Here is a 115,343-nt window from a genome sequence, read left to right as displayed (position 1 = left end):
TGAGTTGCGCACGGCAATCGGTCTTGCAGGGCTATTGCAGCGGCGGGGCCGCCGCAGTGAAGCGCAAGACGTGCTTGCGCCCATCTATGGACGATTCACCGAGGGGTTCAATACGCCCGTCCTGAAAGCGGCCAGCGAATTGCTTGCCGAATTGGCGTCTCCGCCTTCGGGCTCGCTCGCCGCGAGTTAATCTCTCTGACAAACTCGCGTGGGGTGCGCGAACCTGCAGTGGCCAGGTCGCGCGGCTGGCGGCGATGCCGTGCAATCCGGATAGAAGCGCGCGGCATGGAAAGACCGCGTCGAGGGGCCGGCGCATTCTTGGTCCGGCAATAGGACTTCGAAGCCAACGTTCTGGAGCACGGGGGATGCGGCGCTCGCCGAGGCCGCACCTGCGTCCGATGACATGTATCGGACGCCGCCCCCGGGGCATCCTGGAGCACCGACCGTACTATTATGTCGAAAACTCCGTCATCATCGCTCTCGCGAGCCTGAGATCCGTGGTCTCGAAACCCTCAGTGAATTTGCCGTACACAAGAGCCAGGATTTGGTGCGCATCGGCGGGACGGCCCTGACTCGTCCTCAACCGTGCCAGGCTGATGGCCGCTCTCAGCTCCCAGAACAGCGCACCTTGGCCGCGCGCGACTTCGAAAGCCTTGTCGAAGCACTGCTCGGCGGCGATAGCCGAGCGACGCTCGCCGGGATGCCGGAGCAACTCGCCCTTGATGCGCCAGAGCTCAGCCGCGTACCACCGCTCATCCCTCGCCTCGCAGCGCGCAAGCGCCTCGTCCGCGGTCGCAAGCCCCAGCGATACTTCGCCGACCTCTCCGAGACATGCTGCCAGTTCGCCGAGAGGAAGCAGGAAGCGCGGCAGGAAACGCGCCTCGCCCGCCAGCTCGAGCGCCTTGCGCAGCAACGTCAATCCGGCGGCGACATCGCCACGCCGCGCCATCACCATGCCCCTGAAGGCGCGCGCCCATACGTTCCATAGACGGATCGGATGACGTTCGGTGTGCTCGAGCAGCATGGTGCAATAGCCTTCCGCAGCATCGAGGTCGCCGGCCAGGAAAGCAATCGGACAGGCACCCTGGCCGAGTACGCTGCAGAAGGTCAGGGCATGACCACTCGCACGGCCCTCCTCGACATTGCGCTCGACGACGCTCAGTGCCTGATCCGCCAACCCGAGAAGCCACAGGATGCGCGCCTGGAAATAGCGTGCCGAGGCTCGCAGGTCGAACCTGAAACGGATCACCTGCGGCTTCGCCGCCAGATCGGAAAGGCGAGACAAGGTCCGCCCAATGTGATGATGCGCCAACCGCTGGTCACCGAGGTAGTGCAGCGTCGTGGCAAGCAGCCGATCGCCCATCATCCGGTCGACCGAATTTTGGGAATCGGCCACGATATCCGCGAAGCGGTGCGCGAATTCCAACGCCTTGCGGAACTCGCCGTTGTTGAATTGATCGATGCAGAGCCCCCAAAGCGCACGCAACAGATAGTCGCTGTCGCCGAGCTGCTCGGCCAGCTGCAGGGTCGCCGCCCAGGCCGGACCGGCCTCTCGAGCCCTGCCAACGCCGTACATCAGTGACCAGCCAAGCGCGGCCGATAATTGCATGCGGAGCCGCAAAGCGCCCGCGGCGCTGCCGTCGAGGCTGGCCAACGCCAGTTCGGTCCGCTCGCGGCACTCGGCGAGGAGCGACAATTGTACCCATAACGGGACGGCCCCTGCGGTCAGCGCCACTCCGATCTGCGCATCTCCGTCGGGCGAGAAAGCCCAATCGAGGCTGGATCGTACGTTGTCGATGTGCTGGCCATAAAAGCCGAGCCACTCCGCCTGCGGTTTCACTTCGCTGTCAGCTTCCGCATTCGCAAAGAACCCGCCATAGTATCCGGCCTGGCGGCGCGCGACGCCGGGAAATTCGCCGCTGGCGTGAAGCTTTTCCAGCGCATAGGCGCGCGTGGTGTCCAGCAGGCGATAGTACGGGCGCTCGCCGCGAATATCCGCAAGGACGAGCGACTTTGCCACCAGGTTGGCAAGCTCCGCGGTGACATCGCCCATCCCTTCGCCGGCGACCGCGATCACGGCATCGAGTAGAAACTCTCCGGCAAACACGCCGAGCCGCCGCAGAACCCGCGCCTCGGCGTCCGGCAGTAGATCGTAGCTCCAGTCGAGCGTCGCACGAAGCGTTTGCTGCCTGGGCAACGCAGTACGCCGGCCGGTCGTCAGAAATTTGAACCTGTCGTCGAGAAGTGCCGCGATCTTCGGCGGACTGAGCATCACGGCGCGCGCCGCCGCGAACTCGATCGCGAGCGGAATGCCATCCAGCCGGCGGCAGATGGCTGCGACGGCATCAAGGTTCTCTTCGTCGAGCGCGAAGCTGGAGCCCAGCGCTTTCGCTCTGGTCGTGAACAATTCTACCGCCGTGTAGGCCGATGCGGCGTCAGACCCGAGCCGGACTTCGGGCGGCACACCCAGGGGCGGAACGCGATAGACATGTTCGCCGTCAATGCGCAGCGCTTCGCGACTTGTCGCCAGGACGATCGTTCCGGAACACTGGCTGACGATCGTCTCGGCCAGTTGGGCCACGGTATCAACGACGTGCTCGCAATTGTCGAGAATGAGCAACAACTGCCTGGCTCCAATCGCGCGCGCTATGGAGCCCGGGGTGATCTCCTCCCCTTCGAGCTTGATACGGAGCGTGCTGGCGACGGCCGAGCACACGAGCTTGGGATCGGGCAGCGAGGCCAATTCGACCAGCAACCGGTCGGCCGCAAAACCGGCTGGCGGCGTCCTGGCAGCTTGTAGTGCAAGGGCCGTCTTGCCGATCCCGCCAGGCCCGACGAGGCTCACGACGCGATAAGCCGATAGAAGCTCCCACAAACGCGCGACCGCGGTGGTGCGGCCGATGAGAACGAATGATGCATTGGGAATGTTGGTCGACGGCAGTGGCTGGGGTGCGGCAGATTGTAGCGGGGCAGCCATCTGCCGGGTCCGCCATGAACCCAGCAGGCGATAGCCCCGGCCGACCGTTGTCGCCAGCATGTCACGATCCGAACCAAAGGCCTTCCGGATCGCCGCGATATGGACCCGAAGTGCACTCTCCTCGACGAAGACGCCGCGCCAGACACGCTCCGTCAGGTCATTCTTGGTGACCAGCCCGCCTTCGGCCTGAGCCAATTCCGCAAGAATCTCGAAGGCACGACCGCCCAGAGGAACGGACTCTCCCATCGAGCGCAGTTCGCGTCTGGCAAGATCGATCTCCCATTCAGCGCAAGCGTAGACGGGGCGCTGGTTTGGCTCGGCCATCATCGGCATAGCCCCAGGCGGTTGCTTGATCTTGCGCCCAGCGTATCACCAACGCATTCAAAATACACAATCTGTCCGGCGACCAAGGCCGCCAGACACTCGCCGCAAATATCGCAATGCTCGCACGTCAGCAGCCGCGACAGATGGATCCTTCCAGCATCTTCTCGACCCGTGCGTCCTCCTTGTCGATGGTCGCATCCGAGCCGAGCAGCGGTCCCTTCGTCGGATGACCAACCCCCTCCGATGACGGGAGCGCGGTGCCGAGCGAGTTCGTTCCCGGCGCAGCAGCGCTGGTACCGAGCGCGCCACCGCTCTCCATCGACATGTGGGATCCCATGCCGCCGCGGGCCGATGCGACACCCGAGAGCGCAAGACTGGCGACGACGCAGAGAAACCAGAGCAGTCTCATGGCTCACACTCCTCATGTTGTATGACCTGCACCTAGAACTGGGCGTCGCACACGATTCGACCACGCACGATCGCGCGAGCAACTATGACAATTGTGACAGAGTTCGGCTTCGAAGACGCATCAGACCTTGGTAACCGCGCGCACTGCCTGATATTCCCGTCATCTTCTCGCAAGAGTGATGCTCAACAAGCGGGGTTTTCCGGCCGGACTGCCTATATAGCCCGGTATAGAAAGCAATTCCGGAAACGCCATCAGCCGAGCAGCGATCATCGCCAAGCGACTCTCCGCACATCACAAGCAATGGAGAATCGCTATGAGTGCATTCAAAACCCTGATCGCCGCAGTGCTGCTTTCAACGGCAACGATATCATCCGCCTCCGCGGCCTGGTCCTATGCCGATCAGGAGCCCGCCGCATTTGCATCAATGTATCCCAATCGCGACGTGCTGAATGGCGGCGCATTGACGCCGGCAGGGCGAATGGGTCTCGAGCGGTCCGGTGGCGCGGCTCCGGTGTTCGGAGCGGGCCACATCTACAACCGCCACGGGCATCGGTGAGCGGCGGCAACACGCAAAGGCAAATTGCCGCGTCACCATGCCTGTCTGTGACCTCGCTCGGAGTGCGACCGCGCCATGCGGCGCACCCCGCGGGTCCGGAGCCTCGATCGATATCATCGGCTCCGAACGTTTGTTCGCGACGACGGCGTAGAACGCTCCCCCAGATCGGGCGCCGGTGACGGGTCAATTCTACGCACACCATTGTAAAACTTCACAGTTCTTCAGCTTCTGTAATCCGGCTCGCGTCGGGTCCCGCGCTACACTCCGGCTATCGACTGTTGGACGAGCAGGCCCTCCATTGGCGCCATACCGCCGCCCGGCAGGCACGAAGACCAGCAGCGCTATGGAGGCATCGCTTGATCACCGGTGGAAGTGGCCATTTGAGTCCGGACATTGCGAGGCGCTTGCGAAAACTAGCGATCGTCGCCGTCATATTTGCGGCCGGCGCAGCCAGCGCCTCTGCGCAACAGCGATACGATCCCGGTGCGAGCGACACCGAGATCAGGATCGGCAACATCATGCCCTATAGCGGCCCGGCATCGGCTTACGGCATCATCGGCAGGACGATGAGTGCGTATTTTCGCATGGTCAACGACAATGGCGGCATCAACGGCCGGACAGTCGCGTTCATCTCCTACGACGATGGCTACAATCCGTCCCGAGCGGTCGAGCAGGCACGGCGGCTCGTCGAGGACGACGAAGTGCTCGCGATCTTCGCCCCCTTCGGTACCGCGAGCAACGCCGCCATTCAAAGGTACATGAACCATCGCCACGTGCCGCAATTGTTCGCCATATCGGGGGCATCTCGCTGGGCTGATCCCGTCCACTTTCCGTGGACGATCGGCTGGCTACCGAGCTACCGAACCGAGGCACGCATCTACGCGGACTATATCCTGACGCATCACCCTGGCGCCAGGATCGGCATCCTCTACCAGAACGACGACTTCGGACGCGACTATCTGGCTGGCCTGAAGGAGGTGCTACAAGACGGGTACGCGCAAATGGTGGTTGCGAGCCTGCCATATGAAATCAGCGAGCCGACAATCGACTCGCAGATCGTGGCGATCAAGGCGGCCGCCCCCGACATTTTCATCAATGTCGCCACGCCAAAATTCGCGGCTCAGGCGATCAGGAAGCTCGCCGAGCTGGACTGGCATCCCGTCCACATCATGACGAACGTCTCGGTTTCGGTCGGCTCTGTGTTGAAGCTCGCAGGACTGGACAACGCGAAGGGAGTCCTGAGTGCCGGGTACCAGATGGACGTGACCGACCCGCAGTGGGACTCATACCCGGGCATGCAGCATTTTCGCGCGTTCATGGCGAAATACTATCCGGACGCAGATCGATCCGAAAGCGGCCCGCTGGTGGCATTCAATATGTCGAGCGCGCTCGTTGAGGTGCTTAGGCGCTGTGGCGACGATCTCACACGCGAGAGGATCATGCAGGTGGCGACGAATCTCGACATCGAGGGGGCGGCCTATATTCCCGGCGTCCGGGTCAAGACATCGCCGACGGACTTTCGCCCGATTGAGCATCTCCAAATGATGCGCTTCACCGGCGAGAAGTGGGAATGGTTCGGTCCGCTCATGAATGGCCATTCGGACCAGATAACGCTTTCGCCCGACTAGCGAGCAATCGCTTTCGAGATGAAGCGCGGGCGCCGACTTCGTGCAAAGGCGAAAATGATCGTTCAATTGATACTGCTCATCCGACACACGCGTACACATGTCTGGCAGGCGAGCCGAGGCGTTCCCGGCGTCGCTTTGTCAAGGAGACGTGCAATGACTACACTGAAGCTCTTGTCGGCGGGACTGATGGTTTCGGCCATGATCGCCTCCCCCGCGATGGCTCGCGAAGGCAACAACCAGGCGCGCCGGACCAATGACGACGCCTATGCGTCGGTTCAGCGCGTTCCGGTGACGTCCAAGCGCAACTGTGTTCGCGCTCCCGACGTCGGCGCGTATGCGAGCGACCCCTGGCGTCGGCCTCCGTGCGAGCCCAAGTCGGGCTATTGAGCACGCCAGCCGGAGCGAGCCCCCTTGCCGCAAGGCAATCGTCAGCGCGGACTTGAAGAGATTCATCTCGGCGCTTCGGGGGCTTCCATCTCACAGACGTGACTGGAGGAAGAATGGCGGCCCTATGAAGCCCCGTTCTTCCGACCGGCCCTGTCTGAGACGCATTGATCCGTACCAACGCCGCGGCCCGGCATCTGCAGCGGATCCGAGAGCGATGCCAGCTCCATCGCGGAATTCACCAACCTCGCCACTGCAGTCTCAGGCCCCGCGAGGGCAGAGGCCTATTCGGTCGAGGCAGGGGCATCAAAGATCGAATCCAGCCGCAGCGGCATCTCGCCATCGACTCGGCGTGTCACCCGTGAAGCGCCTGAACGTCGTCGTGAAGTGGGCCTGGCTCTGAAAACCCACTGTGAGCGCGACCTCAACAATCGGCATCTCGCAGTCCCGCAGCAGATCCTTGGAGCGCTGTATCCGGTGCCGCAAGATATATTCGTGAGGCCTGCAACCCGTCGCGGCGCGGAACTGGGCGGCGAAATGCATCCGGCTCAGGCCCGCGGCCGCGGCAAGATCCGCCAGCACGATTTTCTTGCGGAAGTGAGTCTCGATATAGTCGAGCACCCGCTTGAGCCGCCACTTCTGCAATCCGTGGACCGGCCTTTCAGAAGTGCATTGGCCGACGCGGGCTCGCTCGTCGAACCTCGGCTCCGCCTCGGACCGCAAGGCAAGGAGCCGGGCAATGACGGCAAATCGCAGGGCGTCGACGCAAAGGGCGCTATCGGTGGCCTTCAATCGCTCCATCGCGACGAGAGCTTCGGACAGGCGCTGAACAACCGGATCGTCGTCACAAATGGGCGCCGTTGTCAGAGAGCTAGGTGCAGTCATGGCCGCGCGTTGCCACGGGATTTCGACGCGAAGCCAGCCGGTGTCGCGCGCCGGATTACACGGGGATATGCTGGAGCTGCGCCGTGGCCGCCCTTCGATCGCAATGACCAGACCGAGCCGCTCGAAGGCAATCGTCGTTGCATCAAGGGGGGACAGATCGTCCCTGCGCGAAACGGTGGTAGGCGCGATGACCTTCGGAAGCGGCGCGATCGAGGCCATTGCGATGGCCGAGCGGAAATCTGTTTCGTCCGCGGTGACGGTCGCCTGGGTGTCGCCATGCTTCGGTTGTGGCGACAGTAATAATGGCTGAGACATGATCTTACTCTGGCAAGGACAATCCAAACGATGATGCCCCATTCCGGCGAAGCGCATCGATCGCAGAGTAAGGTAGCAAGCTATGGCCCGATCGCGAGTGAAGAGGCGCAAAATCAGGAAACTTCAGGCTCTCCTTCGCCGACTTGCCGACACAGTCGAAGCGATGCGTCGTGCCATCCTTTCAATCGAGATGCCGCGCGATATCCTGCAGCTCGCGATGTGAACAGGTGTCGCTTCGACCGCTCGATAACGAAGAGACCAAGCAGGCTGCCGAGCTTCTGAACCGTTGCGACGCGAAGTCCCCTGCCCCGTGTTGCTGTCGGGATGTGCTGCACGCTCCTTCCGGCCCGCTCTCCCATTTTGGCACTCCCATTCGTCCTCACGAATTCGTGTGCAAGCAACGAGCGTTTCGGACGCCTGCATCGAGCCATGGCGAACAGCCGGCTACTGAGAAGGTCGTCTTGACACCCCAACGGCCTCCCCTGTACGACACCTGGGCATACTGACGCTTTCAGAATCTTGCCAGGGGCGGTGATCTTTGGGGGTCACGTCACTCTCCTAGATTGCGGCAGTGAAGCTGATCCACGGACCCCCTTATGTCGCCTTCGCCCGCTGTACGAACCTACTCTTTCGGTAACTGGCTCATCGATTGCCAGCGGAGAGAGCTGAAGTGCGACAACATCACGGTCCCGATCGGAAGCCGCGCATTCGAGATTCTCGAGAAACTGGCGGGTTGCGCCGGTCACCTGGTGACCAAGGATGATTTGATCGGAAGTGTCTGGTCAGGCCTGGCCGTCGAGGACAACACGCTACAGGTCCATATCTCCGCCGTCCGCAAGGCGCTGGGCAAAGATCGCGATCTCCTCAAGACGATCTCGGGCCGTGGATATACCCTCGCCGGGACCTGGCGAAGCGGGCATTTGGATCAGCCCGCAGCGACATCGGTATCCGTCCCGGCCATCGAATCCTTTTCGAACAACCTGCCGAACACGCGCGCTCCTCTTATCGGGCGCGAGGATTGCCTGAGCGAAATTGCCGAACTTATGTTCGCATATCGGGCCGTGACTTTGGTCGGCCCGGGAGGCATCGGGAAAACAAAGCTGGCCATCGAACTTGCGCGCCTGGTCGCATCCTCATTCGATGGTGCGGTGGCGCTGGTCGAGCTCGCGACCTTGCATGATCCGGCACTTGCGACATCGACCACCGCCCGTGCGCTCAAGCTGGCCTTGAGTGACAAGGAGGTTTCGGCCGCCTGCATCGCGCAGGCTATCGGGTCACGGCGTCTGCTTCTCATCTTGGACAATTGCGAGCATGTCATCGACATCGCTGCACAGATCGCGAGTGCCGCACTTCGCTATTGTCCCAATGTCACTATTCTTTCGACCAGTCGGGAAGGCCTCCGCATCGATGGCGAATACGTTGCGACCATCCCGCCGCTGTCGGTTCCGGACTCTGGTTTGCGTGATCCCGGTGTGCTGTTGCAGGCAAGCGCCGTGCAGCTCTTCGTCGCTCGCACACAGTCGCTACGCGCGAACTTCTCTCCAGGCGCGGACGATCTGCTGAAAGTGGCTGCCATCTGTCGCCGGCTCGACGGAATTCCGCTCGCGCTGGAATTCGCCGCGGCTCAGACCGCGAATCTTGGGGTCGACACGGTCTTGCTTCGCCTGGACAGGCGAATGGAGTTGCTGAGCGGCGGCCGCAGGGACCAACTGCCACGGCACCAGACCCTGCGAGCGACGCTGGACTGGAGCTACGATCTGTTATCGCCCGACGAGCAAAGGCTGTTGTGCTGGCTCGCGGTGTTTCCGGCAGGTTTCACACTCGATGCGGCCATTGCAATGATGGACGACGCGTTGTCCCGGTCGGACGTCATCGAAACACTGTTCAATCTGGTCGGAAAATCGCTGGTCTCGCTCGATCCCTCCTTCGAAGGGCGGTGGCGTCTGCTGGAGACCACCCGCGCCTATGCTCTGGAGAAGCTGGCAGAAGCAGGGCTCTGCGAGCAGGCCAGCAGACGGCATGCGGGCTTTCTCAGGCAGCTCATCATGCCACCTGGCGATGCCTCCCCCGCCTCCGACGATCTCACTCGCCTTGCCCAGGAAATTGGAAACGTGCATGCAGCGCTCGACTGGGCCTTCGCACCCGGCGGCGATGCCGCGCTCGGCGTAGAGCTGACGGCCGGCTTTGTGCCGGTGTGGATGCAACTGCTGTCCTTCATGGAATGCTCGACCCGGGTCGAGCACGCTCTCGCCCATCTTGACGGAGAGCTCACCTGCAATCCAAGGCTCAAGGCGCAGCTCTACGTCGCGCTGGGGTTCGCGCTTCTCAATACGACTGGCTCGGCGGATCGCATGAAGGCGGCCCTGAACATCGGGCTTGCACTCGGCGAAGAGCTGTCCGATCTCGAGCTTCAGCTCAAGGCTGTTTGGACGCTGTGGAGCTATAATCTCAACTCGGGCCAATATGACGCGGCCAAGAGCGTCGGAGAGCGATATCTGGCGATCGCCCTTCGCACGGGAAACCCCGCCAACGAGACGGTCGGCCGCCGCCTGATCGGCGCCGCCACCCATTTTTACGGCGCGCAGGAGGAAGCTCGACGCGAACTGACCCTGTCCCTGGACCACTCGGCTCACGGATTGAAGGACGGCACGAACCAGATGTGGTTCCTGCTCAACCAGACCGTCCTGGCAAAGGCCATGTTAGCCCGCGTGCTGCTGCTCCAGGGAAAGATCGCCCAGAGCAGATCCCTGGCCGCGGAATGCCTCGAGGAGGCGCAGCGTGAGAAGGACAAGCTCGCGATCGCTTACGCGCTGCGGAACGCCGTGTGCCCCATTGCGCTGATGACGCATGATGTCGCCACTGCCGATCAGGCGATAGCGTCTCTCCTCGAGCTCGTCACGCGCGAGGGAATAGCTTTCTGGACGAGCTGGACGTCCTGCCTGAAGGGGCAGTTGCTCGTCCTGCAAGGCAGACATCACGATGGAATAGATCTGCTGCGCAGCGGACTGAAAGCGCGGGCCGAGAACGGCTGGCTGATGCGCAATCCCGAATTTCTCGGATCGCTCGCCGAAGGACTGTTCGCGGTCGGCGAGACTGCGCAGGCCCTGGCCGCCGTGGAAGATGCCCTGGCCATCTCCCGGCAAGGCCAGCAATTGTGGTGCCTTGCTGATCTGCTGCGGATCAAGGGCGAGATCCTGCTTGCCGATGGCTCGTCAGATCGGTCCCGCTCGGAAGTCCTGTTCTCCGAGGGCCTGTCCGTTGCCAGAGAGCAGCAATGCCGCTTCTATGAGCTGAAGGTCGCGGCAGCCTGGGCAAGGATCATGGCGGCGTCGGACCGCCAGCAGACCGCTCTCGATCTCGTCGGTCCGGTCAGCGCTCTGTTCGATCGGGAGGTCGATCTTCCCGCGCTCGCCTTTGCGCGCGGTCTCGCTGCAAGTCCCGGCATCTCGATTTCGACAGGCGGCGACGACCGGCCCCCGTCCTGCACCTGCCACTAGGTTGCTGATCTTTTCGACCGGCACGACATGTCCTGCAGCGCTGGACCAGCCCTCACACTCAATCCTCCGGATCGCACCAGATGAGCATCTCTCGACGACAGGTCTTAGGCAGTGTTGGCGCGTCGGTGTTTTCGCCCGGCATCATCCGCGCCCAGGGCACGAGACCGATCAGGATCGGCGAGATCAACTCCTATAGCAGCGCGCCCGCGTTTACCCTGCCCTATCGCCGCGGCTGGCAGTTGGCGGTCGAACAGCTGAATGCGAGTGGAGGTCTCCTCGGGCGAGAGCTGCAGGTCATCAGCCGGGACGATGAAGGCAAGCCGAGCGTCGCGCTGCGTGCCGCCGAAGAACTGGTGCGGCGGAATGACGTCGATCTTCTGGCAGGCGCATATCTGTCGAATGTCGGACTGGCAATCAGCGACTTCGCCCGGCAAAACCGGATCCTCTTCGTGGCGAGCGAACCGCTCACCGACGCCCTCGTTTGGGAGCAAGGGCATCGATATTGTTACCGGCTCCGCCCCTCGACATACATGCTGGCAGCCATGCTGGTGGAGGAGGCAGCTCAATTGAAGGCGACGCGGTGGGCGACGATCGCCCCGAACTACGAATACGGGCAGTCGGCCGTAAGATGGTTCACGCAGCTTCTGAGCCGCCGTCGTCCCGACGTCGAGTTCATCAACAGTCAGTGGCCGCCGCTGGGCGCCATTGATGCCGGCGTGGTCGTTAACGCTCTCGCGCAGCAGAAACCCGAAGCGATCCTCAACGTCACCTTCGGACCCGATCTCGCCAGATTTGTCCGGCAAGGCAATGATCGCGGCCTGTTCGAAGGGCGACACGTCGTGTCGTTCACGACCGGCGAACCCGAATACCTTCTTCCGCTCGGGCAGGACGCCCCGGAAGGATGGATCGTGACCGGCTATCCGGTGACCGAGGTCTTGGATCACGCCAACAACGCCTTCGTCTCGGCCTATTCCGCACGATATGGCGAGGCTCCCACGATGGGATCCGTGGTCGGTCACGCCTTGATCAGCTCCATCGTGGCACCGATCGCAAAGCTCGGGAAATTCGATACCGAGGCGATGGCCGACGGCTTTGGCAACGTCGGCTTCGAAACGCCGTTCGGCCCGGCGATTTGGCGTTCGATCGACCATCAGAGCACCATGGGGACCTTCGTCGGCCGCACCACTGTACGGGGCAACAAGGGCGTGATGGTGGACTGGAAATACCGGGACGGTGGAACGATGCTGCCGCCCGACGCCGAAGTTTTGAAGCTACGCCCGGCAACGTGAAGCGCTGGTACGGCCAAGGCTACGCCAGCCGACGTGTCATCCCCCGATCCGCACGCGGTGCGACGAGAGTCCTGTAGCGGCGTCGCCTCAGCATCCCGGCGGCAAGATCGGCGACACTCCCGGCGTTGGCGCCGCGCCTGAGGCGTTGGCCGGCAACACGGTCGCAGGCGCTGCGAGATTCATCGAGACGCCTTCCGCGCAGGCCGTGCTGTTCGGGCTCGGCATGACGGCGGCATTTGGATCGATGCCGGTACCGCCGGCAGCGCTGGTGTCCGCCAGGATCGTGCCGGGCGCGAGACTGGACGGCACTTGCGGGATCGAGAGCGGCAGGGACGCAGCGCTTGTCGCGAGCCCTCCCGGCGTCGAGCTGCATGCGACCGTCGTCCCCGTTCCCGCCGGTGCCGCTGCGGGAATCGTTCCGATGGAGCTGCCGGTTTGCCCTGTGACCGGCAATAGCGGAGCGCCGATGCCTGACGCTGACGAGCCGATGCTCGATACGATCGGGGTCGCCGGCACCGGCATCGGGGACGTCGATGGCGTGGCGCAGACGACGACCGTACCCGGCGTCGTCGGATCCGAGGCGAGCGGAACAGGCGCCAGCGTCGTGTCGGGAACGCCAGGCTCGGTTGTTGCGGAAAAGGGCCCCGGACTATTGAGCGGCGAGGTCACGATCGCGCCCGGTACGGTTGGAAGGCCCATCGCCGTGGTGCCCATCGTTGAGACCTGCGCCTCACTCGAAGAACAGCCCAACAGCAGGGCGATCGTTGTTGCGAGCACGACCCGGATCATCTCTATGCTCCTAACTGACCTCGACCTTGCGAATGGTGACCTTGCTGCCCTCCGCCAGGTTCACCGCCGGATTGAGCACGACCTGGTCGCCGGGCTGTAGGCCCTCGCGCACTTCAATTGTGGTGCCCAAGTCCCGCGCGATCGAGACGTGCTGCAGATGAACGGTGCCATTCCGCACGACCGCGACATGAAGACCGTTCTGATCGAAGACGAGCGCATCGGACGAGACGGTCATCGACGGCGTCTTGCGTGGGATCGACAGCTCGACCGTGCAGTAGATACCGGGACTTAAGGCACCGTCCGGATTGGGCACGTCGATCTCGGTCAGCAGAGTTCGGCTTCCCGGCTGCAATGCGCTTGCGATGCGCGTGACTTTCCCCGGAAACGTCCGCCCCGGAATCTCGGGGACGCGAATATCCGCGTCGACGCCCGGTCCAACTCCGAAGGCCTCGTCCTGCGGCACGAAAACCTGGGTTCGGATCACATTGGAATGCATCAGCGTGAACATGAAGGTCGACCCGGCCTGCACCAGGCTGCCATTGTCCACGTTGCGCTGTGTGATCACGCCGTCGAACGGCGCCACCACGCGCTGGTAGGCTTTCTCCTGCTGAAGGACTCGAATCTGGGCCTCCTGCGCCGTGATGTTCGACTGGGCGACACCCACGGCCGCCTGCTGTGCACGCAGGGTGAGACGATCGTTGTCCCCCTGCTGTGCCGTCAGCCAGCCTTGCTTGACCAGATTGCTGTCGCGCGCATTGGTGACGTCGGCAAGCTCCCGGCTCGCTTGCGCCTGCTGCAAGGCGGCCTGGTTTTGCGCCAGCGTCGCCTGGGCCTGGGCGATCTGCTGGTCGAGCTCCGGAGCGGTGATTGCCGCGAGAAGATCGCCTTTCTTGACCCGATCGCCGATATCCACATAGCGCTTTTCGATATAGCCACTGGTCCGCGCGAAGATATTGGCTGCCTCGAACGCGGTCGTCGTCGCCGGCAAGGTAACCTTCATCAGGTCGCCGCTGGGCCGGACCACCGCCACCCGCACTTCCGGAATGGCGGTTCTCACCTGCTCCGCCACTGCAGCGACCTCACGCGCCGCCTGATAGTGCCGCCAGCCGCCAATGCCGAGACCGCCCGCGAGCAGCAGAAGCATACCTCCTCCGAGCAGCGCGCCGCCGTAACGGCGTCCGGATGGCGCGGCCTTGCCGGGGAGCTCGACGATGCGGCGGCTCTCCGCATCGGGCGGGTCCCTCGCCTCGTCGCCATTGGTCCGCACACGAACGTCGCTCATTCCGGTTGCTCCTCGAATACGCCGTGGTGAGGCTTGCCATCGTTACCTTTGCGCAGCATGGCAAAGAGGTACGGCACGATCAGCAAAGTCGTCGGGGTCGCGAACAGAAGTCCGCCGATCACAGCGCGCGCGAGCGCGGCGTTCTGCTCCTCGCCCGGACCTCCGAGCGCCATCGGGATCATGCCCACGATCATCGCGGCAGCAGTCATCAGGACCGGCCGGATCCTGGTGCGGCCCGCGCTCAGCGCCGCCTGGAACGCGGAATGTCCCTTCAATTGCTCATCACGCGCGAACGTCACGAGCAGGATCGAATTCGCGGAGGCAACGCCGACCGCCATGATCGCCCCCATCAGCGAAGGCACGTTCAGTGTCGTTCCGGTGATGAACAGCATCGTCAAGATGCCGCACAAGGTCGCCGGCAGCGCCATGATGACGACGAAGGGATCGCCGAAGTTCTGGTAGTTCACGACCATCAGCAGGTAGACCAGGATCGCGGCAAACAGCAGGCCGATTCCGAGATTGCGGAACGACTGATTCATGCTCTGGATCTGTCCCAGGACCTGGATCGAATTACCCGGCTGGAGCTGCTTCTGGAGTGTGGACGTGACCTTGTTGATATCGGCCGCGACGCCGCCGAGATCGCGACCCTGGACGCTCGCATAGACGTCAAACACCGGCTGGACGTTGGCCTGGTTCGAATTGGTGGGGACACTCCCCCGCTTGAACGTCGCGACATTGCTGAGGAGACCGGGCACCGTCTGCCCGCTCGCGGCAAGTGAGGCCGACACCGGCGTGTTTCCCAGTGCGTTCAGCGAATTGGCCCTGTATTCGGGCGTCTGCACGGCCAGATAATACGGGATGCCCGACGTCGGATCGGTCCAGAAGTTCGGCGAGACCTGAGCCGACGAGCTGAGGCTGACATTGATATTGGTCGCCACCGTGCTGGCGTTGAGCCCGAGCTGGGCGGCCCGCGTGCGGTCGATGTCGGCATAGAACGCCGGAGCATCGACTTCCTGCTGCAGATGCGCATCGACGACACCGGGGATCGCCGCGAGGCTCTTCTGCAGCTCCTTGGCCACGGCCAGATTGTTGTCGCCATAGCCAACCGTGCGGACATCGATCTGCGCCGGAAGACCGAAGTTCAGGATCTGCGTCACGATGTCGGCCGCCTGGAAATAGAACGTGTCCTCCGGGAACGCCGCCGGCAGCACCTGGCGCAGTTTCCTGACGTAGTCCGCGGTCGGCTTGTGCCCATCCTTGAGCGACACCAGAATGGTGCCGTCGTTCACACCGATCGTCGAGCCGTCCGTGAATGCGAGATTGTAGGGACGCGCCGGAAGCCCGATATTGTCGACGATCAGCGCCCGGTCCCGCTCCGGAATCACTTGGCGGATCTTGTCTTCGACCGCCTGGAAGATTGCTTCCGTCTTCTCGATGCGAGTGCCCGCAGGCGCGCGAACGTGGAGCTGGATCTGGCCGCCGTCGATCAGGGGATAGAAGTCCCTGCCGACATAGACGAACATGATGGCGCCGAGGGCCAGCACCAGCACCGCGACGATCGGCACGACGACGCGACGCCGAAGCAACGTCAACAGCAAATCGGAATAGCCGTTGCGCAGGCGTTCGAATCCGCGCTCGAACATCGCAGAGGCGCGGCCGAAGATGCCCGACGGGCTTCCGCCCTCGCCATGGCGCCGCTCGCCCTTCAGCAACAGGCCGATGGTGATCGGCGTCAGCGTTCGCGACAACGCATATGACGCCAGCATCGCGAACACCACCGCCAGACCCAGCGGGGTGAAGAGGTATTTGGCCGGCCCTTCCAGAAATACGACCGAGGTGAACACACAACTGATTGCGAGCGTGGAGACGAGCGTCGGCACCGCGATTTCAGCCGCCCCGTGCAGCGTCGCATCGGGCAACGGCATGCCTTCCTCGGTCCAGAGTCGGTGCGTGTTCTCGATCGTCACCGTGGAATCGTCGACCAGGATGCCGACCGCGAGTGCAAGCCCACCGAGCGTCATCGTGTTCAAGGTCTCGCCGAGACAATACAGCACGACCAGCGAAGACAGCATCGCCAGCGGGATCGAGATCAAGACGACCAGCGTCGATCGCCACGATCCCAGAAACAGCAGGATCATCAGCGCCGTGAGGCCCGCCGCGATCGCGCCCTCGCGCAGCACGCCATCCACCGAATGGGTGACGAAGACCGACTGGTCGAACAGCTCGTTGATCTTCAGCCCTGCAGGAGCCGACGCGCGAATCGAACTCAAGGCCTTCTTCACCCCGTTGACGACGGCGAGCGTCGAGGCATTTCCGTTCTTGATCACGCTGAGCAGTACGGCGCGATGACCGTCCTCGCGCACGATGTTCTGCTGGACCTGGGAGCCGTCCCGGACCTGGGCCACGTCCTTCAGGAAGATCGTGGCCCCGTTCACGAACTTGACCGGGATCATGTTGAGATCCTTGATCGAGGCCGGCGTGGCATTGGTTCGAACGGTGTACTGGGTGTCGCCGATTTTCGTCGTCCCGGTGGGCAGCGTCAGATTTTGGGTGTTCACCGCATTGACGATGTCGAGCGGCGTCAATCCGCGCGACAGGAGCTTGTTCGGATCGATGTCGACCATGATCTGGCGGTACTTGCCGCCGGCAGGCGTGGGCAGCGTCACGCCCGGAACAGGCGCCAATTGCTGCCGGATACGGTAGATGCCGAAGTCGTATAGTTGCTGCTCGTTCAGACTATTGGACTCGAGGCTGAGCTGCAGCACCGGCACGCTCGATGCATTGAACTGTACGATGATCGGCGGCTGAATGCCCGGCGGCATCAGGGCGCGGATGGCGTTGGTTGCCGAGACGATCTGCGAGATTGCGAGGTCGAGATTCACGTCCGGCTGGAAGTAGATCTTCTGAACCGACAGACCGTTGAGAGTTTGCGCCTCGATGTTCTTGATGCCGCTGACATTGGCGCTGATCGAATACTGGCTGTAGGTGCTGACGCGCTGCTCCATCTCGGGCGTCGACAGGCCGGTGTAGCTCCACACCACCGTGACGACGGGAATGCGGATCTCCGGAAAAATGTCCGTCGGCATCGACCAGATCGCGATGCCGCCGAGAAACAGGATCAGCGCCGCAAGCACATAGAACGTGTGCGGAAACCGTAGCGCGAAGCGAACAATTCCCATGGTGGTTCTGCCTGAAGCAAGTTGCGCGGGATCATTGAATAGATGAGGACGGGAGAGCATCCGTTCAAATGAAAACGAATTCAGATGCTCCGCGGCAGGACAGACATCATTCGTACCGGCATCACCGCTTCTCGATCGCTCATGGAGCGGTGAGCTCCCGCGACCGTGAGCCCGAGGCGCCGTCGGCGCGCTTGCGTGCCGCATCCTGCGCGGCAAGAATTGCGGCTCGCCTGACCTTGGCAAAGGCGCGGATCTCGATCTGCCGAACCCGCTCGCTGGAGATCGAAAGCTCGAAGCCGAGTTGGTCCAGCGTAACCGGGCATTCCGCCAGCCGCCTTGCCTCCAGAATATGACGCTCGCGTGCCGTGAGCATGCCCAGCGCAACGCGCAAGGCGTTGGTACGGCGCTCCGTCTGCTCATGATCGGCGAGTACCGTCTCCGCGTCGATCGCCTGATCGACCAGCAACGCTTCCCATTCGGTTCCCTGCTCGTCGTCGCCAACGCGCGCATTCAGCGACATGTCACCGTTCAGGCGGGAATCCATCTCGATCACCTCACGCGCCGTGACGTCGAGCCTTTCCGCGATCGTCTCGGCGACATCGGGCGTGAGCGCCGCCATCGCGCCGCCCGCGGCTTTCCTCATCTCGCTACGGAGCTTGAAGAACAGCTTCTTCTGCGCTGCCGTCGTGCCGATCCTGACCAGAGACCAGGAGCGCAGGATGTATTCGTGAACCGAGGCCTTGATCCACCAAACCGCATAGGTGGAGAACCGCGCACCGCGGCCGGGTTCGAAGCGTGACGCCGCGATGACGAGGCCGAGATTTGCCTCCGCAATCACATCGGCCAAGGGCAGACCGTACCCCTTGTAGCCGCGCGCCACCTTGGCTGCGAGCCGGAGATGACTCGTGACGAGCGCGTTCACGGCACCACGGTCCCGCGTCTCGCGCCAGCGGCGTGCAAGCTGCTGCTCGTGACCGGGCTCAAGCAGTTCATAGCGCTTGATGGCCGCGGAATAGGCGCTGAGGAAGGAGGGCGATGGGGCTCCGGCCGCGACAGCCATGGCACCATTCCTCACGCCTTCGGGGCGGATCTGCATCTGTCACTCCCACATACGAAACCGGCGAGCGGACTCTAGGAAGCCTCCGGAGGCAGAGGCGACTGAATTGAGCGTAACAAACCTGAATTCGCCTTCAGACATTCGGCATGTCACTCGGCATGTCATGGCATCGAGAACATCACGCATCATGAGGGGCATCACATCTGATTAACGGTTGCGAGAGTTGGGGTCCGGGACCGGCATGCGGCGGCTTTGCTCGCCCTCCCGGTCCAGGCAAGGATCTCGATCCGCCCGCCGGGAGCCGGACCGATGATCAATCGAAAGCCATGCAGCTTGACGATGGCGGCCACCAGGCTCAGTCCAAGCCCAACCCCCGGCGTATTGCGCATCTTGTCGGAACGATAGAATCGCCGCAGCACCGCTTCGCGCTCCTGCGTGCTGATGCCGGGTCCGGTGTCACTTACGCGCACGAGCGCCGTGTCGTCTTCCGACACCAGTTCGAGCCTCACCTGGCCGCCGGGCGGCGTGAACTTGACGGCATTGTCCACGAGATTGGCCATCGCTTCGAACAACAGGTCCCGATCGCCCCACACCTGCACATTGCGATCGATGACGACGCCAAGCCCGATGCCCTTGTCTTCGGCGATGGGCTCATAGACGTCGCACACCTCGCGCAGGATCTCGTCGAGCGCAACGTTGCCGAAACCGGCGGTGCGGCGACTGTTCTCGATCTCGGTGAGGCGCAGCAAGGCGGTGACGATCGCGAGCGACTGATCGATTCCGGCCATTGCCTTGTCCGTGACCTCCTGGAGCTGCTCCAGGGTGGTCGCATGCGTTCGGCCGCGCTCCAGCGCCAGGCGAGCGCGCGTGAGCGGCGTCCTGAGATCATGGGCGATATCGTTGCCGACACCGGCAAGCGCGTTGATCATGGTCTCCATCTCGGCGAGCATGCCGTTGACGATCCTGGCCAGTCGCCCGAACGGATCGTCGGAATTGTCCTCCGGAAGCCGCTCGCGCAACTCCCCGGCCACGATCCGCTGCACCCGCTGGTTCACCTCCTCCACGCGTCTCTGGGCGCGAACGCTCAGCCACGCTCCGGCCAGCAGACAGAGGCAGAACGCCGGCAGCAGGCCGAGCGCGAGTGCCTGCCCCACGACACTCGAGATCTCGTGCGTCTCATCGACATTCCGTCCCATCACCAGGACATCGCCGTTCTCAAGACGCCTGCCCACGACCCTGATGACCGGTCCGTGGACCGCCGATTTCTCGATGAGGTCGAGCCGCACACCCTGCGCCGCTCCGCCGAGATCGAGTGCGCGCGGCAAGCTGTCGATGTTGCCGGCCAGCCGGGTGCCGGCACCATTGAAAAGTCCCGCGTACTGCACGCCCCTGGAATCCTGCTCGAGATGATCGGAGATCGCTCCGATGCGGCGCCCCGGCGGCAAATCGGCGATGAAGTTGATCCGGGTCGCGATCATGCGGTCGGATCGCGCGATCAGATAGTCGTCGAGCTTCCAATAGGTGAACGCGAACAGCCCGACCACGAACAGCGCAAATGCGGCCGCCACCGCCAGGGCCCAGAGGAACGTGTTCGAACGGATGAACTGAATCTGGCGCATCGAACCGGCACTCTGTATTCGTCCGAGATTTGCTCCGCGAGCCCCTGGGTTTCGCGTCTCTATGCGCGCGAACGCAGAATGAAGCCGGAGCCGCGAACATTGTGGATGAGCTGCGCATCGCCGGGACCATCGACCTTGTGGCGCAGCCGGCCCATATGCACGTCGATCAGATTCGTCGTTGCCGGAACGAACTTGTAGTTCCAGACCTCTTCGAGCAGCATCGCGCGCGTGAGCAACTGATCGCTCCGGCGCATCATGTATTCGAGCAGGCGAAACTCACGCGGCAACAGATCGATCTCGCGCTCGTCCCGTCGCGCGGTCCGCTCGATCAGGTCGAGCTCCAGCGGCCCGACATGCAACGTGGTCTCGCGGCTGTCCATCGGACGGCGCAACAACGCCTCTATGCGTGCGACGAGCTCGATGATCGCGAACGGCTTGGTGAGATAGTCGTCTCCCCCCATACGCAATCCGCGCACCCGATCGTCCACGGCGCCGAGCGCACTCAGAACCAGCACCGGCGTCCCGACCCGATCCTTGCGCAAGGCCTCGATCACGGTCAGCCCGTCCATTCCGGGCAGCATGCGATCGACGATCATGGCATCCGGACACGCCGCGCGCGCCCGATCGAGACCGTCGACGCCGTCAGGGGCCCATTGGACCTCAAAACCGCGATCGGCGAGTTCGGCGACGATCACCTCGGCGGTTTCGGCATCATCTTCGATCAGAAGAATCCGCGTCATGATCCTGCTCCCACGTTCTGCGAGGCGTTTCGGCCTGCGGCGGAGGAGCACGGGCTCGGCGGTCCGGAGCGTCATGTTCAACGCCCGCCCGCTCTGAACGCGCGGCGCCGCGCCAGCCTGCCATAGGCCACTCGTTGTCTGACGAGATAGTCCTGCGGAGAATGGGGCACCACTAAATAGCGATTCAGGAAGCGTGCCGTCTCCGTCGCCAACAGGGCTAGCGCGATGGCCATACGTCTCGCTGTCGTCGTGATCATCTTCCGCCTCCATTCTGAACTGCGCTTTCATGAACATATGCCCGCGATGCGCTTCCCGTTACTCTCAAGGCAACGGATGTTGCGCATTCGCACGATCGTGCTTGCAACGCCGCGTCGGCTCACAGGCCGTTGAAATCCGGTGAGCAATTCGTGCATTTGGACAATGCCCGGCCGTCCATACGTTGATGGGGAGCCGCTTGGTCGGCCTGATGTCATCAAAGGAGAAGCCGAAATGACCACTCTCAAACTCTTGTCGACGGGATTGATTGCAGCCGCCGTGCTCGGGGGACCCGTCATGGCGCGCGAGCACCATTCCGTCATGCGACAGCCCGCGATGACAACCGATACGGCCGCACCGGATGCGCCCTTCTATCAGCAGGGAGGCCGCGTCTGCGTTCCTGCGCCGCGCGTCGGCGCTTTCGCGACGGCGCCGTGGACCGGCAACAACGTGCCTTGCGAGCCCGGCACGGGCAGCTTCTGATCACGGCATTTCCCTGGCCGGCCGGGCGCCTCGGTCGGCCGCTCCTCATCGAACGACGGGGGCGGGCCGGAACGTTCAGCCCGCCCCTTTGTGGGCCGCGGCCCCCGCGGCAGGGTCAACTTCCCTACCGGTGCGCCTCGTTCCTGAAGTCGAATTTAGTGGGATTGCCGCGCATCGCTCCTACCTCTCCTTTCATCACGAGCCTTGTCATCAGGAGCTTTTGGCGACGGCACGACGCGGAAGCGGACTGCATGGATGACCAGGCAGATCGACACGAAAGGAGTGTCCCATGAAACGAGCAATCATGATTTTGGCAACGGCGGCGCTTGCCTCGACCCTGGCCATCGGAGCGGCCGAGGCGCACGGCGGTGGCGGCGGCGGCGGCCACGGTGGTGGCTTTGGCGGCGGCGGCCACGCCAGTTTTGGCGGTGGTGGCTTTGGCGGCGGACATATGGGCTTCGGCGGCGGCGGCGCGCATTTCGGCGGCATGGCGCGTGATGGAGGCTTTGGCGGCGAACATCTCGGATTCGGCGGTCATGCCGGCAACGGCGGCATCGGCCTGCGCCAACATGCGTTCCACCGCTTTGGTCGCGATCGACCCGGATACGGATTCTACGGCGCCTATCCAGATTGCTACGATTGGTACGAGCTGCACCCCGACCAGCCGTTGCCGCTGAGCTGCAGCTAGTCTGCACACACGGCGCTCCGCCGTCGGTCCAGACCTACCGCGGAGGTTGCGGTCCCGGCCCGCTCACGACTTGGCCGAGCCTGGCTCGGCCATTTTGCGATGCTGGTTTGCCAGCAAGCTCTAGGAGGGGCGGAAGCCCGGAGGCATCGTTCGCCAGACTTTGTCTTTGAGGCAATAGGCACGGGCGCCCTCGGGAATATCTTCGGCGGCGCCGCCCTCATGTTGCTCGTAAAGGAGCGCCGGGAACAGCCTCCCTTTGATCACCTTAATCATATCACCACGTCGAATGTCCGCGCCGGCCGTTCCCGTCAAAACCGACATGATCCCTCGCGAAGCGCACGTAGCATGCCAAACGAGCTCGTCGACCGGACGGGCTTGCCTGAAGCTATCTCGAAGCGGAACGGTCTTCCAATAACCCGAAAGGACTACTCCCTGAACGGGCTGCCCTTGCCGCCTGATGCCGAAGAGTCTGCGAGGATCCGGCTGCGGAGCGCGCGCAAGGCGGCTGGTTCTGAGGAGTTGTGTATCTCAAGTCCGAGCCGCATCGCCCCCGAGACGACCCACTCGCTTCGTCGGATGGAAGCAGCCTCCAGGACCTAGCTCGTTTCTTGGCAGCAGCGGCCCCGCCAACGCGGTTACAATATAGCGGGGCCGCCTGCCCTGCGGACGTCGGTGCTTAACCTGGGCCCGAAGGCCACCAGATTTTACCCCGAGCCGCTGAGAACGCGGATTGGTCGAAAGAGGCACCCATTTCGGAGCGTCCCGGTCTGTCAGACCAGCATCCTGCTTTCGACAGCACCTCTTTCTGAAGCGGAAGTGGCGCGACCGGACCGGCTATTCGACGGTCACGGACTTCGCGAGATTCCGCGGCTGGTCCACGTCGGTCCCCATAATCGCGGCACTGTGATAGGCAAGGAGCTGTAGCGGCACCGCGAGAGCCAGCGGCGCCACGATCGGGGGCATATCCGGTAAGGCCAGGACCGAGCAACCACTGGACGCGGCGAGTGAAGCACCTCTCTCGTCGGTCAAGAGGATGATGCGGCCCCCACGGGCGATCACCTCCTGCATGTTCGACATGGTCTTTTCGAACGTCGCGTCGTACGGCGCAATGACGATGACCGGCAGGCCCTTGTCGATCAGCGCGATTGGTCCATGTTTGAGCTCACCGGCCGCATAGCCCTCTGCGTGAATGTAAGTGACCTCCTTGAGCTTGAGGGCACCCTCCAATGCCAGCGGATAATTGGTGCCCCGGCCTATGAACAGAGCGTCTCTGGCCCTGGCGATCTCACGCGCGAGCTCATGGACTTTCGGCTCCAGTTCGAGCGCGCGCGCCATATAGCCTGGAATCTCGGCAAGGGCCCGGACGAGTGATCGCTCGTCTTCGGCCGAGAGCACACCGCGACTACGACCGGCAGCGATTGCAATGCAGAGCAAGATTGCCAGCTGACAGGTGAACGCCTTTGTCGATGCGACCCCTATTTCCGGACCGGCCAATGTGGGCATTACGATGTGGCTCGAACGAGCCATCGTCGAGGTTTGCACGTTGACGACAGAGAGAATACGCTGGCCGTGGGTCTTGGCGAACTCCAACGAAGCGAGCGTGTCGGCCGTTTCGCCGGATTGCGACACGAAAATCGCCAGATTGCCCGCGCCAAACGGAACATCGCGATAGCGGAACTCCGAAGCAATATCGATCTCGACCGGGAGCTTGGCGTAGCGCTCGAACCAGTACTTCGCAATCAGACCGGCGTAGAAGGAGGTCCCGCAAGCTACAATCGACACGCGATCGACTGTCCCGAAGTCCACATCCACGCCTGCCGGCAACCTGATCCTCCCGTCGGGCGCGATATATTGCGCAAGCGTCTGCCCAACCACCTTCGGCTGTTCGTGAATCTCCTTCGCCATGAAGTGGCGATGCTCGCCCTTGTGAACAATCACGGCGGCACCAGCGATTTTGGCCGACGTACGGCGCAGGCGCGCGCCGTTCACGTCGATAAACTCGATCTGCTCTCGGGTCACAACGGCGAGATCGCCGTCCTCAAGGTAGGCGACAATATCCGTCAGAGGCGCGAGCGCCATCGCATCCGACCCCAGGAACATTTCGCCGCAACCGTAGCCGACAGCAAGCGGCGAGCCCTTTCGGGCACCGATCAGGAGATTGTCGTGCCCCTCGAACAGGAAGGCGAGCGCGAACGTTCCGCTCAAGCGCGGGAGCACCTTACGCACCGCTGCGACCGGCTCGTATCCGTTCTTCCGCTCGCGGCTAACGAGATGCGCAACCACTTCGGAGTCGGTTTCGGTCGCAAAATGTGCACCGGCCGCTTTGAGATCATTGCGCAACTCTCGATGGTTTTCGATGATCCCATTGTGCACGATCGCCACACCATCAACCATGTGAGGATGCGCATTCGTCTCATCGGGACGGCCGTGCGTTGCCCAGCGGGTGTGACCAATTCCGATCCGCCCGGCAAGCGGCTCCAAGTCGAGCCGACTCTTGAGGTTCACGAGCTTTCCGACCGCACGACGTCGCGTCAGCAAACCGTCCTCGAGAGTGGCAATACCGGCTGAGTCATATCCGCGATATTCAAGCCGCTTCAGCGCATCCAAAAGAAGAGCAGAGGCTGGGCCCCGCCCGACGACACCAACAATTCCGCACATGGCCTCTCTCCGAGCAACTACCAACGGCCCCGCGAAGCGCGCCGCCAGGCGCAACCGCGATCGCGGGCAATCTCCTAACGCGACGGCATCGGCCTGGCCCCCTCACCTTTGGCCTGCCCTGCTGCGCATGCTTCGGCGAGACGCTCAAGCTAGCCGCCTCCCGGCCGCCCGCGCGCCTGTCGAATATCGTCGACAACATTGGCGAGTAGTATCGTGGGACGCGAATTCTAGCACGCGCAGCCGCCGATTGTATGATGATGACGGAGTAGACCTCATACCCATAAGCTCCGCACTTGATCGCTACACCGACGCACGCATGACCAATCGTTCGGTTTGCCGCGGCCCGTTCGAGAGCTCGGCGACGATGCGATTGAGCTGATGAAGCGCCGGGATTTGCGCTGACCGGCGCAGATTGAACGCGAGATGCTCTTTCCGAAACATCGAAAACAGTGAGACTCCTGTAGAGTTCGTTGCCAGCGCGTAATCCACGACGAAGGCAGCAGCGATCTCGGTGAGGTCGCCCCGGTATCCCATCTCGTAAAGGCCGTTCAGTATTTCCTTCTCCGATCCCAGCCTCGCGACAAGCGGATCGACGCTCGAGAATGATCCATACGTGACAAACGTCCTGCGCCGCGCAATCTCCGTCGATCTCTGAAGATTCGGCTCGAGCGGATTATTCGCGATCTGTATCAGCCGATATGGTAGAGATTCATGGAGGTCGTCAATTCCGCCCTCGTTATTGCCCGCAATCGAAATTGCGCGGGCTTTCCCGTCCTGAACGATGCGCTCGACCGCTCGAATGATGTCTTCGCGAACGACCTCTTCGCGGGTGGGACGGTGGAGAGCAAGCACATCTACATAATCCGTGCGAAGTCGCCTCAGGCTATCCTCGATGCTCGTCCTGATCAGCTCGGCCGATAGCGGCACTTTGAAGGGCTTCGACTTCATTGCGGAGAGGCGCGGTTGGATCCCGGGAAACACCGCAAGAGCGGCGCGCGCTATCGGCTTCAGGATCCGCTTAACGGCGGAGGTATCACGCGGGCGCATCCCGACCTTTGTGCAGATATAGACGCTGCCGCGCTTCCCTGATGCGAATTTGCCCCAGATCGACTCGGCCATCCCATCGCCATACGAAGGCGCCACGTCGTACCAGGTTATTCCGGCGTCGTATGCGCGCTCGAGCCCCTCGGTCCCCCTGCGAGCCCCAACGCGCCCTCCGAGCGACGCGCAGCCGAAACCGATGCTCGATACATTCGCGCCGAGAGCATCAACACGGACCATCTTCATCGCAAACACCCCTGACCACGCCGTTTGCGCTCAAGTCACCGACGTCGATCGTTCGACAGCGCGTACTCCAAGCCGACGGCCACGTCGGGCAAGCCCGCCGCTGAAACAACTCTGCAGGTTTGCCTGGCTTCATCTTCATGCAAATGGATGATGACGCGGTTCGCTCGGACATTAAATACGCTACGCCCCTGGAATTTGAGGACAGCGGCGAGGATGCACGGAGTAACCCGTTCGAGCGGCTGCTGGCAGCTCGGCTCCGCCGCCATCGTCAGGTGCGCTCATTTGCGCAATCGAGATGCGGCGCGATTGAGAGCTAACTTTCTGCGATCGATGGCGCCTTTTTCGCCGTTCGAACTCCATCTAACTTGGACAGCGAATGTCATCTCGCTCAGAGCAAGTTGCCGACGACGTCCTGGTGACCGGAGCTGCTGGCTTCATCGGTTTTCATGTTGCACGTCGACTGCTCGATGAAGGGCGTCGTGTCGTCGGATTGGACAACATCAACAGCTACTACGATCCCGCCTTGAAGCGCGCGCGTCTCGACATTCTGCGCCGCGATCCGCGTTTTTCCTTCGTGCAGATCGATCTTGGACATCGGTCGACGATGGCCGAGTTGTTCGCAAAACATCGTTTTGCGAGAGTGGTCCATTTGGCCGCTCAGGCCGGCGTCCGGCATTCGATCGATCAGCCGCACGCTTATGTCGACGCCAATCTTGAGGGGTTCCTCAACGTCCTCGAAGGCTGCAGGCATAACGCCTGTGGTCATTTGATCTACGCATCATCATCGTCCGTGTACGGCGCCAATGCCGAGTTACCATTTTCGACCCGGCATAGGGCCGACCACCCCGTCAGCCTCTATGCCGCGACGAAGAAAGCCAACGAGCTGATGGCCCATTCTTACAGCCACCTGTACCGGCTCCCGGTCACCGGCTTACGGTTCTTTACGATCTACGGCCCGTGGGGCCGGCCCGACATGGCGATATTCCTGTTCGCCGACGCGATCGTCAAAGGCAAGCCGATCAAGCTCTTCAACCATGGCCGGATGCGGCGCGACTTCACCTATGTCGACGACGTCACTCGCGTCATCTCGCGGCTGATCGAGCGCGCTCCGGAGGACAACGCCGATGCGGCGGGCGCACCGGCCAAGCTCTACAATGTAGGCAATAACCGCCCGGAAGCGCTGATGCACGTCCTCGAATTGATCGAGAAAGAGCTGGGACGAACCACGGCGAAGGAAATGCTGCCAATGCAGCCTGGGGATGTTCCGGAAACGTTTGCCGACGTTGGCGATCTCATGCGCGATACCGGGTTTTCGCCCTCCACCCCTATCGAAACCGGCATATCCAATTTCGTCCGCTGGTATCGCGACTACTACCGGATATGATTTTTCGAGATCATCTCCCCAAGGGTCAAACCGTCCGCTCCCGAGCGATCGGCGTATCGGTTGCAATTTCTGCGCGGCGGTGATGGACGACCAGGCGGGACTTGCGAAAAGAGCGCGGCCCCGGCGGGGGCATTGGGGATTCGCAGGGCCGGGGCCGCAACGCTGCGCCGAAGTGGGCTCCGTCGACGCAACATCATCGTAGTCCTCGAGAAGCAATTGTTCATTCTGAATTCGTGATCATAGAGATCAACGTCGGGGTACCCATCAATGATGATTGAGCCCTCCTAGAATAGCCGCTTGCTATGCGCGCCCCTGCGATGCGAAATCTCGACCGTGATGCGGGGGGCTCGCTGCAGTCATCGGAATGTTCGCGTTGTCCGGAGACATCCATGCCGCGGTATTTCTTTCATATCCACGACGGTCATTCAGTGCTCGACGATGTCGGACTTGATCTCCCCGACATTTCCGCGGCACGGACTACTGCGATCGAACTGAGCGGCGAGATCCTCAAGCACGACGTGATGGACCCACTCCTGCATTACATTTCCTGGCAGGTGGAAGTCAGCGACAGCCCCGAGCTTGGCGGCCGGTCGCTGTTCGTTCTTCAGTTCTCCATCGAGGGATAAGAGACCGAAAACGCAGCTCTGCCGGCGCTTGCGCAATCTGAAGGTGCAATAGTCGCTCGGCTGGGCTTCGGCGAAATGCCCGCATATCGCACTGCAAACAGTGCGATATGATGTCTTAGCGCTCCCCGGGCACCGGATCCGATCCAGCATGCGCCGGTTTGTCCTGCGCCGAATTGGCGCGGTCATCCTGCGAGATGGCGAGGGCAGCAAGCGCAGTGCGATTGCCGATTTCAAGCTTCTGGAAAATGTTGTGGAGGTGAACCTTGATGGTGCCATCCGCAATGTTGAGCCGGCGGCCGATTTCCTTGTTGGACAGGCCACGAGAGACCAGGCGCATGATCTGCCGCTCGCGCTCGGTGAGCACCGCGAGCGCACTTTCCGGATTCGGACTCTGCTCGCGAGGCGCGGCCTGATCGGTGGGTGATAACGGAACAACGGTCTGGCCGTTGGCAATGTCTCGCAAGCCTTGCACCACGGCTTGGCCTGTCATCTCCTTGAGAAGGACACTGTACCCGGCGGGGGCGCCCGCCAACACAAGATCATAGTCCTCGCTGGGCGCGAAGAACACAAACCGCGTTGGTCGGCTGTCCGAATGGCTGAGCGAATTGTTCATCAGCGCGGTCAGCTCCGGCATTGCCGCATCCATGATCGCTATGTCGGGCGCAAGCGTCAAAATTGCCTGGATGCAACTCGCAGCATCGCCGCAGGATGCAACGACCTCAAAATCGGATTCTGAACCGAGAACACTTGCGAGACCCTGCAAAACCATTGGGTGTCGGTCTGCAATCACTACAGTCGCACGACGCATCGGGCGCTCCCTAACCTGCCGCCCCCAAAATTCCCGCGATTGAAGCTACAGGCCCCCGCCCTTGCCGCTCCAACATCAATTGATCACCAACAAATAAACTTCGAGCAATTCCCTAAAGTATCATTTGGCGTAGCGGACCCGCAAATAACCGCACGAGTCTGTGATCGCAATATACATCAAGTTCGCCGGATCAAAGGGCCGTATGAACCCGGTGGTCTCGGCTCACAACCGCTGGAGAGCGGTCTTGCCACTTGGCAAGTTCGAAAGCATCGCGATGGAGCAAGGCTTTCGCGAACGGATTCACCCGCTCAGGGCGAACATTCAAAGGTTGAATCAGTATTCTCTTTCGCCCCCAAGTCAATCTCCGACGACCATTCACCAACAGCTTGGGGACCCATCGGCCTATAACGAAAGGTATATAGGCAAAATCGAAAGATCGAATCTAACCTTCAGCAATTATTAACTAAACGGCGCCCGACTTCTGTAAATCAGAAAAAACGGGCTATGCAATGCTTTGTTCCTTTTCCTGCGTGTTTTTCATTCAAGTTGTGTCATTGCGTTGGTTGCGGAGGGTAAGATGAGGAGGCGGCAATCCTGCAAAGTTGTTTTGATCGGACGAAACATTTTGCTGCGAGAGGGAATTTCTCAAATACTGCATGCGGCAGATTTTCAAATTGCGGTGTCGGCCTCGAGCACCGATGAAATTACAAGCACACTCCAGGCACATCAGCAGCTCCTGTTTGTGATTATCCACAGCACCGGCGAATTCGATGCAGCCATGAAGCACATCGGATTTGTAAGAGAGAACTATCCGGATGCGCGCGTAGCGATCGTTTCGGACCACTACCGGCCGGATGAGTTGATCGCGGCCTACAAGGCCGGCGCCAGCGGCTATTTCGTCGACGTCAATTCATGCGACGCTTTCATCAAGTCCATCGAACTCGTGACGATGGGCGAGACGGTGTTTCCACCGGCTTTCCTGTCATTCGTGCTCGATAGCGGTTTCGATCGCGAGCCTCAGCTTCAGCCAGTGATCGAAGAGCGATCAAATCTCCTCGTTGCGGCCGAAGAACGGATAGCACCTCATCTGTCACCGCGAGAGCGGGCGATTCTCTCCTATCTGATCGAGGGCAATTCCAACAAGTGCATTGCGCGAAAGATCGATATTGCCGAGGCGACCGTGAAGGTTCACGTCAAGGCGATCCTGCGCAAGATACGGGTCCAGAACAGGACGCAGGCCGCAATTTGGGGAATGAACAACGGGTCACTGGTGCGGGTCTCGAATGGTCACGCGCTGCCGTTGTCAATCGATCGGGAACCTACGCTCAGCCTCGTGTCAAGCGACCGCGGACGTCACGAAATCGGCGCCGCAGAGCCGGACTAGCCTGGCGGATCGGCCTGACGCCCATCAAGCCCTCAACAAATGCCGGGCGGCGCCTATACGCGCCGCCCAGCTAACCGCGCCGGACTGATCTATCGATCGAGAGGATCAGAACCTGCCCGTGGAGCGGCAACATTTCGTGGGGCGTCTCCTGCATTCAAATGATGCGCGCTGGGACCGAGCGGCTAGAACGCATCGTCGAACCAATAGTCCTGGTCCCCGCAGGAGCCTGGTGACCGGCAAGCATCGAACCTTGTATCGATCGCTTGCCCACCCGGATGATCCGAGCCCCCTGCTTGCCATGGAGCAAGATACGGATGTCTCCGCCCCTCTACACGCGAATTGGCCTGGCCGGCGCCGTGGCCGTCGTGCTTGCATTGGCGGGCATCGCCGCCGCACAGACGCTTGCAAAGACCAAGCTGACTACTGCCAGCAGCATGAACTTGCCCGATTATCTCGTTCCGGTCACCGATCCCGACACCGGCGCCACGATCGTCCGGATAACAACCCCGGGGCCCTTGGGCGCTGGCCTGGCCTGCCAACGAGCCTATTGCACCCACCGATATTCGAGCGCGCAGGCCTGGAACGCAGACCAGACTCTGCTTCTGATCGCCAACGGTTGTAACGGGCTCTGCTTTCTGGACGGACGGACATACGTTCCGCTGTTCCGCCGGCAGCGTGAAGACGAGTGCGAATGGCACCCGCGCGATCCCGAGCGCATGATATGCGTGATCGGGCGCAAGATCTCGCTCTGGACGCCGCGAACCAATGCCGAAGAGATCATGCTGATGGCCGAGGGCTATCGCGGCCTTCAGTTCGGACCGGGCAAGGGCAATCCCTCTCAGGATGGCCGGCGCATCGCCGTGCGGGGCACGCGCGCCGACGGCGTCGTCGTCGCATTCGCGTTTGACCTCGTGAGCCGACAGAAGTTTCCGGATATCGAGGTGGGGAAACTGCCCGGGCGAGACGGCGTTTGCGAGATATCTGCCCTGGGCAGCTACATCAGATGCAGCCGCTGGGTCGACGGAAAGGATGAGGCATTCATCTATACCGTCGCAGGCGATCTGGTGCAGAGCTGGACCGAACATCATCGTCCGAGTCATGGCGACATGGCCGTGGACACAGACGGACGCGAGATATACGTCGGAATCAGCAAAGCTGATCCCGACATATACCAGGTGATCAAGCGCCGGCTGGATGACGGCGTGGTTACCGCCCTTGCTCCGCGTGGAGAGGCCTCGCATGCGTCCACGCGCGCGATCCACTGGCCCGGCTGGGTGATTCTAAGCTATGGCGGCGATCCAGCCGAGATCGCCCAGCTACCAAAGTTTGCGCCCTTCGCTCGGGAAGTCATTGCTCTGCGAATTGACGGCAGTGGCGAATTCCGACGCATTGCGTACACACGCAACGTCCCGCATGACTACTGGAGCGAGACTCACGGCTCGCCGTCGCCTGACGGTTCCCAGGTGATCTGGTCGAGCAATTGGGGGGTAGCGGGCGGCCCCGTGTTCGACTTCGTAACACGTCTCGATGCCCCCGATCGGACCAGCGCCTTGTCCCGATAATGATCGGCGGCGGCTCCGTCAGGCGTGACCCACACGAGCTAATGAGCCCGCTGCCGATGTGCGCGCTCGCGCCCGGATCGCCTTGTTGGCTGCCTTGATAACCGAGGGACGCAGGATCTGGAGCGCATCCCGGATCGTCGCCCCCCAGGACTGGTGGCGAAATCTTCCGCGCAATCTTGCAACCCGCAATGCACGCACGACCGTCTCAGGATCCGGAAGCCCTCGCTTGTCCTCGACCAGGCTCCAGGTCAGATTCTTGAGATCAAGGGTCTCCTCATCGATCTGAGAGAACGATTTGGAAGCGGTAATGTTCGCGTGGTCCGTCATATCGTAGAAGATCAGGCCGTCGTCGATCGCCACCATGTCGCCATGACAGGCGAGGTCGACGAAGAACAGCTGGTCCACTCCCCACCGGATCGACTTGTAGTTTCGCATCAGACAACCCGCCTGGATGACCTCGCTGTTGATCAGCAGGGTCGACGGAACAATTCCCAGCACCCGGGTCTTGCCGACCAAATAGAGATCCGTCAGGCACTGCTGGCTCGAATACAGCGTGACCTGCCCTCCCCGACGGTATTTTATGCCTTCATCCTGAACGAGATGAGATGTGGAGGTCATGAACGCAGCGGCGGGATACGTCCTCGCCAATTCCGCAAAGGTCTCGAGCGATCCCGGCACCAGCCAGTCGTCGTCATGCAACACTTTGATCCAATGACCGCGGCATGCGAGCATTGCGCTGTTCGTATTCTCAACCTGGCCCCGTCCCCGGTGGTTCTGGACAATTCGAATACGGGAATCGCTCCGAGCGTATTCAGACAGAATGCTCCAACTGACGCCTTTGGGACCTTCGTCGTCGCTGATCACCATTTCCCAGTCGGCGTAGTTCTGCTGCAGCACGCTTTCAATCGTACGGCGTATCATATCCGGTCGACGGAAGGTTGGTATGGCCACCGAAATCATGGGGCGGGCGTCCGGATCTCGAATGCCCTCCGACCCGTCGTGCTGCAACAGGTTCATCGCTTTTCCCTCAAGCTCAGTTCATGTCATTCAAGCAGTCGACCCTGACGAACCCGCGATCCGCTCCGCAGAAAACCGACCTCATCGCGTTGCACCGTGTCCTTCTTGACAAGCAGTGAACGTCAAGACCGACCGAATTACACACGACGAACGCTAGGTAGCGGCATGGGACTGGTCATCCTTCATTCGCATGACGATGATCATCCCCAGACGCGAGGTCTCGAAGCGGTCAGCTAGGTCGGCAAGATCACGGCGGGACCGGGAGATCCAGAATCGAACGATCGATACCATCATGCAAATGAAGGATGGCCGGGCGCTCCGGTCAGCCTAGGCTCTGCCGAGCAGCTAACCGCTAGAGATGGGTGGCCCCTTGCACAAATTGCATCAACTGCTCGCTCGAATTCAAGAGGAGCCCGACAAGGCTCGATTCCTGCTATCGCGCGGACTGTGGGTGAGCGGACTGTGCCGCTTTATCACCTTCGGCTTTCCTGCCGGATACAGAATGCGTTTCTATCCCAGCTCCATGTCCGCAGGACTCTGGCGCAACCGGAACCTTCGCGCCGAAGACGCCGACTTCGTCGGATCTTACCTGCAGCCCGGAGAAACCTTCGTCGATGTCGGCGCAAATGTCGGACAGTTGAGCCTCGCGGCCGCTATGCGCGTTGCCCGGTCCGGACGAGTCATCGCTATCGAAGCACATCCGCGCATCTGCAAATACCTGCTGGGCAACATTCGCCTGAACGGATTGACCGTCGAGGTCCACAACACGGCGATCGGCAGCACGGAAGGCGAGCTCGTCTTCACGGACTTTCGGAGTGACGACATGAACTTCGCATGCGCTACTCCTCCGGCCGGCATCGCGGCGCTCCGAGTTCCAGTACGAACGCTCGATTCGATCGTCGGAAATCGGGCGATCGATCTCCTGAAGGTCGATGTCGAAGGGTTCGAAGTCGATCTTCTCAAGGGCGCCGCCCAGACCATTTCCAATTGCCGATGTCTGTACATAGAGGATTCTGAGCTCAACCTTCGGCGGGCCGGCACCTCGCGTGCGGAGCTGTATGACCGACTGACCGATCACGGGTTTGAGCTCTTCCATCTCAGGGCGGGACGACTGGAGCCGGCGTCTCCTGACGTACCCGGACCGGACGACGATAACCTTATCGCCGTCAGACCATCCGCCTTGTCGGATTTGCTCGCGCGGACCGGCCTTCGGCTTGCACAGCTCACGTCCCCATCGCCTGTAGATCGGCGTCTCCCGTCGGCGCGGCTTGCGTGAGCATCCATCATCCGCCCACAAGCCACGCGCATCACAGCTGGGTTCCGGCCCCACGATCGGGCTCCATGCGTCGTCTATTCCGCAAGCACGAGCTGTTCATGCAAACTCTCCTTCGATTCCGCGACACTTCAGTCAGCGTCATGCGAACGAATGATGGCGCGCACCCCTCTCCATCCTACGATCGAATCGAAATAGATCGCACCGTCGTCGCGACGATCTTGCCGTTTTTGAAATGAATTCTGGACCGAGGAAGTTCTTCATGGCCGCGAAACCGGCGACCGGTCCGACGCGGACAAGGGCTCTTGTTCGTGCAGCGGCGGGCGTCTCCGCCCTCGCACTCACCGGACAGCTCATGCTCGTAGCGGCCATTCCCATCCTTACCCGGCTCTATTCGCCGGAGGATTTTGGAATATTCACGATCTATCTCTCAATCGTAAACATCGTCGGCGCGATAGCCGGACTTCGCTTCAGCACGTCTCTGTATGTGGTTGAGGACAGAGCTCACGCGCTGGTCGCGCTCAAGCTCACGCTCGTGGCGGTCTGCTTTACGACCTCTGTTGTGCTAACCGCGGGATACCTGCTGTCGGACGTGGTGCCAGCACGACTGCAACATCTTACCTACCTCGTACCCATCGGGATGGCTGCGGTCGGCGTTGCCGACGCAATGAACTGCTGGTGCTTGCGCTTCAATCATATGCGTGACTTCGGCATGGGCCGCCTGATCCTGCCGGCGTCGATGGCAGTGCTCCAGGTGAGCTTCGGCCTCGCGCACCTCGGGGACGGCGCAATGATCCAAGCCCACATCCTGAGCCAGGCTGTGTTGATCGCATTTCTCTGCGTCCGGCTCCTGAAATGGGAGGACATCCGCCGCATCGCGCAAGCCCCGTGGGGTTCGGTCGCGGCGACGGCGCGGCGAGAGTACAAATTTCCCCTGTTCGAGCTGCCCTCGGCCCTTGCGGGATTCGCGATCATCAATCTCCCCGCAATCTTCATAGGCTCGCTATTCGGTACCGCATTCGCGGGGCATTTTGGCGTCGCCGCCCGTCTCGTGACCGGTCCGGTCACCCTGATCGCCTTGCCGCTCAGCAATGTCTTCGTCGCCGAGGCCAGCAAAGACTTCGACCGTCATCATCTGCTCGGCACCGCATGCGGACTGTTGGTCGTTGCGGCCGGCCTGATCGTTCTGCCGGTGCTCGGCCTTGGATTTATCTCCCCCTACGTCGTCGTTCCGCTGCTCGGAGAATCCTGGATACCTACGGGTCAGATCATGGGCGCCCTGGCGCTCATGTGCGCCGCACAAGCCTTGTCGACGCCCATTCAGGAAGTTCCGACTCTTTTTCGTCGTCAGGAACTGCGTCTGCTGGTTGATCTGGTGCGGGCCGTGTTTGTATTTGGCCCACTTCTCATCGGTGCTCACCTCGGCCTCGACCCGTTGCAGGTGATCTACATGATGGCCGCCGGAGGAGCTACCGGCTACGCCCTGGGAATTATCGTGGCGCTGTTTCTCTTGAATGGGCCTGGCGGCGCGCGGACGTCGGGCGCACCGATCAATGGGCCTGTGTGACCCAGAGGGTCGAAAGAGCATGCCCCGAACTTCGCGTCCGCTCGAGGAGGCGGCACATGGACGACAGACGCGCTGGAGCAAAAATAACCAATTTCCTGGGCGCGACCATGTGCTTCATGCAAATGAATGATGAGAGGATTTTCAACGTCTTCATACTCCAATTTTGGAGCTCGGTCAGTCGGTTGCATGCCAATGAAGCTACGGCCATTGATTGATACAGGCGAGGATTTGGCTTCTCCGCCCTCGTGCATTGTGGCGGCGGCGCCGCCCGTGCTTTTCCTACTGCCCGGCTCTCTTGGTTATGGAGCCAGCCTCGCCGCCCTGACAGCCTCAATCCGCGAAATTGCACATGTCGTTCCGATCCGCTACCCGGATCTCGGCAAGATATTGCAGGGTCAGGACAGCGTTTGCGATATGGCTGCTGCTGCCGTGGAGCAGATCAATCGCATCCAGCCGCGCGGCCACATCAGACTTCTCGGTCATTCCCTCGGTGGGGCGGTCGCCTTCGAGGTCGCGACGCGAATGTTTGCCGCCGGCCGCTCGGTGAAGTTCTTCGGAATTCTCGACACCAGCCTCATGGGCGAGCGCAGTTCTGCATGGGAGACGTTGACCCGCACGATCCGTCGAATCCGCAACAACCGGGTCACCGCGCCCCGGATGGTCTGCCGGGCCCTCGCCAAGGCAACCGTTGCGATCGGCCATGAAGCTAACCTGGCCCGGATGCTCGATCGCCGCGCGAAGGGGCAGTTCGATCTCACGTCGTTCAGGCTCAAGCAGGAATTGCAGGAAGTCTTGCGCGCGAAGGCCTACTTCCGCTGGTTGGCGGAGCCGAAATCGATGCTGCCGTTCTCCGCCGTTCTGTTCCGATGCCAGCGAAAGAAGATGCCGCAAACTCTGGGATGGGATCGTGCGTTTGCCCAGATCGATGTCGTCCCAAGCGCAGGCACTCACACCGATCTGGTCATGCCGCCCTACCTCGCGATGAACTTGCACCTCGTCCAGAAGGCGCTGTCGCAAACCTACTCACCGGCCGAGTTTCCCCAGAGAGAGGCGGATTGTTCAAGTGACCTTGCAAGCAGCACACAGCCAAACCGAACCCGCGTTCAGTAAAGACGCCCTGGTCCTGGATGCGCCATCCGAGGTCGCGCGCATCGTCGCGTTCTTGCGCGACCGTGTCCTTGGCGTGCTTGGCCGACGCGGAGCCATCGTCGGGCTTTCCGGCGGCATCGACAGCTCGGTGGTCGCAGCGCTCTGTGCGCGCGCATTTGGAAATACGAAGGTCCTTGGTCTGCTGATGCCCGAGCGCGATTCGTCTTCCGATTCGCTGAGGCTCGGCCGGGCCGTCGCCACGCAACTGCGCCTCACGACGGTCGTCGAAGACATCGCACCGGCGCTCGAAGCATTGGGCGCGTACCGCCGGCAGCGAGAGGCAATCCAAGCCGTCGTACCCGAGTACGGAACCGACTGGAAATGTAAGCTGGTGCTCGGCTCGGGCTCGGAGAGCGCCGGTATCAACATCACTCGTCTGACCGTACAGGACCCGGACGGCGAAACCTCCACCGTGCGTCTTCCGCCCGAGGTCTACCTGCAGATCGTTGCCGCAACCAACTACAAGCAACGGGTCCGCAAGATGACCGAGTACTATCACGCGGACCGTCTGAAATATGCCGTGATAGGTACGCCAAACCGGCTCGAGCACGATCAAGGCTTCTTCGTGAAGCAGGGTGACGGGGATGCGGACGTCATGCCGATTGCGCATCTCTACAAGAGCCAGGTCTACCAACTGGCCGAATACCTTGGCATCGACGACGAGATCAGGCGACGGCCGCCGACGTCCGACACATTCTCGCTGCCGCAGAGCCAGGAGGAGTTCTATTTCGCTGCCCCGTATCGATTGACTGACGTTTGCATGTACGCGGTCAACCACGGCATTTCCGCCGACAACGTGGCCGAGGCCGTAGGTCTGGCCACAGCGCAGGTGCAGAAGGTCTTCAAGGACATCACTTCCAAGCGTCGGGCGACGCGCTACCTTCACAGCCCGCCTCTACTCGTTGATGCGGTAATCGAGGACTAGACGGCATGTGCGGCATCGCCGGCATCGTGGCGCTGAGTGCGAACGCTCCGAGTCCTTCGCGGAGAGCGCTGTTGCGGATGGCCGGGGCGCTTGCACATCGCGGGCCAGACGAGCGAGGCCTCTACCGGGACCAACGCGCGGGCCTGGCGCACGCCCGGCTCTCGATCATCGACATAGCGGGCGGACAACAGCCTCTCTCCGATCCCGGCGGGCCCGCCTGGATCGTGTTCAACGGCGAGATCTTCAACTATGTCGAGCTGCGCGAGCAGCTGATCTCGCTCGGCCATCGCTTCCGCACCCGCAGCGACACGGAGGTCGTGATTCAGGCCTATCGCGCCTGGGGCGAGGCAGCATTCGAACGGATGAACGGGCAATGGGCCCTTGCCATCTGGGACGCCTCCGCCGGCCGCCTCGTCTTGTCCCGTGACCGGACCGGAATCTGTCCGCTCCATATCTGCAACCATCAAGGCCAACTCTACTTCGCCAGTGAGATCAAGGCCATCTTCGCGGCAGATCCGGCAATCCCTCGGGCATTCGATCCAGCAGGCATCGACCAGACCTTTACCTTCTGGAGTAGCGTGCCGCCGCAAAGCGTGTTTCAGGGGATCACGGAAATTGAACCGGGACACGTCCGCAGTTACGTGCGCGGCGCGGTCCGGGACCGCGCATTCTGGACTCCGTGCTATGCGACCCGGTCCGACGAGCATCGCATTTCGTCCGCCGGCTGCAATGACGATGTGATCGATGCCGTGCGTGGCGCATTGGAGGCGGCTACGGCGCTCCGAATGGTGCGGTCCGACGTCCCCGTGGGGAGCTATCTCTCCGGTGGCCTCGACAGTTCGCTTGTTGCGGCATTGGGGAGCCGGTTTGCGGGCAGGCGCTTCCAGACGTTTTCCGTGCGCTTTTCCGACGCTGAGTATGACGAGACCTCCTATCAGCGCCTAATGGCACGCACGATTGCGAGCGAGCACCACGAGCTCATGGTCTCGCGGCAGGATATCGCCGAAGTATTTCCCAAGGTCATCTACCACACTGAGCGGCCAATCCTGCGGACCGCCCCTGCACCGCTGTTCCTGCTCTCGAAGCTCGTACGCGAGCGCGGCATCAAGGTCGTGCTGACCGGCGAAGGCGCAGATGAAATGTTCGCCGGCTACGATGTGTTTCGCGAAGGCAAGATCCGCCGCTTCTGGGGCCGCCAGCCGGCCTCAACCCGGCGCGCCGCCCTCCTGAGCCGGCTCTATCCTTACATCTCGCGATCGCCGGTCCACATGCAGGCCATCGCGCTAAAGTTCTTCGGACACGGCATTTCTGCCCCGGATGCGCCCGGCTTCGCTCATTCTCCGCGTTGGCGCAGCACGAGCGCGATCAAGCGCCTGTTCTCCGCAGACATGCGCGCTGCGACTTCGCAAGCCGACCCGGTGACCGAATTGCTCGATCGTCTGCCGCCGGATTTTTCCCGCTGGACGCCGCTCGCACAAGATCAGTACCTCGAGACCAAGACGCTCCTGGCTGGCTACCTGCTCTCCTCCCAGGGAGACCGGATGCTGATGGCGCACTCGGTCGAGGGACGCTTTCCATTCCTTGACGACGACGTCGTCGAGCTCGCGAACTCCCTTCCCGACGCCTGCAAACTTCGCATTCTCGACGAGAAACACGTCCTTAAGCGTGTCACGCAGTCGCAGGCTCCACCAGAGATCGTCGCACGCAAGAAGCAGCCCTACCGGACCCCCAATGCGCTCTGCTTCGTCGACAGGGATGCCCCCCCTTATGTCGACGAAGCGCTTTCAAGCGCAAGCGTCCGCGCCGCCAACATCTTCGACCCGGTGGCGGTCGAACGGTTGCGCACCAAGTGCCAAGCTCATGCGCACGCCGGCGGTGGCGACCTGTCCAATTTCGACAACATGGCGCTCGTCGGCATCTTGTCCACTCAGCTCCTGTTCCAGCAATTCGTCGCGGACCGGCCGGAAGCACCGCATCGCCTCGAGCTCAGTGTGGACGTCGACCGCCAGGACGTACCGGGAGTTTACGCATGATCAACAATCCCGTGCCGCTCCTGCACGATTACCTGATCAACTCGGCCCATCAAAACGGCGCGAAGGTCGCGCTCGTATGCGACGGTCATCGGGTCACGTACGACCAGCTCGAGGCGTGGTCAAATGCGGTCGCGCACCACCTGGTCGAGGCCGGCGTCGAGCACGGCGATCGTGTGATGATCTTTGCCGACAACACCGTCGAGGCAGCCGTCAGTTTCTGGGCCGTCCTCAAGGCCAACGCGATCGTATGCCTCATCAATCCTCTCACGAAACCCGACAAGCTCGGCTATCTCCTCAACGACTGCCAGCCGAGTGCGCTCATTACGCAAACGCGCCTCTATGCGACGTTCCGCGAACCTGCACGACATTGCCCGTCCTTGCGCCGCGTGATCGTGTCCGGCCCTATCGACGACGCCGATTTGAACGCACTGCCGCATGCCGTGCGATGGAACACTGTAACGGCCACCGAGCACGACGCCGCACCCGCGCGCCGCTGCATCGATATCGATCTCGCCGCCATTGTCTACACCTCGGGCTCGACCGGCGAGCCCAAGGGGGTGATGCTGACGCACCGGAACATGATGACGGCGTGTACGTCGGTTTCGTCGTATCTGGACGTCCGTGACGATGAGGTGATCCTCAACGCTCTGCCACTCGCCTTCGACTACGGCCTGTATCAGATGATCATGGCCGTACGCGCCGGGGCGCGCCTTGTTCTCGAGCGCTCGTTTGCTTTCCCCGCCGAGACGCTCCGGCGTGTTGCGGAAGAGAGAGTGACGGGTTTTCCCGGCGTGCCGACGATGTTCTCGACTCTGCTGCAGCTTGAGTCGTTGAAGAGTTACGATCTATCCAGCATTCGCTACGTGACAAGCACCGGTGCCGCACTGCCGGTCCGGCACCTGGTGCAGCTGAGACACACGTTCCCCGGCGCCCGCATCTACTCCATGTACGGTCTTACCGAATGCAAACGCTGCACCTACCTCCCGCCGGAGGATCTCGATCGGAAGCCGTCGAGCGTAGGAATTGCCATCCCAAATACCGAAATGTGGATCGTCGACGAGCGTGATCAACGGGTCGGCGCCGGCGTCGCCGGCCAGCTGGTGATCCGCGGTGCGACCGTCATGAAGGGCTATTGGCGAAAGCCCGAAGCTACTGCGAAAAAACTCAAGCCCGGACCGCTTCCCGGCGAGCAGGTGCTTTACACCGGCGACTACTGTCAGATGGACGCCGACGGATATCTGTACTTCGTCAGCCGGAGCGACGAGGTCATCAAATCACGCGGCGAGAAGGTCGCGCCCAAGGAGGTGGAGAGCGCTTTGCTGGACATTCCCGGCATAAGGGAAGCGGCAGTCGTCGGCGTTCCCGACGATCTGCTCGGTCACGCGATCAAGGCATTCGTGGTCATCGACCAGGTGCGGCCGATCGACGCCAAGCAGATCCAGCGGGAGTGTCACAAGCGCCTCGAGAGTTTCATGGTCCCCAAGTACGTCGTTATCGTGCCGGAACTGGCGCGCACGGATACGGGCAAGATCAACAAGAGAGAGCTCATCACAGGATAGCTTGTGGACGACCAATCGACGCACCCGCTTTCATATGGAGCACCAACGCAATGACACTGGTCTTGGCACCCGACCGCTGCAAGGAGCAAATCCGCGCTTTTCTGACATCGAATTTCTACATCAGCGACATCGCGGCGCTGAACGACGACGCTTCCCTGCTCGACCAGGGGATCATCGATTCGACCGGAGTGCTCGAGGTGGTCGGGTTCATCGAGACGACCTTCGGCATCGCCGTCGACGACAATGAGATCCTGCCCGAAAATCTCGATTCAATTCGGGGCATGGCACGTTACATCGCCAGCAAGGTTAACTTGGCCGCCGATACCTGACCGACCGGCACGTTCGGCAAGCGGAGGAAACGAGCTGTCCTGTGACTCGATCGCGGCTTGGCGCCCCGGGGCTTCACCCGGCCGCCGAGTGCGGCGTTTTTTTGCCCTTCGCGAAGCCTTCCGCATGAGGCCCTTGGTCAAGGCGAATCCCGTGTCTTCCGGAAAGGTACGCCTCCGCTGCACGACTGCGTGGACAACCCGCCGGCATTCCTCCGCCGTCCGATTCCAACGCTCTCATGCAAACGAACGAAGACGCAGGCATGGTTTGCTCCTACCTTTTTCCTTGAGAAGCATATCTCGTTTTTTTGAAGCGTATTTTTTTGAGTACATGGAGGTTCAGATGAAAGCGGTAGTTCAGTGCGGCGGCAGAGGAACTCGACTTCGTCCACATACGTCCATTTTGCCAAAACCCCTCATGCCAATCGGCGCCCGTCCCGTCCTCGAGCTCGTTCTCAAATGGTTGAGACGGAACGGGATCGGAGAGGTCTTCGTCACCACCGGTTATCTGGGCCATCTGATCCGCAGCGTCTGTGGTGACGGCAGCCAGTGGAACATGCAGATCACGTATACGCAGGAGCTCGAGCCGCTCGGCACGATCGGCCCGCTGTCGTTGCTGCGAGAACAGCTCAACGAGCCGTTCCTGGTCCTCAACGGTGACGTCCTGACAGACCTGAACCTGAACCAGCTGATCCACAATCACCGAAAATCCGACGCCAACATCACCATCGGAACCTCCGTTCGGAGCACGAAGATGGACTTCGGCGTGATTGATGAAATCGATGGACGCGTGACCGGATTTCGCGAGAAGCCGGAGCTGACGAACCTCGTCAGCATGGGAATCTACTGCATGAATCCGGTCGTCCTCGAGCGCATTCCGTCGGGCGTCCCCTTCGGATTCGACGACCTGATGTTCCAGATGCTCGAGGAAGAAGCCCGCGTCAACGTCTTCAAGCACACTGGCCTGTGGCTCGACATTGGCCGGGTCGAGGACTTCCTGAAAGCCCAGGACATTGCGTGGGACGAGCAATCGACTGCATTCGCAACTGCGGCTGCGTGACGCAGCGTCACCCTTCGCATGAGGAATGAACGGGAAGAGGAACACATGCTGTTGGTATCAGAACCGGCCCTGGGAATTGACGAAAAGGAAGCTCTTGTTGCCGCGATCGATAGCGGCTGGATCACCATGGGGGATCGCGTACGGGAGTTCGAGCAGACGTTTGCGCGCATGCATGGCGCCGAGGACTCAATTGCAGTCGGGTCATGCACGGCCGCACTTCACCTCATCCTGCATGCGCTCGGAGTCGGCCCCGGCGATGAAGTCCTCGTTCCATCTCTCACGTTCGTTGCCACGGCCAATGCCGTGCTCTACGTCGGAGCGCGGCCCGTGTTCGTCGATGTCCAATCCGGGGCAATTCCCCTGATGTCCGCGGCCGACGCGCTCCGCAAATGCACCTCGCGGACGAAAGCGGTGATCCTCATGCATTTTGGGGGCTACCTCGCTGATCGAGAGGAGTGGCAGGCCTTCGCTCGCAGCAAGGGTCTGCTCCTGATCGAAGACGCCGCGCATGCCCCCGGCGTCAAGGGGGTCGGCACGTTTGGCGATGCAGCCGCGTTCTCCTTCTACGGCAACAAGAACATGACGACTGCTGAAGGCGGCGCAATCATAACGCGTCACCGGATCTTGAACGACATGATCAAGCGCGCCAGGTCGCATGGCATGACCACCAACACGCGCCAGCGCCTCGTCAGCCGCAGCCCCGAATACGACGTGACGCTTCTAGGATTCAACTACCGCATGGACGAGTTGCGCGCCGCGGTCGGCCTGGTGCAGCTGCGTAAGTTGGCAGGTTGGAACGACGCCAGGCGGCATCTGTCGCTGCACTATCGGCGGCGGCTCGCCGAGCGTTGCCCTTCGGTCCTGGTGCCATTCAACGCGTCGTGGGTATCGGCCCACCATCTCATGCCGGTCGTTCTCCCCGCGGCAAGCGCGCGGCAGCCCCTGATCGAGCAGCTCAGCAAGCGCGGCGTTCAGACGACCATTCACTATCCCCCGGTGCATCGGTTGACGTTCTACCAGGATCAGTATCCGGGCATCAGCCTCCCCAACACTGAGGATTTTTGCGGACGTGAGCTCACCTTGCCGCTCCATCCCGCGATGACTCCCGCGGACGTCGATCACGTGGCAGACAGCCTCGCGGATGGACTTCGGGTAACCTGTCCCGCGGAGGTCGAACAGGCATGAGCGAAACGGTCAATGCGGGATGCGCTGGGCCGGCAGCTCCGGCCGTGCGTTTGCGGCGCGTCATCGATGTCCTCGGTGCCGGGACGGCCATATTCGTCTCGCTGCCGATCCTGTTGGTCATTGCGCTTGCAGTCTGGATCGAAGGCGGGCGACCGATACTGTATTCGCAACTCCGTCTCGGGCTGAACGGGGCGCCGTTCCGCATGTACAAGTTCCGGAAGTTCAGAGCCGATTGCGACGATCGCGGAAGTCCGCTCACGATGGTGAACGACAACCGCATGACGACGATCGGCGGGCTGCTGGCTGCATTCAAGCTGGATGAGCTACCGCAGCTCTGGAACATCCTGCGGGGTGACATGTCTTTCGTCGGCCCGCGACCCGAGACGCTCGTATTTGCCGACTGTTTCAGGAACGGATTCGAAAAGATCCTGGAACACCGGCCAGGCCTCGTCGGGCCGTGCCAGGTTCTCTTCCGGCATGAAAATGAGCTGTTCCCGCCGGACGGCAATGTGGCGGATTTCTATCGGGAGGTTCTGTTTCCCGCGAAGGCGAAGATCGACCTGGCATATTATTCCAATCGAACCGTCACGTCCGATCTCCGGTGGATCGTTCAGGCCGGCTGGATCGCCGTGGGGGAGCCGCTTCTCAACCGCATGCGAAGACCCCGACCGGAGAGCCAGAGCGGCATAGCGCCAACTGGCGGATCTGTCGGTGCGAACTTATTTCAAAAGTAGACGGGTGATCAAATGGCGACTGAAAAGCGAACTGTGCTTCTGGTAGGTGGTGCTGGTTACGTGGGCTCAGTGATCACGGGCCATCTTCTGAGAAAGGGTTGGCACGTCCGTTGCCTGGATCAGCTCATCTACAAGAACGAGAGCTGTGCCTGGCCTTATCTGAGCGTTCCGCAATACGAGTTCATGCAAGGCGATATTCGCGATCCCCGTTTCGCCAATCAAGCATTGAAGGGTGTGGATGACGTCGTTATCCTCGCCGGGCTCGTCGGCGATCCGATCACGAGCAAGTACCCCGATGAAAGTCACGCCATCAATCGCAATGGCGTCGCGTCCTTCATCGACGCGATGCAACACCATCCGGTCGATCGGCTGATCTTCGTGTCCACCTGCTCGAACTATGGGCTAGTGGAAGTAGACACGGCCGTCGACGAGAATTACCCGCTCGCACCACTCTCCCTTTACGCCAAGCACAAGGTGGAGATGGAGCAGAAGATCCTGGGTCTCAAGGGAAAGGCTGGATTCCATCCAACGGTTCTCCGCTTTGCGACGGCCTTTGGTCTTTCCTCGCGAATGCGCTTCGATCTCACGGTGAACGAATTTGTGCGTGAACTGCACCTGGGAAAAGAACTGCTGGTATTCGATCCCAACACCTGGCGTCCTTACTGCCATGTTCGTGATTTTGCCCGCGCGATCGAGGAAGTGCTCCGCGCGCCCACCAGCAAGGTCGCCTTCGAAGTCTTCAATGTGGGCTGCGAGGAAAACAACTTCACCAAGCTGATGGTCGTTGACGAGATCATGCGGCACATTCCGCGATCGAAGGTGACCTATCAGGAGCGCGGCGCCGATCCCCGGAATTACCGCGTGAATTTCGACAAGATCCGTCGGGTATTGAATTTCACGCCCGAGATCAGCGTTCAGCAAGGGATCAGCGAAATCCTCGCTGCCTTGAGCCAGGGCTTGTTCGACCACGTCGAGGAGCAGAGGCACTTCTTCGGAAACTACGAGATCTTCCTTCCGACCGCCCTCATCCCGGATTTGAAGAGAGCCGGCTGAAGGATCCGATATCGGTGTCCCTAAATCGCGAGCGGCGAAGGCTCGGTTCCATCGGGAGTTCGTCCATGAAGTGCAAGAAGCAAGGCAGACCCTCTTCCACCCTCCTGCTGGGCTCATGCGCGGCAGTTCTGTTTTTCGCGACAAGCGGGCTGTCCCTTGCCGCGCCATACAAGCTCGGACCGGGTGATACCATCGAGATTTCGATCGGTGGCCTCCCCGATCAACGCAACCGCACGCAGATCCAGATCGACGGCACCATCCCGCTTCCGGGCGGGGGGACGGTTGAAGTTGCCGGCCTGACCCCGGCGCAGATGCAGAACCGCATCGAGACGCTGCTGCAGGCACGGATACTGCGTCAACGCCTGACCGACGGTCGCGACCAGGCATTCGTGGTCAAGCCCGGCGACGTCATAGCAAGCGTCGTGGAATATCGGCCGGTCTATGTTTCCGGCGATGTGCTCACGCCCGGACAGCAGACGTATCGGGCTTCAATGACCGTGCGCCAGGCCGTGGCAGTGGCCGGCGGCTTCAGCCTGTTGCGGTCGCGTGGCATGCAGCCCGGCGCCACCGACCCTGCGGATCTTGTGCGGGACTACCAGTCCCTCGCCACCGAATACACCAAGGAATACTTCCATATCGTCCGAACCGGCGCGGAGCTTGATGGCCGCGACACGTTCGACGCCACGCCTCCAAGCGACATTTCGCTGCCCGCGGGTGTGATCGGTTCGGTCGTTCAAGCCGAGAAGGACTCTCTGAAGACCTCACAAAGCGACTACCGCACGGAACAACGCTTCCTGGACGACGCCGTAAAGCAAACGGACGCGCAGTTCGCTACGCTCAAGAAGCAACAGGAAGGTGAAGAGAAGGGCGTGCAGGCCGACGAAGAGGAGCTCGAACGGGTCATGAAGGCGTTCGGCTCCGGATTGCTTGCAAGTCCTCGTGTCAGCGAAAGCCGGCGCGCGCTGTTGCTGTCCTCGACCCGACGCCTGCAGACCAGCGTCGAACTCATGCGGCTCCAGCGCCAGCGTGAGGACTTCCTGCGGCAAGCGGGACGTGTCACCAGCCAGCGCACGATCAATCTGCTCAGGGAGCAGAAAGACTCGAACGTTCGATTGGCGGACTTGCGCGTGAGAATGCAGGCGCTCAGCCAGAAACTGCAGCCCATCGGCGGCTCGGGTGCCATCCCCGTCAATTCAGGCGAGCTCAATCCCGACGTGGTCGTCGTGCGGCGGCTCGGTCAACAGTGGGACAGGATAACCGCATCCGTCGACTTCGACGTGGAGCCAGGCGATGTGATCGAAGTCACATTGCGCCCTGCGCCGGCCTTCTCGAACTGAGCACGAACAGAGGTACTCCCTTAAGAGTAAGCAGGCCGCTCCTTCCGGAGTAGCTTCCGCATACCTCCATGGCTGCTCCCGCGAGGCTTAAACCCGCCTTGCTACCCCTTCAACCCGCGTTGCTACCTCTTCGTTGATCACAACCGGGTCGATGCCCGGAAGATCGGCAACTTTCACCCCCTCCGACGGCCGCGGGGTTACCCCCCATTCAACGTTGCCAGGCGTGGCAGAAGTTGGGAATCTTTGTGGCACGTTCACTCCATCGGGTCAGCGCGGCCGGGGGAATAAAATGTTGAACTTAAGCCAAGCATTGCCAAGGTCTACCATTGCTCTACAGCGTCATTCTTCTGAATCGATATTCAATATTTCCAGTCCCGTTTCATCTGCTCACTCTGACGCCCAGAACCCCAAGCAGGACGGCTTGCGCGGGGTGCTCGCGCGGATCGGCTGCGGACAGGTCTTGCTCAGACGCGGCAAGGTCATCGAACTCAGTCCGGCCGGCCGTGCAATATTGGAACGCGAAGCGCGCGTGGATGCGAGCCACGAAACGCTCTATGGCGCCGTCAAGCAACTGGTCCACCGCGCCGGCGCACAGTTTCCGGCAGGCTCGACTTCCTGGTTGGCAACATCCACCAAGGAAGGATTTACCGCGCTGATCAACCAGGTCGCGAATGCGTGGTCCGACGAGACCATCGCATTGATCCTGCTGGATCTCGACGCGCATCCGGAGCCTTCGCCGCGGACGCTGCAGCGATTGTTTGGATTCACCGCTGCCGAAACCCAGCTTGCTCTCGAGTTGGCGCGAGGCAACAACCTGATCGACATTGCTCGTTCGCGACGATTGAGTCGAACGACAGTACGCTCCCAGTTGGCTTCCCTGTTTGTCAAAACACAGACACGCCGGCAAGCAGACCTGATCGCGTTACTGGGCCGCCTCGCCGTCCTGCCCTAGCGTGGACGCGGAATACGGTGTCGCGTTGTCTCGACTAGTCGAACATCGACGTGCTTCGCGGCGCGTTCGGCAAACATGCACTCGCGCCGCGTCGTCTTTTCAGCCCTGTTCGAGCACGTCCGCCAACCGCTCACTTCCGCTGTCATGCGAATGAATGAAGACAGGCCGCGGCCACGTCCTAACCTGATCCTGTCAAACTTTCGCCGGGAAAACCGGGGGTCTCCGCAAAGACTAACATCTTGGCGGAATTGCTCAAAGGGCTGGAAGGAACCAACATGGCGCTGCACTTGCTTTGCGTAGGAGGCGAGGATCACGCTTTGCGTATCCCGTTCCTGGCGGCTTTGCAGAACCGCGGCCTGCGCGTGAGCGCGGCCGGCACTGGTGCAGCATCTGCATTCGCGAAGACCGGAATCCCGTATCATCAATATCAGTTCGACAGATTTGGCGTCGGCTTTGCCGATCGCGCGGCCATGGGTCAACTGGCGCGGCTCGTGAAGAGCGCTCGGCCCGACGTGATCCAGACGTTTGATACCAAGCCCAACCTGTTTGCGCCGCTGGCGCTTCGCGGCTCCGTACCGGTTGTGCGCACGATCAACGGAATGGGATGGGTATTCTCATCGACAGAACTGAGAGCCTTGGCCTTCCGCCCCGTCTATCTGGCGATGCAACGCCTGGCTGCTTGCTGGACCGCGGCGACGGTTTTCCAGAACAAGGCCGACAGCAGCTTCTTTCAACGACACCGCCTGCTTGGAAAGAGCTCATCTGTCATCATCGGAAGCTCGGGGATCGATGTCGGCGCGTTCGAAGCGGCGCAAGCGCGAACGGCCTCGCCTGCCGAGCTGCGCGCCGAACTCGGGCTCGGCGATGCCGAGATTGTCCTGACAGTAAGCCGATTAACCGTCCAAAAAGGAATCACAACGCTCCTCGAAGCGGCGAAGCTCGTGCATGAGGTGCGCCCGAACGTCCGCTTTCTGCTCGTCGGTCCGCGCGAAAGCGAGGGTCCATTCGCCGTAGGTCAGGAGCTGATCGAGGCGCACGCACCATATGTGATTGCGACCGGCGCCAGATCGGATATTCCCGCGCTTCTGGGTATCGCCGACCTCTTTGCCTTTCCGACTGAATATCGTGAAGGCATTCCCCGTGTTCTTTTGGAAGCCGGATTGGCTGGCGTGCCAATCGTCGCCTCCCGCATGCCGGGGTGCGACGACGTGGTCCGCGAGGACTGGAACGGCAAACTCGTAGCGCCGCGCGACCCGCGCGCGCTCGCGGCCTCAATTCTCGACCTTCTTCAGGATTCCGCGCGTGCCAAGACGATGGGTCAACGCTCGATCAACGTGGTGCGCAAAGAGTTCGACCTCAACGTCGTCGCCGATCGCTATGCCGAGCTTTACACGCAGCTGCTTTCCCGCAGCTATTCCAGTGGCTGGCGGGCTGCGGCGCACAGCAGCAGTGAAGTACAATGATCGGCAGTGCCCTTCTTGCGCTTGGCCTCGTGCTTGGGACAGCCTCGCAGCTGCGTCTTCCCAGCTTCCCCCTGGGCATCGGGGAAGCTTGCCTCGTCCTCTGGCTCGGTCTCGCATCCCTGCATCTCTTGGTCAGTTCAAGAATTTACAACCCCCAAGCCCTGCTCTGGCTCGTTGCATTCTGGGGCTGCTTTGTCTTGATTCAGAGTTTCGGGGGCTTCCTTGCATTGCTGCGCCCGGAGATCGTCGACCCAGAGCTCGTCGTGCACGACATCTTCGCATATCTCCTCGTGGCGGCCCTCACTTGCCTGGTTGCTGCAACGTTGAGACCCGAGGATACCCTACGCCAATCGCTGTGGTTCCTGATCGGATTCTGGATCGTCGCCGTGGCGGTGCAACTTGCATTGGGCTGGGGCTACCTCAGCATCTCGTCGGTCGATCCATGGTATTGGGACCGGTTCCGCGGGTGGTCGGAGAATCCAAACCAGCTTGCAATCTACTGTGCGGTTTTGACACCACTCTCGCTTCACATGGCTCTGACGGCCAAGCGGTTTGGCCGGATCGTCGCAGTGTTTAGCTGCATCGCAACATTCGTCGTCGGCCGGCTGACGAAGAGCGATACCTTTCTCATCTCGATGTCGCTGTCGATACCGCTGCTCATTGCGCTACGCTTGCGAAGCTGGCTGACATCCCCCGAACATCGATGGAGTCTGCGTTTCGCAGCTGCAGCGATCGTCGTTGTGGCCATAATTCCCCTTTCGCTCTCACTGCTTCCCTACGGGGTGGCAACGGCGAATGATGTCGAGGGGCTGGCCGCCGGCATGATGAAGGATCGTGGCGGCGAGGCAACGAAGGCAACCGCCAATCTGCGGCTAAGTCTTTGGCAAGACGCCTTGCATGCCGGACTGGAGTCCGGGTCGCTTGGCCTTGGGCCCGGGCCGCATCTGGAGAAGCCAAGCGGAATCACGGACAAGGGCGTAGCACTCCCGGTGGAAGCTCACAGCACCCTCCTGGACGTGTTCACCCAAGGCGGACTGCCTGGCGTGATCGCCATTGTCAGCCTGTTTGCCGGCACGTTTGCGCTCCTGCTTCGCGCACGGCTCGACGCCTTGGCTGTCCTGATCTTCGCACTCGCCGTCTTCAGCATCAGCCATTTCATTCTGCGGCACCCGACCGTGTGGTTTGCCGTCACGCTGGGCCTCATCCTGGGCTCGGATCGGCGCTCATTGGCGCATGCGCGAGTTGGAAGTTAAGCAATGTGTGGAATTACAGGAATACTTCAGACGCCGCATGCTTCTCGATCCGCCGACCTGGCAGCGATCGGGCCGATGACGGCTCGCCTGCGCCATCGCGGTCCTGATGCGGACGGGTTCTGGAGCGATCGTGACGCCGGCGTTGCGTTCGGGCATCGCAGGCTGTCCATCATCGATCTCTCCGATGCGGGCCGGCAGCCAATGCTTTCGAGCGACGGCCGCTTCGTGATTACGTTCAACGGCGAGATCTACAACTACAAGCCATTGCGGCAAGAGCTCGAGTGCGCAGGCAAGCGTTTCATCGGCAATAGCGATACGGAGGTCTTGCTGGGCCTGATCGAGAAATGGGGCCTGGAGAAGGCCCTCCAGCGCTGCAATGGTATGTTCGCAATCGGCCTGTGGGATCGCAGGAACCGCACCCTGCACCTGGCCCGCGATCGAATGGGAAAAAAGCCGCTCTACGTCGCGCGGACGTCTAGTGCGGTCGTGTTCGCGTCGGAGTTGAAGGCCATCGCGGCATTCCCCGACTTTCACCAGGAGATCGACCCAGGCGCGGTTGCGGAGTTTCTATCGCGCGGATGGTTGCCGGAAGACCAGTGTATATGGCGAGGTGTCTTCAAGATTCCACCCGGGGGCGCCCTATCGATCCGTGCCGAGGACCTCTCGGTCTGCCGGGATGCCGCAGCGCTACAAGAACGCGCGCGCTGCTGGTGGTCGTTGGCCGATGTCGCGCACACGGGCCGCGCAGCGCTGGCCACTGCGGATGACCAGCAGCTCGTCTCCCAGGCTTGCGATCTGCTCAAGGCCGCGGTCGCCGACCGAATGGTTGCCGACGTTCCGGTCGGGCTGTTCCTGTCGGGCGGAATAGACAGTTCGACCGTCGTGGCCCTGATGCAGGCCCAATCGGCGCGCCCGGTACGGACCTTCACGATCGGATTCGGTGAGCGCGCCTTTGATGAAACGGCTAACGCTGCGGCCGTGGCGCAGCACCTCGGCACCAGCCATACCGAGCTACGCCTCACCTCCGCGGACGCCAGAGCGGTCATCCCCGAACTTCCAACCATCTGGGACGAGCCGTTTGCCGATGAATCGCAGATCCCGACACTGCTTCTATCTCGACTTGCACGGCAGGACGTCACCGTTGCGCTTTCGGGCGACGGAGGTGACGAGTGCTTCGCAGGGTATTCCAGGCACGTACTTTCCGCCCGTTTAGCGCCTCTGCTGAACTCCAACCGATCGATCCGGACCATGGCCGCGGGCGGTGTGGCGCTGCTCGGGCGCGGCATGCGCGAAAGCGTCGTCGAAACACTTCGTCTCCCAGGTTGGGTGCAGCGGATGACACACGGCGACCGGATCAACCGCCTGGCAGACCTTATTGGCAGCAACGACGTCGGCGAGATGTACCGTCGGTCGACGCGGCTCTCCGAACTGCAGTTGACGCGAACCCAGGCAGGCGCGGCGCCGGACTCGATCCCGCCGCTCAACGATCTGCTGTCTGATTTTATCGTTCGGGATATGCTTGGATATCTCCCGAGCGATATTCTCGTGAAACTCGATCGCGCGAGCATGGCCACGAGCCTGGAGGCTCGTTGCCCGCTTCTGGATCATCGCGTTGTCGAGTTCAGCTGGGCGCTGCCGAACTCGGCGAAAGTGCGTCATGGTCAGGGAAAATGGCTCCTGCGCCAGGTCCTCGGCCGTTACCTGCCACGCCACCTCTTCGAGCGACCGAAACAGGGCTTTGACGTGCCGATCGGCTCCTGGCTGAAGGGACCGCTTCGTTCGTGGGCGTCGGACCTCCTTTCGGAGTCGCGTCTTCGCAACCAGCATCTCCTGGACGTTTCCCGCGTGCAGGAGTGCTGGCTTCAACATCTTAGCGGTCGCCGCGATTTCTCGCGACCGCTGTGGGCTGTCTTGATGCTGCAGTCCTGGCTCGACTCAGCAGTTACCTCCGGGCCTTCGCGAACAGCAGGCGTGATGGAACCGGCGCAGTAAAGGAGCAGGCGATGGAAGCGTTCACAAATAAACGGATTCTGCCGGTGACTGTCCTGACCCCGGGCCGGTCAAAGGGCGACGAGTCACCTCCCGATGACGCCATCGCGGCATTCAAGCATGTCTTCGAGAGCATCAGGCGATACAAGCTCTTCATCGTCAAAATGATCGGCGCGGGCGCGCTGCTCGCGGTGCTCGGTAGTATTTTTATGTCGCCCACCTATCTCGCAACGGCACAGCTTGTCGTGAGCGCTCGAAGCGGAGCGGCCGACAATGCCGGTGCATCCGGCAATTCCTCGTCGACTGGCGGTTCGGACGACCCGACGATCGATACGCACGTAACGGTCATGTCATCCGATGCGTATCTGCGGCGGCTCCTGCCGGCACTGAGGATGCTCGACAACCCGGCCAACGAGAACGGTTCGGTGCTCCGCACTGCCTTGTCAAAGATAAAGGGGTTCCTCTCCTTCCGGAAAGACCCGAGCGACGGCGCGGCGGTGGCAGCATTGAAAGGGCGCCTGAAGGTCAGCCAGGAGCGCCGGTCCAGAGTTATCAGCGTAATTGCCAGCGACCCCAATCCACAACGGGCCGCAGACGTCGCAAACCTGGTCGCCCGATCCTACGCTGACGAGCTTGTCCGGCAAAAGCGGGCTGTCGAGCTGCAGGCTCTGGACGCCATCGCAGCACAATCGGCGAATGTTCAGCGCGAATTGTCAACGGCGAAGGCGGAATGGGACGCCAGTCACTCAGGTCAGATCTCGTCATCACCGGCAGCCGCACAGGCCGCCGCCGCGTTGGAGTGGAAAATAACCACGCTGGCGCAGCAATATGAAACACTGATACGAAAGCGGCAGGATCTCACCACGAAGGGCGTGGTCGCCGAGCCAGACGTGACCGTCATCGCGGACGCCTCACCACCCGACTTTCCGAGCTCGTTGAACCCGTTCCTCCTTGTTCCACCGATCACGATTATCTTCGCGCTCCTGGCATCTCTCGTCGCGATCATCCTGAAGTACTTCGATCGAAGTCTGCACACCGAGGCGGAAGCTGCAGAGGCATTGGACATCCCGTGCGTCGGGTTGATCCCCTCGATCCCGCCGGAGCTGAGCATCTCGCCGCAGCGCTTCGTAGAGCAATCGGCTGTCTCGCATAACAGGGCCGTTCGCTCGACCGTCGTATCCCTCATGGCCGCCGATCCGGTCTCGCCACAGACGCCGCATGTCATCCTGGTGACATCCAGCTTGCACGGTGAAGGCAAGAGCGCGATCGCCTGGAGTTTCGGCTTTTGTGCGGCGCAACTCGGACAGCGCGTTCTGTTCCTGGATTTCTCTCAATTGCCCCGGCGCGTCGGCGGTGAGGCTGCAGATCTGTTCAAGCTGTTGGCGCACGACGGAGCGGCCGCCAAGGCCGTCCAGCACATCCCGGAGCTCGGACTCGACTACATATCGTCAAGATTGTCCGAGGGCAGTCGCCTGGGGCCGTTGGCGGGTCCGAAAGTCGCCTCGCTGTTCGAGCACTTCAGGAACACCTACGATCTCGTCGTCATCAACGCACCATCGCTGGATGATGCGCCGGAAGTGCGCCTCCTCGCCTCCTGGGCGGATCACGTTCTACTTGCCGTCCGCGCCGGAAGCACGAGCCGCGACGTCGTGCGAAGCACTTTGACCCGGTTTGCCGGGACGTCGGATCTCGATTCTCGTGTCAAGCTCTGGTGTGTCCTGACGCACGGAGTACCGTCCGAGCTCGCGCCTTCGGATCTGGAGCCGTCATCAACATCGACTTTGATGCATTACTATCGCCGCTTCAAAACAACGGCGGTACGGTGGACAAGCATCGAACCTGCAATCAATGTTTCCGACCACGCTGCATCTGGCCTGAGACCACGGCAATGACACCCAGGCGGCCTGGGTTAATCACCCGGGTCTTTCGATATGGCAGCCAGCCGATCGACCAGACGGTGGCTGCGAAACCGGCATCCTTCGTTTGAAGTATGCGTGCCCAGGCCTGATTAAGTACGTTGGGACAGCAAAATGACGGGTACGGTGATGCGGCTTCAGATATCTGGCGATCCGTCGGGTGATCCATGCGACGCCCTTGACGCGCACCTGCCCTCGACCGTTCAGCAAGCTCCAGCGACGCCGAGCTGGCTGAGCCCCGTGGGAGTCCCTCTCGATCTGAACGGTCCGGTCGATCGATCATTCGATCCCCTAAAAGCCGGCTTTGCGTGCGTCCCCGCCATCGAACACCTGATTGCGGTGACGGCGAAGTTCGCCGACAGGGTCGCAATCAGCGACGGCAATCATAGCTTCACCTACGCGCAGCTGTTGTCCCGCGTCTTGACCTTGGCCCAGGAGATCAGCGCGTTGATCCCGGAGCAGGAAGCCGTCGGATGGCTATTGCGCAGCTCGGCCTGGCAGCCGATCGCTATGCTGGCCTGCATGGCGGCCGGACGAGTCCTCGTCCCACTCAATCCCCGCGATCCAGTTCAGCGGCTCACGGCTATCGCCGCGGCCGCCCGGATTTCCGTGCTGATCGGGCAAGACGGCGACAGCTCCGCCGGGTGGATCCAACAGCACGGCCTGCGCTGGCTCGACGTCGCCGGCGCCAGCGACCCTTCCGCAGCAACTTCAACACTCCCCAAGGTTTCGGTCGATGCGCCTGCCGTAGTGCTCTATACCTCCGGCAGCACCGGAGCTCCGAAGGGGGTCGTGAACAGCCAACGCAACCTGCTCCAGCGCGTCCAGCAATATGTGGACGCCTGCCACATAGGTGCGGCAGACGTCTTCATGCCTCTGAGCGGCCCCACCACGATCGCTGGTTGCCGGGAGATGCTGTCGGCTTTGTTGACGGGGGCAAGACTGCACATCGTCGACGTCGAGGCGCTCGGATTGCGCGGCGTTCTTCGCCAGATCACCACGCAACAGGTCACGATTACATACGTTGTACCAGCCCTGGTGCGTGCACTGATCAACGCGAGCCGGTCAGGCGATCTCGACTCGCTTCGCATGATCCGCATCGGCGGGGAGAAGGTCCTGTGGACCGATATCGCGCTCGTTCGGCGAGCGATACCACCCGGTTGCTTCATCCAGGTCAGCTATCTGTCGACGGAAACCACCGGCACCCAGTGGTTTCTTCCCAAGCAATGGCGAGAGGACGGCGTCAGCGTTCCTGTTGGCTACCTGCTTCCCGGCATATCGTACGCCGTGGTCGACGAAAGCGGGAAGCCCGTCCCGCACGGTGAAGTCGGCGAACTGGTGATCAAGAGCAGGTACGTCATGCTCGGATACTGGGAAGACGGTCGGCTTTCTCCGGCATCGCCCTCCCCGGATGACCCAAAGTCTCGCATCTATCAGACCGGCGACCTCGTCACCGTGGATACGCACGGACTGATGCGGATCGTTGGACGGAAGGGACGCCAGCTCAAGATCAATGGCCAGCGTGTCGAGCCGGCCGAGCTCGAGAGTGCGTTGCGCAAGCTCACCTATGTGAAGGACGCTGTCGCCGTCGTGACGGATGCGAACGAGCTGGTCCTGTTTGCATCGCCGGCCGATCCACCAAAAGCGCACTTCCGGACCGACGTTCGCAACAGCATCCGGCAGGCTGTTCCTGCGGCTTTGCATCCGACCAGGCTGCACGAGATACCGGAGATGCCGCGCCTTCCAGGAGGTAAGATCGATCACGCCAAGCTGAAACTGCTCGATCTCGAGAGCAAAACGACCTCGCCCGCGCCCGTGCCGACGATGCAAGGAATGGCCGAGGCCAACAGGATCGTGCAGCAGGTGTGGAGCAGCATCCTCGGCGTGCCGGAAGCTGCCGGACGCTGGGATGAGGCCGGCGGTGATTCCCTGAAGCTCCTGCGCTGCGTCATGGATATCGAAGACCTCATCGGCCGCGAAGTCAGCATGGAAGCGTTCACGGTCGATATGAGCGCTGAAGACATGATCCGGGCTATCGCGACGGTGGAGCCACCGGTGCGGCAGCGTCTAAACGACCAGATTCTCCCAGGTCTTGTCATACTGCCCGGCTCCATGGGGTATGGCCCGAGCATGGCCGCATTTGGCGCTCAGCTCGGCAAGGTGGCGCGGGTGATTCCGATTCGCTATCCAGATCTGAGCTGGAGCCTCGCGGGACGCGATTCCGTGCAGGAGATGGCCGCGATGGCCGTCGAACAGATCAATGCAGTCCAACCACGCGGCGACGTCCGAATGATCGGCTATTCCCTGGGCGGCGGCGTCGCCTTCGAAGTCGCAAGCCGGTTGATCGAACAAGGTCGTGCCGTCAAATTCCTGGGCATCCTCGACACCAATGTCGGCCCTCGCAGAGCAAATCACCGAGAAGCCCTCTCTCGCACGCTACAGCGGATTCGATCCCATCGAGTGACGATCTACCGCATGTTCTGTCGCTCGGTGGCGAAGTTCGCCGCTCGCTTGGGCCAGGAGGCTCGATTCTGCAGGCTCATCGACACCATTACATGGCCTCGCCTGGCAAATACGCGCTTCATGCTCAAGCTCGAGCTCGAGGAGATTCTCCGGATGCGCGCGTTCGGACGCTGGGTCGAGGATGCCAAGCCTCGTCTAGCCATCAAGGGGACTGTCTTTGCCTGTCATCGGCCTGGCGTGACGCCGCGCCTCGGATGGGACTCCCTGTTTGAAGAACTGGACGTGATTCCGATCGCCGGCGGACATCTTGATCTGGTGGTCGAGCCCCACCTCTCGATCAATCGACCCGTCATCGAGCGCGCGATCGGGGCGTCCTGCTCCTGATCCACAACACAATGCTTTTTGGGGGGCCGGTCCTGCCCACCACAGGCCAGCACGGAGAGATCACGCGGGTTCGGCTCAAACCTGGCTCAAACCCGCCGTCCCGCGCTTGGGGATGCCGCGTAGTACGATCATCAGGGCCGCAGGTAGCTCCAGCCCTGCTCCTGAAGCTCCATCAGGCGAACAACCCCGGATTTGGTGACCTTCGCTTGCGTGATGAGAGGCACTTCTTTGCCCTCATTCTTGGTCATGTTCTCTCGTGTATTTCCGCAGGCCGAGAACGTAAGCTCGGGCGTTGTTTCGCTCATCATTTTGATGCGCCCCTTCACAGGCGAGGTATCGTCTCGCAGCATGTGCAGTCCTGGCCCGTAAGCGACGACTTCGACCTCGACCTTTTGACTGAGGTCGCCGTAGTGCTGAACGACGTTGCTGACGTTGTTGAGAGCGAGATTCATGACGGCCGGATCGTTGACGTCGACATGGATGACAAGTCGATGCGGCGGCTGCTTCCGAGGTGTCGCAACACCCATCTTGGCATTTGCGTTCCTGGCGGTAGTGCCGGGATTCTTGGTGGAGAGGGTGGATTGCGCAGAACCGCGGGTTTCGATGCCGCTAATGAGAACCAGTCCGACAGCCGCCACGCCGGCAAAAACGGCAAATGATCTGCTCATGACTGTGCTTCCTGCGTGTGTGATGAAGCGTGCACGTCGCAAGCTATTTAAGCGCAACCGTGGGGGCAAGCAGCTTTGGCCAAAGCCCCGCCCGATCTACTTAATTCCCATTGTCGGCGCACTACTCCGTTTTGGCTACCGCAACTGCGACATCGACATCGCGTCGATGAAAGCGCCGTCATAAACGACATGCCATGATCGCTACCAAGCATCATGATCCCTACCAAGCTACCAAGCATCATGGTCCCTACCAAGCAGTTGGGCGTCGCAATGGGGGTACACGGATTCGACTTGTCGAAAGGAACAGCCGTCGCGCTGAGCAAAGCTACGCGCCGGCCCAGGCACCGGCAATTTGCGTTCCGCGAACTCGGATTGTTCGACATCGCTGACGGCGCGCGCGCATGCGACAGAGCCGGCCGGCTCATGGTGGTTCTGATCACCTGCTTTCTGCCGGTTCTGACTGGAACTGCCGATGCCAAATCCCAGGACGACGGCGACCGGGGTGCCTCCTACATCACACCGGCGATGCTCGATCTGTGCAGATGTACGCACGGACCAGAGCAGATCGACGGGAATAAACAAAGGCTGAAGCTCGTCCAACGCGCGGACGAGGCGCGCCCCGCCGCGACACAGCCCGCTGGAAGCAGGCCCGCCGCGACCGGACCGCGCGGAGCGAGGACCGCGACCGAGCAGCCCCGCGCGGCTGCCGATGCCCCTGCGCAGGACATGACGTCTACGCCGCCCCCGGTGTCAAATGCGGCTCAAGCAGCTTCCGAGACGGAGCGGCTCAACCAGAACCTGTTGCTGGATCAGGAGCGGCAACGAGCGAACAAGCTTGCGCGCGAATTGGCTGCGGCTCGAGTGGAGCTCGACGCGGCGCGGCAGACCCAGACGCACACTGTCCGCGCCATGGAGATTGGTATTCAGCAAACGCAGGCGCTCGAACAGGAGCGGGAAAAGACCGATCATCTGTCACGTGAGATCTCCTTCCTGAAGGCGGAGCTCGATGTCGCAAGGGTTGCGGCTTCAAAGGCTATGCAGGCGCCCGAACCCGAACCGAAGCAGGAGCGTCCGGTCGACCGACGGAATGGGGCCAAACGCTTTGCCCTCCAGCTTGCCTCGCTTCGCTCGGAGCTTGAGGCCTCGCGCAACGCAGCATCCGAAGCCACGAAGTCTGCCGCGGCGGAGGCCGCACAAAGGCAGGCTCTCGAGCGCGAACTAAAGCAGGAGCAGGACAAGACAGAAGCCCTGATCAGCGAACTCGGCCCCCTTCGGATCGCGGCCTCCGAGACCGCGAAGGTCGGCGCTGCAGATGTCGATCAACAGTTGACGCTGACGCGCGAGCTCGAGAAGCAGCGGGGCAGAGCTGAGAGCGCGGACCGTCAGCTGCAGTCCCTTCAGGCTGAACTCCGTGCAGCGCAAACCGCGAGCTCTGAGTTGGGTGCGGCCCGAGCTGCAGACGCCGAGCAAAAACTGGCACTGAAACGAGAGGTCGAGAAGCAGCGGGACAGAGCTGAGAACGCGGACCGCCAGCTGCAGCCCCTTCAGGCTGAACTCCGCGCAGCGAAAACCGCGAGCTCTGAGTTGGCTGCGGCCCGAGCTGCAGACGCCGAGCAAAAACTGGCACTGAAACGAGAGGTCGAGAAGCAGCGCGACCGAGCTGAAAGCGCGGACCGCCAGCTGCAGCCCCTTCAGGCTGAACTCCGTACAGCGCAAACCGCGAGCTCCGAGTTGGCTGCGGCCCGAGCTGCAGACGCCGAGCAAAAACTGGCACTGAAACGCGAGGTCGAACAGCAGCGCGGTCGCGCGGACGCTCTCGCGCGCGAGGCGGCGTCGCTGAAGGATCAACGCGACCTGGCGCGGGCTGAAACGTCGGAGACTGCACGAGCTGCCGAGGCCGCCGCAAAGGCCGCACCCAAGCGCGAAAAGGAGCAACCGGGCAGCGGCGCGGCAACGCTCCCAACGTCCGCATCCGTCCGGGATCATCTGGCCGCATGGAATGCTTCCACGGTTGTAGCGGCGCCCTCGCGTGAGCCCGCCGGCCGCGCACCGAGCCAGAGCAGCCTCCAGCCCGCTGCTTCGCCTCCGCCCGCACCGTCAGCCTCCGCGCCGATGCCACCGAGCGCGCAGATCACAAAGGGGACCGCCCTGCCCGGCGCCGACTCGAAGGCCAAGGCTTCGGTGGAGCGACAGGTCGCCGCGAGCGGAGTACCGCGCCCGCTTGCGAACGAGGAGCGACTGCTCGCGCGCGCCAGCGCATTGTTGCGGCAGTCCGACATCAACGGTGCCCGCGGCTTGCTGGAATACGTGCTTGGACATGGCAGCGCGCAGGCAGCCTTTATGCTGGCCGAAACTTACGATCCTCACGTACTGCAATCTTGGGACGCTCGCGGCGTCGCCGGCGATTCCGCTAAGGCGCGCGAGCTGTATGAACGAGCCCAGGCCGGCGGCATTCGAGATGCAGAAGGACGGATCAAGGGGCTCAAATAGCTGCTGGAGCGAGCCCCGGAAGCCAGACCAGAGAATGGAGAGGCCCCATGTCATTGAGTAAGCTCGCGTTCACGGTCGCATTGGCACTGGTCGGCCTGCAGCTTGCTGCCAATGCCCAATCTCGCTCGCCGCGCGACCCGCCGGCGCCGACCGCGCCGCGGAATGCCGATACGGCCGCAAAGGAACGTATCAATGCATGGACGGTGGGACTCGCCGGAGGACTTATCGAGGGCGCACCGCTTCGGCTCGCCGCAGAGATCGCACGCGTCGCCAACGAGGAGGACAAGCTTCACGTCATTCCGATCGTGACGACCGGTGCGACCGAGAACGTCAATTCGCTGCTCTATCTCAAGGGCGTTGATGCCGCGATCATCAACATGGATGCCCTTGACGAGTACAAGGCGCAGGTTCCGTCGATCGAAAAGCGCATCGTCTATGTTCTCAACCTCTTTCCGGCGGAGCTGCACGTCTTCGTGCGTCCCGAGATCAAGTCGCTCGACGACCTCAAGGGAAAGAAGGTCAATTTCAACACCCAGGGTACGGCAGCCGCATATTCTGGTCCGCTGATCTTCAGCCGGCTGGGACTGAACGTCGAAAAGATGTTCATTCCCCACCAGGTCGCATTGCAGCAGATGAAGAGCGGCGAAATCGCAGCGGTCGTCTTCATCACATCAAAGCCGGTCGACGCCTTCTTGAAAGGACGCTGGGATGATGGCTTCAAGTTCCTGCCGATCGAATACGACCCCAGATTTGAAGACTATTATCTTCCGTCGTCCCTCGATTCAAAGGACTATCCAAACCTCGTGCCGGCGGGCAAGCGGATCGCGACCATTGCCGTCCCGACGATTCTTGCCGCCTACAACTGGCAGCCGCAGACCGATCGCTATCGGCGCATGGTGCGCTTTGTTGACCACCTGTTCGGACGGCTCGACCGGCTGCAATCCGCTGGCTTCGATACAAAATGGAAGGACGTGAATCTCCGCGCCAGCGTCCCCACTCTTGCCCGGTTTGGTCCGGCGCAGGAATGGCTCGATCGCTCGCCCAGCGCGACAGTCGGATTATCGCGATGAAGCGAGCCGGTACCCTTGCGGCCTCCTTGCTCGCGGGTATCGGTCATCTAAGCTGCGCGCAAGCCGGCGACACGCCAGATCGTTCGAGGGCATGTTCGCAGTTTCAGGGAATGGAGCACATGACATGCGTCGACGAGCAGATTGGGGAAGCACCTGAGCAGTCCTTCCAAGCTCCGCCGCCAAGTCCGAACTGGATCTTGAGCGAAACGACATCACCGGTGGACCACAAGCCGCAGATCGCCGCCCGGACCACCGCACGAGCCGGCGCGAAGGATGGGCCCTCGTCGCTCGCCATTCATTGTCGCGCCAATCGGACCGAGGTGTTGCTCTCCGCGGCGAGTTCCTGGACCACAACTCCGGGCACCGACATGAGGGTCGTATTCCAGATCAATGATCAACCGCCCGTCGATCAGCGCTGGAGGGTTACTGATGGCGGTCGAAGTCTCGCCTTTCCGGGTGACGCCGCTCGCTTCATCAACTCCATGCCAGGGGTGGGCCGGCTTCTGACCAAAGTGTATGCTGGAACGGCTGCGCCCTACGAGGAAACATTTGAACTGACAGGTCTGGACGCCGTTCGCCGGCGGTTTGCAAAGGTCTGCACCTGGCCGCCCAGCTGAATAGCCGCAAGTCGGGCTGAACGGCTGACAGGGAAGACGTCACGCGTGAGGTGTGAATGCGATGAGCGAGACGATCAATGTAGCCGAGGCTTACGAGCGAGGACGTACGCAGTTCATGGGAATCGAACTGCAGGTTGCTCCCGGCGCGCTGGTGCCCAGGCCGGAGACGGAGTTGCTTGGCAGGACCGCGGTTGAAGCACTGCGCCGAGCACACCTCCCCTCGCCGCGGATCGTCGACATGTGCTGCGGCGCCGGCAATCTTGCATGCGCGATCGCGCTCAATATTCCCGACGCTCGCGTCTGGGCGAGCGATCTGACTGACGGATGTGTCGAGCTCGCGCGACGCAATGCCGCGAGCCAGGGCGCCGAGACCCGCATCACCGTGCTCCAGGGCGATCTGTTCGAAGCTCTCGCAGGCCTGCAACTCGAGCAAACCATCGATATGATCGTCTGCAACCCACCCTATATCTCGGAATCCCGGCTCAAAGGCGATCGCGCCTCTCTACTCATGAACGAGCCGCGCGAGGCATTCGCCGCCGGGCCCTACGGACTGAGCATCCATATGCGCGTTACAAAAGACGCACCTCGCTACTTGCGGCCGGGAGGACTGCTGTTGTTCGAGGTGGGCCGCGACCAGGATCGACAGGTGGCAACCCTGCTCGAACGCAACGACGCTTACGAGAATGTCAGCGTGGTCTTGGACGACGCGGGCGCCGGTCGCGTCGTCATGGCGTACGCGAAGGGATAGCCGGGTTCGAGCACTTCCTCCACAATGATCGTTGGCATTGCAGCGTAGCACCCTGAACCCAGCGGCCCTTGCACGGGCCGGTCAGCCAATCAGCTCTCCCGCATCCCGCGCCGGATCGCGTCCGTGATCGGCTGGGTCAGATAAGCAAGAATTGTGCGTTCTCCGGTTGCGATCAGGACGTCGGCCATCATGCCCGGCTTGAGCTTCTCGCGGACTTTGTCGGGGAATTGCGTCACCTGGACCGAGACTTTCACCTCGTAATAGGGCTGATGGGTGACATCGTCGCGCGTGGCGTCGGCCGAAATCGAAAGAACCTCGCCGACAGCGATCGGGGTGGAGCGCGCCTTGAACGAGGGAAGCCGCACCTCGGTCGGAAGGCCGAGCTGGACGTGGTTGATATCAAGTGCCGACACCCTTGCGGCCACCACGAGAACGTCGTTGTCCGGAACGATCTCCATCAGCACGTCGCCCGCCTTGATCACGGCACCGATCGTGTGAAGCTTGAGGTTCACGATCCGCCCCGATCGCGGTGCACGTACTTCCATCCGCGCCAGAACATCGACCGCGACGCGCAGCTTCTCACGCGCATCAGCAAGCTGGGCGCGCGTGTCGGTGAGCTTCCCGGTCGCTTCCTCCAGCACCTTCTGCCCGACCTGATCGATCTGGAGCCGCGACTCGTCGATGATGCGGCCATAGCGAGCGATATCCGCTTCATATGCGCCGATCTTGCCCTCGAGATCGGCTCTGGAGCGCTCCAGCGTGGCGACGCGCGCGAACGGTACGATGCCCTGATCAACGAGCGGCTTGAGCTTGGTGTATTCCTGACTGACACTGTCGAACTGCGCGCGCGCGCCCTTGTTCTGCGCGGTATTCCCCTGGATCTGCCGCTGTGCCTGCGCGATACGTTCCTCGAGGATCGAGATCTCGATCTTTCGTGCAGCGCGACGTTCATCGAAGCGCCGCTTCTGATCACCCATTGCGCGTATCGCGTTCGGATCGGACGTCTTCTGGAGCAGCTCGGTCGGAAACGTGATGCTGTCCTTGCCTTCGGATTCCGCCTGCAGGCGCGCCTCCTCGGCAACCGCCGAGTACACCGCCGAGCGTGCGATCTCTTCCTTGGCCCGCTCCTGGGTCGGATCGAGCCGCAACAGGACCTGACCTTCCGCGACATGAGAATCGCCTGTGACCAACAGGTTCTGGACGATGCCACCCTCGAGATGCTGCACCACCTTACGGTCGCTCTCGACAACGACGGAGCCGGGGGCCACCACGGCACCGTCGATCGATGCGAGGGCGGTCCAGCCGCCAAATACGCCGAAGGTCAGGAAGACGACCAGGAAGCCTCGCCGCGCGGGTGTCTGCCAATCGCCCGATGGATCCTCATCGTTGCCCATTGCCCCCCGGGGCCACAAGGTCGGCAGTTTCGCCTTGGCAAGATCGACCAGCTTGGCAAGATCTACCAGCTTGGCAAGATCGACCAGCGACCTTGTCATGGTCTCCGTCTTCGCAAGGAGTTTGCTCGGAGGTAGCGGCTCCTGCGCCACTTTATCTGCTTTGTTGAACTGCTTCAAAAGCTCCGCCAGTTCGTCGTGAAGAGCGTCCGGTCCCCGCCGCAATAGATTATCCATTATTGCCTCGTCGCGTGCGCCTGACGCACTTGATTTGAAAGCTGTGCCGGACGGTGAGCGCCATCGGTTCGATGGTTGCCGTCAGCATGGTGATGACGATCGGCGCGATGATGTTCGGCGGGCTCGCGCACGTCGCGCCGCATCGGCGCAACCGTCTTGCCGAGCAGTGCAGGCAGCATTTCCTCGCGCGTGCCGATTTGCCCAAGCCGTCCCTCGTGCATGAACACGATCTTGTCGACCGCAGCGAGCAGGTTCGGGCGGTGATTGATGATCACGATGGTCACCTTGCTCTGCCTCAGCCGCTGGATCGCATCGGCGAGCGCGCGATCGCCGTCGCCATCGAGATTTGCGTTCGGCTCGTCGAGCACCACCAGCACCGGCTTGCCGAACAGTGCGCGCGCGAGCCCGATGCGCTGCCGCTGACCGCCCGAAAGACCTGCGCCATTATCCCCGATGACGGTGTCATAGCCCTTGGGAAGACGCTGGATCATCATGTGCGCCGACGCCAGCTGCGCTGCCTCGACGACCGCCTCGTCGGAGGCGTCGTCGCGGAAACGTGCAATGTTGTCACGCACGGTACCGGCGAACAGTTCGACGTCCTGCGGAAGGTAGCCGAGGTTCTGTCCAAGGAAATTGGGATCGAAATGCCTGACGTCGTTGCCGTCGATGCGCACGCAGCCGTGCACCAGCGGCCAGGCGCCGACCAGGGCCCGCGCCAACGACGATTTTCCGGAGCCGGACTGGCCGACCACGGCGACGACTTCGCCAGGGGCCAGCCGGAACGAGACGTCGGCGATGGCCGGCAGTTGCGATCCGGGGACGAGCACCGTCGCCGCCTCGACGGAGATTTCGCCGACCAGGGCCGGCAGCCGTGTCGGCTGTCGCTCAGTCGCGCGGTTCGCAAGCGCGCGATCCAGCCGGGCATATGATGTGCGCGCGGCAACCAGCGCCTTCCATTGCGACACCGCAGCCTCGACGGGCGCGAGCGCGCGTCCCATGATCAGCGAAGCCGCGAACAGAACGCCCCCGGAAATCTCCTGCTGGATCGCGAGATACGCGCCCACTCCCATGATGGCGACCTGAATCGCCATGCGCAGGAATTTGGAGATGGCGAGCAAGGTCCCGCCCCGCTCTCCGGCCGTAGCGCTTTCCAGCAACGCCTGACCATGAGTTACCGCCCAGGCGGCGCGGACCGCGGGTCCCATTCCAAGCGCGCGGATCGCTTCTGCGTTGCGCAGCGAGGACGTCAACCGGTCCAGTGCGTGAAGGTTCTTCGATGCGGCCGCATTCAGCGGCGCCTTCGTAACCCGCTCGTTAAGGAAGGCGAGCGTCAGGATGATGATCGCGCCGATCAGGGCGACCAGGCCGATCAGCGGATGGAGCAGGAAACACATCGCGAGGAAGATCGGCGTCCACGGCACATCCATCAGCGACGTGATGACGCCCCCCGACAGCACCTCGCGCAAGGTGTCGACATCGCGCAGCAGCTGAACATGATGCGAGCTGCTCGTGCTCAGCGCCTGCCCGAGCGCGGTTTCGAACGTCTCGCCCGAGACGAACCGGTCGAAGCGCAATCCGGTCTGCACGAGAACCCGGCTGCGAAAATGCTCGAGCGTCGCGTAGCTGATGAAGAGCACGAGCGCGATGAGCGAGAGCAGTAGCAGCGTCATCCCGTTTCGGCTCGTGAGCACCCGATCGTAGATCTGCATGGTGTAGATCGGCGACACGAACACCAGCAGATTGATGAAGATGGATAGTCCACCCGCCGCGAGCAGGCCGGGACGTATCCGACGGAAGACATCCGCGAGCGCAGACTGTTTTGCCGAAGCGTGCATGTGCATATCCGGGCCGCCCTTGGCCGGGCGGCGGTAAACGGTTGAAAAATTGCATGCGATCGAGCGTCAAGACGCCCGCATTTCAACATTCCGCCGTGCGCGGAATGGTACCCCGCCTCTCGACCGCCCCGATGGTCGCGAGGAACTCCCCAGAGTGGACATGCGCGCAGCGCACCGCGCGCATGTCCTTGTCGATGTAGACGACCTACGAGCTTACGAGTGCCACCCGTGATGATCGTTGTTGTGGTGAGACATCCAATCAGCCAGATGCGCTACGAACGAGCCTGTGTCCGGCGTATCCGTCTGCCCAGAATCGGCATCCGCAGTCGTGTTCGACGTCGCAGTGTGACCCCGCCACCAGGAATGATCTCCGGATGCGGACGACGTGCTGGCATTATTGAGCCACTGCGAGAAATCGAGCCCACCACCGTTGTGGTTGTGCCCGCCACCGCCGTTGCCGGCCTGCCAGGACGAACCGCCCGACCAGCCGCCGCCGTGGTGATGACCACCCCAGCCGCCAGTATCCGTCGAACCGCCGGTTGACGGATCCGTCGTTCCGTCCGAGCCCGACACGGGAGGGGTGCCTCCGGTGCTACCGCCAGCATCGGCAACCGGCGGCGTGGAGCCGTCCGTGCCGGTGCTACCGCCACCGTCCGCAACCGGCGGCGTGTTGCCGCCCGTGCCGGTGCTACCGCCAGCGTTGTCAACCGGCGGCGTGCTGCCGTCCGTGCCGGTGCTACCGCCAGCGTCCACCGGCGGCGGCGTGTCGGTCACCGGATCGGTAACGGGATCGGTAACAGGCGGAGCGGTCGCGCCCCCCGTGCCATGGCTCGTATTGTGCGCAAGGAACACCTGCTGCAGTGCCGGCAAATTCTCGAGCGCAGTGTCGCCATTCTGCGATCCCCACGCGTAAGCATAGTCAAAGGCCGGATTGGGAACGAGGTCCGCCCAATGATCGATCATTGCCTGCGCTTGCGCGGCAGTCGGCACAGCGACCTGGCTGCCGGTTTCGGTGGACCAGCCGCCGCCCCCGAACGCCTGATACACCGGAACGATGGAGTCGAGCGGGATTCCGGCTTGCTCAGCGGCAGAGACGTACTTGTCGATCGTGCTGAGGTCGACGTTCGGACGGTCCGTCCACACCGGATACCAATCGAGACCGAAGTAGTCGATGTGGGTGTTCGCCTGGTTGTAGCTGTTCATGTAGTTCGGATCGTCCGATGATCCCGTGTTCATCAGGACGGTGAACGTCTTGGCCCCGGGATCGTGCTGATGAATCCAGTCGGATTCAGCTTTCAGATCCGCGGGGTTGGCTTGCGGTCCCCACTGACCGGTCAGATCGGGCTCATCCACAAGGTAGAAGCCGAACACTTTCGGATTGTTGAGGAACGGCGTCACCTGGTCGATAAATTCCTGAGTCACGCCGTGGTACTGATCGAGCCAGACCAGACCCTGCACGCCGCTGGGCAGTGCATTCACCTGGTCGACATACTGGACATCTGCGAGATTAAAGCCAGCTTCAGCTGGTGCGAAATTACCTTGCGAGTCCAGACCCCCGCCCGCAGCGTAGTGTAATGTTGCCAATGATATTCCCCTGTCAGTGTTGAAAGCCCCCAGTGACCTGTAGGTCCGAGCGCCCGACAACCGATCGTGCGTCCCACCGAGGTGAACGTATGTTTACGTTTGAGGCAGGAATCTCCGTTCCATTGGGCGTAACCAAGGGATTATTGTGCTGAAAGTTTGCACAACAACGCGCCAACGCTGATCGCCGGATCTGCGGGAAAACTTGTTTTGAAAGACGATTCAACGATATGCGGCCAATCGAGGCCGAGAAGATCAATGCTGAATCTGGCACAACGCCGACGAAATTGTTCAATGCCGGTAGCGGGCAGCAAACCGGATTGATGTCCGTGGATTACCTCCGATGACGGATGTTCTCATCGAAGCGTTTCCGTTGTTCAGTAAAGGGCGTGGCGCAAATAGAGAGAAAATCCATGCGGATCAGCGCTCCTGTGAGCCGGTATTTTAGCACCAAAGGCGAGCTCGTTTGCGGGGGCAATTGCGAATCGCGGAAGTATTAGGCGCTGGGTTGCCTTGCCGCTCTGCTGGGTTGCCTTGCCGCTCTTTAGCACCGTGGCTGGAGAGCTCTTTTTGATAGCGCACGCGAAGCGAATTTGTCCCACCCGTTCGCTGTGCCGCGCGCTGGCGATTTTTCGAGTAGAATCAGCTCATTTGCTGCCGAGGACGTCATGTCAGGGTCGGCCCAAACGAACGTCAAGTTTCCGCCGGGTTCACGAATTCAGGTAAAGCCGGCAGCCGGTCCTCGCTTATCTGGAAAGACCGGGACCGTGGTTGGGGCCGGATACTATCCGAAGAGCCTCCGCGTCATTCTGGACGGATCGAAGGGACCAATTACTCTTCACGTGGACTACGTGGCCATGATCGACACGTGAAGCGGGCGCAGCGTTCACGGCCCCACTTGCGGCAGAAGGCGCTCTTCAACGACGCGTTTTGAGTTACTCCAGAAGTATAGCCGGCCCCTGATCCAGCATTGGGCCGCTCTTTTGACCCATTTCAGCCAATCTTTGTTAGTTGCTCGTTGCTCGGGGCAGGATCCATCAATCCCGGAGCCTGCGATGTTCAAGCAAGTTATTTCTGCGTGCTGCCTCGTTGTGATCACCTCGCTCAATTCCGATGCACGACCCTATCGCATGCAGCACGCCTCTGAATGCAACGTCACCATGCCATGCGACTTCTCGAACTACGCGCAAATCCCGAACCAGCGAAGAGAGGTGCGAGACTCATTGCAGATACACCGAACCAAACAACTCTCCGTCGTCGCCAATACAAATATTGCGGCGTCTGATAGTCCCGTCAGCACTCGGATCGTTGGCGGCCGCCCCGCGGGCTGCCCCTCCTCATTCTGCGGTTGTGCCGCAGCCCTGCGCCTGTTTGGTCGCATCGTTCCGGAATTGAATCTCGCGGCAAACTGGCTGAGATTTCCGCGTACGTCGCCAGCACCAGGAATGGTCGCGGCAAGACGCGGGCACGTTTTCGTCCTCGAGCAGCACATCGGGGGCGACGTTTGGATGGCGTACGACGGCAACTCAGGTGGACGCGCAACGAGAATACATGCGCGTTCTTTGAGGGGGTACACGGTTGTGAATCCGCGCGCGACGCTGACTTGAATTTAGCCCTTTATCGAATCGGCAACACGGTTGCCAAGCACCGGCATTCTTTCACTGGGACAGCGGCAATCTCTCGTCGCTGAGGCGCCGTTATTCTCTCCGGTCGAAACACGACCTGGTGGCTCCACGCGATCATATTGGTTCGCCAGGGAGCTGGAGGCAAATGTGCTGGCGGCGCCGATCGGCGGCCGTCAGCCCGACACCGTCAGGCGACGACAGATCTCGCGCTCTCCCGCTCTCGCATCGCTCCCTCGATAGCCTTCTCAAGGGCAGCCTGATCGAACGGCTTCGACAGGCGGCGCAGATTGGAACGCGCGTCGATGGGAAGCTCCGCATACCCGGTGCTCAGGAGGATGACCGTACCGGGACGCTCCACGACCACGGCTTCAGCAAGCTGCAGGCCGGTCATGACCGGCATCGCATAGTCGGTGACGACGAGTTCGATGGCCTGCGTGCGGCGGAGTAGATCCAGTGCCTCTTCGCCCGAGCGTGCCTCGACCACCGCATGCCCGAGATCCTCCAGCATTGCCGCCGTATTCTCCAGCACGAGAGGATCGTCGTCGACCAGAAGCACAGAAAGCCGGCGGTCGGCGCGAAGCATGGGTGCCGGGGACTCCGCGCGCGGCGCTGGCAACGCGGCCTTCTCCTCTGCTACCGGCAGCCAGATCTCGGCCGTCGTGCCCACCCCAAGGCGGCTCTTCAGGACGAGCCTGCCGCCGGACTGCTCGGCGAGACCGTGAACCATCGATAGTCCGAGCCCGGTGCCTTTGCCGATACCCTTCGTCGTAAAGAACGGCTCCTGAGCGTGCTTCAGCGTTTCCTCGTCCATGCCGCAGCCCGTGTCGCTCACCGAGAGCGCCACGTAGCGGGGAGCGCCAGCTTCGTGTTGCTCGTCTCTGGCGGAGATGGTTATCAGGCCACCGGCCGGCATCGCATCACGCGCGTTTACGGCGAGATTGAGGACGGCCAGTTCGAGCTGGTTGGCGTCAATCTTTACGTTTGGCAGGTCCAGCGGAAAGAGTGTGTCGATACGGACGCCTGCCTCGAATTTCAGCAGTGACGCCATGCCCCGCACCAGTGCGGCGATATCGACGACAGCCGGCTTGAGATCCTGTTTGCGAGCGAAGGCGAGCAAGCGCTGGGTTAGCAGTGCGCCCCGCTGCGCGCCTTGCATCGCGTTGTCCACGAGACGCTGTATCTTCGGATCGTCTGTTTGCAGGCGTTTTTTCAGAAGCTCGAGGCTACCCAGAACGGCGGCGAGCAGGTTGTTAAAATCGTGGGCGACGCCGCCGGTAAGTTGACCGATGGTCTCCATTTTCTGCGACAGCGTCAGCGCTTCGCGTGCCCGATCCAGCGCTTCCTGTGCCCGCCTCCTCTCGCTGATGTCGCGCACGATCTTGGCAAACCCAGTGATCAAGCCGCTTTCGTTCCGTACCGCGACCAGGGTTGCCTCTGCCCAGAAGCGGCTGCCATCCCGGCGCACGCGCCAGGCTTCCACTGCTGACTTGCCGTACCGCTCCGCCTCCAGGAGAGCACATGCTGGCGCCCCGGAAGCGCGGTCTTCGTCGGTATGAAGGATCGCGTAGCTGGTCCCTACGATGTCGTCGCCGTAACCCATCAGCCGGCGCGCCCCGAGATTCCAGTTTCCGACGGACCCATTCGGCTCGATCATGAACATGGCGTGATCGGCGATGCCCTCCACCAGGAGCCGAAAGCGTTCTTCACTTCGCCTCAGCGCGCTGGCCTCGCGTTCGGCGCGCTCCGCCGAGGCCCGATCATAGACGGCAGCGGCAATCCCAATGCTCAGGATCAGGATGGTGGCGCCGGCGAGCAGAAATGCCAGCGGCGCCCGACCCACGAAATGTCCTGCGTGTCCCGCCATGGTGTTCGCAGGCTCGAACGAGGCACCTTCCATAGCCGCGTAATGCATGCCGGAGATCGCGAGACCCATGACAAGTCCTGCGAACAGTCGCTGCGTCGCATTCGTCTTGCGAAAGGCAAGCCAGAGCGCCACGACCGAAGCGCACATCGCGATCACGACCGAGAGCACGACCCACCGAGGATCGTACGCGACGGATGCCGCCATTCTCATCGCGCCCATGCCCGTATAGTGCATGCCGGATATGCCAAGCCCCATCGCCAGGCCGGACACCAGGAGCGCCTGCGGGCGTCTTCCGACCACGGCAAAGGCCGCGGCCGCGACAACAATGGGGACGACAAGCGATAGAAAGGTGAGGAATGGATCGTAGGAGATCTCGACCCCCGGCAGCCTGAAAGCCAGCATGCCGACGAAATGCATGGACCAAATGCCGCCCCCCATGGCGGTGGCCGCGGCTGCAAGCCAAGCCGGACGAGCCCGCCCGGACGCGGCACGCATCCGGGTCGCGAGGTCGAGCGCTGTGTAGGAGGCGAGCGCGGCGATCAGGATCGACAGCGCCACAAGTACGGGATCGTGAGAGGCCGTATGGTGATTCATTTCCACCAGATGGTAATGGAAATCCGGGGCAAATTCACCCTAGGTTGAATAGCGGCGCCGGGATCGAGGCCCGGCCGGCCGCGATCCGTGGCACCCTGTCGGCAAATTCAAGCTGGATCCAGCCGTCGGGGGGCTGTTTCCACCCTACCTTCCCTTGGGGATTTTGAACCGGACCAGGCCTGTGCTGGATCAGGCTCCGTGCACGGATCAACCGGAGGGGATCGTGCCGCTCACGCACCGCACTGCAAATTGGGCAAGCCGGCCGCCTATTGCACCGCGAAGCCAATTGCGCCGCAACATTCAAAATGAGACTGCCCGTCAAGCCGCACGATGCGCCCATACGTGCACTGCATCCGACTTCGGTTAGCCTTCGTTCAACAGCCGGGCGCCTTTCGGGAGCCACGGCGCCGCGCCAATTCAGCGAAAAATTTGGCCATAGAGGGAGGAATGAAATGTTGAAATGCAGTGTGGGACTGATCGCGCTAAGCACCCTTTTCCTTTCAGGCGCGGCAATCGCCCAGGAAAAGATCAAGGTCGGCGTCACGGCAACGCTGGAAGGCACCTACACGGTGCTAGGCGAGGACGGCATGCGCGGCCACCAGACGGCGCTCAATGTGCTTGGCAAGAAGGTCGGCGACAAAGAGCTTGAATTCATCGTTGCTTCGACCGACGCGACGCCGGATTCCGCGGTGCGCGCTGTACGCAAGCTGATCGAGCAGGACAAGGTGCAGATCCTGCTGTCGCCGCTCTCCGGTGACGAGGGCATTGCGGTCAAGAACTTCGCCAAGACCCATCCCGAGTTGACCTTCATCAATGCGGCATCCGGCGCGCAAGAAACCACCTATGTCGATCCCGCCCCGAACTTCTTCCGCTACAACATGGACGGCGCGCAGTGGCAGGTCGGCCTCGGCAAATACGCCTATGAGGACAAGAAGTATCGCAAGATCGCGACCGTCGGCGAAGACTATTCCTTCATTTATACGCAGGTGTTCGGCCTTGTGCTCGAATTCTGCGGCGCCGGCGGCCAGGTCACCAACCGGCAATGGGTGCCGCTCGGCACCAAGGATTTTGCTTCCGTCATCGCCGCGCTGCCCGATGATGTCGATGCCATCTATCTCGGCCTCGGTGGTGCGGATGCCGTCAACTTCCTGAACCAGTACCAGCAGGCGGGCGGCAAGGCGCATCTGATGGGTGGCTCCATCATGATCGACCAGACCATCCTGTCCTCGAAAGGCAACGCCAAGAATGCGCTGGTCGGCACCATCGCGGCGAGCGGCCAAGCCGACACTTGGGAGGATCCGGGCTGGCAGAAGTTCGTGAAGGCGTATCAGGACGCGTTTCCGCCCAACAAGCGCTTCCCGAGCCCGTCGCTTCTTGCGACCAACTACTACGGCTCGACTATGGCGCTGATCCTCGCGCTGCGCGAGGTCAATGGCGATCTTTCCAACAACCAGGCCAAATACAAGGAGGCGCTGGCCAAGATCGAGATCGACGCACCGAACGGCAAGATCAAGCTTGACGCCAACCGCCAGGCGATCGGCACCAACTTCGTCACCGAGGTCGTCGATGACGGCAAGGGCGCGCTGTTCAGCAAGGTCGTGAAGGTGATCCCGAACGTGAACCAGACGCTCGGTTACGATCCGGCGGTGTTCGCCAAGATCGGACTGCCGAGCCGCACGGTCCCGGAATGTAAGAAGTACTGACGCATTCACCGGTCCTCGTTTCGCATGCTCTCCGGCAACCGGGAGCGATTTGCAGGCGCGATATCTTGCGCTCTTGCAATCTCGCCCCGGTTGTTGAACGCTGACTGAAAAGACAAGAACATTCAGGAGGGAAGGCATGAGCCGGGCGCTTGCCGTCTTTCACGGCCGGTTCGGTCGGGCGACGGTCTATCAGTTGAACCGCCCCTTCAACGTGCACGCACATCGCGAAGGTCATCTGATCTTCCATGTTGGCGGCCAGTCCGCATGCATCGACGTCTGTAACGGGCACTACGACCTTACGGAAAGCTCCATCGTTGCGGTCAATCCCTGGGAGCCTCACAATTTCCTGCCGTCCGATCTCGACGGTGGCGCGATCTTCTTCGTGCTCTACGTCAATCCGGAGTGGTTCGCGCCCGACGCGCCCGGCGCCGACCGCCTGCGTTTCGGCCGCACCCAGTTCAAGCGCACGGTCGCACTCGACAAGCACATCAGACGAACCGCCGCGCTTGTGTGCGGCGCACCGTCCCTCTCCAGCCTCGATGCCGAGCTGCGGCGACTGATCGACATCTGCTACGACGAAAGCTGGCAGCAGGCCGAGATCGCGCGCGACGCGCGCACGGCCGGCGCCGTCACCGACTTCCGCGTGCGCAAATGCATCAAGCTGATGTCTGAAAGTCCGGGCGCCGAAATGGAGCTCGACACGATCGCGCGCGAATCCGGCTTGTCGCGACCGCATTTCTACCGGCTGTTCCGCACCCAGACCGGCGTCACGCCGCATCTCTACCTCAACACCCTGATCATGGAACAGGCGCTGGAAGCCCTTGTCGCCGGCGAAGCACCGATCGCCGACATCGGCTTCGACCTCGGCTTCTCCTCGCAAAGCGGCTTCACACGCTTCTTCACCGCCAATGTCGGGATGGCGCCGACCGATTACCGCCGCGCCGCCAAGGTTTTGCGGGCCTGACCGCGCGCGAAAAGATACTGACGATCAAACGCTCCCCTTGTGCCCTCGCTAAGATGGTCGGAACGCGATCCCGAAAAGAGGATCGCAAGTCCGGGAGGACGCACGTCCATGGCGAGGTACGCAGCCTACGCAAGGCTGTTCGACCAACGTTCAAAACATGAGGCAGGGCGAGGTCGAAGCGGCCTGATCGCGCCCTCTTCCCGTTTGCGGGGGCGCGAGGCGGGGATGAGGCAGTTGACATGACGCGCTTCGTCGAACGTCATCCGGCCTGGGCCCTGATCGTGATCGTCGCGATCGCGCTCGCACTGTGGCTGACCTTGGCGGTGTGGCCGCCCGGACTTGAAGAGGCGATCGGCCGCAAGCGGGTCTTCCTGAACGCCGTGTTCAACGGCATCACGCTCGGCGGCCTCTACTTCCTTGTCGCCAGCGGTTTCACCCTGATCTTCGGCCTGATGCGCAACGTCAACCTCGCGCACGGCTCGCTGTATTTGTTCGGCGGCTATGTCGGCTACGCCATCAGCGCCTCGACCGGCTCCTGGCTCCTCAGCTTCATCGTCGCCTTCATCCTGACGGCGCTGGTCGGCGTCCTGCTTCAGCTCATCGTCTTCCGCCGCATGGAGGGCCAGGACTTGCGGCAGACCATGGTGACGATCGGTCTCTCGATCGTTTTCGCCGATCTCATGCTGTGGGCTTGCGGCGGCGACTTCTATCAGATCCAGACACCGAACTGGCTGATCGGCCCGATCGAGCTGCCGCTGGTAACTGCGGTGAAATCCTCGGGCGAACCGGTCTATCTCCGCTATCCCCTGGTCCGGCTGGTGATCTTCGCCGCGTCCGTCGTGATCGGCCTGGCGATGTGGCTGGCGCTCAACCGCACACGCATCGGCATGATCATCCGCGCCGGTGTCGACGATCGCGACATCCTGGCCGCGACCGGAGTGCGGATCCAGCTCGTCTTCGTGCTGGTCTTTGCGCTCGGCGCCGGGCTTGCCGGCATCGCCGGCGTCGTCGGGGGCACCTTCCAGTCACTCTCGCCCGGCGAAGACATCCGCTTCCTGCTTGCCTCGCTCGTCGTCGTCATCGTCGGCGGCATGGGCTCGATCCCCGGTGCCGCGCTCGGCGCGCTGATCATCGGCCTCGCCGAACAGCTCGGTTCGGTCTACATCCCGACCTACGCCATCGTCGTGACCTTCCTGATCATGGTGCTGGTCCTGGCAGTCCGGCCGCAAGGCCTGTTGGCGAGGCGCTGAGATGTCGCTCGCCCACGACGCCCGCGTCACCGTTCGTCCTGCCGCAGCGGCGCAGCGCCCCACCTTGCGCGGATGGCCGGAGATCAACAATCCTGCAGCCTGGATCGTCGCGGCCATTCTCCTGATCATGCCGCTGATCGCCAACGGCTTCTTCCTGATCGAGATCTTTGCGACCACGCTGATCCTCGGCATCATGGCGCTGAGCCTGATGTTCCTCGCCGGCTACGGCGGCATGGTCAGCCTGATGCAGCTCACCATCGCGGGCTTCTCCGCCTATATGGTCGCGGTGTTCGGCGTCAGCGGCAACGCCAATATCAGCCTGGGTTGGCCGTGGTGGCTCGCGGTCCCGATGGCGCTCGCACTCGCGACCCTGTTCGGCACGCTTGGCGGCGCGCTGGCGGTGCGCACCGAGGGCATCTACACCATCATGATCACGCTCGCGATCGGCGCGGCGTTCTATTACTTCACCAATCAGAACTGGGCGATCTTCAACGGCCATACCGGCATCAACACCGTCGCCACGCCGCATTTCTGGGGCGTCAACTGGCGCGCCGACATTCCCTTCTACTATATCGTGCTCGCGGTTGCCGCGCTGTGCTACTTCGCCGTTGAATACATCTCCCGCGCGCCATTCGGCCTGGCGCTGCAAGGTGTACGCGACAATCCCCGCCGCATGGCGGCGCTCGGCTTCAACGTCAATGCGCACCGCGTCGCCGCCTACGCCTTCGCGTCCTTTGTCGCGGCACTGGCTGGCGTGCTCCAGGTCTGGAACTACCGGCAGATCTCGCCGGGATCCGTCAGCGTCGGCGCCTGCATCGATATCCTCATCATCGCCGTGGTCGGTGGCATCACGCGTCCCATCGGTCCGTTCATCGGCGCGCTGATCTTCGTGCTGTTACGCACCTTCGCGCTCGACTTCCTGGTCAAGCTCGGGCTCGACGGCAACCGCTTCCGGCTGCTGATCGGCCTCGGTTTCCTCGCCATCGTCTTCTGGTCCTCGGACGGCGTGATCGGGCTCTGGCAGAGCTGGCGACAGCGCCAGCGATCCGGCGCGGCCCGTTCAAGCGAACGTCACGGCCGAGGATCTGGTCAAGGATCCGGTCATGGATAGCGTCGCGCAACGCCTCTCAGCCGTCGGCGCCGGCGCGGCGCTGGAGCTTCGCGGCGTGACGCGCCTGTTCGGCGCGCTGGCCGCGCTCACCGACGTCACCATTACCGTGCGCCCCGGCGAGCGGCGCGCCGTGCTCGGCTCGAACGGTGCCGGAAAAACCACCCTGTTCAACTGCATCACCGGCGATTTCCCGCCCTCCTCCGGCACCATCCGCTTCTTCGGCGAGGACGTCACCCACTTCCCGCCCTACGAGCGCATCCGCCGCGGCCTGCGCCGGACCTACCAGATCTCAGCGCTCTTTCCCGGTCTCACCGTCCAGGACAACGTCTACCTCGCCTGCCGCGGCGTCTCGCGCGGACGCTTCTCGTTCCTGCGCCCCGGACAGAACGACGCGCTGATGAGCGCGGCCGATAATCTCGTGCAGGCCGTCCATCTCACAGGCGTGAAGGACCAGCGCGTCGCGGAGCTTGCGCATGGCCAGCAGCGCCAGCTCGAGATCGCACTGGCGCTCGCCGGCGCGCCGCGCTTCGTGTTGTTCGACGAGCCGGCCGCGGGCCTGTCTCCGACCGAGCGTGCCGAGCTGGTCGAGATCCTAACCTCGCTGCCGGCGCATATCGGCTACATCATCATCGAGCACGACATGGACGTGGCGCTACGCGTCGTCGAGAGCGTCACGATGATGCACAACGGGCGCATCTTCAAGGAAGGCCTGCCGCAGGAGATCGAGTCCGATCCCGAGGTGCAGGAGCTTTACCTCGGAGGCGGCCATGAATGAGGTCCGCCGCTCGGCCGCCGCCGCCCTCGAAGTCCGCGGCCTCGACGTCTACTACGGGCATTCGCATGCGCTGCAGGGCGTGGACCTGACGCTCGAAGCCGGCGTATTCTCGGTGGTCGGTCGCAACGGCATGGGCAAGACCACGCTGTGCAAGGCGATCATGGGGCTGGTGCCGGTCAGCGGCGGCTCGATCCGCGTCCGCGGCGACGACATCACCCGGCGGCCGCCCGCCCACATAGCCCGGCTCGGCGTCGGCTACGTGCCGCAGGGCCGGCGGCTATGGCGCTCGCTCAGCGTCGACGAGCATCTGCAGCTTGCCGCGGGCCTGCGGCGCGGGGCTTGGACGGTCGAGCGCATCTACGAGACCTTTCCGCGATTGGCCGAGCGCAAGGACCATGGCGGCGGCCAGCTCTCCGGCGGCGAGCAGCAGATGCTGGCGATCTCCCGCGCGCTGCTCACCAATCCGCAGCTCCTGATCATGGACGAGCCGACCGAGGGGCTTGCGCCCGTCATCGTCGCCCAGGTCGAGGAGATGCTGGTACGGCTTGGCGAGGACGGCGACATGTCCGTGCTCGTGATCGAGCAGAACATCGGTGTGGCCACGGCCGTCTCGCGCAACGTCGCGATCATGGTCAACGGCCGCATCAACCGCATCATCGATTCCGCGCGCCTTGCCGCGGACCGGGGGTTGCAGCAGCGCCTGCTCGGCGTCGGCCTCCACGCCGAGCTCGAGCCCGCCGTCGACATGCCGGCGGCAGGCACCGGGGCGAAGGCCGCACCGCAGCCGCCCCGTCCAGGCGGCCCGATCCGTGTCTACATCTCCAACCCGACACCGCCCACCCGCTGGTCGCAGCCGGTCCCGATCGCCCGCATCGAGGCCGCCGCCCGCACGCTCTCGACACAGGTGGCGCGTCTCGACGAGACCGCCCGGCGCCGGCGCGAGCCGGTCGCGGCGCAAACGCAGGGACCCCCGGTCGTGCTCGTCGTCGGCACGCTCGACACCAAGGGCACGGAGCTTCGCTTCATCCGCGACATCATCGCCGGGAGCGGCCTGCGCACACGGCTGGTCGATGTCTCCACCAGCGGCCGGCACGCAACCAGCGACGTCTCCGCCCAGGAGATCGCCTTGAACCATGGGCGCGGCGGATCGGCGGTGTTCGGACCCGACCGCGGCGCTGCCGTCACTGCGATGGCCGATGCCTTCGCCAGTTGGCTGCGACGCCAGAGCAATGTGGCCGGCGTGATTTCGGCGGGCGGCTCGGGCGCAGCGTCACTGGTCGCGCCGGGGATGCGGACCCTCCCCGTCGGGGTGCCCAAGCTGATCATCTCCTCCGTCGCCTCCGGCGACGTCGGGCCCTATGTCGGCCCGGCCGACATCACCATGATGCATTCGGTCACTGACGTGCAGGGCCTCAACTCGATCTCGCGTGCCGTGCTCGCCAATGGCGCCCATGCGCTGGCCGGCATGGTCAGGGCGCGGCTCGATCAGCACGCGCGGAAGGATGGCGGCGACGGCGCATTGCCGTCGGTCGGCATCACCATGTTCGGCGTCACCACGCCGGCGGTCCAGAAGATCGCGGCCGACCTGCGCGAGGATTTCGAATGCCTCGTCTTCCACGCCACCGGCGTCGGCGGCCGCTCAATGGAGAAGCTCGTCGATTCCGGACAGATCGCCGGCGTCATCGATCTCACCACCACGGAAATCTGCGATCTCCTGATGGGTGGCGTGTTCCCGGCAACCGACGACCGCTTCGGCGCCATCATCCGCAGCCGCCTGCCTTACGTCGGCTCGGTGGGCGCGCTCGACATGGTGAATTTCGGCGCCCCGGACACCATTGCCGAGCGCTACCGCGGCCGCAAATTCCACGTCCACAACCCCCAGGTCACCCTGATGCGGACCACGGCCGAGGAAAACGAACGCATGGGCCGCTGGATCGCCGATCGGCTCAACCAGATGGACGGCCCGGTGCGCTTCTTCCTGCCCGAGGGCGGCGTCTCCGCGCTCGATACACGAGGACAGCCGTTCTGGGATCCCGATGCCGATGCGGCGCTGTTCCGTGCGCTGGAGCGGAACGTGCGGCAGACCGCCAGCCGTCAGCTCATCCGCGTCCCCAAGAACATCAACGATCCCGAGTTCGCCTCCATCATTGTCAGCGCGTTCCGGACCTTGTTCGGCCGCACCGGGGCGCGCCGGAGACTAGCGAGGTGACCGATGGCCCGGTTTGAACGCGCAGAACTGTTGAAACGCTTCCGCGACATGGCAAAGCGCGGCGAGCCCATCATCGGCGGCGGCGCCGGCACCGGCCTGTCGGCCAAGTGCGAGGAAGCCGGTGGCGTCGATCTCATCGTCATCTACAATTCCGGCCGCTATCGCATGGCCGGCCGCGGCTCGCTTGCGGGATTGATGGCTTATGGCGACGCCAACGCCATCGTGCTGGAGATGGCCGGCGAAGTGCTGCCCGTCGTGACCAAAACGCCAGTGCTCGCTGGCGTCAATGGCACGGATCCGTTCCGCGACATGGACGTTTTCCTGGACCAGTTGAAGGCCCTCGGTTTCGCCGGCGTGCAGAACTTTCCGACCGTCGGCCTGATCGACGGAGTGTTCCGCGCCAATCTCGAAGAGACCGGCATGTCCTACGCGCTCGAGATCGACATGATTGCGAAGGCACGCGAGAAGGACCTGCTGACGACGCCCTACGTCTTTACCGAGAAGGAAGCCGCCGCGATGGCGATCGCGGGCGCGGATATCATCGTCTGTCACCTCGGCCTGACGACCGGGGGCACCATCGGCGCGCAGACCGCGCCCAAACTCAAGGATTGCCCGGCGCGCATCGACACCTGGGCCTCCGCCGCGCTCAGCGTCAATCCGGACATTCTGGTGCTCGCCCACGGCGGACCGATCGCCGATCCGGACGACGCCGATTTCATCATGAAGAACACCCGCTACTGCCACGGCTTTTACGGCGCCTCCTCGATGGAGCGGCTGCCGGTCGAGCGGGCACTGACGGATCAGGTGCGCAAATTCAAGGCGATCGGCGCGCGATAACGCCGGAAGGTCGAGGGAGGGAAATATGTCAGGGACTCTGGTCGGTGAATTGATCCTCTGGCTGATCGTCGCCATCGTGGTGATCGTGGTCGGCGTCTACATCGTGAACTGGCTCTACCATCGCTCGTCCAAGGAGACCTCATTCGTCCGGACCGGCCTGCTTGGCGAGCGCGTCGTGATCAACGGCGGCGCGTTCGTGCTGCCCTTCATCCACGACTACACGCCGGTCAACATGAACGTGCAGCCGATGGGCATCGTGCGCTCCCGGCAGGACGCCGTGATCACCCGGGACCGCATGCGCGTCGACATCGAGGCCGACTTCTATGTCCGCGTTCAGGCGACCCGCGAAGCCGTGTCCATCGCCGCCGCCACGCTCGGCCGCCGCACCATGGAGCCCGAGAAGCTCCACGCCCTCCTCGCCGGCAAATTCATCTCCGCGATCCGTTCGATTGCCTCGGAAATGACCCTGGAGCAGATGCACGAGCAGCGCGGCGAGTATGTGGCCCGCGTCAAGGCGAACGCGGCTGAGGCCCTCGCTCAGAACGGACTCGAGCTGGAATCCGTCGCGATCACCGATCTCGACCAGACCGATCTCGAATTCTTCAACCCTTCGAACCGCTTCGACGCCGAAGGTCTGACACGCCTGATGGAGGACATCGAGGCCAAGCGCAAGCTGCGCAACGACATCGAGCAGGATTCGATGATCAAGATCCGCTCCCGCAATCTGGAGGCCGAGCGACAGGCCCTCGAGATCGAGCGCGAAAGCGAGACGGCCCGCCTCGAGCAGGAGCGTGACATCGAGATGCGCCGCGCCCTGCAACGCACCGAGGTCGCGCGTGAGCGGGCCCTGCGCGAGACCGAGGCCGAGCAGGCGCAGATTTCCGCACGGGAGACCATCGAGAAGGCACGCATCGCAAACGACCAGGCGATCGCGGAAGCCCGTATCGCCTCGGAGCGCGAGACACGCCAGCGGGAGATCGAACGCACCCGCACCATCGAGGAGAAGGAACTGCTCGCCCGCGAGGAGGTCGAGAAGACCCGGATCGCCAACCAGCGCTCGATCGACACCAGCCGCATCGCCTCTGAGCGCGAGGTGCGCCAGCGCGAAATCGAGCGGATGCGCACTATCGAGGAAGCCGAGATCGCCGCCCGCGAGGCGATCGAGAAGGCGCGTATCCAGCAGGACCGGGTAGTGACCGACGCTCGTATTGCCAATGAAGAAGAGACGCGGCGCCGCGAGATCGAGCGGACCCGCGCCGTGGACGAGGCCGAGATCGCCGCCCGCGAAGCGACCGAAAAGGCCCGCATCGCCCAGACCATGATTGTCAATGTCGAGCGCATCGCGTCAGACGAGCGCACCCGCGCGCTTGAGATCCAGCAGGTGCGCACGATCCAGGAAGCCGAGATCGAGGCCCAGCGCGCGGTCGAGGCCGCGCGCATCGCCCGCGAGCGGACGCTTGCCGCCGAACGCATCGCCGCCGAGCAGAATACGCGGCAATTGGAGATCGAGCGCAACCAGGCACTCGACGTCGCGGGAATCGCGGCACGCGAGGCCACCGAAGCCTCCCGTATCGCCCAGGAGGAGCGAGTTCGTTCGCTCGAGATCGCCCGCAACCGCGCCGTCGAGGAAGCCGATATCGCCTCCCGCGAAGCGATCGAGGCCGCGCGCATCGCGCAGGAGAAGGCCATCGCGGCCGAGCGGATCCAGGCCGACAGGGAGACCAAGGCGCTCGAGATCGAGCGGACCGCCGCAGTCGAGGCGGCTGACCTCAAGCGGCGCGACGTGATCGAGCGCCAGCGCATCGGCGTCGATCTCGCGCTGGAGTCCGAGCGGATCAATTCGTCCAAGAAGCGCGAAGTGCTCAATATCGAGCAGAAGAAGGCGATCGAGATCGCGGACGAGGACCGCGTCATCGCGCTCTCCACCAAGCGCTCCGAACGCATCGACGCCGACCGCCAGGTCAAGCAGGCCGAGATCGTCGCACGCAAGGACGTCGAGACCACCGACGTCTCGCGCGAGCAGGCGCTGGAGGCGGCGCGGATCGAACGCCGCCGCTCGATCGAGCAACTCGAGGTCGCCCGCGTCCAGTCGCTCCAGGAAGCCGAGATTGCCGCGCGCGAGGAGGTCGAGCGCGCCCGCATTGCCTCCGACCGCGGCCTGGATGAGGCCCGCATCGGCCGTGAGCGCGAGTTGCGGAAGCTCGAAGTCAATCGCGAGAAGGAGGTCGAGACCGTTCTGATGGAGAAGGCGATCGCGATCCACCTGAAGTCGCTGGAAGAATCCGCCGCCCGGGCCTCGGCCGAGGAAGCGCGGATACATGCGACGGAGGCCACCGAGCGCGTCATCACCGCACGTGAAAACGAGATCGCCAGGCGTCGCAAGAGCGTGGAAATCGTGATCGCCGAGAAGCAGGCCGAGGAGACCCGAATTGCAGCCGAAGCCGAGCGCGTTCGCGCGGCCGTGGAGGCCGAGGCGCAGCGGCTGCTCAACGAGGCCGAGAACGTGCTGACCGACCAGGCCCGCTACTCGCTGTTCCGCAGAAAGCTGCTTGACCGCATCGAAGGCATCGTGCGCGAGAGCGTCAAGCCAATGGAGAAGATCGAGGGCATCCGCATCCTCCAGGTCGACGGCCTCAACGGCAACGGCCATGGTGGCAATGGCGGCCGCAGCGCCACCGACGAGGTGATCGACTCGGCGCTGCGCTACCGCGTCCAGGCGCCTCTCATCGATTCGCTTCTGGCGGATATCGGCGTCGAGGGCGGCAGCCTCGCCAAGATGCCGGGCCTGATCCGCGAGGCCCGCGACATGCAAGGCATCAAGGAGTCCGCCCGCAAGGGCGGCGGTGGAGGCGGAGGCGGCGAGAAGCCGGCTGCAGCTCCCTCGCCTTCCACCGAGGGCGAGCCGCCCGCGGAGCGCAGCCCCCGGAAGAAGAGCTGAGGTCACATCATGGCCCGCGTCTATGTCTCAACCGTCGTCAATGCGCGCAACGATCGCGTCTGGGCGCGGGTGCGCGATTTCAATGGCATGCCGAACTGGCATCCCGCGATCGCGGAAAGCCGGATCGAGGGCGGCGAGCCCTCGGACAAGATCGGCTGTGTCAGGGATTTTCGCCTGCGCAACGGCGACCGCATCCGCGAGAAGCTGCTCGGCCTTTCCGACTACGACATGTTCTGCACCTATTCGATCCTGGAATCCCCCATGGGCGTCGAGAACTACGTCGCGACGTTGCGGCTGACGCCGGTCACCGACGGCGACCAGACCTTCATGGAATGGACCGCCGAGTTCGACTGCGCACCCGAACGGGAAGCGGAGCTCGTCGGCAATATCGGCGGCGGCGTGTTCCAGGGCGGCTTCGACGCCCTCAAGCGCCAGTTCGGAGGGTGAGCTCCGTGCCGCATATCGTCAAGAGCACGATCCTGGATGCGCCGACCGATGCGGTGTGGGACGTGCTGCGCGATTTCAACGGACACGATCGCTGGCATCCGGCGGTCGCGACCTCCACGATCGAGCGCGCGCACTCCCCTGACAAAATTGGCTGTGTCAGGCGCTTCAAGCTGCAGGACGGATCGGAGCTGCGCGAGCAATTGCTGGCGCTCTCCGATCTCGAGCAGACCTTCAGCTATTGCCTGCTCGATACGCCGGTGCCGATGTTCAACTACGTGGCGCATGTCCGCCTGCTGCCGGTGACCGACGGCGATCGCACCTTCTGGCACTGGGAGTCGCGCTTCAGCACCAGGCCGGAGGACCGCGATCGCATCGTCCACATGGTCGCGGAAGACATCTATCAAGCCGGCTTCGAGGCGATCCGCCGGCACCTGAAGGAGGCGGCATAGCAATGGCCGTGACAGTGAAGACTTTTGCCAGCACCAGCGAAGCGGCCGGCGCGCTGTCGGCAGATCGCGGCGCACGCTATCTTGGCGGCGGCACGCTGGTGATGCGGGCGCTGAACGAGGGTGACGTCTCTGTCTCGACCGTCATCCGCGCCAGCGACCAGGCCCTGACCCGGATCGACGCGTCGGGCCCGCGTGTGACGCTCGGGGCCGGCATCACCTTCGCAAAAATCCTCGCCGAGCGCGACCTCGGCTTCCTGCACGCCCCTGCCCGCTCGATCGGCGGACCTGCGGTGCGCAACATGGGCACGGTCGGGGGCAACCTGTTCGCGCCAAGTCCCTATGGCGACTTCACGGTGGCGCTGCTTGCGCTCGATGCCACCGTCGCCGTGCAGGGCGGCTTTGGCACGCGCGACATCGCCATCGAAGAGTTCTTGCAGTCGCGCGAGCGGCAAGCCGGCACGCTGGTGCTCTCGGTGTCCTGCGCACGGCCGGCGAGCGCGGACGCCTTCCGCTACCACAAGGTCGCCCGTATCAAGCCAAAGGGCGGCTCCGTCATTACGCTCGCAGCCCATCTGCCGATCAGTGGCGGACGGATCGCCGGGGCACGGATCGCGCTGGGCTCGATGGCGCCGACCCAGATTCGGGCACGCGCCGCCGAGCGTGTGCTCGAGGGACGTTCGCTGGATGCCGCGACCATCGCTGCTGCGGCGTCCGCCGTCACCGAGGGCACCTCCCCCTTCGACAACGCGCTCGGCAGCGCCTGGTATCGCCGCGAGATCGCCGGCGTCCATCTGCGCCGTCTCCTCTCGGGTCAGGAATAGCTCGTCATGGCCAAGACCGCCCTGCAATTTCGTCATAACGGCCGCGACGTCGCGATCTTCGTCGATGGCGGCACCAACCTGCTGGTCGCTCTGCGCGAACTGATCGGCGATATGACGCCGAAATTCGGCTGCGGCCAGGGCGGCTGCGGCACCTGCAGTGTGCTGATCGACGGCGAGTTGCACCTGTCATGCCTGACGCTGGCGGAAACCGTCGCCGGCCGATCGGTGGAGACGCTCGACGGCCTCAAGCAGGGCCCGAACCTGCATCCGCTCCAGCGTGCCTTCGCCGACAATTTTGCCGCCCAATGCGGCTATTGCACGCCGGGCATGCTGATGGCGGCAAAGGCGCTGCTCGATCGCAATCCGCAGCCTAGCCGCGCCGAGGTCGTCGAGGCGATCTCCGGCAACATCTGCCGCTGCACCGGCTACGAACCCATCATCGATGCCATCCTCGCCGCTTCGGGCGGCCGGGCCAGTGCCTAAAGGATCTTGTCATGCTGGAACTGCGCAAGGACATTTTCGCCGACGAGCGCGACGACAATCTCAATGAGATCGGCAAGGGCACGCAGCGCCAGGACATGCTCGGCCATGTCACGGGCACGTCGAGCTATTTCAACGACCACAAGCTTCAGGGCATGCTGCATCTGAAGGTGGTCCGCTCGACGCAGGCCCACGCGCGGTTGCGCCATATCGACACCACGGAAGCCGAACGCTCGTCCGGCGTACGCCGGATCATCCGCGGCGCCGACGTGCCGCGCAATCTCAACACGCTTCTCAGCCTCATCAACTTCGGCAAGGACGACGAGCCTACGCTGGCGGCGGACAAGGTCCGCTACAAGGGCGAACCGGTCGTCGCCATCGTCGCGGACAGCGAGCGCGAGGCGTTCGAGGCGATCGCAAAGGTGCGGATCGACTACGAGCCGCTGCCGGTCGTGCTCGACGTCGAGGACGCGCTCAAGGCCGGGGCGCCTGTCGTCAACGAGACCTATCCGAAGAACGCCTTCATCTATCACGACGTCCATGATCACCAGAAGCTGCGCTTCGGCGATGCCGACGCCGCGCTCGCGACCGCCGACCACGTGCTCGAACAGCGCTACCAGATGTCTCCGATCGAGCACGCGCCGACCGAAACCAATGGCGCGATCGCCGCGCCCGACACCAACGGCCGCTACGTCGTCTACACCTCGACGCAGGCACTGTTCTTCTCGGTCGACACCTGCGCCAAGATCCTGGACCTGCCTTCCAACACCTTTCACTTCATCGGCGGCACGGTCGGCGGCGGCTTTGGCGGCAAGGTGGATACGTTGACCGAGCCGCTCGCGATCCTGGGCGCGATGCTGACCGGGCGGCCCGTCCGCTACGTGTTCGGACGCGAGGAGGAGATGCAATACGGCCCGCCCCGCGGGGCCGAGCGCATCTACATTAAGGACGGCGTGATGCGGGATGGCCGTGTCATCGCGCGAAAAATCCGCGCCTATTTCGACAGCGGCGCCTATACGAGGCTTTCCAGCTACGCCGCCGTGAAATGTGCCGCGCATCTGCCCGGGCCATACACTATCCCCAATGTCTATGGCGACGTCTATTGCGTCTTCACCAACCGGACGCCCGCGACGGCGATGCGCGGTTTCGGCGTCACCGCGATGGATTTTGCGATCGAGTGCCAGATGGACAAGCTGGCAAACCTCGTCGGCATGGACCCGATGGAGTTCCGGATCCTCAATGCCTATCGCGACGGCGACATGAAGGCGCATCGGCGCGAAGCCAAGAACACCGCGCTGATCGAATGCGTCCAGGTCGCCGCCGAGAAGGCGAAATGGCCCATCCGCGAGGAGTTCAAGCGAGCTTCGTCGCGCAAGGACGGCGGCGGCAGCCGCGCCGTGATCCCGCCGACCCCGACGGATTCGCGCAGCCGGCCGGCCGCGCCAGTCCAGCAGCGCACCAGCTATGACCGGCTCCCGCCCGCCGTCACCCGCGAACCACCGCGCGAGCCGCCGCCCCCTGCGCCGCCGCCCCCTCCACCGCGGCCGGCCGCGCCCTCGCACGGCGCGCCCCGCTTCTCCTCCGTGTTCGGCACCAGGAGGCGCTGATGACCCGGCATCGCGGACGCGGCATGGCGTCGATCAACTATCCCATCGGCATGAATCTCGGCGGCGATCCCAGCCAGGCGTTGGTTCATTCCAACCCGAGCGGCAAGTTCACGGTGGCGCTGTCGTCGATCGACCTCGGCCAGGGCATGAAGTCGGTGACGCGGCAGATCTGCGCGGAGACGCTGGGCGTTCCCGTCGAGGACGTCTATGTCGATACCGCGGATTCCGACACCGGTCCGCATTGCATGGGCTCCTTCGCCTCGCGCGGCACCCATCGCGTCGGCAATGCCGTGATGGCCGCGGCGCGCGAGGCACGCGGCGTGATGATGGAGGCGGCCGCCGAGGAGCTCGAGGTCAACGCCGCCGATCTCGAAACCGACGGACGCGGCAACATCCACGTCAAGGGTGCGCCGCATCGCTCGATCTCGACCAAGGACGTCGCCATCGCCGCCCAGTTCAAGCAGGGCAAGACCATCTCCGGCCGCGGCATATTCCTCGTGCCCCTGTCCAACGTCGACCCCGAAACCGGCGAGATGTCGCCGGCGACCTGCTACGCCCATGCCTGTCTCGTGGCGGAAGTCGAGGTCGACGACGAGACCGGTGAAGTCGCGATGGTCCGCATGGACTCCGCCTATGAGCTCGGCCGCGCGCTCAATCCGCGCCTGGTCGAGCAGCAGCTCGTCGGCGGCGCCTGGATGGGCATCAGCCACGCGCTCTACGAGACGACGGAGCCTCACTATCCCGACCCTGTTCACGGCCCCCGCGACTTCGTCGAATATCTGATGCCGGGCCCGGGCGACATTTGCCCGCACGATATCGCCGTGCTGGAGCGCCCCGCGCCAGATGGCCCGTTCGGCGCCAAAGGACCGGGCGAAATGTGCGCCAATCCCGTGCTGCCGGCTGTCGCGAATGCGATTTTCAACGCCGTCGGCGTACGCATCGACGATCTGCCGATTACGCCGGAAAAGGTGCTGCGCGCGATCAAGACCCAGGGCGGCGCGCGGCCACAGGCGCGACGCTGAGACTGGCCATGGCAGTCCGCAGCAACATCGTCGGCATCGACACCCCCGAAGCGCTGGAGAAGGCGCTTCGGGCAGCCTATTACCTCGCCGATGAAGGGCTCGCGACCGCGGCCTATCTCGGCCTTGCCCTCGGCAAACCGCTCCTGCTCGAAGGCGCCCCCGGCGTCGGCAAGACCGAGGCCGCGAAAGCCATCGCCGCCGTCCTCGGCCGTCGCCTCATCCGCCTGCAATGCTACGAGGGCATCGACGCCTCGGCCGCGCTCTACGAGTGGAACTATCCACGCCAGATGCTCGCGATCCGCCAGGCTGGCGACGAGAGCATCGACATCTATGGCGAAACGTTTCTGATTGAGCGGCCGATGCTGGCGACGCTTCGCGCACCCGACTCCACCGTGCTGCTGATCGATGAGATCGACCGCGCCGACCAGGAGTTTGAGGCGTTCCTGCTCGAGTTTCTCTCGGACTTCCAGATCTCGATCCCGGAACGCGGCACGGTGCGCGCGGCCGAACGTCCTGTCGTCGTGCTGACATCGAACCGGACGCGCGACCTGCACGAAGCCCTGCGCCGCCGCTGTGTCTATCACTGGATCGACTATCCCACTGAAGAGCGGGAGGCGCGTATCGTGATGCTGCGGGCCTCCAGCGTCGCCGAGGCGACAGCGCGGGCCGTCGTCGCGGCCGTCGGCAAATTGCGCCGCGAGCCGCTCAGCAAGGCACCAGGCATCGCGGAAGCCGTCGACTGGGCTGAAGCGGCGACGCTCCTTCACAAGGGCGGTGCGCGCTGGCCCGACGCCTTCAAACGCTCGATCGGCGTGGCGCTGAAAGACGAGGAAGACCTGCATTTCATCTCACCCCGGCTCGACGTCATGCTCGCGGAGGCAACCGCATGAGCACCGAGCCGGAGCTTCCGCGCGCCGCCCGCATCTTCGTCTCCTTCGCCGCGCTGCTGCGCGCCAACGGCTTTGCCGTCGCGCCCGAGCAGACCACCTCCTATCTCGCCGCGATCGAGCTGCTCGGGCCGCGCGACCTCAACGACATCAGGCAAGCGGCGCTGGCCACGCTCGCCCCGCCACCCGAGCGCCGCACGACCTTCGACCGGCTGTTCGACCTGCACTTCCGCGGCAGCGAAGCCATCGAGCATGTCGATGACGGCGACGACGACGAAACTGTCCGGCTCCAGGAAGAGGGCCGCGGCGAACAGGCCCCCCTGTTCTCCGACGAAGCCAACGAATCCGGCCTCGCTGCGACGCGCTCCGAGGCGCTGGTGGAGCGCCGCTTCGCCCAGCTCTCCACCACCGACGCGCTCCGCCGCCTGGCGCGCGAGGCCCCGCGGCGCCTGCCGCAGCGGCGCGGCCACCGGCGCATGCGCGCCCGCCGCGGGCCGTTTGCCGACCTTCGCCGAACCTTGCGCGACAGCGTGCGGAGCGACGGTGAGATCCTGCGGCTCGGGCACCTGAAGCGGCGCCAGCGCCGGCGAAAGCTCCTGCTGCTGATCGACGTCTCCGGCTCGATGAAGACGCGCACCGAGGAGAACATGAAGCTCGCGCATACGCTGGTGCAGGCCGCGCCAAATGTCGAGGTCTTCACCTTCGGCACGCGGCTGACCCGCGTCACCCGCCCATTGCGCCTCAAGCGTCGCGAGCAAGCGCTGAGCGCGGCGGCGCACCTCGTCAGCGACTGGGATGGCGGCACCCGCATCGGCGACGCGCTGCAAGCCTTCCTCGCGGTACCGCGGTTCGGCGGTTACGCGCGAGGCGCGGCCGTCGTCATCGTGTCGGACGGGCTGGAACGCGGCGAACCCGACGCGTTGCGCGACGCTGTCGCAAAGCTGTCGCGGCGCGCCTGGCGCGTGAGCTGGCTGACGCCGCTCGCGACGGGCCCGGATTTCCGCCCGCAGACCGAGGCGCTGGTGGCCATCCAGCGCTTCGTCGATGATCTCGTGGATGGCGGTTCAAGCGCGTCGATTGTCGCGCACATTCTGACGTTGGGACGGAGGAAAGCGGCGTGAGCGACATTGTCGACGGCCATCATCACATCTGGCGACAGGCCGACCTGCCCTGGCTGACCGGCCCGATGCAGCCGCGCATCTTTGGACCCTACGAGCCGATCCGTCGCGATTATCCGATCCGGGAATATCTCGACGACCTCAAGGGCACCGGCGTCACCCGTTCGGTCTATGTCCAGACCAACTGGGCCAACGACCGCTTCGAGGATGAAACCGCCTGGGTCCAGCAGACCGCCGACGAGCACGGCTGGCCGCATGCCATCGTCGCCTACGCAGATTTCGCCGTCGACGACGTTCGCCCGCAACTCGATCGCCTGAAGCGCTATCCGCTCGTGCGCGGCGTGCGGATGCAGCTGCACTGGCACGACAATCCGCTCTATCGCTTCGCGGCCAAGCCCGATCTCTGCGTCGATCCCATGGTCCGCCGCAACATCGCGCACCTGGCCGACTACGGCTGGAGCTTTGATCTCCAGGTCTTCACGCCGCAGATGCCGGATGCAGCGCAACTCGCCGAGTCCTGCCCCCGGGTGACCTTCATCCTCCAGCATGCCGGCATGCTGGAAGACCTCTCGCCGGCGGGCCGGGCCGCCTGGCGCGCCGGGATGGCCCGGCTCGCGGTCTGTCCGAACGTGGTCTCAAAACTCTCCGGGCTCGGCACCTTCATCCACCGCAACGATCCCGCGCATATCGCGGCCGTCCTTACCGATACCGTCGCGATTTTCGGCGCGGAGCGCTGCCTGTTTGGCTCCAATTTTCCGATCGAGAAATTGTGGACCAGCTATCGGGAGCTCGTCGACGCCTTTCGTGCCGCGGCCGCGAAGCTGACGACCCAGCAGCAGGACGCAATTTTCAGGACGACGGCAACGCGCGTCTACCGGCTTTGACAGACAAGAACAGAACAGGGAGGGAAACGAATGGCGCTGGAGATCAAGATCCTGGACTATGGCGATATCGAGCTGGAATCGAGCTTTCTAGTCCTCGGCCGCGACTGCGGCCGCACTCGCCGCGTCCTCACCCTCGGCTTTCTGATCCTCGGCGGCAAATATCCGGTCGTGGTCGATACCGGTTACCGTTCCAACCAGATCATGGAAACGCTCGGGATGCGCGGCCTGCAATACCACGAGCACATGATCGAGAACCAGCTCGCCCGCCACGGCGTGCGCATGGGCGACGTCCGCTTCGTCTGCCACACCCATCTGCACATCGACCACGCCGGCAAGGACGATCTGTTTCCGATGAACACGACCGTCGTCCTCAATCGGAAAGAACTCGAATATTCCGTCTCCGGCTTGATGCATCCGCAATATCCGGCGCCCGACATCAAGCATCTCATCGACCGACTGCACACCAAGAGTGCGCTGCGCTTCCTCGACCTCGAGATCACAGGTCCTATCGAGCTGATGCCCGGCGTCTATTGCGATGCGGCCAATGCACATACCGAGGGATCGATGAACGTCATCGTCGAGACTGCCGACGGGATCGCGACGATCTGCGGCGACGTGATCTACGACTTCAACGACCAGATCGTCACGCCCTTCAACGAGATTCACGACTGGGAGCCGCGGACGACGGGAAACCACGGCACCAGTAAGCGGGCCGAGAAGGCGTCGATCAAGAAGCTCCTGAGCAATTCGCGCTATCTGCTGCCGGTGCACGACAGGCCGGCCAAGATCGAGGGCGGCATGGTCGTCGGACGCCTGCACGACCAGGTCCCCGGCCCGATCGTGCAGTCGCTGCCCGCGCGGAACTGGTTCCCTGCCTGACGTGACCTGAGGATATCGACCGATGACGCATGTCACCTTGCGCTCCGAATTCGAGAGCCTGATCGACCCCTACGCGCCGGTCGCGCAGGTTGGAACAGGTTTTGACTTCACGGAAGGGCCGATCTGGCATCCGGTCGATCATTATCTCCTGTTCTCGGACATGCCGGGCGACGTGCGGCGGCGCTGGGATTCGCGGCGCGGCGTCGCGGAGGTCAAGCGCCCGTCGAACAAATGCAATGGCATGACCTATGATGCCGAGCTCAATCTGGTCGTCTGCGAGCACGCGACCTCGTCGCTGATCCGTGAGCGACCGGACGGGCGCCGCGAAGTGCTGGCCTCGCACTTCCAGGGACAGGAGCTCAACAGCCCCAACGACGTCTGCGTGCACTCCTCCGGTGCCATCTATTTCTCCGATCCCTGGTATGGCCGCATGCCGGTCTATGGTGTCGAGCGGCCGCGCCAGCTCGGCTTCCAGGGCGTCTATCGCGTCATGCCCGGCGGCGAGCCAACGCTCGTGGTGGACCGCAATTTGTTCGACCAGCCGAACGGGCTGTGCTTCTCGCCTGACGAGAAACTGCTCTATGTCAACGACACCGTGCAGGCGCTGATCCGCGTATTCGACGTCAACGGCGACGGCTCGCTGTCGAACGCACGCGCGTTTGCAAGCGGCATCCGCTCCGAGCTGGAGCCGGGCCTGCCCGACGGCATGAAGTGCGACCAGCATGGCAATGTCTGGGTCACCGCGCCCGGCGGCGTCTGGGTCTATTCACCGCGCGGTGAGCTGCTCGGAAAAGTCCGCGTGCCCGAGCTCGTCGCCAACCTTGCCTGGGGTGGCCCGGATTTCCGCACGCTCTATCTGACGTCGACGCATTCGGTCTATGCGATCCCGACCAAGGCCGGGCCGCGCCACGAGCCCTATATGAGCGGCAAACGCGGCAGCGGCGGCGCAAGCGCCGGCCCCGCGGCTGCGGCGCCCATCCTCGCCGACGGCGAGATGCGGCTCGATCCGAGCCGCTGCGCCATGATCATCCAGGATCTTCAGAACGATGTCATCATGGATGGCGGCGCATTCGCCGAGTCAGGCGCACCGGGTCATGCGAAGCAACAGCATGTGGTCGAGAACGTCCGGCGCTTGGCGGAGACAGCTCGCGCGCGCGGCGTCGCCATCATCCATGTCTGGTTCGTGGTCGAGCCCGGCGCGCCCGGCGTGACGCTGAACGCACCGCTGTTCGAGGGCCTCGTCGACAGCAAGGCGATGGTGCGCGGCAGCTGGGGCGCCGCCCCGGTCTCCGGCCTCGAGCCACGGCCCGGCGATTTCGTCGTCGAGAAGATGCGGATGAGCGCCTGGGAGGGCACCCGGCTGGAGACGATCCTGAAAGCCACCGGCCGCGATATGATCATCAACACCGGCGCATGGACCAACATGTCGGTCGAGCACACCGCACGCACCGGCGCCGACAAGGGCTATTTCATGATCGTGCCGGAAGATTGCTGCTCGACCATGAATGCCGACTGGCACTCCGCCTCGATCAACTTTGCCATGCAGAACGTCGCCGTCGTCACCCGGGCGGATGCCGTCATCAAAGCGCTGGGATGAGTGGTGGCAAAGCTTTTGCACCTCTCCTGCTCGCCCCGTGCCGACTCCGAGTCGAGCGCCGGCGCGCGCGTGTTTCTTGACGGGTTTCGGCAGGCCCGTCCGGACTGGGATATTGACGTCGTGGATCTCTGGCGCGAGCGGCTGCCGGAATTCGCAGGTCCCATCGTCGAGGCCAAATATGCGCGCATGAAGGCGCAGGCCTTCAACGACGCGCAACGCGACAGCTTTGCGGAGGCCGAGCGGATGGCGCTGCGCTTTTCACTGGCCGATCGGGTGCTGATCTCGACGCCCATGTGGAACTTCAGCATTCCCTACAAGCTCAAGCAATGGTTCGATATCATCGTCCAGCCCGGGCTCACCTTTCGGTTCGATCCCTCCCTGGGATATGTCCCGCTGCTGACGGACCGGCCAACCACGGTGATCCTCGCCAGTGGCAGCGATTTCGCCACCGGAATGAACCGCGGGCGCATCGACATGGCAACGCCTTACCTGCGGGAAATTTTGCGCTTTATCGGTATCAGCAATGTCCGTTTCGTACCGATCGGGCCAACCACCGGACCGCAACAGCCCATCGAGGCTGCCCGCGAAAGAGCCCATCAGCACCTCGCCGCAATGGCAGCGAACTTCTGAGCATTGTTGAGGACGCTCCGGCGCTTCGCGACACCTATCGAAGCAAGCTGCGCATCACCCGCGTACGCGAATCACGGCAGGTTGTCCCGCAGAAAAATATCGATGCGGATGCGCTCCTGGTCGGGGCTGATCGGCTCACCCGAACAATGCGCGAGCAGAACTCGCGCCGCAGACCGCGCCTCGTGACCGGGATCCTGGTTGATGATGGCATCGAGCGTGCCGCGGACCAGGAAACGCCGCGTGTACTGGGTCAGCTCGTGCGCGATCCAGACCACTTCGCGCGCGCGGCCCGAGGCCTCCAGCGCATTGGCGATGCCGCGGTTCCCGGCGCCGCAGCAGTAGATGCCGCGGAGATCGGCGTGGCGCGCCAGCAGTGCGACCGTGAGCTCCCGGGTGCGCTCGCTGTCGTCGCGGCCTTCGATCACCGGCAGCGCGAGCAGGTTCGGATACTCGCTGGACAGGATCTGGTGGAAGCCGAACTGCCGCTCGGTGTGATCGCGCAGCGACAACGAACCCGCGATCACGGCAACCTTTCCCTCGCGGCCGGCGAGGAAACGCCCCATCAGCGTTGCCGCAGTTCGCCCCGCGGCCGGGTTGTCGATACCGACATAATGCAGCCGCCGCGAGCTCGGCGCGTCCGACACAAGGGTCACCACGGCGACCCCGCGCGCGGCGAGCTCGTCAATCGCGGCGCGCACCCTGGGATGGTCGAGCGCGATGACGGCGACGCCCTGATAGGCCGGCGACAGGTTTTCCAGCGCACCGGCGAGCACATCCGGATCGAACACGTCGACATGGAGGATATCGATGAAGCCGCGGTGGCCGGCGAGCCAGTCCGCGGTGCGTTGGACCTGCTCGGCCAGGTTGGTCATGAAGCTGTTGCTGCCGCTCGGTAGCACGAAGGCGAAGCGGAACGTCTGCCCGCGGGCGAGCCGCGCGGCCGCGACGTCGCCCCGATAGCCGAGTTTTGCCACCGCGGCCTCGACACGTGCGACGGTCTTGGCGCGCACGCCCTCGCGCCGGTTGACGACGCGGTCGACGGTGGCGAGCGAAACGCCCGCCGCACGCGCGACGTCCTCCAGCGTGGCGCGAACCGCCGGCTGCGTCGCACCGGCTGTCATTCCCGCGCGGCCCACAGCATGCCACGGGTCATCAACGTTCGAATCTCCGGTACGTCGAGCTCGTAAGCGCGGTGACCGAGCGAGGAGTAGAACACCCTGCCCGCGCCGTATCGCTTCTTCCAGACCACAGGCATCACCACGCCGTCGATCCAGGGCGCGTGCTCGCCCGTGAAGGTCGTCGTCGCCAGCACCTCGTTGGCGGGGTCGACATGCATGTAGTACTGCTCGGAACGATGCTCGAAACTCTTCAGCCCCTTCATGATGGGGTCATCCGGCTTCGTCAAGTCGACCTTGTAGTCGATGATGTTGCCGGGATGCGCGACCCACTGCCCGCCGCACAGGAACTGGTAGTCGACGGACTCGCGGAACGCATCGCACATGCCGCCATGATGCCCGGCCAGCCCGACACCGCCACGCACGGCCGCGCAGAGATTGAGCGCTTCCGCCTTCTCGATCTTCGACATGGTATAGATCGGGATGATCAGCGACAGATCGTGGATCGCGGGATCGGCGAACGCCGCCGTCGTGGTCTCGACCCGGACCTCAAAGCCTTCCGCCTTCAGCCAGCCGCGGATCATCGAGGCGCAGAGATCGGGATCGTGTCCCGGCCAGCCGCCCCATACAATCATTGCCTTGCGCATGGTCATTCCCTCAGTCGATCTGTCCGGTTTCACGTCCGGCCGGCAGCATTGCCGGCCGCTCGACGCAGCTCCCGATCTTGACGCGGCGTCCTTCGTCGGCGGAGGTCTGGAACGCCTCCATCACCTCGAGCACATGGAAAGCGAGCGCGCCGCTGGCGCGATGCGGACGGTTGTTCAGGATCGCGGAGGCCATGTCGGCGACACCGATGGAACGAAACTCGCCATCGACATGACCGTGGGTCAGCGGCACCGGCTCCCATTCACCGCCAGTCTTCGCGACCTGCACCTCGCCGCCGAACCGGTTCGGGTCCGGCACCAACATGCTGCCCTTGTCGCCATAGATCTCGATCGGCGCGTGCCGGTGCTTCGGCACGTCGAAGCTCATCGCGATCGAGACGACCGCCCCGCACTCGAATTCGAGCGTGCCGGCGACATGGGTCGAAACCTCGACCGGGATAAGGGTGCCGTTCATCGGCTGGCTGGTGACCAACCGCTCGGATTTCGGACGCGCGGTCGAGCCCATCACGCTCGCGACCGGGCCAAGCAGCTGCACGAGATCCGTGATGTAATACGGCCCCATGTCGAGCATCGGCCCTCCGCCGCGAAGGTAATAGAAGCCCGGCGATGGGTGCCAGCGCTCATGGCCAGGGCAGCCGAAGAAGACGCTGCCCGCGACCGGCGTGCCTATCGCGCCATCGTCGATCAGCTTGCGCGCGGTCTGGTGCCCACCGCCAAGGAACGTATCGGGCGCGCAGCCGACGCGAAGGTCCTTCTGCGCGGCGAGATCCATCACCTTGCGGGCTTCTGCGACGTCGATGCCGAGCGGTTTCTCGGAATGAACGTGCTTGCCGGCATTCAGCACCGCGAGGCTGACGTCGGTGTGGGCGAGCGGCACCGTGAGATTGATGACGATCTCGACATCCTCTCGCTTGAGCAGTTGATCGACCCGCATCGCCGGCAGCCCGAAGGCGGCGCCCTGCCGCTCTGCAGCATCGCTGCGCATATCGGCGAGCGCCTTGATTTCCATGACTGGAAAGCGCTGGGCCGCCTTCAGATAGGCGGTGCTGATATTGCCGCAGCCGATGATTCCGATGCCGACTTTTCTCATTGTGATCTCCGTAAGGTATCGTTCATCCCTTGACCGCGCCTGCGGTGAGGCCGGCGACGATGTGCTTCTGCGCCAGAAGAAACAGAATGATGGTGGGCAGGATGGTCAGCGTGATGAAGGCCAGGATCAGGTGCCACTCGGACGAATACTCGCCCTGATAAACCATGATGCCGAGCGGCCAGGGATAGAGCGCATCGGTGTTGAGCATCACCAGCGGCAACAGATAGGCGTTCCAGCTGTTGACGAAAGTGATGGTCCCGACGGTCGCCAGGATCGGCCGCGACAACGGCAGCGTCACATAGCGGAAGAATTTGATATAGCTACAGCCGTCGACCAGCGCGGCCTCGAGCAGTTCATAGGGGATATCCTTGAAGAAACGCCGCAGCAGCAGCACGCTCATCGCGAGGCTGAAGGCCACCTGCGGCAGTGCCACGCCAAAATAGGTATCGAGCAGCCCGAGATCGCGCACCTTGATGAACAGCGGCAGCACCGCGGTCGCGGCCGGAAACAGCAGGCCGAGCGTCAGGTAGCTCAGCAGCATCGATGAGCCGTAGAACCTGACATGGGCGAAGGTGAACGCCGCCATCGAGGCGACGATCAGGGTCAGGGTCACCGTGAGCGTCGAGATGATCAGCGAGTTGCGCAAGAGCTGCCAGTAGCGCGCGGAGAACAGGATGTCGGCATAGTTCTGCCACTCCCAGTGACGTGGCAGGCCGAACGGATTGACGCGCAGTTCGCCGAGCGATTTGAAGCCGCCGAGCAAGGTCGCGAGCAGCGGCACCAGCACGAAGACGGCAACGACGGCGAGGAACACCGCCTTGAACAGCACGGCAGGATCGAACGGCGTACGATTGGTCTCGGTGCTACTCATCACGCATGAACCATCGCTTGTAGGTGAAGGCAAAGGTCACGCAGATCGTGAACAGAATGACACCGATGGCGCTGCCATATCCGACCCGCATGCGGGAGATGCCGTTGTTGTAGAGGAAGCTCACCAGCGTGTTCGAGGAGTCCGCAGGCCCCCCGCGCGTCAGCGGCATGACGAGGTCGAACAGCTGCAACGAGCCGACGATGGCGAAGAACACCGAGAGCCGAATCGTCGGATAGAGCAAGGGGATGACCACGTGTCGCAGGGCTTGCGAACGCGTCGCGCCATCGATGCGCGCGGCCTCGATCAGGCTCTTGTCGAGGCCCTGGAGCGCCGCGATGAACAGCATCATGTGGAAACCGAAGTACTTCCAGACGACGACGATCAGCACGGCCAGCATTGCCGTATCGGTCGAGGCCAGCAGATGCGGGGGCTCGGCGCCGAAGCTGCGCCAGATCGAGGCGACAAGGCCGTAATCGCCGTCATAGACGAAGCTGAAGATCAGTCCGGTCGCGATCTCGGCCAGGATATAAGGCATGAAGAACAGCATGCGCAGCGCCACCGCCCCGCGAAAGCGTTCGGCGAGCATCAAGGCCAGCGTGAGCGCAAGCGGCAGCTGGATGGCGAGCGAAACAGCGATGATCAGCCCGTTGTTGCGCAGCGCGAGCCAGAAGGCGCGTGTCTCCAACACGAAGCGGTAATTGTCGAAGCCGATCCAGTTGGTCGGCCTGCCGAACCCGTTCCAGTTGAAGGTCGAGTACCAGGCCGCCTCGCCGATCGGCAGCACCACGAACAGCGTGAACAACAGCAGCGCCGGCGGCAGGAACAGGATCAGGACCGTCAGCCTGCCGTCCCAGCTCGGGCCGCGCTCGGCGACCTGCGGGAGCTCACCGGCAACGTCCATCGCCGACACGCTCGCGGCCCGGCGTGCCACCGTCAGTTACCCTGCTTCCACGCCGCCTCGATCGCCTTGGCCGCGTCTTGCGGGCTCATGCTGCCGCCGGCGATCTCGGCGGTGACGTCGTTGACGACGCGGCCAACCGAGGGGCCGAGGCTCTGGTCATAGAAGTTCTGGTGGTAGTTCGACTTCGCCAGATTGGCCGCGATCAGCTTCATGAAGGCGTTGTTGAGACCGGCATCCGCGCCCTGCACCACCGGGATGATGAAGTTGCCCGCAGCAAGCCGCGTCTGCACATCCCTGGAGACGAAGTATTTCAGGAAATCGACGGCCTCCTTCGGCGAGCCCTTGGTGATCAGCCAGCCGGTGATGCCGCCGAGCGTATCGGTTGGCGCGCCCTTGCCGCCCGCCACGACCGGGAAGTCGAACCAGCAGATCTTGTCTTCGCTCAATCCGACCTTGTCGGCGGCAAGTGCGCGCTGCAAATGATAGACCGTGCTGATGGCGAGCGTCATCGCCGCCTTGCCATCGCCGAAATAGCCGACCGCCTGCGGATTCTTGAAGCCGAGGAAGCCATTCTGGAACGGCTGGAGATCGACGAGTTGCTTGAACAGCTCGCCGGATTTCTGGAAGGTTTCGCCGGCGAAGCCGCCGTTCTCGCCGCGCAGCGCCGCGTCGAAGGCCGGCTTGCCGCCGACGCGCACTGCAAGATGCGTCCAATAGAAGTGCAGCGGCCATTTGTCGGCCCCGCCGACCACGATCGGGGTCACGCCGGCGGCTTTCAACGTTTTCACCGCTGCAAGCAGGTCGTCCCAGCTCTTGATCCCTGCGGGATCGACCTTCGCCTTCGCCATCAGCTCCTTGTTGCAGAGGAAGCCGACCTGCGACAGCGCGGTCGGAAGACCGTAAACGCGGCCGTTGGCCGTGAAGGCGGCGAGCGCTGCCGGCGTAAGGCTGTCGCTGTACCCCTTCACCTGATCGGTGATGTCGTCGAGGACGCCGGCCTCGATCTGCGTCTTCAGGACGCCGCCGGCCCAGCTGTAGATGATGTTCGGCCGGTCCTTGGATTGCAGGATGGTCGGCAGCTTGGCCTTGTAGGCCTCGTTCTCGAGGAACTGCATCTCGATCTTGGTGCCGGGATGCGACGCCTCATAGGCGCGCGCAACCTCCTCCCAGATCTTCACCTGGGCCGGATTGGCTTCGATGTGCAACCACTTGACCGTCGTGTCGGCCGCGGCGGAGTTGGCCCAAAGCAGGCATGCGGCGGCGGCGAGTCCCAGCTTCCCGAGCAGTCTCATCACATTCCTCCCAACCGGCTCTTATTCTTTGGCTGCAATCCTGCCTTCGATTTTTGAGGTACGCAACTAAAATTCTGATCTATACACCTCACGCGGGGAATGGCTAAGGTTGGCGGGACAACTGGGCGGCGCCTCGCACCGCCCGCAACGCAACTTGAGAGGTGCCCATGGCCGCCGTTTATTCCGACCTTGCCGGCAAGGTCGTTCTCGTCACCGGTGGCGCATCGGGGATTGGGGCTGCGATCGTGCGGCGCTTCGCGCAGCAGAAATCCAATGTCGTGTTCTTCGACATCAAGGCCGACGAGGGCGAACGCCTCGCACGCGAGCTGTCGGATCAGGGTCTGGCTGCGCATTTCCAGCGCGTCGACCTGACTGACATCGCCGCGTTGCGCGCCGGCGTCGCCGAGGCGCGCAAAGCACACGGCGCGATCAATATCCTCGTCAACAATGCCGCACATGACGAACGGCACAAAACCGAGGAGATGACGCCGGAATACTGGGACGACCGCATCGTGGTGAACCTGAAGCACCAGTTCTTCGCCGCCCAAGCCGTGCTGCCGGACATGAAGGCGGCGAATGCCGGCGCCATCATCAATTTCGGCTCGGTGTCGTGGATGGCCGGTCAAGGCGGCATGGCCGCGTACACGGCCAGCAAGTCGGGCGTGGTCGGCCTGACGCGCTCCCTCGCGCGCGATTACGGTCCCTACAACATCCGCGTGAACGCGATCGCGCCGGGCTGGATCATGACCGAGCGCCAGCTCGAGAAATGGATGACGCCGGCGGGCGAGATCGAACTGCAGCAGCGACAGTGCCTGAAGCGTCGGCTGGTACCGGACGAGGTCGCGAAATTCACCCTGTTCCTCGCGTCCGACGAGGCCTCCGCCTGCACCGCTCAGCACTACGTCGTGGATGGCGGCTGGGTGTGAGATGCTTTGTGGGTCGTGGGCGGGACCAGAGCTCGAACCTGGTCCCCCCGCTGACTAAGATTCAGCTGGTGACTCCGTCCAGTTGTTTGCACAAGCCGAGGTCGCGAAGCCTATTGGAAAAGATGCCAATGGCACTTTCAACCATATCGCACCGATAGCGATAGTTCAGCCGTGTTGCTGCGTGGCGTTCGGACCTGCGTTGGCGACGGCCTCGCGTATCATTCCGGCGACCAGCTTCGGCGCGGTGATCGGCGATGCATGATCGACTTTCTCGGAGCGAACCTGCGCACCCATCCGTCGTGCCAGGAATAGCTGTGTCGCCGGATTGATCATTCGATCCTCCTCGGCGACCAGGTACCACGACGGCTTTGCCTTCCATGCAGCTTTCAGAGCCTTTTCCTGGATTGCCGCGACGGCAATGGGACGCTGGATCGCAGCAAGGAGCGCAGCCTGCTCAGGTCGGGCATGCTGGCACCAGGCCGCGCCAAACCGGTCGTTCGGCATCCAGAGGAAACCATGACTGTCGGGGGTGAGTTTCGGCGCCTCCGGCGACGGCTTGTCGCGATAGAATATTTGCGCGACTGTTTCGCCTTCGTCGGGAGAGAGAGCCGAAATGAAGACCAGCGACCGCACTCTCTCCTGCGTGACCGCACCAATCACGGCGCCGGCATAGGCATGTGCGACAAGGACAACCGGCCCGTCGGTCCGCTCCAACGCTCGCTCAAGCGCCGCAACATCATCCGATAGCGATGTGAGCGGGATCGGCGCCGCCATCGTCTTCAGTCCCTCGGACTGCAGTAGCGTAATGACGTGCGCCCAGCTTGAACCGTCGGCCCAGGCGCCATGGACGAGAACGACGGTGGCGTCCGTCCCCGCTGCTTCCGATCTTCTGCTGACGTCGCGGGCGACCTTCTTGCTCGCTCGGGGATCTGCAACCGCCGGCGCGATTACGCCGAATTGTGCTGCAGCTACTGTCGTTGCCGCAGCACCAACGAAACGCCGGCGATCGTGGTTGATTTCGTCGGACATGGATCCTCCATTGCTCTGGCGGCTTGCGTTGACGCACCTCCGCTTACCCTCCCGCTATTCGGCGACGCGACCACATTGGTTACAGGCGGAGGATCATTCCAACGATCACTTCCCGACTGCTCCCGCCTCTGCCCCATCGCGCCAGCGGGATGACCGAAATCATCAGCACGAACGGTTCAGTGACGCTAATCCTGCGAAAGCGCGCTTCCACGGAGGTGCTAACATGTCTTACCGCGTCGTCATTGAGGGGGGCGTTTGCCAGGAGCGTCGCGCGAACCTCGAAGGACCTCAGGGATGACAGAAAAGACAAAGATCGAGCGCCGCACCTTCGTCCAGGTGATGACCGCTGCATCGAGCGCCGCTCTATCACCGGCGCTTCTACCGCGACGCGCGGCCGGCCAATCCCCAAACAATTCCACCTCGAACGCTTCCGATCTCTTCGAGACAAAGGAGATCAAGACCGACGACAACACCATTTTCATCAGGCGCTACGGGAGCGGATCCCCACTGCTCATGGTCCATGGATTTCCGCGAACCAGCCTGATGTGGCGTCATGTCGCGCCGCATCTCGCCGGTAATCGCACGGTCATCTGCGTCGATCTTCGTGGATATGGCCGCAGCGGCGTTCCCGCCTCTGCGGAGGATCACTATCCCTATACAAAGCGGGCGATGGCGAATGAGCTCGTCGCCGTGATGGATAAGCTTGGCTTTTCCAAATTCGATCTGGTTGGACACGATCGCGGCGGTCGCGTTTCCTACCGCCTTGCGCTCGATCACCCGGAGAAGGTGCAGCGTCTCGCAGTGTTTGACGTGCTGCCGATCTCGGAAGCCTGGGGCCACGCCGACGCAAAGTTCGCCATGACCTACTGGCCATGGAGCCTCCTCTCGCAGAAGGCACCGCTTCCCGAAAAATACCTGATCGGTGCGCCGGACGCGGTATTCGACAATCCCTTCGGCCAGGGCTCATTCGGCCCCGAAGTGGAAGCGGAATACATCGAAACCTACCGCGATCCGGCTCGGGTGCATGCGATCTGCGAAGAGTACCGCGCGGCCGCAACCCTGGATATCGAGCACGACAAGGCGGACCAGAAGGAAGGCCGGCGCATTAAGTGCCCTATGCTGCACCTGTGGGCTTCTGGCGGGCCACTCGATACATTCTACGAGCAGAATGGCGGCGCATTGGGAATTTGGAAGAAGTGGGCCGACAACGTACAAGGTCGGGCCGTCAAGGGCGGTCACTTCTTTCCTGAGGAAAACCCTACCGACACAACGGAGCTTCTAACCAAATTCCTGTCAGCTTGAACGGCAGCTGACGCCCGCGCAGATTTCGACCAGGCTGGCCACAGCCAGGCGATGGCCGGCGAACGAACCATCCTCGCCGGCCCAGCTTTGTTCAGCCGATCTCTCGCCGGACCATGGCCGCCGCATCGCACATCGCCTTCAGCTTTCCGAACGCGGTTGCGCGCGGCATGTACTTCATGCCGCAATCGGGCGCCGGGACCAGGCGGTCCGGCGAGACGTATTTCAAACCGTTGCGGATACGGGCGGCAACAGTGTCGACGCTCTCGATCGCGGGATCCGCGAGGTCGAGCACGCCGAGCATGATCTTCTTCGACGACAGGTCCTTGAGCACGCCGAGGTCGAGCTTCGGCTGCGCGGCCTCGATCGAGATCTGGTCGGCAATGGTGTCGTCGAGCTCGGCGAGGAAGGAATAGCCGGCCGGCTTGTTCGAGCCCGGCACGACCGCCGCATAGCCGAAGCAGAGGTGCACGACGGTCGGCACCGTGATGCCCTGCAATGCGCGGTTGATCGCCTTGACGGCGTAGCGCTTGGCAAGATCCGGATTGTTGCGCACCCAGGGCTCGTCGAGCTGGATCACGTCGGCGCCAGCCTCCTGCAGATCGAGCGCCTCGGCGTTGACGGCCTCGGCCAGCGCCATCGCGAGCTCCTCCTCGTCCTTGTAGAACTCGTTCCTGGCCTGCTGGCTCATGGTGAACGGGCCCGGCAACGTGATCTTGGCAGCACGGTCGGTGTTCTTGCGCAGGAACTGCATGTCGTGCAGCTCGACCGGTCCCTTGCGCTTCACGGGACCCACGACGCGCGGCACCGGGGTCTGGGTGTTGCCAGTGCGCGCCACGATCATCGCGGGATTGTCGCCGTCGATGCCGTCGAGCGCGGTGGCGAAGCGGTTGGAGTAGCTCTCGCGGCGGATTTCGCCATCGGTCACGATGTCGATGCCGGCGCGCTCCATGTCGCGGATCGCGACGATGGTCGCATCGTCCTGCGCCTCTTCCAGATGCTCCGCCGGCAACCGCCACATGTCGTGCAACCGCGTGCGCGGCACCACCTTCGACAGCATCGCGCGATTCACCAGCCATTCCGGCTGCGGGTAGCTGCCGACCACCGTGGTCGGCAGGATATGCGTTGGCATGGGCATGGGATTCTCCTTCTTTTTGTTGTTGAGTGCAGCCGATCAGGCCGCGCGTCCCTCGTCCTCGACGGGATTGCGCAGGATGCCGATGCCGGAGATCTCGATCTCCACGACGTCGCCGCCCTTCATCCACAGCGGCGGCGTGCGATAGGCGCCGACGCCGCCGGTCGTGCCTGTGACGATGACATCGCCGGGCGCAAGCTCGGTGAACGTCGAGCAGTAAGCAATCAAGGCCTGCACGTCGAAAACGAGATCAGAGATCGGGGCCTTCTGCACCTCGACGCCATTGAGGCGCGTGATGAGCGTCTGCTTGGTCACGTCGGTCAATTCGTCGGTCGTCACCATCCAGGGCCCGAAGCCGCCGGTGCCGGCAAAGTTCTTGCCGGGCGCGAATTGCGAGGTGTGGCGCTGCCAGTCGCGGATGCTGCCGTCATTGTAGCAGGCATAGCCGGCGACATGGCTGAGCGCGGCTTCGCGCGAGATGCGGCGACCGGCCTTGCCGATGATGACGGCCATCTCGCCTTCGTAATCGAAACGCTCGGACTCCAGCGGCCGGATCATCGGCTGGCCATGACCGACCTGGCTGTTGGCGAAGCGGGTGAAGATCATCGGATGCGCCGGCGTCGGGTGGCCGCTCTCGGCCAGATGCGTGGCATAGTTGACGCCGATGCAGAAGATCTTGTCGGGATCGGGTACCGTCGGCAGCAGCGCGACATCCTGCAGCGCGTAATCGGGCTTCTCGACGGTCAACTTCTTCAATTCGTCGAGCGATCCCTTCGCAAGCAGCGCCTTCAGCGTCGGATATGCCTTCAGGCGCTTGCCGGCATCGATGACGCCCTTGTCGGTGACGATGCCATAGCTCGCGGTGCCGGCGTTCGTGAAGCTCGCAACTTTCATCAGTCAAACACTCTCTTCGATGGAGGAAACATAGTCGTTGATCGGAAGCGCGATCTCGCCGTTGCGGATCGGAACACATTGCGGCGGGAAGTCCTGGCGGAAGCGGGCGCCGGCCGCCTCGGCAGCGTCAAGGAAACGCTCGAGATGGTCCATCGCGCCGGTCGGAAGATCGTGCAGCACCATCAGCGTCCAGGACTGCCGGCTGCACTGGTCGAGCGCGCGCCCGGTCCAGCCCTCGGGGTCGTCCCAATCCCGCGGAATCGCATTCCAGAGCACGCAGCTGTGCTTGTTGCGGGCGAGATAGTCCACGACGGAGGATTTCAACAGCCGCGCATCAAGATTGCCGCCGCCGAACGGCCGGAACCAGCGCTGGGGATGCGCGAGATCGGAGATCGCTTTTTGAGTTCGGCCGATTTCGTTCTCTGCCGTCTCGCGATCCGCCTGCTCACCGAGCGGAATGCTGTGCGTAAACGTGTGATTGCCGATCCAGTGCCCCTCCCCGTGCGCACGCACCGCAAGCCCGCGCCGCTCGGGGTCAGCGAGCTTCTCGCCGATGACGAAGAAGGTGGTCTTGATGCCGCGCCCGGCGAGAACATCGAGCACGCGCGGCGTCACATCGGGATCGGGGCCGTTGTCGAATGTCAGGGTCAAATCGTACACGCTGGTACCTCAGGTCGCCGGCTGCATCGCGCGCGACGCGATCTCGTCATTGGCCTGACCGGCCCGCGTACCGGTCTGCCAGATCGCCGCCTTGCGCTCGATCCACCGGATCGCGGCATTGAAAGCGATGGCGAGGAACAGCACGAGCAGCACGCCCGCGAACACGTGCGGACTATCGAGAATTGTGCGGTAGCGCGAGATCAGATAGCCGATGCCGGCCGATGAGATCAGCATCTCCGAGACGACGACGCCGACGATGACCAGCGCACCGCCGACACGCAGGCCCGACAGCACCGTCGGAATCGCCGCCGGGATGATGACGCGAACCAACCGTTGGCTCAGCGTCGCGCCCATGCTGCGTGCCGCGAGCAGGAGCTGCGGATCGATGGTCTGGATGCCGGCGGCGGTGGCGAGCATCGTCGGCAGGAAGCCATAGATCGAGGCGAACGCGATCTTGGACTCCGAGCCGATGCCGAGCCATACCGTGAAGACGGGATAGAGGATCACGAGCGGCACCGCGTACAGGCTCGATACCATCGGCATGATCAGGACGCGCGGACGCGGCAGGCTGCCGACGATCGCGCCGAGCAGGATGCCGCCGCCGCAGGCGAATGCCATGGAGACCACGACCTCGTAGAGCGTCACTGCGAGCGCGTGACCGTATTCGGCAGCATCGGTCCATCCAGCGATCAGCGTCGACGACAGCGACGGCAGGAACAGCTCGGGAATGAGCCCGGCGCGCGGCAGCAGCTCCCACAGCGCAATCAGCCCGATCACGATCAGATATCGCAGCGTTTTGGCGCTCATCTCTGCCTCACGCCGATTTGCGGATGTGCCGCCAGATGCGGTCGCGCAGCGCACCGAAGGCGTCGCCGCTCAGCATCTCGTAGGTGCGGGGCCGCGGCAGCTGGACCTGGAGATGGTCGACGATGCGGCCGGGCCGCGCCGACATCACGATCACCTCGTCGGCGAGATAGACGGCTTCGGTGAGGCTGTGCGTGACGAAAACGACCGTCTTTCCGGTCGCGGCCCAGATCCGCAGCAGCTCGTCGCCCATGGTCATGCGCGTCTGCTCGTCGAGGGCAGCGAACGGCTCGTCCATCAGCAGCACCGGCGGGTCCTGCACCAGCCCGCGCGCGATCGAGACACGCTGCTTCATGCCGCCCGAGAGCTCATGCGGATGGCGCCTGCCGAAGCCGTCGAGGCCGACCAGTTTGAGCGCATCCTGGGCCTTGGCACGGCGCTCGGCCTTGGGCACGCCCCGCAGCGCCAGCGGAAACTCGACATTGTCCTCCGCCGTCAGCCACGGGAACAAGCTCGCCTCCTGGAACACCACGCCGACCCTGTCGGGGTCGGGCTGAAGGATCGGCGCGCCGCTGATGGTGATCGTGCCTGAGGTCTGCTGGCGCAGCCCCGCCATCATCATCAGAAGGGTCGACTTGCCGCAGCCGCTCGGGCCGACCAGCACGACGAAGCGGCCAGGCTTGACCTCGAGCGAGACGTCCTCCAGCGCGACGACGTCCTGCGACCTTGTCTTGAAGACCTGGCCGACATTCTTCACCTCGATCGCGCCGGCCCGCGCGGCGGGCTTCAACGGGGTCACGTTCGCCAATGGCTGCATCGCGTTTCCACCCATCTGACAAGTTCGTTGAAGGTCATGGCGATCGCGGCGACCATCACGACGCCGGCGAGGAGCTGCTTCATCTGGAAGTTCTCGCCCCAGGTCGCGATCTGGTGACCGATGCCATCACGCGAGGCGTACATTTCGGCCAAAATCACGCCGGTGAGGTTGAAGATCATGGAGATCCGCAACGCCTCCAGCAGGACCGGCAGCATGCTCGGCAGATAAACCCGGAACGCCGTCTGCCATGGCGTTGCGCCATAGGAGCGCGCCACCGTCAGATGCTCGACCTTGACCGATTCCACCGCCGTCGTGGTCGACATGATCACGATGAAGATCGTCGAGAAGAAGCCGAATCCCACCTTCTGGGCAAAGCCGACGCCGAACACCAGGATGAACATCGGCAGGAAGATCGACTTCGGGATGCTGAAGGCGAAGAACAAGAGCGGCTTGGCCACGTCCGCAAAGTAACGGTTCTCCGCGACCAGAAAGCCGATCACCGCACCGAAGGGCACGGCCAGCGCGAACGCGGCAAGCACCTCGGTCGCGGTCACCATCAGATCCTTCTGCACGGCCGCGCGCTGCAGCAGATCGCCGAGCGTTGCAAACGTGTCGGACGCCGACGGCAGCAGGCGCGGATTGACGATGCCGGTGCGCGACAGCACCTCCCACAGCGCCAGGACCGCGATGATGATCGCGATCCGCGCAAGGTTGATGACGAACGTGCTTTGCATCGTTACGGCTTGGTCGGGACGGGCTTGAACTTGGCCGAGATCACGTCCTCGACCGGCACGATGTCCTTGAGTCCGCCGAGCTTGGCGAGGTCGAGCGAGAGCTGCACGGCCGCATTGACGTCGGCCGCGCCCATGTCGCCGCTGGTCTCGAGCTTCATGATCGTGTTGTCGTACTCAAGGCCCGCGATCTCCGGCGGCATTTCATAGAGCTCAGCGATCAGCTTGACGGTGACGTCGCGGTTGGCGCGCATGAACGCGACCGCACCATAGAGGGCGTTCACCGCCTTCTGCACCATCTGGGGCTTGGCCTCGGCGAATTTGTCGAGCACGATCCAGCCCGCAGTGAGGTTCGGCGGGACCGCGGTCGCGTAATCGAGGATGGGCTTGGCCTCGCCTGACTTCGAGATCTGGAAGCTCAGTGGCGAATAGACCACGGCGGCCTCGACATTGCCGGCAAGCAGGTTCGGCACCAAGCCGCCGCCGCCGACGGGAACGCGCGTAAAATCGATCTTCTTGTCCTGGATGGTCCACAGCGCGAGCAGGTCGGAGCCGGAGCCGGCCGCGGTGATCGCCACCTTCTTGCCGTTGAGGTCCTTGACGTCGAGCGTCGACTTGGTCGGGACCATCAATTGCCAGCCGAAATTGCCCATCGCGGCATTGGCGACGATCCGCGACATGACGCCCTTCTTGCGTCCGGCGGAGACCAGCGACGGCGGATCGAGAATGATGTCGGCCGCGCCCGCAGCCATGCCCTCGAACGTCTCCGCGCCGCTGCGGTAGATCGTGAGCTCAGCCTGGATGCCTTCCTTCTCGAACAGTTTCTGCCGCACCGCCGTCTCGGCGATCGTGGTCGGCCAATAGGTTTTCGTCGGCAGGCCGACGCGGATGGTGTCGGCGGCGCTCGCAGGGCCCACCAGAATAGCGGCGGCGATCAGCGACATCAGCGCGTGATTGATCTTCATTATTGGCTTCCTCCCGGTCTCTGTTTTTTGTGTGCCGGATTTTTCCGGATCGTCAGGTCGTACGGCTCACCTCCGCAATGCGAGAGGCGGCGAGCTCGACGAATTCTTTGGTGGTGCCGAAGTGCTTTGACAAGGCGCGAACTGCCGCATCCGCATCGCGCCTGATCACGGCGGCGACGATCGCCTTGTGTTCGGCTTCGACGTTACGCGGCTTGCCACCGGCCTCTCGGCGGATCGAGAGGCGGCGATATCGCTCGCTCTGCTCGTGCAGCACGTCGCGGAAGCCGAGCAGCCATGGCGAGCCGCACGCGTTGACCAGCGCACGATGGAAGATGCGGTGACGGATCACCCACTCCTCGTAGTGCACGGTCGGATCGTCGGGATAACGATGGGGAACGGCCTTCAAATCCGCCCAGGCGGATTTCACCGATGCGAGCCAGGCCTCATCGCCCCGCTCGATCGAGCGACGGAGCGCAAGCACCTCGATGTCGATCCGGGTCTGCGTCACGTCGGCAAGATCGGCGAGCGACACCGGGCTCACGCGAAAGCCACGCTGGTCCGACGCCTGCACGAGCCCATCCGCGACAAGTCGCGACAGCGCCTCGCGCACGGCGGCGAGGCTCACGGAAAACTGTTTGGCGAGCCCCGCGATATGCAGCTTCTGGCCCGGCGGCAGCCGCGTCGCCAGGATATCGGCGCGCAGACGTTCGTGCAGCGCCGACGTCAGGCTGCGCGGACCATCCCCGGGGCTTCCGGACAACTGGAACTGAAGCGGACCCATGGTCGGATGATTGCAAGGCGGCGGCCGCCGGTCAACAGAAAATCGAAAATCGATTTTTTCTAGCTTAGGTTACGCTACGCCTTGCCCAACGTCCTGGGAATGCGCGGCCCTGGACGGCGCGACGTCGAGACGAACAGCTACGCCACTCAGATCCGGGCTTGGCGCCGGGTAGAGCTTCATGACGAGCGGATCGTGGCCGGGAACGATGTGGTCCGTGTCCGGCGCTGCGGCTCGCAGCTTGTCGAAGCCCACCAGCATGTCACCGACATGAAAGGCCGTCGTGAACGGACGCTCGCTCGTCATGTTCTCGTAGAAATGACTGACGTCGGAGGCGAGCACGACCGGGCCGCGGCGCGTGTTGACGCGGACGAACTGAAGACCGGCGGAATGCCCGCCGGCCGCGTGGACCGTCAGTCCGGGCGCGATCTCGGCGTCGCCGTCGTAGAACAGCACCCGGCGCGCATAGTTCAGCCGCACGATCCCGCAGACGTCCTCGACCTCGAAGGAATGCGACAGCCTCGGATACTGCATATAGCGCCCGGTGGCGTATGCGAGCTCGCGCTCCTGAAGATGAAACCGCGCGTTCGGAAACCGGTCGAAATTGCCGGCGTGATCGTAGTGCAGATGCGTGAGGATCACATCCTTGACGTCGGCCACGTCGACATCGAACGCGGCAAGCGTCTCCACCGGGCAGCGCAGGAATGTTCGCCTGCGCTGCCTTGCGATTTCGGCGTTGAACCCGGTGTCGATGACGAAGGTGCGACCGCCTCCCCTCGCCAGCCACATGAAATAGTCCATCGGCATCGGCCCGTCATGCGGATCGCCGCCGATGAAGTGCTCGCTCCGCTGGGCATCCCGCGTTGCATAGCGGATGGCGAAGAGCTCGTATTCCGGGTCAGCCATGAGAGCTTCCATCAAACGGGCTCAGGACCCCGCATCGACCTCGTTGAAGGCCTCGCGCGCGTTGCGGAAGGCGTCGATGCCGGCGGGCACGCCGCAATAGACCGCGACCTGGAGCAGGATCTCCTTGATCTCCTCCTTGGTCAGCCCGTTCTTCAGGGCGCCCTTGACGTGCAGCTTCAGTTCGTGGGGGCGGTTCAGCGCGCCCAGCATCGCCAGATTGACGATCGAGCGCGTGCGGCGGTCGACGCCGGGCCGCGTCCACAGCGCGCCCCAGCAGAACTCGGTCGACCACTCCGCCATCGTGCGCGTGAACTCGTCGGCACCGGCGATCGACTTGTTGACGTAGTCCTCGCCGAGCACCTCTTTACGAACTTTGAGGCCCTTTTCGAACAGTTCGGTCTTGCTCATGATCGTCCCTTTCCGGTCTTGAGAGATTCTAGTTGGAAATTGTTTGGCGCGACGCCGATGGTGGCCGCAGTGACTGCAGCAGCGTGGCGACGTCGTCCGCCGCATCAAGCCGCCAGACTGCATCGATAACTCGGTCCGCGTCCCAGTCACTTCGACCGGTCCGCACGCCTTCGCGCAGCTTCTCTTCGATCTCGCGGTCTGAAAGCGGCGCAGCCTGGCTGCCGCGCGGCGAAGTCACGGTCTCTGTAAGAATTTCACCAGACGACAGGCGCAAGGTGACGCGCGCAGCGCCATCGGGCATCTGCGCATCAAGCTCCGCCCTCACCTTCTGCCGCAGTCGCGCGATATCGGGCCGGACCACGGTCTCCTGCGCGAACTCGGCCACACCGGCCGCGCCGAGCAACAGTCCGCAAGCCGCGCAATGATGGATGCTGACGCGCGCATCGCGCTCGTTGTTCACGGGGCGATCACCGCGCGCGAGCAGCAGTGCCGAGCCCTGCACTGTCACCGACTCGACCTGGTCAACGCGCCGGCCAATCCGTTCGCGCAACAGCAGGCAGGCGTCGATGACCGAATGGAACACGATGCCGGCGGGATAGGGCTTGTAGGTGTTCTTCGCGATCTCCCAGGTCTTGCCGAGGCCATCGAGCATGCGGGCGAGATCCGGCTCATCCCCCATGGTACGCGCCCAGCCGAGCGGACCTTCGATGGCGCGGGGCGCAGCCTCATAGCCCTGCTGCGCGAGCAGCGCGGCGAACAACCCGTTACGTGCGGCATTGCCGACGCTGACATTCTTGGCGGCGCTTGGCAGATTCTCGACATTGCCGGCCGACTGGCTCGCCGCAAGTCCGATCGCGTTCGTAATCCCTTCCGCTGGCAGCCCCAACAGCTTCGCGCACGCCGTCGCAGCGCCGAAAATCCCGCAGGTCGAAGTGATGTGCCAGCCACGGGCGTAATGGCGCGGCGAGACTGCGTTGCCGATGCGGCACTCCACATCCACGCCAAGGATGAACGCGGTCAGCACCGCGCGCCCCGTCAGCTTGCGCGTCTCTGCCAGCGCCAATATCGGCGCGGCGACCGGCGCGGCCGGATGGATGATCGTTTCAGGGTGCGTGTCGTCGAAGTCGAGCAGATTCGCCGAGATGGCATTGAGAAACGACGCGCACAGCGCGTCCATGGACTCCGAATGGCCGATGATTGTCGATGTCGCGGCGCCGCTGAACGGCGACAGCGTGCGCATCGCGGCCGTGACCACCGGATCGCGTGCGGAGCCGAGCGCGGTCGCAAAGAAATTGAGGATCGATCGCTTCGCCTCAGGGCTCTGCGCCTCCACGTCCGCCCACGACGAGGACGCGACGAAATCGGCGAGCGTCTTGCTCACACTCGGAATTGAAGCTTGCGGCACGCGGGGCGTCTTCCTCGTTTTCCCGGACCATATGACGATCCGCGGCAAACTGTCGACCCCAAATGTTATGCTTGACAGCTTGTCTGACAATCATAACAATCCGGCCCGTTGGCGCGGGATCCCGCTGCCACGACGACGGCGGCCGAGAAGGCCGGCCGGCGAAAGCGTTTGACCAACGAGATCAAGAAGGCGCGCCCGTCACGGGATCGCGCGACAGGGAGTAGACGATGGCGGGAGAGATTCTCGGCGTAATCGGTACGGGCCGCATGGGCGGCCCCATGGCGGGGCGATTGATCGACGCGGGCTATTCGCTCGTCATCTATGACACGCAGGCTGAAGCAACGCAGCCGCTGGTCAAGCGCGGCGCCCAGCTCGGCAAGTCGCCGGCCGATGTCGCCTCGCGCGCCGACATCGTGCTCGCCAGCCTGCCGACGCCCGACATCGTCAAGGCGGTCACGCTCGGACAGGACGGCATCAGCAGCGGCAGCCGCGCCAAGATTGTCATCGATCTCTCGACCTCGGGTCCCGGCGCCGCGAAGATCGTTGCGGAAGGCCTGAAGGCCAAAGGAATGACGCTGGTCGATGCGCCCGTGAGCGGCGGCATCAAGGGCGCCGTCAACGGCACGCTGGCCGTGATGGTGTCCTGCCCGCAGGCGACCTACGAGACCGTGCAGCCGATCCTGAAGAATTTCGGCAAGCTGTTCTACACCGGCGACAAGCCCGGCGTGGCACAGACGGCCAAGCTCGCCAACAATCTGATGGCGGCCGCGGCGCTGGTGATCACGTCCGAAGCGGTCGCGATGGGCGTCAAGGGTGGCGTCAATGCCAAGGTGCTGATCGACATCATCAACGCCAGCAGCGGCCGCAACAGCGCGTCCGAAGACAAATTCCCCCGCGCGGTGCTGCCCGGCACCTTCGATTTCGGCTTCGCCACCGGCCTCTCCTACAAGGACGTCCGGCTCTGCGTCGACGAGGCCGAGGCCATGGGCGTGCCGATGGTCTGCGGCGCAGTGGTGCGGCAGATGCTCGCGATCACCAACGCCAAGTATGGCGCGTCGTCCGACTTCACCTCGATCGCCAAGGTGCTCGAGGAATGGGCCGGGGTCGAGATGCGCGGCTGATCACGCAAGCCTTCAGGGAGAGCGATTGCGATGACGATCGGCCCGACCGGATCAGGCAAGGTCTCGCTCACGCGCCAGATGGCGCGGAGCGTGCTTGCGCTCGATCTCGGCGATTTCGGGCCGGAGGTCGTCGCGAAGGCAAAGCTCTCTCTGCTGGACTTTTTGTCCTGCGCCTTCGAGGCGGGCCAGCATCCCTGGAGCCGTCAGGCGGTCGCGATCGCACAAGCCGGCGGCACTGCAACGATCATCGGGACGTCACAACTCTCCTCGTCGGCCGATGCCGCCTTTGCCAATGCTGTGATGGGGCACGGCCTCGTCCGCGAGGACATGCATGCGGCCAGCATCGCGCACCACGGCGTCGTGATCTGGCCGACGCTGCTCGCGCTGTCGGAACAGACGCCGCTGCACGGAGCCAGGCTGCTCTCGGCCGCCATCATCGGCTATGAGACCGGCGCGCGGATCGGCCGCGCGCTCCTGACCTCCGACCTCGCACGGCTCTA

Annotated in this window: 97 protein-coding genes (2 of these 97 running past the window's edge); 60 read left to right on the top strand and 37 right to left on the bottom strand. The window is 63.0% G+C overall.

What is annotated here, in order from left to right; genetic code table 11:
- Positions 1 to 190, top strand: the end of a protein-coding gene (locus AB7535_RS08240; RefSeq protein WP_085401047.1) for an ATP-binding protein. Its footprint begins 2,714 nt before the window's first position; only the last 190 of its 2,904 coding nucleotides appear in the window; the start codon falls outside the window, past its left edge; it ends in the stop codon at positions 188 to 190.
- 261 nt (positions 191 to 451) lie between these two features.
- Here AB7535_RS08240 and AB7535_RS08235 read toward each other — a convergent pair whose 3' ends face one another.
- Together AB7535_RS08235 and AB7535_RS08230 are read right to left on the bottom strand one after the other, a co-directional pair.
- Positions 452 to 3,304: an ATP-binding protein gene (locus AB7535_RS08235; RefSeq protein WP_354115604.1), complete on the bottom strand. Its 2,853-nt coding sequence runs from the start codon at positions 3,302 to 3,304 to the stop codon at positions 452 to 454.
- Between the two features lie 124 nt (positions 3,305 to 3,428).
- On the bottom strand, positions 3,429 to 3,710 hold the full coding sequence (locus AB7535_RS08230; RefSeq protein WP_028153535.1) for a hypothetical protein: 282 nt from the start codon (positions 3,708 to 3,710) through the stop codon (positions 3,429 to 3,431).
- 313 nt (positions 3,711 to 4,023) lie between these two features.
- Here AB7535_RS08230 and AB7535_RS08225 point away from each other — a divergent pair, with 313 nt between their 5' ends.
- From AB7535_RS08225 to AB7535_RS08215, 3 genes are all read left to right on the top strand, one after another.
- Positions 4,024 to 4,266, top strand: coding sequence for a hypothetical protein (locus AB7535_RS08225; RefSeq protein ID WP_085401044.1), 243 nt, complete (start codon positions 4,024 to 4,026; stop codon positions 4,264 to 4,266).
- A 404-nt stretch (positions 4,267 to 4,670) separates the two neighbouring features.
- Positions 4,671 to 5,894 carry an ABC transporter substrate-binding protein gene (locus tag AB7535_RS08220; RefSeq protein WP_244623235.1) on the top strand — a complete coding sequence of 408 codons (1,224 nt, stop codon included), beginning with the start codon at positions 4,671 to 4,673 and terminating at the stop codon, positions 5,892 to 5,894.
- A 153-nt stretch (positions 5,895 to 6,047) separates the two neighbouring features.
- Positions 6,048 to 6,281 (top strand): hypothetical protein, encoded by a 234-nt coding sequence (locus AB7535_RS08215; RefSeq protein WP_063984302.1) that lies wholly within the window; start codon positions 6,048 to 6,050, stop codon positions 6,279 to 6,281.
- A gap of 303 nt (positions 6,282 to 6,584) precedes the next feature.
- Here the strand turns inward: AB7535_RS08215 and AB7535_RS08210 are convergent, their stop codons facing one another.
- On the bottom strand, positions 6,585 to 7,478 hold the full coding sequence (locus AB7535_RS08210; protein WP_085401041.1) for a helix-turn-helix transcriptional regulator: 894 nt from the start codon (positions 7,476 to 7,478) through the stop codon (positions 6,585 to 6,587).
- A gap of 596 nt (positions 7,479 to 8,074) precedes the next feature.
- On the opposite strand from AB7535_RS08210, the gene AB7535_RS08205 reads away from it, so the two are divergent.
- Positions 8,075 to 10,975: an ATP-binding protein gene (locus tag AB7535_RS08205; RefSeq protein ID WP_085401039.1), complete on the top strand. Its 2,901-nt coding sequence runs from the start codon at positions 8,075 to 8,077 to the stop codon at positions 10,973 to 10,975.
- Positions 10,976 to 11,055: 80 nt separating this feature from the next.
- On the top strand, positions 11,056 to 12,264 hold the full coding sequence (locus tag AB7535_RS08200) for an ABC transporter substrate-binding protein (protein ID WP_085401037.1): 1,209 nt from the start codon (positions 11,056 to 11,058) through the stop codon (positions 12,262 to 12,264).
- Positions 12,265 to 12,351: 87 nt separating this feature from the next.
- Here the strand turns inward: AB7535_RS08200 and AB7535_RS08195 are convergent, their stop codons facing one another.
- The 6 genes from AB7535_RS08195 to AB7535_RS08170 all read right to left on the bottom strand — a co-directional run bounded on the left by AB7535_RS08195 (position 12,352) and on the right by AB7535_RS08170 (position 20,930).
- On the bottom strand, positions 12,352 to 13,053 hold the full coding sequence (locus tag AB7535_RS08195) for a hypothetical protein (RefSeq protein WP_161495808.1): 702 nt from the start codon (positions 13,051 to 13,053) through the stop codon (positions 12,352 to 12,354).
- A 10-nt stretch (positions 13,054 to 13,063) separates the two neighbouring features.
- Positions 13,064 to 14,335, bottom strand: a complete 1,272-nt coding sequence (locus tag AB7535_RS08190) for an efflux RND transporter periplasmic adaptor subunit (RefSeq protein WP_439037265.1) — start codon at positions 14,333 to 14,335, stop codon at positions 13,064 to 13,066.
- Complete coding sequence (locus AB7535_RS08185) at positions 14,332 to 17,514, bottom strand: efflux RND transporter permease subunit (RefSeq protein ID WP_085401034.1); 3,183 nt, start codon at positions 17,512 to 17,514, stop codon at positions 14,332 to 14,334. Before AB7535_RS08185 ends, AB7535_RS08190 begins: the two co-directional genes overlap by 4 nt.
- Before the next feature lie 139 nt (positions 17,515 to 17,653).
- Positions 17,654 to 18,574: an RNA polymerase sigma factor RpoH gene (gene rpoH / locus AB7535_RS08180; RefSeq protein ID WP_085401051.1), complete on the bottom strand. Its 921-nt coding sequence runs from the start codon at positions 18,572 to 18,574 to the stop codon at positions 17,654 to 17,656.
- A 194-nt stretch (positions 18,575 to 18,768) separates the two neighbouring features.
- Positions 18,769 to 20,190 carry a sensor histidine kinase gene (locus AB7535_RS08175; protein ID WP_085401032.1) on the bottom strand — a complete coding sequence of 474 codons (1,422 nt, stop codon included), beginning with the start codon at positions 20,188 to 20,190 and terminating at the stop codon, positions 18,769 to 18,771.
- A gap of 59 nt (positions 20,191 to 20,249) precedes the next feature.
- Positions 20,250 to 20,930, bottom strand: a complete 681-nt coding sequence (locus AB7535_RS08170; RefSeq protein ID WP_085401050.1) for a response regulator transcription factor — start codon at positions 20,928 to 20,930, stop codon at positions 20,250 to 20,252.
- Between the two features lie 489 nt (positions 20,931 to 21,419).
- On the opposite strand from AB7535_RS08170, the gene AB7535_RS08165 reads away from it, so the two are divergent.
- Together AB7535_RS08165 and AB7535_RS08160 are read left to right on the top strand one after the other, a co-directional pair.
- A complete protein-coding gene (locus AB7535_RS08165; protein ID WP_071915339.1) occupies positions 21,420 to 21,668 on the top strand; it encodes a hypothetical protein in 249 nt (82 codons plus the stop codon).
- A gap of 289 nt (positions 21,669 to 21,957) precedes the next feature.
- Positions 21,958 to 22,356, top strand: a complete 399-nt coding sequence (locus AB7535_RS08160) for a hypothetical protein (RefSeq protein WP_135215372.1) — start codon at positions 21,958 to 21,960, stop codon at positions 22,354 to 22,356.
- 120 nt (positions 22,357 to 22,476) lie between these two features.
- On the opposite strand, the gene AB7535_RS08155 is transcribed toward AB7535_RS08160, so the two are convergent.
- The 3 genes from AB7535_RS08155 to AB7535_RS08145 form a co-directional block, all read right to left on the bottom strand.
- A complete protein-coding gene (locus AB7535_RS08155; protein ID WP_063984312.1) occupies positions 22,477 to 22,677 on the bottom strand; it encodes a hypothetical protein in 201 nt (66 codons plus the stop codon).
- Positions 22,678 to 23,190: 513 nt separating this feature from the next.
- On the bottom strand, positions 23,191 to 25,014 hold the full coding sequence (gene glmS / locus AB7535_RS08150) for a glutamine--fructose-6-phosphate transaminase (isomerizing) (protein WP_085401027.1): 1,824 nt from the start codon (positions 25,012 to 25,014) through the stop codon (positions 23,191 to 23,193).
- A gap of 300 nt (positions 25,015 to 25,314) precedes the next feature.
- Positions 25,315 to 26,301 carry an aldo/keto reductase gene (locus AB7535_RS08145; protein WP_244623237.1) on the bottom strand — a complete coding sequence of 329 codons (987 nt, stop codon included), beginning with the start codon at positions 26,299 to 26,301 and terminating at the stop codon, positions 25,315 to 25,317.
- Positions 26,302 to 26,677: 376 nt separating this feature from the next.
- Here AB7535_RS08145 and AB7535_RS08140 point away from each other — a divergent pair, with 376 nt between their 5' ends.
- Both AB7535_RS08140 and AB7535_RS08135 read left to right on the top strand, forming a co-directional pair.
- On the top strand, positions 26,678 to 27,685 hold the full coding sequence (locus tag AB7535_RS08140) for an NAD-dependent epimerase (RefSeq protein WP_085401022.1): 1,008 nt from the start codon (positions 26,678 to 26,680) through the stop codon (positions 27,683 to 27,685).
- 389 nt (positions 27,686 to 28,074) lie between these two features.
- Entirely contained in the window at positions 28,075 to 28,311 is a 237-nt protein-coding gene (locus AB7535_RS08135) for a DUF6894 family protein (protein WP_028147263.1), read from the top strand.
- 115 nt (positions 28,312 to 28,426) lie between these two features.
- Here AB7535_RS08135 and AB7535_RS08130 read toward each other — a convergent pair whose 3' ends face one another.
- Entirely contained in the window at positions 28,427 to 29,119 is a 693-nt protein-coding gene (locus AB7535_RS08130; RefSeq protein WP_075019340.1) for a LuxR C-terminal-related transcriptional regulator, read from the bottom strand.
- A 577-nt stretch (positions 29,120 to 29,696) separates the two neighbouring features.
- Between AB7535_RS08130 and AB7535_RS08125 the strand changes: the two genes are divergently transcribed.
- Together AB7535_RS08125 and AB7535_RS08120 are read left to right on the top strand one after the other, a co-directional pair.
- Positions 29,697 to 30,503 (top strand): LuxR C-terminal-related transcriptional regulator, encoded by an 807-nt coding sequence (locus AB7535_RS08125; RefSeq protein WP_085401020.1) that lies wholly within the window; start codon positions 29,697 to 29,699, stop codon positions 30,501 to 30,503.
- 314 nt (positions 30,504 to 30,817) lie between these two features.
- Positions 30,818 to 32,065, top strand: coding sequence for a hypothetical protein (locus tag AB7535_RS08120; RefSeq protein ID WP_085401018.1), 1,248 nt, complete (start codon positions 30,818 to 30,820; stop codon positions 32,063 to 32,065).
- Between the two features lie 18 nt (positions 32,066 to 32,083).
- On the opposite strand, the gene AB7535_RS08115 is transcribed toward AB7535_RS08120, so the two are convergent.
- Complete coding sequence (locus tag AB7535_RS08115; RefSeq protein ID WP_085401016.1) at positions 32,084 to 33,082, bottom strand: glycosyltransferase family 2 protein; 999 nt, start codon at positions 33,080 to 33,082, stop codon at positions 32,084 to 32,086.
- A 370-nt stretch (positions 33,083 to 33,452) separates the two neighbouring features.
- On the opposite strand from AB7535_RS08115, the gene AB7535_RS08110 reads away from it, so the two are divergent.
- The 19 genes from AB7535_RS08110 to AB7535_RS08020 all read left to right on the top strand — a co-directional run bounded on the left by AB7535_RS08110 (position 33,453) and on the right by AB7535_RS08020 (position 57,703).
- A complete protein-coding gene (locus AB7535_RS08110) occupies positions 33,453 to 34,358 on the top strand; it encodes an FkbM family methyltransferase (protein WP_231144508.1) in 906 nt (301 codons plus the stop codon).
- 259 nt (positions 34,359 to 34,617) lie between these two features.
- Entirely contained in the window at positions 34,618 to 35,922 is a 1,305-nt protein-coding gene (locus AB7535_RS08105) for a lipopolysaccharide biosynthesis protein (RefSeq protein WP_063986520.1), read from the top strand.
- Positions 35,923 to 35,978: 56 nt separating this feature from the next.
- On the top strand, positions 35,979 to 36,137 hold the full coding sequence (locus tag AB7535_RS08100; protein ID WP_223153622.1) for a hypothetical protein: 159 nt from the start codon (positions 35,979 to 35,981) through the stop codon (positions 36,135 to 36,137).
- Positions 36,130 to 37,032: a thioesterase domain-containing protein gene (locus tag AB7535_RS08095; RefSeq protein WP_223153623.1), complete on the top strand. Its 903-nt coding sequence runs from the start codon at positions 36,130 to 36,132 to the stop codon at positions 37,030 to 37,032. The genes AB7535_RS08100 and AB7535_RS08095 overlap by 8 nt, the downstream gene beginning before the upstream one ends.
- A complete protein-coding gene (gene nadE, locus AB7535_RS08090; RefSeq protein ID WP_071915348.1) occupies positions 36,986 to 37,996 on the top strand; it encodes an NAD(+) synthase in 1,011 nt (336 codons plus the stop codon). The genes AB7535_RS08095 and nadE overlap by 47 nt, the downstream gene beginning before the upstream one ends.
- Before the next feature lie 5 nt (positions 37,997 to 38,001).
- Positions 38,002 to 40,029, top strand: coding sequence for an asparagine synthase (glutamine-hydrolyzing) (gene asnB, locus AB7535_RS08085; protein WP_085401015.1), 2,028 nt, complete (start codon positions 38,002 to 38,004; stop codon positions 40,027 to 40,029).
- On the top strand, positions 40,026 to 41,588 hold the full coding sequence (locus tag AB7535_RS08080) for a class I adenylate-forming enzyme family protein (RefSeq protein ID WP_085401013.1): 1,563 nt from the start codon (positions 40,026 to 40,028) through the stop codon (positions 41,586 to 41,588). The genes asnB (AB7535_RS08085) and AB7535_RS08080 overlap by 4 nt, the downstream gene beginning before the upstream one ends.
- A 50-nt stretch (positions 41,589 to 41,638) precedes the next feature.
- Entirely contained in the window at positions 41,639 to 41,917 is a 279-nt protein-coding gene (locus tag AB7535_RS08075; protein ID WP_014496395.1) for an acyl carrier protein, read from the top strand.
- A gap of 340 nt (positions 41,918 to 42,257) precedes the next feature.
- Positions 42,258 to 42,974 (top strand): nucleotidyltransferase family protein, encoded by a 717-nt coding sequence (locus AB7535_RS08070; RefSeq protein ID WP_063986521.1) that lies wholly within the window; start codon positions 42,258 to 42,260, stop codon positions 42,972 to 42,974.
- Between the two features lie 18 nt (positions 42,975 to 42,992).
- Positions 42,993 to 44,159 carry a DegT/DnrJ/EryC1/StrS family aminotransferase gene (locus tag AB7535_RS08065; RefSeq protein WP_354133548.1) on the top strand — a complete coding sequence of 389 codons (1,167 nt, stop codon included), beginning with the start codon at positions 42,993 to 42,995 and terminating at the stop codon, positions 44,157 to 44,159.
- Positions 44,156 to 44,893: a sugar transferase gene (locus AB7535_RS08060; RefSeq protein ID WP_063984322.1), complete on the top strand. Its 738-nt coding sequence runs from the start codon at positions 44,156 to 44,158 to the stop codon at positions 44,891 to 44,893. Before AB7535_RS08065 ends, AB7535_RS08060 begins: the two co-directional genes overlap by 4 nt.
- A 12-nt stretch (positions 44,894 to 44,905) precedes the next feature.
- The gene (locus AB7535_RS08055; protein ID WP_085401008.1) at positions 44,906 to 45,946 is read left to right on the top strand and encodes an NAD-dependent epimerase/dehydratase family protein; all 1,041 of its coding nucleotides are present in this window, start codon (positions 44,906 to 44,908) and stop codon (positions 45,944 to 45,946) included.
- A gap of 65 nt (positions 45,947 to 46,011) precedes the next feature.
- Positions 46,012 to 47,283: a polysaccharide biosynthesis/export family protein gene (locus tag AB7535_RS08050; protein ID WP_085401006.1), complete on the top strand. Its 1,272-nt coding sequence runs from the start codon at positions 46,012 to 46,014 to the stop codon at positions 47,281 to 47,283.
- Positions 47,284 to 47,572: 289 nt separating this feature from the next.
- Positions 47,573 to 48,235, top strand: coding sequence for a helix-turn-helix transcriptional regulator (locus tag AB7535_RS08045; protein WP_144030703.1), 663 nt, complete (start codon positions 47,573 to 47,575; stop codon positions 48,233 to 48,235).
- Between the two features lie 239 nt (positions 48,236 to 48,474).
- Positions 48,475 to 49,698 carry a glycosyltransferase gene (locus AB7535_RS08040; RefSeq protein ID WP_224517114.1) on the top strand — a complete coding sequence of 408 codons (1,224 nt, stop codon included), beginning with the start codon at positions 48,475 to 48,477 and terminating at the stop codon, positions 49,696 to 49,698.
- Positions 49,695 to 50,951, top strand: a complete 1,257-nt coding sequence (locus AB7535_RS08035; RefSeq protein ID WP_085401003.1) for an O-antigen ligase family protein — start codon at positions 49,695 to 49,697, stop codon at positions 50,949 to 50,951. The genes AB7535_RS08040 and AB7535_RS08035 overlap by 4 nt, the downstream gene beginning before the upstream one ends.
- 3 nt (positions 50,952 to 50,954) lie before the next feature.
- Positions 50,955 to 52,943 carry an asparagine synthase (glutamine-hydrolyzing) gene (asnB, locus tag AB7535_RS08030; protein ID WP_085401001.1) on the top strand — a complete coding sequence of 663 codons (1,989 nt, stop codon included), beginning with the start codon at positions 50,955 to 50,957 and terminating at the stop codon, positions 52,941 to 52,943.
- An 11-nt stretch (positions 52,944 to 52,954) separates the two neighbouring features.
- A complete protein-coding gene (locus AB7535_RS08025; protein WP_439037264.1) occupies positions 52,955 to 54,832 on the top strand; it encodes a hypothetical protein in 1,878 nt (625 codons plus the stop codon).
- A gap of 138 nt (positions 54,833 to 54,970) precedes the next feature.
- The gene (locus AB7535_RS08020) at positions 54,971 to 57,703 is read left to right on the top strand and encodes an AMP-binding protein (RefSeq protein ID WP_439037263.1); all 2,733 of its coding nucleotides are present in this window, start codon (positions 54,971 to 54,973) and stop codon (positions 57,701 to 57,703) included.
- Positions 57,704 to 57,834: 131 nt separating this feature from the next.
- Here AB7535_RS08020 and AB7535_RS08015 read toward each other — a convergent pair whose 3' ends face one another.
- Positions 57,835 to 58,371: a DsrE family protein gene (locus AB7535_RS08015; protein WP_085400996.1), complete on the bottom strand. Its 537-nt coding sequence runs from the start codon at positions 58,369 to 58,371 to the stop codon at positions 57,835 to 57,837.
- Between the two features lie 372 nt (positions 58,372 to 58,743).
- Here AB7535_RS08015 and AB7535_RS08010 point away from each other — a divergent pair, with 372 nt between their 5' ends.
- The 4 genes from AB7535_RS08010 (at position 58,744) to AB7535_RS07995 (ending at position 63,296) form a co-directional block, all read left to right on the top strand.
- On the top strand, positions 58,744 to 60,861 hold the full coding sequence (locus AB7535_RS08010; RefSeq protein ID WP_144030702.1) for a hypothetical protein: 2,118 nt from the start codon (positions 58,744 to 58,746) through the stop codon (positions 60,859 to 60,861).
- Positions 60,862 to 60,908: 47 nt separating this feature from the next.
- On the top strand, positions 60,909 to 61,931 hold the full coding sequence (locus AB7535_RS08005; protein WP_085400993.1) for a TAXI family TRAP transporter solute-binding subunit: 1,023 nt from the start codon (positions 60,909 to 60,911) through the stop codon (positions 61,929 to 61,931).
- A 119-nt stretch (positions 61,932 to 62,050) separates the two neighbouring features.
- Positions 62,051 to 62,548: a hypothetical protein gene (locus AB7535_RS08000; RefSeq protein ID WP_144030701.1), complete on the top strand. Its 498-nt coding sequence runs from the start codon at positions 62,051 to 62,053 to the stop codon at positions 62,546 to 62,548.
- A 61-nt stretch (positions 62,549 to 62,609) separates the two neighbouring features.
- The gene (locus tag AB7535_RS07995) at positions 62,610 to 63,296 is read left to right on the top strand and encodes a N5-glutamine methyltransferase family protein (protein WP_354074997.1); all 687 of its coding nucleotides are present in this window, start codon (positions 62,610 to 62,612) and stop codon (positions 63,294 to 63,296) included.
- Between the two features lie 89 nt (positions 63,297 to 63,385).
- Here the strand turns inward: AB7535_RS07995 and AB7535_RS07990 are convergent, their stop codons facing one another.
- From AB7535_RS07990 to AB7535_RS07980, 3 genes are all read right to left on the bottom strand, one after another.
- Entirely contained in the window at positions 63,386 to 64,789 is a 1,404-nt protein-coding gene (locus AB7535_RS07990; RefSeq protein ID WP_231144505.1) for an HlyD family type I secretion periplasmic adaptor subunit, read from the bottom strand.
- 134 nt (positions 64,790 to 64,923) lie between these two features.
- Positions 64,924 to 66,765 (bottom strand): type I secretion system permease/ATPase, encoded by a 1,842-nt coding sequence (locus AB7535_RS07985; RefSeq protein WP_063984335.1) that lies wholly within the window; start codon positions 66,763 to 66,765, stop codon positions 64,924 to 64,926.
- A 207-nt stretch (positions 66,766 to 66,972) separates the two neighbouring features.
- On the bottom strand, positions 66,973 to 68,343 hold the full coding sequence (locus AB7535_RS07980; RefSeq protein ID WP_201266170.1) for a calcium-binding protein: 1,371 nt from the start codon (positions 68,341 to 68,343) through the stop codon (positions 66,973 to 66,975).
- A gap of 1,052 nt (positions 68,344 to 69,395) precedes the next feature.
- On the opposite strand from AB7535_RS07980, the gene AB7535_RS07975 reads away from it, so the two are divergent.
- Positions 69,396 to 69,947 (top strand): hypothetical protein, encoded by a 552-nt coding sequence (locus tag AB7535_RS07975; protein WP_063984337.1) that lies wholly within the window; start codon positions 69,396 to 69,398, stop codon positions 69,945 to 69,947.
- Between the two features lie 205 nt (positions 69,948 to 70,152).
- Here the strand turns inward: AB7535_RS07975 and AB7535_RS07970 are convergent, their stop codons facing one another.
- Positions 70,153 to 72,423, bottom strand: coding sequence for an MHYT domain-containing protein (locus AB7535_RS07970; protein WP_354075435.1), 2,271 nt, complete (start codon positions 72,421 to 72,423; stop codon positions 70,153 to 70,155).
- Between the two features lie 452 nt (positions 72,424 to 72,875).
- Between AB7535_RS07970 and AB7535_RS07965 the strand changes: the two genes are divergently transcribed.
- The 20 genes from AB7535_RS07965 (at position 72,876) to AB7535_RS07870 (ending at position 95,031) form a co-directional block, all read left to right on the top strand.
- Complete coding sequence (locus AB7535_RS07965) at positions 72,876 to 74,126, top strand: ABC transporter substrate-binding protein (RefSeq protein ID WP_071915369.1); 1,251 nt, start codon at positions 72,876 to 72,878, stop codon at positions 74,124 to 74,126.
- Between the two features lie 136 nt (positions 74,127 to 74,262).
- Positions 74,263 to 75,090 carry a helix-turn-helix domain-containing protein gene (locus tag AB7535_RS07960; RefSeq protein WP_071915370.1) on the top strand — a complete coding sequence of 276 codons (828 nt, stop codon included), beginning with the start codon at positions 74,263 to 74,265 and terminating at the stop codon, positions 75,088 to 75,090.
- Positions 75,091 to 75,329: 239 nt separating this feature from the next.
- The gene (locus AB7535_RS07955) at positions 75,330 to 76,340 is read left to right on the top strand and encodes a branched-chain amino acid ABC transporter permease (RefSeq protein WP_071915371.1); all 1,011 of its coding nucleotides are present in this window, start codon (positions 75,330 to 75,332) and stop codon (positions 76,338 to 76,340) included.
- A gap of 1 nt (position 76,341) precedes the next feature.
- Positions 76,342 to 77,451 carry a branched-chain amino acid ABC transporter permease gene (locus AB7535_RS07950; protein ID WP_071915372.1) on the top strand — a complete coding sequence of 370 codons (1,110 nt, stop codon included), beginning with the start codon at positions 76,342 to 76,344 and terminating at the stop codon, positions 77,449 to 77,451.
- The gene (locus tag AB7535_RS07945; RefSeq protein ID WP_028147232.1) at positions 77,444 to 78,226 is read left to right on the top strand and encodes an ABC transporter ATP-binding protein; all 783 of its coding nucleotides are present in this window, start codon (positions 77,444 to 77,446) and stop codon (positions 78,224 to 78,226) included. The genes AB7535_RS07950 and AB7535_RS07945 overlap by 8 nt, the downstream gene beginning before the upstream one ends.
- The gene (locus AB7535_RS07940; RefSeq protein WP_085400988.1) at positions 78,219 to 80,435 is read left to right on the top strand and encodes an ABC transporter permease; all 2,217 of its coding nucleotides are present in this window, start codon (positions 78,219 to 78,221) and stop codon (positions 80,433 to 80,435) included. The genes AB7535_RS07945 and AB7535_RS07940 overlap by 8 nt, the downstream gene beginning before the upstream one ends.
- A 3-nt stretch (positions 80,436 to 80,438) precedes the next feature.
- Entirely contained in the window at positions 80,439 to 81,272 is an 834-nt protein-coding gene (locus tag AB7535_RS07935; RefSeq protein WP_063984343.1) for a phosphoenolpyruvate hydrolase family protein, read from the top strand.
- Between the two features lie 25 nt (positions 81,273 to 81,297).
- Positions 81,298 to 84,210 (top strand): flotillin family protein, encoded by a 2,913-nt coding sequence (locus tag AB7535_RS07930; RefSeq protein ID WP_085400986.1) that lies wholly within the window; start codon positions 81,298 to 81,300, stop codon positions 84,208 to 84,210.
- Positions 84,211 to 84,219: 9 nt separating this feature from the next.
- The gene (locus AB7535_RS07925; RefSeq protein WP_014496426.1) at positions 84,220 to 84,657 is read left to right on the top strand and encodes an SRPBCC family protein; all 438 of its coding nucleotides are present in this window, start codon (positions 84,220 to 84,222) and stop codon (positions 84,655 to 84,657) included.
- 5 nt (positions 84,658 to 84,662) lie between these two features.
- Positions 84,663 to 85,106: an SRPBCC family protein gene (locus AB7535_RS07920; protein ID WP_063986523.1), complete on the top strand. Its 444-nt coding sequence runs from the start codon at positions 84,663 to 84,665 to the stop codon at positions 85,104 to 85,106.
- 2 nt (positions 85,107 to 85,108) lie between these two features.
- Positions 85,109 to 85,927, top strand: coding sequence for an FAD binding domain-containing protein (locus AB7535_RS07915; protein WP_085400985.1), 819 nt, complete (start codon positions 85,109 to 85,111; stop codon positions 85,925 to 85,927).
- A 6-nt stretch (positions 85,928 to 85,933) separates the two neighbouring features.
- Positions 85,934 to 86,410: a (2Fe-2S)-binding protein gene (locus AB7535_RS07910; RefSeq protein WP_038941740.1), complete on the top strand. Its 477-nt coding sequence runs from the start codon at positions 85,934 to 85,936 to the stop codon at positions 86,408 to 86,410.
- 11 nt (positions 86,411 to 86,421) lie between these two features.
- A complete protein-coding gene (locus AB7535_RS07905) occupies positions 86,422 to 88,014 on the top strand; it encodes a xanthine dehydrogenase family protein molybdopterin-binding subunit (protein WP_354075006.1) in 1,593 nt (530 codons plus the stop codon).
- Entirely contained in the window at positions 88,014 to 89,036 is a 1,023-nt protein-coding gene (locus tag AB7535_RS07900; protein ID WP_014496431.1) for a xanthine dehydrogenase family protein molybdopterin-binding subunit, read from the top strand. The genes AB7535_RS07905 and AB7535_RS07900 overlap by 1 nt, the downstream gene beginning before the upstream one ends.
- Before the next feature lie 8 nt (positions 89,037 to 89,044).
- Positions 89,045 to 89,926: an AAA family ATPase gene (locus tag AB7535_RS07895; protein WP_085403207.1), complete on the top strand. Its 882-nt coding sequence runs from the start codon at positions 89,045 to 89,047 to the stop codon at positions 89,924 to 89,926.
- Positions 89,923 to 91,044: a vWA domain-containing protein gene (locus tag AB7535_RS07890; protein WP_085403206.1), complete on the top strand. Its 1,122-nt coding sequence runs from the start codon at positions 89,923 to 89,925 to the stop codon at positions 91,042 to 91,044. The genes AB7535_RS07895 and AB7535_RS07890 overlap by 4 nt, the downstream gene beginning before the upstream one ends.
- Positions 91,041 to 91,925, top strand: a complete 885-nt coding sequence (locus AB7535_RS07885; RefSeq protein ID WP_085403205.1) for an amidohydrolase family protein — start codon at positions 91,041 to 91,043, stop codon at positions 91,923 to 91,925. The genes AB7535_RS07890 and AB7535_RS07885 overlap by 4 nt, the downstream gene beginning before the upstream one ends.
- Positions 91,926 to 91,955: 30 nt before the next feature.
- Positions 91,956 to 92,804, top strand: a complete 849-nt coding sequence (locus tag AB7535_RS07880) for an N-acyl homoserine lactonase family protein (RefSeq protein ID WP_028147221.1) — start codon at positions 91,956 to 91,958, stop codon at positions 92,802 to 92,804.
- A 22-nt stretch (positions 92,805 to 92,826) separates the two neighbouring features.
- A complete protein-coding gene (locus AB7535_RS07875) occupies positions 92,827 to 94,401 on the top strand; it encodes an isochorismatase family protein (protein WP_085403204.1) in 1,575 nt (524 codons plus the stop codon).
- A gap of 3 nt (positions 94,402 to 94,404) precedes the next feature.
- Positions 94,405 to 95,031 (top strand): FMN-dependent NADH-azoreductase, encoded by a 627-nt coding sequence (locus tag AB7535_RS07870; RefSeq protein WP_085403218.1) that lies wholly within the window; start codon positions 94,405 to 94,407, stop codon positions 95,029 to 95,031.
- Between the two features lie 71 nt (positions 95,032 to 95,102).
- Here AB7535_RS07870 and AB7535_RS07865 read toward each other — a convergent pair whose 3' ends face one another.
- From AB7535_RS07865 to AB7535_RS07840, 6 genes are read right to left on the bottom strand one after another with little or no spacing between them, the layout of a single operon-like run.
- A complete protein-coding gene (locus AB7535_RS07865) occupies positions 95,103 to 96,152 on the bottom strand; it encodes a LacI family DNA-binding transcriptional regulator (protein ID WP_085403217.1) in 1,050 nt (349 codons plus the stop codon).
- Positions 96,149 to 96,793, bottom strand: a complete 645-nt coding sequence (locus AB7535_RS07860; protein ID WP_014496439.1) for a ThuA domain-containing protein — start codon at positions 96,791 to 96,793, stop codon at positions 96,149 to 96,151. Before AB7535_RS07860 ends, AB7535_RS07865 begins: the two co-directional genes overlap by 4 nt.
- A gap of 10 nt (positions 96,794 to 96,803) precedes the next feature.
- Positions 96,804 to 97,901, bottom strand: a complete 1,098-nt coding sequence (locus tag AB7535_RS07855; RefSeq protein ID WP_085403203.1) for a Gfo/Idh/MocA family protein — start codon at positions 97,899 to 97,901, stop codon at positions 96,804 to 96,806.
- Positions 97,902 to 97,923: 22 nt separating this feature from the next.
- A complete protein-coding gene (locus tag AB7535_RS07850) occupies positions 97,924 to 98,772 on the bottom strand; it encodes a carbohydrate ABC transporter permease (RefSeq protein ID WP_085403202.1) in 849 nt (282 codons plus the stop codon).
- Positions 98,765 to 99,703 carry a carbohydrate ABC transporter permease gene (locus tag AB7535_RS07845; protein WP_085403201.1) on the bottom strand — a complete coding sequence of 313 codons (939 nt, stop codon included), beginning with the start codon at positions 99,701 to 99,703 and terminating at the stop codon, positions 98,765 to 98,767. Before AB7535_RS07845 ends, AB7535_RS07850 begins: the two co-directional genes overlap by 8 nt.
- Before the next feature lie 2 nt (positions 99,704 to 99,705).
- Positions 99,706 to 100,965 carry an extracellular solute-binding protein gene (locus tag AB7535_RS07840; RefSeq protein ID WP_028155765.1) on the bottom strand — a complete coding sequence of 420 codons (1,260 nt, stop codon included), beginning with the start codon at positions 100,963 to 100,965 and terminating at the stop codon, positions 99,706 to 99,708.
- A 167-nt stretch (positions 100,966 to 101,132) separates the two neighbouring features.
- Here AB7535_RS07840 and AB7535_RS07835 point away from each other — a divergent pair, with 167 nt between their 5' ends.
- Positions 101,133 to 101,891, top strand: coding sequence for an SDR family NAD(P)-dependent oxidoreductase (locus tag AB7535_RS07835; RefSeq protein WP_439037262.1), 759 nt, complete (start codon positions 101,133 to 101,135; stop codon positions 101,889 to 101,891).
- 165 nt (positions 101,892 to 102,056) lie between these two features.
- On the opposite strand, the gene AB7535_RS07830 is transcribed toward AB7535_RS07835, so the two are convergent.
- Positions 102,057 to 102,920 carry an alpha/beta fold hydrolase gene (locus AB7535_RS07830; protein WP_085403200.1) on the bottom strand — a complete coding sequence of 288 codons (864 nt, stop codon included), beginning with the start codon at positions 102,918 to 102,920 and terminating at the stop codon, positions 102,057 to 102,059.
- Positions 102,921 to 103,214: 294 nt separating this feature from the next.
- On the opposite strand from AB7535_RS07830, the gene AB7535_RS07825 reads away from it, so the two are divergent.
- Positions 103,215 to 104,222: an alpha/beta fold hydrolase gene (locus AB7535_RS07825; protein WP_085403199.1), complete on the top strand. Its 1,008-nt coding sequence runs from the start codon at positions 103,215 to 103,217 to the stop codon at positions 104,220 to 104,222.
- 91 nt (positions 104,223 to 104,313) lie between these two features.
- Here the strand turns inward: AB7535_RS07825 and AB7535_RS07820 are convergent, their stop codons facing one another.
- From AB7535_RS07820 to AB7535_RS07770, 11 genes are all read right to left on the bottom strand, one after another.
- Positions 104,314 to 105,357 (bottom strand): 5-methyltetrahydropteroyltriglutamate--homocysteine methyltransferase, encoded by a 1,044-nt coding sequence (locus tag AB7535_RS07820; protein ID WP_201266222.1) that lies wholly within the window; start codon positions 105,355 to 105,357, stop codon positions 104,314 to 104,316.
- Positions 105,358 to 105,393: 36 nt separating this feature from the next.
- A complete protein-coding gene (locus AB7535_RS07815) occupies positions 105,394 to 106,248 on the bottom strand; it encodes a fumarylacetoacetate hydrolase family protein (RefSeq protein ID WP_085403198.1) in 855 nt (284 codons plus the stop codon).
- 3 nt (positions 106,249 to 106,251) lie between these two features.
- Positions 106,252 to 106,908, bottom strand: coding sequence for a polysaccharide deacetylase family protein (locus AB7535_RS07810; RefSeq protein ID WP_439037261.1), 657 nt, complete (start codon positions 106,906 to 106,908; stop codon positions 106,252 to 106,254).
- A 9-nt stretch (positions 106,909 to 106,917) separates the two neighbouring features.
- Entirely contained in the window at positions 106,918 to 107,715 is a 798-nt protein-coding gene (locus tag AB7535_RS07805) for an ABC transporter permease (RefSeq protein WP_085403196.1), read from the bottom strand.
- A 7-nt stretch (positions 107,716 to 107,722) separates the two neighbouring features.
- Positions 107,723 to 108,529: an ABC transporter ATP-binding protein gene (locus tag AB7535_RS07800; RefSeq protein ID WP_041956016.1), complete on the bottom strand. Its 807-nt coding sequence runs from the start codon at positions 108,527 to 108,529 to the stop codon at positions 107,723 to 107,725.
- Positions 108,508 to 109,263: an ABC transporter permease gene (locus tag AB7535_RS07795; protein ID WP_085403195.1), complete on the bottom strand. Its 756-nt coding sequence runs from the start codon at positions 109,261 to 109,263 to the stop codon at positions 108,508 to 108,510. The genes AB7535_RS07800 and AB7535_RS07795 overlap by 22 nt, the downstream gene beginning before the upstream one ends.
- 2 nt (positions 109,264 to 109,265) lie before the next feature.
- Positions 109,266 to 110,225: an ABC transporter substrate-binding protein gene (locus tag AB7535_RS07790; protein ID WP_085403194.1), complete on the bottom strand. Its 960-nt coding sequence runs from the start codon at positions 110,223 to 110,225 to the stop codon at positions 109,266 to 109,268.
- 52 nt (positions 110,226 to 110,277) lie between these two features.
- Positions 110,278 to 111,006, bottom strand: coding sequence for a GntR family transcriptional regulator (locus AB7535_RS07785; RefSeq protein WP_439037260.1), 729 nt, complete (start codon positions 111,004 to 111,006; stop codon positions 110,278 to 110,280).
- A 69-nt stretch (positions 111,007 to 111,075) separates the two neighbouring features.
- Positions 111,076 to 111,909 (bottom strand): N-acyl homoserine lactonase family protein, encoded by an 834-nt coding sequence (locus AB7535_RS07780; protein WP_085403193.1) that lies wholly within the window; start codon positions 111,907 to 111,909, stop codon positions 111,076 to 111,078.
- 21 nt (positions 111,910 to 111,930) lie between these two features.
- The gene (locus AB7535_RS07775; RefSeq protein WP_027575101.1) at positions 111,931 to 112,317 is read right to left on the bottom strand and encodes a carboxymuconolactone decarboxylase family protein; all 387 of its coding nucleotides are present in this window, start codon (positions 112,315 to 112,317) and stop codon (positions 111,931 to 111,933) included.
- 28 nt (positions 112,318 to 112,345) lie between these two features.
- Positions 112,346 to 113,698, bottom strand: coding sequence for an MmgE/PrpD family protein (locus tag AB7535_RS07770; RefSeq protein ID WP_245344194.1), 1,353 nt, complete (start codon positions 113,696 to 113,698; stop codon positions 112,346 to 112,348).
- 251 nt (positions 113,699 to 113,949) lie between these two features.
- Between AB7535_RS07770 and AB7535_RS07765 the strand changes: the two genes are divergently transcribed.
- Both AB7535_RS07765 and AB7535_RS07760 read left to right on the top strand, forming a co-directional pair.
- Positions 113,950 to 114,843 (top strand): NAD(P)-dependent oxidoreductase, encoded by an 894-nt coding sequence (locus tag AB7535_RS07765; RefSeq protein WP_085403191.1) that lies wholly within the window; start codon positions 113,950 to 113,952, stop codon positions 114,841 to 114,843.
- 30 nt (positions 114,844 to 114,873) lie between these two features.
- On the top strand, positions 114,874 to 115,343 hold the beginning of the coding sequence (locus AB7535_RS07760) for an MmgE/PrpD family protein (RefSeq protein ID WP_085403190.1). It continues 925 nt past the right edge of the window; only the first 470 of its 1,395 coding nucleotides appear in the window; its start codon is at positions 114,874 to 114,876; the stop codon falls past the right edge of the window.

It is taken from the genome of Bradyrhizobium sp. 956_D2_N1_4 (genome assembly GCF_052076025.1).
GTDB classification, from domain to species: domain Bacteria; phylum Pseudomonadota; class Alphaproteobacteria; order Rhizobiales; family Xanthobacteraceae; genus Bradyrhizobium; species Bradyrhizobium barranii.
This window is presented reverse-complemented; position numbering and strand designations above follow the sequence as displayed.

Bases quoted from the DNA above. Each gene is read 5' to 3' on its own strand.
- AB7535_RS07860 (WP_014496439.1), bottom strand. From the start codon at position 96,793: ATGCGCAAGGCAATGATTGTATGGGGCGGCTGGCCGGGACACGATCCC.
- AB7535_RS08055 (WP_085401008.1), top strand. From the start codon at position 44,906: ATGGCGACTGAAAAGCGAACTGTGCTTCTGGTAGGTGGTGCTGGTTAC.
- AB7535_RS08080 (WP_085401013.1), top strand. From the start codon at position 40,026: ATGATCAACAATCCCGTGCCGCTCCTGCACGATTACCTGATCAACTCG.
- AB7535_RS07890 (WP_085403206.1), top strand. From the start codon at position 89,923: ATGAGCACCGAGCCGGAGCTTCCGCGCGCCGCCCGCATCTTCGTCTCC.
- rpoH (WP_085401051.1), bottom strand. From the start codon at position 18,574: ATGGCTGTCGCGGCCGGAGCCCCATCGCCCTCCTTCCTCAGCGCCTAT.
- AB7535_RS07995 (WP_354074997.1), top strand. From the start codon at position 62,610: ATGAGCGAGACGATCAATGTAGCCGAGGCTTACGAGCGAGGACGTACG.
- AB7535_RS08015 (WP_085400996.1), bottom strand. From the start codon at position 58,371: ATGAGCAGATCATTTGCCGTTTTTGCCGGCGTGGCGGCTGTCGGACTG.
- asnB (WP_085401001.1), top strand. From the start codon at position 50,955: ATGTGTGGAATTACAGGAATACTTCAGACGCCGCATGCTTCTCGATCC.
- AB7535_RS08170 (WP_085401050.1), bottom strand. From the start codon at position 20,930: ATGACGCGGATTCTTCTGATCGAAGATGATGCCGAAACCGCCGAGGTG.
- AB7535_RS07850 (WP_085403202.1), bottom strand. From the start codon at position 98,772: ATGAGTAGCACCGAGACCAATCGTACGCCGTTCGATCCTGCCGTGCTG.
- AB7535_RS08115 (WP_085401016.1), bottom strand. From the start codon at position 33,082: ATGAACCTGTTGCAGCACGACGGGTCGGAGGGCATTCGAGATCCGGAC.
- AB7535_RS07835 (WP_439037262.1), top strand. From the start codon at position 101,133: ATGGCCGCCGTTTATTCCGACCTTGCCGGCAAGGTCGTTCTCGTCACC.
- AB7535_RS08195 (WP_161495808.1), bottom strand. From the start codon at position 13,053: ATGATCCGGGTCGTGCTCGCAACAACGATCGCCCTGCTGTTGGGCTGT.
- AB7535_RS08205 (WP_085401039.1), top strand. From the start codon at position 8,075: ATGTCGCCTTCGCCCGCTGTACGAACCTACTCTTTCGGTAACTGGCTC.
- AB7535_RS07950 (WP_071915372.1), top strand. From the start codon at position 76,342: ATGTCGCTCGCCCACGACGCCCGCGTCACCGTTCGTCCTGCCGCAGCG.
- AB7535_RS07790 (WP_085403194.1), bottom strand. From the start codon at position 110,225: ATGAAGATCAATCACGCGCTGATGTCGCTGATCGCCGCCGCTATTCTG.
- AB7535_RS08120 (WP_085401018.1), top strand. From the start codon at position 30,818: ATGTCTCCGCCCCTCTACACGCGAATTGGCCTGGCCGGCGCCGTGGCC.
- AB7535_RS08060 (WP_063984322.1), top strand. From the start codon at position 44,156: ATGAGCGAAACGGTCAATGCGGGATGCGCTGGGCCGGCAGCTCCGGCC.
- AB7535_RS07970 (WP_354075435.1), bottom strand. From the start codon at position 72,423: ATGAATCACCATACGGCCTCTCACGATCCCGTACTTGTGGCGCTGTCG.
- AB7535_RS07780 (WP_085403193.1), bottom strand. From the start codon at position 111,909: ATGGCTGACCCGGAATACGAGCTCTTCGCCATCCGCTATGCAACGCGG.
- AB7535_RS08165 (WP_071915339.1), top strand. From the start codon at position 21,420: ATGACCACTCTCAAACTCTTGTCGACGGGATTGATTGCAGCCGCCGTG.
- AB7535_RS08070 (WP_063986521.1), top strand. From the start codon at position 42,258: ATGAAAGCGGTAGTTCAGTGCGGCGGCAGAGGAACTCGACTTCGTCCA.
- AB7535_RS08005 (WP_085400993.1), top strand. From the start codon at position 60,909: ATGTCATTGAGTAAGCTCGCGTTCACGGTCGCATTGGCACTGGTCGGC.
- AB7535_RS07945 (WP_028147232.1), top strand. From the start codon at position 77,444: ATGGATAGCGTCGCGCAACGCCTCTCAGCCGTCGGCGCCGGCGCGGCG.
- AB7535_RS08075 (WP_014496395.1), top strand. From the start codon at position 41,639: ATGACACTGGTCTTGGCACCCGACCGCTGCAAGGAGCAAATCCGCGCT.
- AB7535_RS07880 (WP_028147221.1), top strand. From the start codon at position 91,956: ATGGCGCTGGAGATCAAGATCCTGGACTATGGCGATATCGAGCTGGAA.
- AB7535_RS08175 (WP_085401032.1), bottom strand. From the start codon at position 20,190: ATGCGCCAGATTCAGTTCATCCGTTCGAACACGTTCCTCTGGGCCCTG.
- AB7535_RS08135 (WP_028147263.1), top strand. From the start codon at position 28,075: ATGCCGCGGTATTTCTTTCATATCCACGACGGTCATTCAGTGCTCGAC.
- AB7535_RS08155 (WP_063984312.1), bottom strand. From the start codon at position 22,677: ATGTCGGTTTTGACGGGAACGGCCGGCGCGGACATTCGACGTGGTGAT.
- AB7535_RS07910 (WP_038941740.1), top strand. From the start codon at position 85,934: ATGGCCAAGACCGCCCTGCAATTTCGTCATAACGGCCGCGACGTCGCG.
- AB7535_RS08160 (WP_135215372.1), top strand. From the start codon at position 21,958: ATGAAACGAGCAATCATGATTTTGGCAACGGCGGCGCTTGCCTCGACC.
- AB7535_RS07905 (WP_354075006.1), top strand. From the start codon at position 86,422: ATGCTGGAACTGCGCAAGGACATTTTCGCCGACGAGCGCGACGACAAT.
- AB7535_RS07990 (WP_231144505.1), bottom strand. From the start codon at position 64,789: ATGACAAGGTCGCTGGTCGATCTTGCCAAGCTGGTAGATCTTGCCAAG.
- AB7535_RS07955 (WP_071915371.1), top strand. From the start codon at position 75,330: ATGACGCGCTTCGTCGAACGTCATCCGGCCTGGGCCCTGATCGTGATC.
- asnB (WP_085401015.1), top strand. From the start codon at position 38,002: ATGTGCGGCATCGCCGGCATCGTGGCGCTGAGTGCGAACGCTCCGAGT.
- AB7535_RS07925 (WP_014496426.1), top strand. From the start codon at position 84,220: ATGGCCCGCGTCTATGTCTCAACCGTCGTCAATGCGCGCAACGATCGC.
- AB7535_RS07930 (WP_085400986.1), top strand. From the start codon at position 81,298: ATGTCAGGGACTCTGGTCGGTGAATTGATCCTCTGGCTGATCGTCGCC.
- AB7535_RS07775 (WP_027575101.1), bottom strand. From the start codon at position 112,317: ATGAGCAAGACCGAACTGTTCGAAAAGGGCCTCAAAGTTCGTAAAGAG.
- AB7535_RS08045 (WP_144030703.1), top strand. From the start codon at position 47,573: ATGTTGAACTTAAGCCAAGCATTGCCAAGGTCTACCATTGCTCTACAG.
- AB7535_RS08190 (WP_439037265.1), bottom strand. From the start codon at position 14,335: ATGAGCGACGTTCGTGTGCGGACCAATGGCGACGAGGCGAGGGACCCG.
- AB7535_RS07795 (WP_085403195.1), bottom strand. From the start codon at position 109,263: ATGCAAAGCACGTTCGTCATCAACCTTGCGCGGATCGCGATCATCATC.
- AB7535_RS08215 (WP_063984302.1), top strand. From the start codon at position 6,048: ATGACTACACTGAAGCTCTTGTCGGCGGGACTGATGGTTTCGGCCATG.
- AB7535_RS07915 (WP_085400985.1), top strand. From the start codon at position 85,109: ATGGCCGTGACAGTGAAGACTTTTGCCAGCACCAGCGAAGCGGCCGGC.
- AB7535_RS08025 (WP_439037264.1), top strand. From the start codon at position 52,955: ATGGAAGCGTTCACAAATAAACGGATTCTGCCGGTGACTGTCCTGACC.
- AB7535_RS08235 (WP_354115604.1), bottom strand. From the start codon at position 3,304: ATGATGGCCGAGCCAAACCAGCGCCCCGTCTACGCTTGCGCTGAATGG.
- AB7535_RS07965 (WP_071915369.1), top strand. From the start codon at position 72,876: ATGTTGAAATGCAGTGTGGGACTGATCGCGCTAAGCACCCTTTTCCTT.
- AB7535_RS07865 (WP_085403217.1), bottom strand. From the start codon at position 96,152: ATGACAGCCGGTGCGACGCAGCCGGCGGTTCGCGCCACGCTGGAGGAC.
- AB7535_RS08105 (WP_063986520.1), top strand. From the start codon at position 34,618: ATGGCCGCGAAACCGGCGACCGGTCCGACGCGGACAAGGGCTCTTGTT.
- AB7535_RS08140 (WP_085401022.1), top strand. From the start codon at position 26,678: ATGTCATCTCGCTCAGAGCAAGTTGCCGACGACGTCCTGGTGACCGGA.
- AB7535_RS07975 (WP_063984337.1), top strand. From the start codon at position 69,396: ATGTTCAAGCAAGTTATTTCTGCGTGCTGCCTCGTTGTGATCACCTCG.
- AB7535_RS07785 (WP_439037260.1), bottom strand. From the start codon at position 111,006: ATGGGTCCGCTTCAGTTCCAGTTGTCCGGAAGCCCCGGGGATGGTCCG.
- AB7535_RS07805 (WP_085403196.1), bottom strand. From the start codon at position 107,715: ATGAGCGCCAAAACGCTGCGATATCTGATCGTGATCGGGCTGATTGCG.
- AB7535_RS08200 (WP_085401037.1), top strand. From the start codon at position 11,056: ATGAGCATCTCTCGACGACAGGTCTTAGGCAGTGTTGGCGCGTCGGTG.
- AB7535_RS07840 (WP_028155765.1), bottom strand. From the start codon at position 100,965: ATGAGACTGCTCGGGAAGCTGGGACTCGCCGCCGCCGCATGCCTGCTT.
- AB7535_RS08230 (WP_028153535.1), bottom strand. From the start codon at position 3,710: ATGAGACTGCTCTGGTTTCTCTGCGTCGTCGCCAGTCTTGCGCTCTCG.
- AB7535_RS08145 (WP_244623237.1), bottom strand. From the start codon at position 26,301: ATGAAGATGGTCCGTGTTGATGCTCTCGGCGCGAATGTATCGAGCATC.
- AB7535_RS08210 (WP_085401041.1), bottom strand. From the start codon at position 7,478: ATGTCTCAGCCATTATTACTGTCGCCACAACCGAAGCATGGCGACACC.
- AB7535_RS07875 (WP_085403204.1), top strand. From the start codon at position 92,827: ATGACGCATGTCACCTTGCGCTCCGAATTCGAGAGCCTGATCGACCCC.
- AB7535_RS08130 (WP_075019340.1), bottom strand. From the start codon at position 29,119: ATGCGTCGTGCGACTGTAGTGATTGCAGACCGACACCCAATGGTTTTG.
- AB7535_RS07820 (WP_201266222.1), bottom strand. From the start codon at position 105,357: ATGCCCATGCCAACGCATATCCTGCCGACCACGGTGGTCGGCAGCTAC.
- AB7535_RS07765 (WP_085403191.1), top strand. From the start codon at position 113,950: ATGGCGGGAGAGATTCTCGGCGTAATCGGTACGGGCCGCATGGGCGGC.
- AB7535_RS08065 (WP_354133548.1), top strand. From the start codon at position 42,993: ATGAGGAATGAACGGGAAGAGGAACACATGCTGTTGGTATCAGAACCG.
- AB7535_RS08050 (WP_085401006.1), top strand. From the start codon at position 46,012: ATGAAGTGCAAGAAGCAAGGCAGACCCTCTTCCACCCTCCTGCTGGGC.
- AB7535_RS08035 (WP_085401003.1), top strand. From the start codon at position 49,695: ATGATCGGCAGTGCCCTTCTTGCGCTTGGCCTCGTGCTTGGGACAGCC.
- AB7535_RS07815 (WP_085403198.1), bottom strand. From the start codon at position 106,248: ATGAAAGTTGCGAGCTTCACGAACGCCGGCACCGCGAGCTATGGCATC.
- AB7535_RS07855 (WP_085403203.1), bottom strand. From the start codon at position 97,901: ATGAGAAAAGTCGGCATCGGAATCATCGGCTGCGGCAATATCAGCACC.
- AB7535_RS07960 (WP_071915370.1), top strand. From the start codon at position 74,263: ATGAGCCGGGCGCTTGCCGTCTTTCACGGCCGGTTCGGTCGGGCGACG.
- AB7535_RS07825 (WP_085403199.1), top strand. From the start codon at position 103,215: ATGACAGAAAAGACAAAGATCGAGCGCCGCACCTTCGTCCAGGTGATG.
- AB7535_RS07895 (WP_085403207.1), top strand. From the start codon at position 89,045: ATGGCAGTCCGCAGCAACATCGTCGGCATCGACACCCCCGAAGCGCTG.
- AB7535_RS07935 (WP_063984343.1), top strand. From the start codon at position 80,439: ATGGCCCGGTTTGAACGCGCAGAACTGTTGAAACGCTTCCGCGACATG.
- AB7535_RS08225 (WP_085401044.1), top strand. From the start codon at position 4,024: ATGAGTGCATTCAAAACCCTGATCGCCGCAGTGCTGCTTTCAACGGCA.
- glmS (WP_085401027.1), bottom strand. From the start codon at position 25,014: ATGTGCGGAATTGTTGGTGTCGTCGGGCGGGGCCCAGCCTCTGCTCTT.
- AB7535_RS07800 (WP_041956016.1), bottom strand. From the start codon at position 108,529: ATGCAGCCATTGGCGAACGTGACCCCGTTGAAGCCCGCCGCGCGGGCC.
- AB7535_RS08000 (WP_144030701.1), top strand. From the start codon at position 62,051: ATGACATGCGTCGACGAGCAGATTGGGGAAGCACCTGAGCAGTCCTTC.
- AB7535_RS08185 (WP_085401034.1), bottom strand. From the start codon at position 17,514: ATGGGAATTGTTCGCTTCGCGCTACGGTTTCCGCACACGTTCTATGTG.
- AB7535_RS07900 (WP_014496431.1), top strand. From the start codon at position 88,014: ATGACCCGGCATCGCGGACGCGGCATGGCGTCGATCAACTATCCCATC.
- AB7535_RS07830 (WP_085403200.1), bottom strand. From the start codon at position 102,920: ATGTCCGACGAAATCAACCACGATCGCCGGCGTTTCGTTGGTGCTGCG.
- AB7535_RS07940 (WP_085400988.1), top strand. From the start codon at position 78,219: ATGAATGAGGTCCGCCGCTCGGCCGCCGCCGCCCTCGAAGTCCGCGGC.
- AB7535_RS07985 (WP_063984335.1), bottom strand. From the start codon at position 66,765: ATGCACATGCACGCTTCGGCAAAACAGTCTGCGCTCGCGGATGTCTTC.
- AB7535_RS08100 (WP_223153622.1), top strand. From the start codon at position 35,979: ATGGACGACAGACGCGCTGGAGCAAAAATAACCAATTTCCTGGGCGCG.
- AB7535_RS08125 (WP_085401020.1), top strand. From the start codon at position 29,697: ATGAGGAGGCGGCAATCCTGCAAAGTTGTTTTGATCGGACGAAACATT.
- AB7535_RS08020 (WP_439037263.1), top strand. From the start codon at position 54,971: ATGACGGGTACGGTGATGCGGCTTCAGATATCTGGCGATCCGTCGGGT.